General features: G+C 62.1%; 89 protein-coding genes and 2 tRNA genes (1 of these 91 running past the window's edge). 49 read left to right on the forward strand and 42 right to left on the reverse strand.

Annotation, left to right across the window (positions count from 1 at the left end; all coding sequences use genetic code 11):
• The 6 genes from J5J83_RS19170 to J5J83_RS19200 all read left to right on the forward strand — a co-directional run.
• Window positions 1-2,931, forward strand: the 3' portion of a protein-coding gene (locus J5J83_RS19170) for a helicase-related protein (RefSeq protein WP_212351533.1). The gene continues 606 nt to the left of window position 1, outside the view; the window shows 2,931 of its 3,537 coding nt (coding positions 607-3,537); its start codon lies off the left edge, out of view; it ends in the stop codon at window positions 2,929-2,931.
• On the forward strand, window positions 2,922-4,346 hold the full coding sequence (locus tag J5J83_RS19175; RefSeq protein ID WP_212351534.1) for an AAA family ATPase: 1,425 nt from the start codon (window positions 2,922-2,924) through the stop codon (window positions 4,344-4,346). The genes J5J83_RS19170 and J5J83_RS19175 overlap by 10 nt, the downstream gene beginning before the upstream one ends.
• Window positions 4,343-5,146: a retron system putative HNH endonuclease gene (locus tag J5J83_RS19180; protein WP_212351535.1), complete on the forward strand. Its 804-nt coding sequence runs from the start codon at window positions 4,343-4,345 to the stop codon at window positions 5,144-5,146. Before J5J83_RS19175 ends, J5J83_RS19180 begins: the two co-directional genes overlap by 4 nt.
• 2 nt (window positions 5,147-5,148) lie before the next feature.
• Window positions 5,149-8,001, forward strand: coding sequence for a DUF1156 domain-containing protein (locus J5J83_RS19185; protein ID WP_212351536.1), 2,853 nt, complete (start codon window positions 5,149-5,151; stop codon window positions 7,999-8,001).
• Window positions 8,002-8,058: 57 nt separating this feature from the next.
• Entirely contained in the window at window positions 8,059-10,923 is a 2,865-nt protein-coding gene (locus J5J83_RS19190; protein ID WP_212351537.1) for a DUF499 domain-containing protein, read from the forward strand.
• A 559-nt stretch (window positions 10,924-11,482) separates the two neighbouring features.
• Complete coding sequence (locus J5J83_RS19200) at window positions 11,483-11,917, forward strand: hypothetical protein (protein WP_212351539.1); 435 nt, start codon at window positions 11,483-11,485, stop codon at window positions 11,915-11,917.
• A 22-nt stretch (window positions 11,918-11,939) separates the two neighbouring features.
• On the opposite strand, the gene J5J83_RS19205 is transcribed toward J5J83_RS19200, so the two are convergent.
• From J5J83_RS19205 to J5J83_RS19260, 12 genes are all read right to left on the reverse strand, one after another.
• Window positions 11,940-12,788 (reverse strand): metallophosphoesterase family protein, encoded by an 849-nt coding sequence (locus J5J83_RS19205; RefSeq protein WP_212351540.1) that lies wholly within the window; start codon window positions 12,786-12,788, stop codon window positions 11,940-11,942.
• A 438-nt stretch (window positions 12,789-13,226) separates the two neighbouring features.
• Window positions 13,227-14,225 (reverse strand): RelA/SpoT domain-containing protein, encoded by a 999-nt coding sequence (locus J5J83_RS19210; protein WP_212351541.1) that lies wholly within the window; start codon window positions 14,223-14,225, stop codon window positions 13,227-13,229.
• Window positions 14,222-15,307: a nucleoid-associated protein gene (locus J5J83_RS19215; protein WP_212351542.1), complete on the reverse strand. Its 1,086-nt coding sequence runs from the start codon at window positions 15,305-15,307 to the stop codon at window positions 14,222-14,224. The genes J5J83_RS19210 and J5J83_RS19215 overlap by 4 nt, the downstream gene beginning before the upstream one ends.
• Before the next feature lie 489 nt (window positions 15,308-15,796).
• Window positions 15,797-16,111 (reverse strand): cryptic plasmid protein A, encoded by a 315-nt coding sequence (locus tag J5J83_RS19220; RefSeq protein ID WP_212351543.1) that lies wholly within the window; start codon window positions 16,109-16,111, stop codon window positions 15,797-15,799.
• A gap of 279 nt (window positions 16,112-16,390) precedes the next feature.
• Window positions 16,391-17,485, reverse strand: coding sequence for a redox-regulated ATPase YchF (gene ychF, locus J5J83_RS19225; RefSeq protein ID WP_212351544.1), 1,095 nt, complete (start codon window positions 17,483-17,485; stop codon window positions 16,391-16,393).
• Window positions 17,482-18,162 carry an aminoacyl-tRNA hydrolase gene (pth, locus tag J5J83_RS19230; RefSeq protein ID WP_212351545.1) on the reverse strand — a complete coding sequence of 227 codons (681 nt, stop codon included), beginning with the start codon at window positions 18,160-18,162 and terminating at the stop codon, window positions 17,482-17,484. The genes ychF and pth overlap by 4 nt, the downstream gene beginning before the upstream one ends.
• A gap of 41 nt (window positions 18,163-18,203) precedes the next feature.
• A complete protein-coding gene (locus J5J83_RS19235) occupies window positions 18,204-18,812 on the reverse strand; it encodes a 50S ribosomal protein L25/general stress protein Ctc (protein WP_212351546.1) in 609 nt (202 codons plus the stop codon).
• A 78-nt stretch (window positions 18,813-18,890) separates the two neighbouring features.
• Window positions 18,891-19,841, reverse strand: a complete 951-nt coding sequence (locus J5J83_RS19240; protein WP_212351547.1) for a ribose-phosphate pyrophosphokinase — start codon at window positions 19,839-19,841, stop codon at window positions 18,891-18,893.
• A 79-nt stretch (window positions 19,842-19,920) separates the two neighbouring features.
• Window positions 19,921-19,997 (reverse strand) — tRNA-Gln (locus J5J83_RS19245).
• Between the two features lie 11 nt (window positions 19,998-20,008).
• Complete coding sequence (gene ispE, locus J5J83_RS19250) at window positions 20,009-20,887, reverse strand: 4-(cytidine 5'-diphospho)-2-C-methyl-D-erythritol kinase (RefSeq protein WP_212351548.1); 879 nt, start codon at window positions 20,885-20,887, stop codon at window positions 20,009-20,011.
• The gene (lolB, locus tag J5J83_RS19255; RefSeq protein WP_349251923.1) at window positions 20,869-21,465 is read right to left on the reverse strand and encodes a lipoprotein insertase outer membrane protein LolB; all 597 of its coding nucleotides are present in this window, start codon (window positions 21,463-21,465) and stop codon (window positions 20,869-20,871) included. The genes ispE and lolB overlap by 19 nt, the downstream gene beginning before the upstream one ends.
• On the reverse strand, window positions 21,462-23,171 hold the full coding sequence (locus J5J83_RS19260; RefSeq protein ID WP_212351549.1) for a tetratricopeptide repeat protein: 1,710 nt from the start codon (window positions 23,169-23,171) through the stop codon (window positions 21,462-21,464). Before J5J83_RS19260 ends, lolB begins: the two co-directional genes overlap by 4 nt.
• Before the next feature lie 191 nt (window positions 23,172-23,362).
• On the opposite strand from J5J83_RS19260, the gene mutM reads away from it, so the two are divergent.
• Together mutM and J5J83_RS19270 are read left to right on the forward strand one after the other, a co-directional pair.
• Complete coding sequence (mutM, locus tag J5J83_RS19265) at window positions 23,363-24,184, forward strand: bifunctional DNA-formamidopyrimidine glycosylase/DNA-(apurinic or apyrimidinic site) lyase (RefSeq protein ID WP_212351550.1); 822 nt, start codon at window positions 23,363-23,365, stop codon at window positions 24,182-24,184.
• 126 nt (window positions 24,185-24,310) lie between these two features.
• The gene (locus J5J83_RS19270) at window positions 24,311-26,272 is read left to right on the forward strand and encodes a dynamin family protein (protein WP_249115789.1); all 1,962 of its coding nucleotides are present in this window, start codon (window positions 24,311-24,313) and stop codon (window positions 26,270-26,272) included.
• Between the two features lie 99 nt (window positions 26,273-26,371).
• Here J5J83_RS19270 and J5J83_RS19275 read toward each other — a convergent pair whose 3' ends face one another.
• The 5 genes from J5J83_RS19275 to J5J83_RS19295 form a co-directional block, all read right to left on the reverse strand.
• Window positions 26,372-26,623: a YfhL family 4Fe-4S dicluster ferredoxin gene (locus tag J5J83_RS19275; protein ID WP_212351551.1), complete on the reverse strand. Its 252-nt coding sequence runs from the start codon at window positions 26,621-26,623 to the stop codon at window positions 26,372-26,374.
• 15 nt (window positions 26,624-26,638) lie between these two features.
• Entirely contained in the window at window positions 26,639-27,130 is a 492-nt protein-coding gene (gene coaD / locus J5J83_RS19280; RefSeq protein ID WP_212351552.1) for a pantetheine-phosphate adenylyltransferase, read from the reverse strand.
• A complete protein-coding gene (gene rsmD / locus J5J83_RS19285; RefSeq protein WP_212351553.1) occupies window positions 27,127-27,666 on the reverse strand; it encodes a 16S rRNA (guanine(966)-N(2))-methyltransferase RsmD in 540 nt (179 codons plus the stop codon). The genes coaD and rsmD overlap by 4 nt, the downstream gene beginning before the upstream one ends.
• Window positions 27,663-28,961 carry a pitrilysin family protein gene (locus J5J83_RS19290; RefSeq protein WP_249115790.1) on the reverse strand — a complete coding sequence of 433 codons (1,299 nt, stop codon included), beginning with the start codon at window positions 28,959-28,961 and terminating at the stop codon, window positions 27,663-27,665. Before J5J83_RS19290 ends, rsmD begins: the two co-directional genes overlap by 4 nt.
• 139 nt (window positions 28,962-29,100) lie before the next feature.
• Window positions 29,101-30,471: a pitrilysin family protein gene (locus J5J83_RS19295; protein ID WP_212351555.1), complete on the reverse strand. Its 1,371-nt coding sequence runs from the start codon at window positions 30,469-30,471 to the stop codon at window positions 29,101-29,103.
• Window positions 30,472-30,623: 152 nt separating this feature from the next.
• Here J5J83_RS19295 and ftsY point away from each other — a divergent pair, with 152 nt between their 5' ends.
• The 6 genes from ftsY (at window position 30,624) to J5J83_RS19325 (ending at window position 36,505) form a co-directional block, all read left to right on the forward strand.
• Window positions 30,624-31,814: a signal recognition particle-docking protein FtsY gene (gene ftsY, locus J5J83_RS19300; RefSeq protein ID WP_212351556.1), complete on the forward strand. Its 1,191-nt coding sequence runs from the start codon at window positions 30,624-30,626 to the stop codon at window positions 31,812-31,814.
• On the forward strand, window positions 31,811-32,470 hold the full coding sequence (locus J5J83_RS19305; protein ID WP_212351557.1) for an ATP-binding cassette domain-containing protein: 660 nt from the start codon (window positions 31,811-31,813) through the stop codon (window positions 32,468-32,470). Before ftsY ends, J5J83_RS19305 begins: the two co-directional genes overlap by 4 nt.
• Entirely contained in the window at window positions 32,467-33,363 is an 897-nt protein-coding gene (ftsX, locus tag J5J83_RS19310; protein ID WP_212351558.1) for a permease-like cell division protein FtsX, read from the forward strand. The genes J5J83_RS19305 and ftsX overlap by 4 nt, the downstream gene beginning before the upstream one ends.
• Window positions 33,364-33,552: 189 nt before the next feature.
• The gene (gene ahpC / locus J5J83_RS19315; protein ID WP_212351559.1) at window positions 33,553-34,116 is read left to right on the forward strand and encodes an alkyl hydroperoxide reductase subunit C; all 564 of its coding nucleotides are present in this window, start codon (window positions 33,553-33,555) and stop codon (window positions 34,114-34,116) included.
• A gap of 129 nt (window positions 34,117-34,245) precedes the next feature.
• Entirely contained in the window at window positions 34,246-35,799 is a 1,554-nt protein-coding gene (ahpF, locus tag J5J83_RS19320) for an alkyl hydroperoxide reductase subunit F (protein WP_212351560.1), read from the forward strand.
• A 211-nt stretch (window positions 35,800-36,010) separates the two neighbouring features.
• Window positions 36,011-36,505, forward strand: a complete 495-nt coding sequence (locus J5J83_RS19325) for an acyl-CoA thioesterase (protein ID WP_212351561.1) — start codon at window positions 36,011-36,013, stop codon at window positions 36,503-36,505.
• Window positions 36,506-36,521: 16 nt separating this feature from the next.
• Here J5J83_RS19325 and J5J83_RS19330 read toward each other — a convergent pair whose 3' ends face one another.
• The 6 genes from J5J83_RS19330 to J5J83_RS19355 form a co-directional block, all read right to left on the reverse strand.
• A complete protein-coding gene (locus tag J5J83_RS19330) occupies window positions 36,522-37,652 on the reverse strand; it encodes a sodium ion-translocating decarboxylase subunit beta (RefSeq protein WP_212351562.1) in 1,131 nt (376 codons plus the stop codon).
• A gap of 53 nt (window positions 37,653-37,705) precedes the next feature.
• Window positions 37,706-38,107, reverse strand: coding sequence for an acetyl-CoA carboxylase biotin carboxyl carrier protein subunit (locus J5J83_RS19335; protein WP_212351563.1), 402 nt, complete (start codon window positions 38,105-38,107; stop codon window positions 37,706-37,708).
• On the reverse strand, window positions 38,104-38,538 hold the full coding sequence (locus tag J5J83_RS19340; RefSeq protein ID WP_212351564.1) for an OadG family transporter subunit: 435 nt from the start codon (window positions 38,536-38,538) through the stop codon (window positions 38,104-38,106). Before J5J83_RS19340 ends, J5J83_RS19335 begins: the two co-directional genes overlap by 4 nt.
• Window positions 38,539-38,556: 18 nt before the next feature.
• Window positions 38,557-40,110, reverse strand: a complete 1,554-nt coding sequence (locus J5J83_RS19345; protein ID WP_249115791.1) for an acyl-CoA carboxylase subunit beta — start codon at window positions 40,108-40,110, stop codon at window positions 38,557-38,559.
• 132 nt (window positions 40,111-40,242) lie between these two features.
• Window positions 40,243-43,623, reverse strand: a complete 3,381-nt coding sequence (locus J5J83_RS23055; RefSeq protein WP_249115792.1) for an EAL domain-containing protein — start codon at window positions 43,621-43,623, stop codon at window positions 40,243-40,245.
• Window positions 43,620-44,468, reverse strand: coding sequence for an ABC transporter substrate-binding protein (locus J5J83_RS19355; protein ID WP_212351565.1), 849 nt, complete (start codon window positions 44,466-44,468; stop codon window positions 43,620-43,622). Before J5J83_RS19355 ends, J5J83_RS23055 begins: the two co-directional genes overlap by 4 nt.
• 302 nt (window positions 44,469-44,770) lie before the next feature.
• On the opposite strand from J5J83_RS19355, the gene J5J83_RS19360 reads away from it, so the two are divergent.
• The gene (locus J5J83_RS19360; RefSeq protein WP_212351566.1) at window positions 44,771-44,983 is read left to right on the forward strand and encodes a DUF3079 domain-containing protein; all 213 of its coding nucleotides are present in this window, start codon (window positions 44,771-44,773) and stop codon (window positions 44,981-44,983) included.
• Between the two features lie 68 nt (window positions 44,984-45,051).
• On the opposite strand, the gene J5J83_RS19365 is transcribed toward J5J83_RS19360, so the two are convergent.
• Window positions 45,052-45,128, reverse strand: a tRNA-Met gene (locus tag J5J83_RS19365).
• Window positions 45,129-45,336: 208 nt separating this feature from the next.
• On the opposite strand from J5J83_RS19365, the gene J5J83_RS19370 reads away from it, so the two are divergent.
• The 10 genes from J5J83_RS19370 to J5J83_RS19415 all read left to right on the forward strand — a co-directional run bounded on the left by J5J83_RS19370 (window position 45,337) and on the right by J5J83_RS19415 (window position 55,736).
• Window positions 45,337-45,660: a hypothetical protein gene (locus tag J5J83_RS19370; protein WP_349251924.1), complete on the forward strand. Its 324-nt coding sequence runs from the start codon at window positions 45,337-45,339 to the stop codon at window positions 45,658-45,660.
• Between the two features lie 10 nt (window positions 45,661-45,670).
• Window positions 45,671-47,020: a tRNA (N6-isopentenyl adenosine(37)-C2)-methylthiotransferase MiaB gene (gene miaB, locus J5J83_RS19375; RefSeq protein WP_212351567.1), complete on the forward strand. Its 1,350-nt coding sequence runs from the start codon at window positions 45,671-45,673 to the stop codon at window positions 47,018-47,020.
• Window positions 47,020-48,018 carry a PhoH family protein gene (locus J5J83_RS19380; protein WP_212351568.1) on the forward strand — a complete coding sequence of 333 codons (999 nt, stop codon included), beginning with the start codon at window positions 47,020-47,022 and terminating at the stop codon, window positions 48,016-48,018. The genes miaB and J5J83_RS19380 overlap by 1 nt, the downstream gene beginning before the upstream one ends.
• A complete protein-coding gene (gene ybeY, locus J5J83_RS19385) occupies window positions 47,999-48,754 on the forward strand; it encodes an rRNA maturation RNase YbeY (protein WP_212351569.1) in 756 nt (251 codons plus the stop codon). Before J5J83_RS19380 ends, ybeY begins: the two co-directional genes overlap by 20 nt.
• Before the next feature lie 95 nt (window positions 48,755-48,849).
• Window positions 48,850-49,695, forward strand: a complete 846-nt coding sequence (locus tag J5J83_RS19390) for a transporter associated domain-containing protein (protein WP_212351570.1) — start codon at window positions 48,850-48,852, stop codon at window positions 49,693-49,695.
• The gene (lnt, locus tag J5J83_RS19395) at window positions 49,695-51,191 is read left to right on the forward strand and encodes an apolipoprotein N-acyltransferase (protein WP_212351571.1); all 1,497 of its coding nucleotides are present in this window, start codon (window positions 49,695-49,697) and stop codon (window positions 51,189-51,191) included. The genes J5J83_RS19390 and lnt overlap by 1 nt, the downstream gene beginning before the upstream one ends.
• A 150-nt stretch (window positions 51,192-51,341) precedes the next feature.
• Window positions 51,342-52,253 carry a glycine--tRNA ligase subunit alpha gene (gene glyQ, locus J5J83_RS19400; protein WP_212351572.1) on the forward strand — a complete coding sequence of 304 codons (912 nt, stop codon included), beginning with the start codon at window positions 51,342-51,344 and terminating at the stop codon, window positions 52,251-52,253.
• Entirely contained in the window at window positions 52,253-54,346 is a 2,094-nt protein-coding gene (gene glyS, locus J5J83_RS19405; RefSeq protein WP_212351573.1) for a glycine--tRNA ligase subunit beta, read from the forward strand. The genes glyQ and glyS overlap by 1 nt, the downstream gene beginning before the upstream one ends.
• A 59-nt stretch (window positions 54,347-54,405) precedes the next feature.
• Window positions 54,406-54,939, forward strand: coding sequence for a D-glycero-beta-D-manno-heptose 1,7-bisphosphate 7-phosphatase (gene gmhB / locus J5J83_RS19410; protein ID WP_212351574.1), 534 nt, complete (start codon window positions 54,406-54,408; stop codon window positions 54,937-54,939).
• 17 nt (window positions 54,940-54,956) lie between these two features.
• Entirely contained in the window at window positions 54,957-55,736 is a 780-nt protein-coding gene (locus J5J83_RS19415; protein WP_212351575.1) for a lysophospholipid acyltransferase family protein, read from the forward strand.
• A gap of 105 nt (window positions 55,737-55,841) precedes the next feature.
• Here the strand turns inward: J5J83_RS19415 and J5J83_RS19420 are convergent, their stop codons facing one another.
• From J5J83_RS19420 to J5J83_RS19440, 5 genes are all read right to left on the reverse strand, one after another.
• Window positions 55,842-56,405, reverse strand: coding sequence for a phasin family protein (locus tag J5J83_RS19420; RefSeq protein ID WP_212353449.1), 564 nt, complete (start codon window positions 56,403-56,405; stop codon window positions 55,842-55,844).
• A gap of 336 nt (window positions 56,406-56,741) precedes the next feature.
• Window positions 56,742-57,518, reverse strand: coding sequence for an enoyl-CoA hydratase (locus J5J83_RS19425; RefSeq protein WP_212351576.1), 777 nt, complete (start codon window positions 57,516-57,518; stop codon window positions 56,742-56,744).
• A gap of 29 nt (window positions 57,519-57,547) precedes the next feature.
• Window positions 57,548-58,102, reverse strand: a complete 555-nt coding sequence (lptA, locus tag J5J83_RS19430; RefSeq protein ID WP_212351577.1) for a lipopolysaccharide transport periplasmic protein LptA — start codon at window positions 58,100-58,102, stop codon at window positions 57,548-57,550.
• A complete protein-coding gene (gene lptC / locus J5J83_RS19435; protein ID WP_212351578.1) occupies window positions 58,099-58,680 on the reverse strand; it encodes an LPS export ABC transporter periplasmic protein LptC in 582 nt (193 codons plus the stop codon). The genes lptA and lptC overlap by 4 nt, the downstream gene beginning before the upstream one ends.
• A gap of 80 nt (window positions 58,681-58,760) precedes the next feature.
• Window positions 58,761-59,756: a KpsF/GutQ family sugar-phosphate isomerase gene (locus J5J83_RS19440; protein ID WP_212351579.1), complete on the reverse strand. Its 996-nt coding sequence runs from the start codon at window positions 59,754-59,756 to the stop codon at window positions 58,761-58,763.
• A gap of 131 nt (window positions 59,757-59,887) precedes the next feature.
• On the opposite strand from J5J83_RS19440, the gene J5J83_RS19445 reads away from it, so the two are divergent.
• Window positions 59,888-61,855 (forward strand): monovalent cation:proton antiporter family protein, encoded by a 1,968-nt coding sequence (locus J5J83_RS19445; protein WP_212351580.1) that lies wholly within the window; start codon window positions 59,888-59,890, stop codon window positions 61,853-61,855.
• A 17-nt stretch (window positions 61,856-61,872) separates the two neighbouring features.
• Here J5J83_RS19445 and J5J83_RS19450 read toward each other — a convergent pair whose 3' ends face one another.
• From J5J83_RS19450 to J5J83_RS19490, 9 genes are read right to left on the reverse strand one after another with little or no spacing between them, the layout of a single operon-like run.
• The gene (locus J5J83_RS19450; protein ID WP_212351581.1) at window positions 61,873-62,529 is read right to left on the reverse strand and encodes a prepilin-type N-terminal cleavage/methylation domain-containing protein; all 657 of its coding nucleotides are present in this window, start codon (window positions 62,527-62,529) and stop codon (window positions 61,873-61,875) included.
• A gap of 58 nt (window positions 62,530-62,587) precedes the next feature.
• Window positions 62,588-63,283 (reverse strand): prepilin-type N-terminal cleavage/methylation domain-containing protein, encoded by a 696-nt coding sequence (locus J5J83_RS19455; RefSeq protein ID WP_349251925.1) that lies wholly within the window; start codon window positions 63,281-63,283, stop codon window positions 62,588-62,590.
• Window positions 63,271-64,506 (reverse strand): hypothetical protein, encoded by a 1,236-nt coding sequence (locus J5J83_RS19460; protein ID WP_212351582.1) that lies wholly within the window; start codon window positions 64,504-64,506, stop codon window positions 63,271-63,273. Before J5J83_RS19460 ends, J5J83_RS19455 begins: the two co-directional genes overlap by 13 nt.
• Complete coding sequence (locus J5J83_RS19465; RefSeq protein WP_212351583.1) at window positions 64,503-64,916, reverse strand: hypothetical protein; 414 nt, start codon at window positions 64,914-64,916, stop codon at window positions 64,503-64,505. Before J5J83_RS19465 ends, J5J83_RS19460 begins: the two co-directional genes overlap by 4 nt.
• Window positions 64,913-65,497 (reverse strand): hypothetical protein, encoded by a 585-nt coding sequence (locus J5J83_RS19470; protein ID WP_212351584.1) that lies wholly within the window; start codon window positions 65,495-65,497, stop codon window positions 64,913-64,915. The genes J5J83_RS19465 and J5J83_RS19470 overlap by 4 nt, the downstream gene beginning before the upstream one ends.
• A complete protein-coding gene (locus tag J5J83_RS19475) occupies window positions 65,494-67,062 on the reverse strand; it encodes a hypothetical protein (protein WP_212351585.1) in 1,569 nt (522 codons plus the stop codon). Before J5J83_RS19475 ends, J5J83_RS19470 begins: the two co-directional genes overlap by 4 nt.
• A gap of 11 nt (window positions 67,063-67,073) precedes the next feature.
• Complete coding sequence (locus J5J83_RS19480) at window positions 67,074-68,282, reverse strand: type II secretion system F family protein (protein ID WP_212351586.1); 1,209 nt, start codon at window positions 68,280-68,282, stop codon at window positions 67,074-67,076.
• Window positions 68,279-70,030 (reverse strand): GspE/PulE family protein, encoded by a 1,752-nt coding sequence (locus tag J5J83_RS19485; RefSeq protein WP_212351587.1) that lies wholly within the window; start codon window positions 70,028-70,030, stop codon window positions 68,279-68,281. Before J5J83_RS19485 ends, J5J83_RS19480 begins: the two co-directional genes overlap by 4 nt.
• Window positions 70,027-71,610 carry a pilus (MSHA type) biogenesis protein MshL gene (locus tag J5J83_RS19490; RefSeq protein ID WP_249115793.1) on the reverse strand — a complete coding sequence of 528 codons (1,584 nt, stop codon included), beginning with the start codon at window positions 71,608-71,610 and terminating at the stop codon, window positions 70,027-70,029. The genes J5J83_RS19485 and J5J83_RS19490 overlap by 4 nt, the downstream gene beginning before the upstream one ends.
• Window positions 71,611-71,941: 331 nt before the next feature.
• On the opposite strand from J5J83_RS19490, the gene J5J83_RS19495 reads away from it, so the two are divergent.
• From J5J83_RS19495 to murA, 10 genes are read left to right on the forward strand one after another with little or no spacing between them, the layout of a single operon-like run.
• Window positions 71,942-72,760, forward strand: a complete 819-nt coding sequence (locus J5J83_RS19495; protein WP_349251926.1) for an ABC transporter ATP-binding protein — start codon at window positions 71,942-71,944, stop codon at window positions 72,758-72,760.
• Complete coding sequence (gene mlaE / locus J5J83_RS19500; protein WP_212351590.1) at window positions 72,757-73,548, forward strand: lipid asymmetry maintenance ABC transporter permease subunit MlaE; 792 nt, start codon at window positions 72,757-72,759, stop codon at window positions 73,546-73,548. The genes J5J83_RS19495 and mlaE overlap by 4 nt, the downstream gene beginning before the upstream one ends.
• Window positions 73,548-74,015 carry an outer membrane lipid asymmetry maintenance protein MlaD gene (gene mlaD, locus J5J83_RS19505; RefSeq protein WP_212351591.1) on the forward strand — a complete coding sequence of 156 codons (468 nt, stop codon included), beginning with the start codon at window positions 73,548-73,550 and terminating at the stop codon, window positions 74,013-74,015. The genes mlaE and mlaD overlap by 1 nt, the downstream gene beginning before the upstream one ends.
• 29 nt (window positions 74,016-74,044) lie before the next feature.
• A complete protein-coding gene (locus tag J5J83_RS19510) occupies window positions 74,045-74,905 on the forward strand; it encodes a VacJ family lipoprotein (RefSeq protein ID WP_212351592.1) in 861 nt (286 codons plus the stop codon).
• Between the two features lie 13 nt (window positions 74,906-74,918).
• On the forward strand, window positions 74,919-75,548 hold the full coding sequence (locus tag J5J83_RS19515) for an ABC transporter substrate-binding protein (protein WP_212351593.1): 630 nt from the start codon (window positions 74,919-74,921) through the stop codon (window positions 75,546-75,548).
• Window positions 75,548-75,817 carry an STAS domain-containing protein gene (locus J5J83_RS19520; RefSeq protein WP_212351594.1) on the forward strand — a complete coding sequence of 90 codons (270 nt, stop codon included), beginning with the start codon at window positions 75,548-75,550 and terminating at the stop codon, window positions 75,815-75,817. Before J5J83_RS19515 ends, J5J83_RS19520 begins: the two co-directional genes overlap by 1 nt.
• 8 nt (window positions 75,818-75,825) lie before the next feature.
• On the forward strand, window positions 75,826-76,722 hold the full coding sequence (locus J5J83_RS19525) for an ABC transporter ATP-binding protein (RefSeq protein WP_212351595.1): 897 nt from the start codon (window positions 75,826-75,828) through the stop codon (window positions 76,720-76,722).
• Window positions 76,715-77,515, forward strand: coding sequence for an ABC transporter permease (locus J5J83_RS19530; RefSeq protein WP_212351596.1), 801 nt, complete (start codon window positions 76,715-76,717; stop codon window positions 77,513-77,515). The genes J5J83_RS19525 and J5J83_RS19530 overlap by 8 nt, the downstream gene beginning before the upstream one ends.
• A gap of 12 nt (window positions 77,516-77,527) precedes the next feature.
• Entirely contained in the window at window positions 77,528-77,785 is a 258-nt protein-coding gene (locus tag J5J83_RS19535; protein ID WP_212351597.1) for a BolA/IbaG family iron-sulfur metabolism protein, read from the forward strand.
• Window positions 77,786-77,794: 9 nt separating this feature from the next.
• A complete protein-coding gene (murA, locus tag J5J83_RS19540) occupies window positions 77,795-79,045 on the forward strand; it encodes a UDP-N-acetylglucosamine 1-carboxyvinyltransferase (protein ID WP_212351598.1) in 1,251 nt (416 codons plus the stop codon).
• Window positions 79,046-79,081: 36 nt separating this feature from the next.
• On the opposite strand, the gene rnk is transcribed toward murA, so the two are convergent.
• Window positions 79,082-79,477: a nucleoside diphosphate kinase regulator gene (rnk, locus tag J5J83_RS19545; RefSeq protein WP_212351599.1), complete on the reverse strand. Its 396-nt coding sequence runs from the start codon at window positions 79,475-79,477 to the stop codon at window positions 79,082-79,084.
• A 146-nt stretch (window positions 79,478-79,623) separates the two neighbouring features.
• Here rnk and hisG point away from each other — a divergent pair, with 146 nt between their 5' ends.
• Window positions 79,624-80,268 (forward strand): ATP phosphoribosyltransferase, encoded by a 645-nt coding sequence (hisG, locus tag J5J83_RS19550; protein WP_212351600.1) that lies wholly within the window; start codon window positions 79,624-79,626, stop codon window positions 80,266-80,268.
• Window positions 80,269-80,276: 8 nt separating this feature from the next.
• On the forward strand, window positions 80,277-81,584 hold the full coding sequence (gene hisD, locus J5J83_RS19555) for a histidinol dehydrogenase (protein WP_212351601.1): 1,308 nt from the start codon (window positions 80,277-80,279) through the stop codon (window positions 81,582-81,584).
• A gap of 322 nt (window positions 81,585-81,906) precedes the next feature.
• Here the strand turns inward: hisD and hisC are convergent, their stop codons facing one another.
• On the reverse strand, window positions 81,907-82,980 hold the full coding sequence (gene hisC / locus J5J83_RS19560; RefSeq protein WP_212351602.1) for a histidinol-phosphate transaminase: 1,074 nt from the start codon (window positions 82,978-82,980) through the stop codon (window positions 81,907-81,909).
• Window positions 82,981-83,073: 93 nt separating this feature from the next.
• Here hisC and hisB point away from each other — a divergent pair, with 93 nt between their 5' ends.
• From hisB to tatC, 10 genes are all read left to right on the forward strand, one after another.
• A complete protein-coding gene (gene hisB / locus J5J83_RS19565) occupies window positions 83,074-83,661 on the forward strand; it encodes an imidazoleglycerol-phosphate dehydratase HisB (RefSeq protein WP_212351603.1) in 588 nt (195 codons plus the stop codon).
• Between the two features lie 48 nt (window positions 83,662-83,709).
• Complete coding sequence (hisH, locus tag J5J83_RS19570; RefSeq protein ID WP_212351604.1) at window positions 83,710-84,348, forward strand: imidazole glycerol phosphate synthase subunit HisH; 639 nt, start codon at window positions 83,710-83,712, stop codon at window positions 84,346-84,348.
• 42 nt (window positions 84,349-84,390) lie between these two features.
• Window positions 84,391-85,140 carry a 1-(5-phosphoribosyl)-5-[(5-phosphoribosylamino)methylideneamino]imidazole-4-carboxamide isomerase gene (gene hisA / locus J5J83_RS19575; protein ID WP_212351605.1) on the forward strand — a complete coding sequence of 250 codons (750 nt, stop codon included), beginning with the start codon at window positions 84,391-84,393 and terminating at the stop codon, window positions 85,138-85,140.
• Window positions 85,141-85,899, forward strand: coding sequence for an imidazole glycerol phosphate synthase subunit HisF (gene hisF / locus J5J83_RS19580; protein ID WP_212351606.1), 759 nt, complete (start codon window positions 85,141-85,143; stop codon window positions 85,897-85,899).
• On the forward strand, window positions 85,896-86,291 hold the full coding sequence (gene hisI, locus J5J83_RS19585) for a phosphoribosyl-AMP cyclohydrolase (protein WP_212351607.1): 396 nt from the start codon (window positions 85,896-85,898) through the stop codon (window positions 86,289-86,291). Before hisF ends, hisI begins: the two co-directional genes overlap by 4 nt.
• On the forward strand, window positions 86,288-86,611 hold the full coding sequence (locus J5J83_RS19590; RefSeq protein ID WP_212351608.1) for a phosphoribosyl-ATP diphosphatase: 324 nt from the start codon (window positions 86,288-86,290) through the stop codon (window positions 86,609-86,611). Before hisI ends, J5J83_RS19590 begins: the two co-directional genes overlap by 4 nt.
• A 10-nt stretch (window positions 86,612-86,621) precedes the next feature.
• Complete coding sequence (locus tag J5J83_RS19595) at window positions 86,622-86,969, forward strand: histidine triad nucleotide-binding protein (RefSeq protein ID WP_212353460.1); 348 nt, start codon at window positions 86,622-86,624, stop codon at window positions 86,967-86,969.
• Window positions 86,970-86,979: 10 nt separating this feature from the next.
• On the forward strand, window positions 86,980-87,210 hold the full coding sequence (tatA, locus tag J5J83_RS19600) for a Sec-independent protein translocase subunit TatA (RefSeq protein WP_212351609.1): 231 nt from the start codon (window positions 86,980-86,982) through the stop codon (window positions 87,208-87,210).
• Between the two features lie 65 nt (window positions 87,211-87,275).
• Window positions 87,276-87,719: a Sec-independent protein translocase protein TatB gene (tatB, locus tag J5J83_RS19605; RefSeq protein ID WP_212351610.1), complete on the forward strand. Its 444-nt coding sequence runs from the start codon at window positions 87,276-87,278 to the stop codon at window positions 87,717-87,719.
• Window positions 87,716-88,519, forward strand: a complete 804-nt coding sequence (gene tatC, locus J5J83_RS19610) for a twin-arginine translocase subunit TatC (protein WP_212351611.1) — start codon at window positions 87,716-87,718, stop codon at window positions 88,517-88,519. The genes tatB and tatC overlap by 4 nt, the downstream gene beginning before the upstream one ends.
• Window positions 88,520-88,535: 16 nt before the next feature.
• Here the strand turns inward: tatC and J5J83_RS19615 are convergent, their stop codons facing one another.
• Complete coding sequence (locus tag J5J83_RS19615) at window positions 88,536-89,696, reverse strand: Do family serine endopeptidase (protein ID WP_212351612.1); 1,161 nt, start codon at window positions 89,694-89,696, stop codon at window positions 88,536-88,538.
• Between the two features lie 70 nt (window positions 89,697-89,766).
• Between J5J83_RS19615 and J5J83_RS19620 the strand changes: the two genes are divergently transcribed.
• Window positions 89,767-90,516, forward strand: a complete 750-nt coding sequence (locus J5J83_RS19620) for a Nif3-like dinuclear metal center hexameric protein (protein ID WP_212351613.1) — start codon at window positions 89,767-89,769, stop codon at window positions 90,514-90,516.
• A gap of 16 nt (window positions 90,517-90,532) precedes the next feature.
• On the opposite strand, the gene J5J83_RS19625 is transcribed toward J5J83_RS19620, so the two are convergent.
• The gene (locus J5J83_RS19625; RefSeq protein WP_212351614.1) at window positions 90,533-91,375 is read right to left on the reverse strand and encodes a hypothetical protein; all 843 of its coding nucleotides are present in this window, start codon (window positions 91,373-91,375) and stop codon (window positions 90,533-90,535) included.
• Window positions 91,376-91,427 lie beyond the last annotated feature (52 nt).

Below are 91,427 nucleotides of genomic sequence, written 5' to 3' on the forward strand. Positions count from 1 at the left end.
GTCGCCCGGGTCGATCAGCTGGCTCGTGCAGAAGACCTGCAGGAAAAGTTGCGCCTGTCCCACTGGGATTTGGTGGTGGTCGACGAAGCGCACAAGCTCTCGGCTAACTACTTCGGAAACAAGATCAACAAGACCAAGCGCTTTCAGCTGGGGGAGCTGCTGGGGTCGATCACCCGCCACTTCCTGCTGATGACGGCGACGCCGCACAACGGTAAGGAGGAGGACTTCCAGCTCTTCCTGTCGCTGCTCGACGCCGATCGATTTTATGGCAAGTTCCGAGACGGAGCGCACAAGGTTGACGTCACGGACCTGATGCGACGCATGGTCAAGGAAGACCTGCTCAAGTTCGACGGTACGCCGCTCTTTCCTGAGCGCCGCGCTTATACGGTCAACTACAAGCTCTCCGAACTCGAAGCCAATTTGTACGGTTCGGTCACCGACTATGTGAAGGAGCAATTCAATCTCGCCGACAAGCTGGCCGACGGCGGTCGCAAGGGCACGGTGGGGTTTGCGCTCACCTCACTCCAACGCCGGCTGGCCTCCAGCCCCGAAGCGATCTACCAGTCGCTCAAGCGCCGGCGCAACAAGCTCAAGCGCCGGGTCGAAGAGGAAAAGCTTCGGCAGAGGGGCCAGTCCCTGGCCGAAACGCTCAACAGCACCAACGGCCTGCCCGAGGATGTGTGGGAGTCGGCCGACGCCCTGTCGCCCGAGGATTACGAGCACTTCGAGGAATCGGTTGTCGACCAAGCAACCGCGGCACAGACCATCCAGGAGCTGGAGGCCGAGATCATCATCCTCGAAGGTCTGGAGGAACAGGCCCGCCAGGTCGTGCATTCCGGCCAGGATCGCAAGTGGGACGAGCTCTCCCGCCTGCTGCAGGACACGCCCGAAATGCATGATGCCGATGGGCATCAGCGCAAGCTTATCCTCTTCACCGAGCATCGCGACACGCTCAACTACCTGGCGGTGAAGATCCGCGGGCTCATCGGCAGCGAGGAAGCCGTGGTGATGATCCACGGTGGGGTCAAGCGCGAGGAGCGCCGTAAGGTGCAGGAGCTTTTCCGCAACGATCCGAAGGTGCGCGTGCTGCTGGCCACGGATGCCGCGGGTGAAGGCGTGAACCTGCAGAACGCAAACCTGATGGTCAATTACGACCTGCCCTGGAACCCTAATCGCCTGGAGCAGCGCTTCGGCCGCATTCACCGTATCGGCCAGACTGAGGTCTGCCACCTGTGGAACCTGGTCGCCGCGGAGACCCGCGAGGGCGATGTCTTCCAGCGCCTGTTCGAAAAGCTTGAGGTGGAGCGCGAGGCCCTTGGTGGCCGGGTGTTCGACATCCTGGGGGAAGTGTTCGAGGACGCCAGCCTCAAGGATCTGCTGATCGAGGCTATCCGATACGGCGCCGATCCCGCAGTGCGTGCGCGCCTGCTGATCAAGATCGAAGGCGCCCTCGATACGCAGCACCTCGAAACCATCATCAAGCGTAATGCGTTGTGCGAAGAGGTGATGGACGAGAAGCGCCTCTTCGCGGTGAAGGAGGAGATGGAGAAGGCCGAGGCCCGCAAGCTGCAGCCCTTCTTTATCCGCGCTTTCTTCAACCAGGCCTTCCAGCAACTGGGTGGCGAGTTGCGGCCACGCGAGCTCGGCCGCTTCGAGATCACCAACGTCCCCGCGCTCATCCGTGAACGCGATCGCCGCATCACCGGACGTGACCGTCGCAACACCGACCCGGTACTGCGCCGCTACGAGCGCGTGTGCTTCGAGAAGCAGTACGTACGCCTCGCCGACCGCGTTGGCGCGCCGATGGCCAGCCTCATTCACCCCGGCCATCCCCTGATGCAGTCGGTGACTGACCTCGTGCTTGAAGCGCATCGCAACAAGCTCAAGCAGGGCGCTGTGCTTGTCGACCCGAGCGATCTCGGCGTCACGCCCAAGGTGCTGTTCATCGTGGATCACGCGGTGAAGGAGGGCGCCGATCCGAACCGTATCGCCTCGCGTCGGATGCAGTTTGTCGAGATCGACCCGCATGGCCAGGCGATCAACGCAGGCTGGGCGCCGCACCTCGATCTGGAACCCATTCCATCGGCCGATATGGCCCTGATCCCGGACGTGCTCGCAGCACCCTGGATTGCGCAGGATCTCGAGCAGCTCGCCTTGGCCCATGCCTCGCGCGAACTGGTGCCGGCTCACTTCGATGAGGTGCGCCAGCGCCGCGAAAAAGCGGTCGACAAGACCTTGGGCGCAGTCCACGAACGGCTGGTGAAGGAGATCAACTTCTGGTCAGACCGCTACATCAAGCTGCAGGACGACCTCGCAGCCGGTAAGGATGTGCGGCTGACACTGGAGAACGTGCGCCGCACCATCGACGATCTCACCGCCCGCCGCGCCTCGCGCGAAAAGGAATTGCTGGCGATGCGCCACGTTGTTTCCGCCACGCCCGTCGTGCTGGGCGGCGCACTGGTGATTCCTGCTGGCCTTCTGATGCAGCGTAAGGGCGTGTCGCAGGAGCTTGGTGGTTGGTCTGCCGACGCCGAAGCCCGTGCCCGTATTGAGCGCATCGCCATGCAAGCCGTCATGGAGGCCGAGCGTGCGCTCGGCCACGATGTGATCGATGTCTCAGCGCAGAAGTGTGGCTGGGACGTGACCAGCATCCCGAAGCCCATCGATGGCCGCATCCCGCCCTCGCGCCACATCGAGGTCAAGGGGCGGGTCAAGGGCGCCACCACCATCACGGTCACCCGCAACGAGATCCTCTATGGGTTGAATCAGGCGGACAAGTTCATCCTGGCGGTCGTGTTGATTGAGGGCGACAAAGTTGACGGTCCCCATTACATTCGACGCCCCTTTACCCAAGAGCCGGATTGGGCTGTCACCAGCATCAATCTGGATCTCAACGAACTGCTTGGCAGGAGTACGGCCCCATGCGCCTGAGCAAAATCACGCTGAGCAACTTCCGGTGCTTTGAGCATCTTCAGTTGGATCTGCACCCACGCCTCACAGTGCTCGTTGGCGCAAACGGTGCGGGGAAGACTGCGGTACTCGATGCCATCGCCAGTGCCCTTTCGCCCGTTCTGACTAACCTGTCCTCCGCAAACCAAAGGCTGAGCGGGCGTGGCATTCAGGACAGAGATTTCCGCGTTGTGGAGTGGCCACAATTCGGCGGAAAGGCACGCTGGGGCATGGCCGACATCACCCAACTGCAAGTGAAAACCTTTGATGGTCTGGCCTGGGACGTCTGGCGCGCCTCGACAAAAGGCAAGAAGCCTGAGCAGACCATTGGTCAGACTGAGCTCAAGCACTGCCTTCAGGGTATTGCGGAAAGTTACACCACCGAACACCCCAGATTGACACCTGTCATCGCGTACTACGGTGACCGGCGCGGCAATATCGGGGTGCCTATACGTCTTCGCGCAGCCAAGCAGAACTACGGCTACCCGGCCGCTGCGCTGATTGGCGCGCTGGATTCCATGAGCGACTTCCGTGAAATGCTGGCCTGGTTCGACCAGGAGGAGGCTGCTGAACTCCGGGAAAACAAGGGCGTGGTTGATGAGGATTTTGCCGAATCGCCCACGCTTGTCGCGGTTCGAATAGCGATTGAAGAACTGCTTGGCGGCACTTACTCGAATCCGCACTTCAACCGCGACCACAAGTTCCTGCTGGAACGTAAGTCAGATGGCGCGTACCTCATGGTGAGTCAGCTCAGTCAGGGCTATCAGAGCATGCTGGCCTTGGCGATGGACTTTGCCCGGCGGCTGGCCATTGCCAATCCGCAGCTTCAGTATGGGAGCGTCGATTTTCAGCGCCATTTTCTTGATCTGCTGGGCGATTCCGATCACCTGCTGGTCGAGTCTGGCTATCAAGATTCAGTCAATCCATTCCAGTCGGCGCTTGCCATGGGCGCACCGGCCATCATGCTGGTCGACGAAATCGACCTGCACCTGCACCCAAGCTGGCAGCAGCGGGTGCTGGACGACCTGATGCGCACTTTCCCGCTTACCCAGTTCATCGTCACCACCCACAGCCCGCAGGTGCTGACCACAGTGCCCTCCGAGTGCATCCGCATTCTGAGGGATGACAAAGTCTATTCCGCACCGCCCGGTACTGAAGGTGCTGAACCGGGACGGATGCTCAGGCAGGTGCTTGGCCTTGAGGATGTCCGCCCTCCCGCTAATCAGGCAGCTCAGGAGTTGAGGGAGTACCTCGCACTGGTTGATAGAGACCAGTGGAACAGCCCGCGTGCGCAGGAACTGCGCCGGAAGCTGGATGAGCGCTATCAGGGACAGGAGCCGGCCCTGCTGGATGCTGACCTGCAGATAGAAAATCGCAAGTGGGAGCTGGGGGAGTGAAGCGCGTTATCGGGCTTGATGAGCCAGCTGACCTGACGGGGTATCGTGCGGACAATCCGGTAGGTACTTGGGAGCAGATGCGGGCCGACGCAGTGGGTCGTGTGGCTTATGAAGCTGTCCGGCTGCAGTTGCTCAATGGGCAGGGCGGCCTATGTGGTTTCTGTGAGATTGGTCTGCATGACATTGATCCGCTCAAGTGCCGGGTCGAGCATTTCCACCCCAAATCGGACACCTCGACAGCGCATAACTGGGCGCTTGACTGGCAGAACATGCTTGCTGTCTGCATGGGAGGCTCCCAGCGTCATCAGCAACCGCCCCATGCGCTGGAACCACTGCCCGAGAACCTCAGCTGTGATGCGCACAAGGATCAGATGATCCAGACCCAGAGGCTTGCAGAACACTGTGAGGGCTGGATCATTGATCCGCTCGATCTGCCTGCATTTCCCAGCCTGTTCTTTCTGGAAAAGAGCACCGGTCGGCTACTGCCCGATGAACAGGCTTGTGCCGGCATCGCGTTCCCGGGGAACAAGCACCGAGGTACGCAGGAACTGGTGCAGCACACCATCGACATGCTCAATCTGAACTGCGCCCGTTTGTGCGAGGCGCGCCTGCGGATTCTCTGGAACATCGAGCGCAACAAGAAGCAGCTGCGGGAACAGAGAGTTCCAGCAGATCAGGCCTTGCGCACGCTTGCCGAGCGCTACTTTCGTCAGGCCTGGCCGGGCTTCTTCACCACCATTCGCCTTTGTCTGGGAGCTGTTGCCGAGCAGTACCTGACCGACACGGGATTCCAAGGTTGACCATGACCCCCATCAAGACCCCCAAGAAACTCATCGAAGTCGCCCTCCCGCTCGACGCCATCAACGTCGCCGCGGCGCGTGAGAAGTCGATCCGCCACGGCCACCCCAGCACACTGCACCTGTGGTGGGCGCGCCGGCCACTGGCGGCGGCGCGGGCGGTGATCTTTGCGCAGATGGTCAATGACCCCGGCTACGAGCGCCACCTGGGGCGCGGGGTGAACAAGGAAAAGGCCGCCATCGAGCGCGAGCGCCTGTTCAAGATCATCGAAGACCTGGTGCAGTGGGAGAACACCAACAACGAGGACGTGCTCGCCCGCGCCCGCGAGGAGATCTGGAAGAGCTGGCGCGAGACCTGCGCGCTGAACAAGGGCCACCCGCAGGCGGCCGAGCTCTTCAATCCGGAGAAGCTGCCCGCCTTCCACGACCCCTTCGCGGGCGGGGGCGCGTTGCCGCTGGAGGCCCAGCGCCTGGGGCTGGAGAGCTACGCCAGCGACCTCAACCCCGTGGCGGTGACCATCAACAAGGCGATGATCGAGATTCCGCCGCGCTTTGCCGGCCGTGCGCCGGTGGGGCCGCGCATCCCCGGCGACAAGCAGGGCAAGCTGGCCGAGGACTGGTCCGGCGCCAAGGGGCTGGCCGAAGACGTGCGCCGCTACGGCGCCTGGATGCGGGCGGAGGCGGAAAAGCGCATCGGCCACCTGTACCCGAAGATCGAAGTCACCGCCGAAATGGTCGCCGAGCGCCCGGACCTGAAGCCGCTGCTCGGGCAGCAGCTTACCGTGATCGCCTGGCTATGGGCGCGTACGGTGAAGAGCCCCAATCCCGCCTTCAGCCATGCCGAGGTCCCACTGGCTTCCACCTTCGTGCTGTCGAGCAGGGCCGGCAAAGAAGCGTATGTTGAACCTGTCGTGGAAGGCGACAGCTATCGCCTTTTTGTGAAGGTCGGAACACCGCCTGAAAGCGCAAAAAACGGGTCGAAGGCGGCAGGCCGTGGAGCAAACTTTACGTGTTTGCTTTCGGGTGCTCCAATCAGTGGTGATTATATTAAGGCTGAAGGTCAAGCGGGCCGCATTGGCATAAAGCTACTTGGCGTCGTCGCGGAAGCAGGCCGTAACCGCGTCTATTTCTCACCAAATTCAGAGCAAGAAAGACTAGCTATTGGCGATAGCGAATGTTGGCGCCCAAAAGGCTATGTCCCTGCGCGGCTTACCGGTGGTACTTGTGTGCCTTATGGACTCCAAGAATGGGGCGATCTTTTTACCAATAGGCAGTTGACGATGCTTAACTGCCTAGCCGATCTAGTTCCAGAAGCAGTTGCGCTGTGCAAAAGGCAATTGAGCGTAGGGCAAGATCGAGCTGGTGATGAAACCTATGCCGATGCAGTCGGCGTTTACCTGGGGGAAACGGTTTCAAAGCTCACCTCTTACCATTGCACGATGGGAATCTGGCGTGCGAAAGAGGGGAAGTCTGGCCGCGCGTTTGGCCGCCAGTCAATACCAATGGTGTGGGATTTTCCAGAGGTGAACCCGTTCGCAGGTGCCGGTGGTGATTGGGATGGAGCGATAAATGACTGTGCAAAGGTATTGCAAGAGCTAGGTTCCGGCGCGAAGGGCTTTGTGAAGCAAGCCGCTGCACAGTCTGAGCAACCGTTCGAGGGGCTGAAGGTAATTAGTACAGACCCCCCCTATTATGACAACGTTGCGTATGCGGATCTTTCAGATTTTTTCTACGTTTGGCTTAGGCGGTGTCTGAAGCCAGTCTTGCCCGAGCTTTACGCGACTCTAGCAGTTCCAAAGGCGGAAGAACTTGTAGCAGCTGCCTATCGGCACGGATCACGCGAAGAGGCTGAGGCATTCTTCCTAGATGGAATGACAGTCGCCATTCAGCGACTAGTCGAATCAGCGCATCCTGCGGTCCCAGTCACCATCTACTACGCGTTCAAGCAATCTGAGACAGAGAGCAATCTAGGAACTCATAGTACGGGATGGGAAACCTTCCTAGAGGCTGTGGTACGTGCTGGATTCTCCATATCTGGTACTTGGCCAATGCGTACTGAGCAGTCAGCGGCTCTGAAAGCGAACGTCAATTCGTTAGCATCTAGCATCGTCTTAGTCTGCCGCAAGCGCGACGCCGACGCCGCCACCATCAGCCGCCGCGAGTTCATCCGCGAACTCAACGCCGTGCTGCCCGAGGCGCTGATGGACATGACTCGCGGCGGCATCAACAGCCCGGTGGCGCCGGTCGACCTGTCGCAGGCCATCATCGGCCCCGGCATGGCGATTTTCAGCCAATACGCGGCGGTGCTGGAAGCCGACGGCAAGCCGATGAGCGTGCGCACCGCGCTGCAGCTCATCAACCGCTTCCTCGCCGAGGACGACTTCGACCACGATACCCAGTTCTGCCTGCACTGGTTCGAGACCCAGGGCTGGGCCACCGGCAAGTTTGGCGAAGCGGACGTGCTCGCCCGCGCCAAGGGCACCAGCGTGACCGGCCTGACAGACGCCGGCGTGGTCGAATCCGGCAAGGGTGACCTGCGCCTGTTGAGATGGGCCGAGATGCCGCGCGACTGGAACCCGGAGACCGATACCCGTGTGCCGGTGTGGGAAGCGCTGCACCAGATGATCCGCGCGCTGAACCAGGACGGCGAAACCGCTGCCGGCGCGCTGCTCGCCCGGATGCCTGCCCGCGCCGAACCCATCCGCGCGCTCGCCTACCGCCTCTACACCCTATGCGAGCGCAAAGGCTGGGCCGAAGACGCTCGCGCCTACAACGAGTTGATCACCGCCTGGAGCGGCGTGGAGCGCGGGGCGAGCGAGACCGGGGTGGTGGGATCGCAGGGAAGCCTGGATATTTGAATGTCGTTGGTCCGGTGCTGTGCAGTGATGAGCGCCCGGGCCTAAGGGAGAAGAGAGATGAGTCTGAAACCATGGCGTGAGATCGCCGAACCGCATTCCGACGTCCGCTCGGGCAACTTCGTCCAGGCCGAGTTCGCTGCCGATCTGTCGCGCGTGCATGCGGGATCGGCAACCGAGGAGTACCAGGATCCGGTGCTCTTCTTCCAGCGGACCTTCATTACCGAGGGCATGCGTTTGTTGCTGGACTCGGTGGTGAAACGGCTCGCAGGGAAGGGGGGCGACCCGGTCATCCAACTGCAGACCGCCTTCGGTGGTGGCAAGACGCACACCATGCTCGCGGTGTATCACCTGGCCAAGGGGACGACGCCCGCGAGCGATCTGCAGGGCATTGCGCCCATCCTCGACCTTGCCGGCGTTACCGAATTGCCCAAGGCCCGTATCGCCGTGCTCGATGGGGTGGAGCTGCTGGGCATGGCGAGCAAACCGCGCATTCACGCTGGCTGCACGGTACGAACTTTGTGGGGTGAGCTGGCTTGGCAGCTGGGCGGGGAGGCTGCTTACGAGCGCGTGAAGGAAGCTGACCAGACGGGTACGGCCCCGGGCAAGAAGGATCTGGCGGACCTGCTGGCGTCCACTGCACCTTGCGTCATCCTGATGGACGAATTGGTGCGCTACGTGTCGCAGTTCGAGGAGGGCAAAACGCTCTCGGGGGGCACCTACGACACGCAACTCTCTTTTGTGCAGTCGCTCACCGAGGCGCTTAAGGCAGTGCCAACGGCTGTGCTGCTGGCTTCGCTACCGTTTTCCGACCGCGAAGCGGGTAGCCAGCAAGGTGTGAAAGCTCTGCGCGCGCTGGAGCATTACTTCGGTCGGGTGCAGGCCCTGTGGAAGCCGGTGGCGACCGAAGAAGCGTTCGAGATCGTGCGCCGGCGCCTGTTCTCGAACATCAACGACAAGCTGGCGATGGAGTCGGTCTGCCGCGCGTTTGCCGACTACTACATCGCAAACCGTGACGACTTCCCGCAGGAGACGCAGGACAGCAAATACCTCGAGCGCTTGATTCACGCCTACCCGATCCACCCCGAGGTGTTCGACCGTTTGTACGAAGACTGGTCGACGTTGGACAACTTCCAGCGCACCAGAGGCGTCCTGAAGCTGATGGCGAAGGTCATTCACCGCCTGTGGCGCGACGGGAACAATGATCCGCTGATCATGCCGGGTAGCTTGCCGCTGATGGATGCCGACACCCGCAACGAGTCGATCTACTACCTTCCGCAGGGTTGGGATCCGGTGATCGAGCGTGATGTGGATGGCGAGCGTTCGGAAACCTGGGAGATCGAAAGCAAGGACACCCGATTCGGCGCCGTCCAGGCCTGCCGCCGTGCGGCTAGAGCGATTTTCCTGGGGAGCGCGCCGTCTACCTCCAATCAACTGGTGCGCGGGCTGGAGCTGGAACGCGTGCTTCTGGGGGTGGCACAGCCAGGCCAGCAGGTGAGCCTGTTCAAGGACGCGCTGCGCCGCCTGAATGACCGGCTGCACTATCTGAGCCACGCGAACAACCGCTTCTGGCTGGATACCCGACCCAATTTGCGCCGCGAGATGGAAGAGCGCAAACGGCGCTTCCAGGACAAGGAAGACGTCTTCCCGATGATCCGGGATCGCGTGCAACGCAGCTTTGCCAGCGGCGTATTCGGTGGCATTCACATCTTCACCGGCAGCAGCGATGTTCCCGACGACTGGGCGCTGCGTCTGGTGGTGCTGCCGCCCGATGCAGCCTTCACCCGGAGCGGGCAGAGTCTGGCGCTCGATCGTGCGAACGAGATACTCAAGAAGCGTGGCGATCAGCCCCGTTTCAAACAGAACCGACTGATCTTCGTGGCGGCGGACTACGACAGCGTGAGCCGCTTGAAGGACCACGTTCGCTCGTATCTGGCGTGGCGCAGCATCGTTAATGACTACAAGGACAATCGGATCGTTCTCGACAACCTGATGGCGACGCAGGCGCAAGAGACCTTGTCGCAGGCAGACGAGACGGTGAAGCGCATGATCCGGGAGACCTACAAGTGGTTGCTGGCCCCGGTGCAGGAGGCGCGCCCCGGTAAGGGATTGTCGGAGCTGATGTGGGAGCATTTCCCGCTCAACTCGGGCGCACCCAATTGGTCGCAGGAGATGGAGCGGGTACTCAAGGACAATGAGCTGCTCATTACCGAGTGGGCGCCCATCCACCTGGCGAAAGTGCTGAAGGACTGGTTCTGGAAGGATGGCGTTCGAGAAGCTGGTGCGCTGAACGTCTGGCAACAAAGCTGCCAACAACTCTACCTGCCGCGCCTGACCGACGATACGGTGTTCCAACGCACGATGGCTGCAGGGGCGGAGAGCCGCGACTTCTTTGGCTTTGCACAGGGTAAGGACGGCGATCGTTACCTCGGCTTCAGCTATGGCAAGCGTGCCTCGCTGTTCATGGACAGTTCCTTGTTGCTGATTGAGCCGGTGGCCGCTGCTGCCTACCTTGAGGTCGAGCGGGCTGCCGAGGAGGCCGCCCGGCCGAAACCGACGATTGCAGAGGCTCAGGGTGGTTCAAGCGGTACGGGCACCCGCGTTGGTGGGACTACGGCTACCTATGCGAGCGACTCGGCGAGTGGCAGCTATCCGACGGGGACGTCGACTGCCGCCGCTCCAGCGGTCAAGAAGCAGTTCTACGGCAGCATCGACCTCGATCCGATCCTGGCGAAAAAGCAGTTCGCCGATCTGGTGGATGAGGTGGTTCAGCAGTTCACGCTACGCCCGGGTGTGAGGGTGAAGATTGCTGTCGAGATTCAGGCAGAGTCGCCCATCGGGTTTGATGATGGTCTGCAGCGGGCGGTTAAAGAGAACTGCAATGTGCTTCGGTTCAGGAACGCGGAATTTGAAGGTGGGGAATAGTCGGTTGTCGCTTTGAGAAACGCGTAAGGAGTTTTGTGCAACGCAGACATAAAGCGCGTTGCCGAAAATCCTTCGATTTCCGCGTTCTGAACTAAAAGAGTCGTGGGCCTCGGTGCTCGTTCTCGAGAGAGGTCCACGATCCTGCGGTTCTATTCTTTGGAGATATGGCGAAAGCGAATCGTCGATATCAGCTTACACGCGATGAAGCTCAGACCGTTGCTTGCGCGGTTACTCGGAAGATCGCGCCTGCTCGCCTGCAGTCCACGGCATTTCTCGCTCCGCAGCACGGACTATCTGAGAAGGGCGCCGACCGAGCGCCCTAGCGATAGCTTCAAGCGTGTCGATAGCCGGGGCACTTTTACCCCGTTCTATGAGACTGATGAGATTGGTGTGGAGATCGGACAGCTCGGCAAGCTTCTCTTGTGTCAGCCCTCGTCGCGCACGCTCTCTGCGAACCACTCTGCCCAATGCTTCTAGGAGATCCATAGCCGCCCGCGTTCCATCGCGCGAGTCTGTATGGCATCATTCCCGAACTCCACACAAAATTTTGTGTTCTGCAATGCAGAGTCAAAAGCTTCTTTTGAGAACCGACATCCACGATCAACGCGTCCCCGCCTCGACGCGCCGTGGAAGTCGCTATTGGGTACAGGCCGAGCTCTCCGTGGAGATGTTCTTCATCGTGGAGGAGTGCGTTGTGGACGGGCCTGATAGGCCCCCTCAACGCTTCATCGCCGCCGATCTCTCGGAGGCGCACCGCATCCCGGAATTGTACGGGCTCAAGAAAAGCACTCTTCTTGCGTGCGTTCTCGGTCTCGAGGGACAGCGTCGCCTGGAGCAAGTCATTGAGGCTTATGTCGGCGCGGCAAGTGACCAAATCGCAGTGAAGCTGGAATCTGGTGAGGTGATTCTGGCAGCGGGCTCGGCGACTGGACAGGTGCTTAGCAGAGGATCGCCGGTCTTCCTGAAGGAAGAGCAGAGCAACTTCGAGGGCTGATAGTCACTCTCCGACACGATCGTCAGGCGCCATTCCGGACCCGCCTAGACCGCCTCGATTCATCAAGTTCTCCCGGCACCACGACGCGGACCTCGCCGGTCTCCGGCTCAAAGGCCGTGATGCCGCGGAGTCCGACGCCGTGAGGCCGGAAGCCCAAGCCGTCGAACGTGCTGCTGTAGTCGAGATTGTCGTGATGGTGGCCGTGAAAACTCGCTCTTACGCCCAGCGACTGCGCTAGCCGCGTGAGTTCATCGAATCCGTGCGGGTGGCAACCCGGCGCCTCGTGCGTCACGAGGATGTCGGCGCGCTGCGTGGCAAGGCTCTGTAAGGTATCGGGGAAGATCGAACTGGCATGTTTGCGCAGTTGCCCGCTCTTTGTCGTGTTGACCATGGCCGAGACCCTATCCGGGACGGACTCAAGCCTGATCCGATCCATTTTTGACAGCCGGCGTTGCACACCCGGCCGGGCATGCAGGTCGCGGGCGAATCCTTCGTAGTTTCGGAAGTGCAGTTCTTCAGCCGAGACGCTCTTGCTATCCGCCGGAAACCAGATGGCACCACGAAAGATGCCGCCCAAGCCTGCCACGCGAATACCGCAAACCTCGACAACACGGCCATCGATCCGGCGGTGCTGCGAGTTCTGCAGATGTCGCCAGTTGTCCTCGCTATCGGTGTCGTGGTTTCCAACGATCCAGTGCACCGCGACACCAAGAGCTTCGATGGGCGCTACTTCCTGCTCGAAATCGTGCTGTGCCTCGATGTCGCCAAGGAAGATCACCGCGTCGACGCGGCAGCCTCGGGCACGCTCGGCCGCAATGGCCGGCGGAATGTGATCGAAGCGGCCGTGGTTGTCGCCCAGGATGAGGATCATTTGAAGGGTTCCCAGCTGCCGGGCAGCTTACGGCAAGTGAGCACCAGCTCTGGTGCCCACAATAGATGCACGCCGTTCAGAATCAACAAACGGTGGATCGGCGATTCATTGTACTAGCGGCATCTACGATGATCCACGCAATGCCATCAGCGAAGCCGAAGTCGGCGCATTGACTGCAAGGAGGCAGGTGTTTTAGCTTGAACGCGTGGTGCTCGGCCAAAGGAGGCCTTGAGCCTGCGGTCCGATTCGGTTGGCAATGTGGCAATCAGCTGGCCCTCAGGGCCAGTGGGCCTTAAACGACAACTTCGCTATCCGGCCAACTCCTGCTTCAGACCTGTTGCTGTTGTTCGGGTGTCGAGATGACGGCTGTTTAGCACGCAAGCGGCCATATTCTGGCAAACCGTCTCCGAACGCAGCGGGCACTGCGACCCCCGCAGATCACAAGTTGTCGTAACTAATACCCAGATCGAGGAAAACGAGTTTCAGCTCTGCGGTTGTCAGCGGCCATATATCCTTGACCTCGGCCGGCCTCGAAACTGCCATGAGATACGCGAAGAGGATAACGGGCTGCCGGAAAAGATGGTGCGTATCGAAGCGAGATCGAATGCGCTCTGAGATGTAGCCTTTAGACAAAATGAGACTTTCGATCTGCCCTGTCAGATCGGCCGGCATTTGTTCCGCAAATGCATCCAGAACTACTACGTTCGACTTCTCTGTTTCGGGACGTATGCCGATGTGGCGCACGTAGGCCCGGCTCAGCGCATCAATCGCGTCCCGGACGGGCTTCGAGGCCGATTGAAGATCACGCATCACCAGTTCGAAGAAATCATCCGCCGCCTCGATCAGCGCCATGCTTTTTGCAACGGCACGATTGACTTCCGGGGATGCGGCCTTCTTCGGTTTGTAGATGGTATCGTGTGTCAGCTCACTATGCGCGTGCTGCAACAGTGTGCGAATTTGCAGTTCGCAAGCCGTGCCCTTCAGAACCGTCACCGCCCCGAGCCTTATGTCTCGTGACGCGCGCACCACGTAGTGTAGGGACTGGTAAGAAAACTCCAACGGGCGCGCTCGACGCTCTTCCTCGTAATCGCGATCTTTGGACCCTTCCCAATCTTGGTCGTCCAGAATCGCCTGCTCGACGAGGCGTATGTGGCTCGACAGAAGCACTACAAAGCGCATGCCCGCTTTGTCAGTAATTTCAGCGTATGGATCGCCATACTTCTTATCGCGGAAGAGCGCCTTGTCAACGAGTGATTTCGCATCCTTCAAGCGTGGCTGAACCGGCAGTTTCAGGAACTCGCTGATCTTCCCCGGGGGCTCTTGTTGCGCAAGAAGCTCAGTCAAACGCGCGACCAGCCGATCGCGGACGTAGTCGCTCCACGCCTGATATATCGGTCGCTCAGCTTCCCAGAGAGTGCGAATCTCGCTCTCGGTCATTCTTGCTTCCTGATTCTGTCCTTAACGGTGATTCGGGTCCATGTTGGCACTACGCCGTGTCCGTCAGCCTCGCCCTCGATGGCCTCCATTCGGATCATGCTTGCGAATTTGTCGGCCGGCACAATGAGTTTAATGTCGTCCGAAAAGCTTACCTTCCGGTAGCGCAAGGCCGTTGTGACGTCTGACAGGTCCTTGTGAATAGCCGTTGAAGGAAACCCCTTCTGCGCCATGAACTGCTCGTAGGCATCTCTCAATGCCGGATCGTCCAAGTAGCTTTGGGCAAAGACGGACGTTTGAACTGTCGGGCTCTGATCCACTTTCAGGTAGGTCACTAACGCGTTGTGCAAGTCGATCTTCTGTTCCTCCGGGAGGTCGACGCCCTGTATGAAGTCCTTCGTGTAATCGTGAAACTCGCGGGTCCGCCTCGCGCTGGTCTCCGGGAATGCACAGCCGAGGAAGCCTTCATAGAAATACTGTGCTGCGCTCAACTTGTTGGACGCACTGATCTGGTCATCGTAGATGAACGCGCGCCATCCGTTCTCCAGTTCGGCTGCACTCGGATCGCTCTCAACGAAAATCCCGATCTTGTAGAGTTTCGTTTGCGGTGTAAGCAGCAGGTTGGTAAGGAACTGAAGTGAAATCGAGCCGTTCGCGTCTTGCTGCCGGGTGAAGCCGCTGTGTGTCTCCGCCTTGATGAAGCCGACAATGCGTTTTGACGGGTGGCCTGCACTTCCGGTAAAGACGACCAGAATGCCCCCTGGAAGCCCGCGCCTACCTTGTGCCGAGGTCAGTTTGTTGGCCGCAGCAGAAGAGTTCGAGACAAACAGGGCGTCATCCAAATCGACCAGTTGGTCCGCTAGCGCGCATGCGCTCGATGCACCGGCTTCAACGATCGCCATTTCAAGCGCCCGAGAGGCGCGCCCCATGGCATCCATGATGCGGCAGCAAAACGCGTCGATCCCTGTTGGATTGAGCGTCACCAGGCTCGTGCCATAAACCGGCGGTACAATGTTCCGCCCGTTGTCCCGCTCGAATACCTCGTGGGTGATGATGCGCGTGATGCTAAGGTTCTCGAAGATCATATGAGCGCCATCTATTGTAAGAATGTGCATTATGACTTGCGGATTGCGTCAATGCATACTAGACGCGCTACTGGCTGACTGCGCGAGCCCGGGAAGACTCAGCGACCGATAACCTTGAATCTGTTTGCAACTCAGAGCCCTCGTAGTAGCTGTGAATCTTTGGCGAAGGACTCTCTGGTTTCAGGAGTGCAGGTGCGGAATAGCGAAGTGAACGTTGATCGATCTTAGGCAGGGAGGCACGGCAGTGCGTTGATTTGCAGACATTGCCGCCTTGGCACCCCAACGTCTGCAAAGGCGGAACAGATTGCCTCTCGCGACGACGAAGTAGGTAGATTATTTGCCGAAGATGTCTCCGTATCCTTTGACGGTGCGACTTCGCGCGGTTACTGAGCCTACGACCATTTATCGAGTGGTGCGAGGTGTTCCTTCGAAGTGGGAGCTATGGTCGGAGCCTTGCTTTGCGCTGTCGGCGGCTCGATCGGATTTTCGTCACTTTTCTGACTTCGAAAACAAGCGCTTCAGATCGGCGATATGCCTCAACGCTTCGTCGGGCGGAGTCAACTCCAATGACGAAGGAGGTGAGAGCCCAAGCACTTTGGCGATGTTCGATGGGTAGGTGCGACGGCGCCCTGCAAGCGAACAACAGGCTTCTTCAATCGCCTGATGGCCGACTTGACTGATGATCCAATCAAGAACTCGTCGGTCTCTCGCACTCTGCACTAGCACGCCTTCGGGCTGCTGCCCTTCGGCGTGGGGAGGATGCCCTGCTGGGCCTCCTCCCAAAATGCCTTCTGAGTTTTTCATGGCCACTCCCAACCCTAGGAACAGTCTCATCCTGCCATGATTAGTGGGAGTGCTGATACATCAACGAGGGGGAAGTTAATCGAGTCTCCTCGCCTCGGATTCAGATCAATTGGTGCGGTGTGCTGGCGAGGGTGTTCGCCCCTTGTGCTGATGAACTTGCCGTGACTCGCTTGGCAACTTGTTCGTGGGTAGCTGCTTGCCGCTGAACCTCGGTTAAGAGGCTCCGACCCAGAGTCATGTCCATAGAATGGCTACTCTGGGGTGAATGTCCATACCCGCTTACTTTGGGGTGAACAGGAAGTTCAGCACGTCGCCATCCTTGACCACGTAGTCCTTGCCTTCGGCGCGCATTCTGCCTGCCTCCTTGGCGGCTGACTCACCCTTGTAAGTGATGAAGTCGTCGAAGGAAATGGTCTGGGCGCGGATGAAGCCGCGTTCGAAGTCGGTGTGAATGACACCGGCTGCCTGAGGGGCGGTGTCGCCGACGTGGATGGTCCATGCGCGTACCTCTTTCACGCCGGCGGTGAAGTAGGTCTGCAGGCCGAGAAGCTTGTATCCGGCGCGGATCAGGCGATCGAGTCCCGGCTCTTCCAGGCCCATCGACTCAAGGAAATCCTTCTTGTCGGCGTCGTCGAGGTCGGCGATTTCGGCTTCTATCGCCGCGCACAGCGCGACCACTTCAGCGCCTTCAGCAGCGGCGTGGGCGCGTACTGCATCGAGCTGGGGATTGTTTTCGAATCCGTCCTCTGCGACGTTGGCAGCGTAAAGGACGGGTTTCTGCGTGATCAGGCAGAACTGTTTGATCAAGGCCAGCTCTTCCTTGGCCAGGTCGAGCGCGCGCACCGGCTTTGCCTGATCGAGCTGGGCAATACACTTCTCCAGAACCGAAACCAGCGCCTTGGCTTCCTTGTCTCCCGCAGCGGCGGGGCGCTTGTAGCGGTTGAGTGCCTTATCCACCGTGGCCATGTCGGCGAGCGCGAGTTCGGTGTCGATGACCTCGATGTCACGGATCGGGTCGACGCTGCCGGAGACGTGGATCACGTTGTCGTCGGAAAAGCACCGCACGACGTGGACGATGGCGTCGGTTTCGCGGATGTTGGCCAGAAACTGGTTGCCGAGGCCTTCACCCTTGGAGGCACCCGCGACCAGGCCGGCAATGTCGACGAACTCGACGATGGCAGGCTGGACTTTCTGTGGCTTGACGATTTCCGACAGCGCCTGCAGTCGAGGATCGGGCACCTCGACGATGCCGACATTGGGCTCGATGGTGCAGAAGGGATAGTTGGCCGCTTCGATGCCTGCCTTGGTGAGGGCGTTGAACAGGGTCGACTTGCCGACGTTGGGCAGGCCGACGATTCCGCATTTGAGGCTCATAGCTGGGTTTCGTCCTTGGTGTTGTCCGGCGCAACGCGGCTTTCCGCAGCTGGCCTCGGGGCCTTCGGTGACTTGGGGGGTTTGGGCGGTGCGGGGCGGGTGTTCAGGCGCTGGGTTGCCGCCGTCCAATCGCCGCGGGCCAGAACGGGCCAGGCGAGAAGGGCGCGGTCGACAGCCTCGTCGATCAGCGTCTGCTCTTCGCGCCGTGCCGACTTGAGCACGTAATTCACCACCTCATTGCGATCGCCTGGGTGGCCGATACCGATGCGCAGGCGCCAGTAGTCATTGGTATTGAGATGGGCAGAGGTGTCCTTCAGCCCGTTGTGACCGCCGAGTCCGCCGCCAAACTTCAGTCGCAGCTGGCCGGGCGGAACGTCGAGTTCGTCGTGCACCAGCAGGATCTCGGCCGGTTCGATACGGTAGAACCGGGCCAGTGCGCCGATGGCCTGCCCAGAGCGGTTCATGAAGGTCTGTGGCATGAGCAACATGATGCCGGCATCGCGTGCATTGGCGACCAGACCGTGAAAACGGGATTCGTGCGAGAAGCGTACGCCAAGCTGATCAGCGAGCCGCTCACAAAACCAAAACCCGGCGTTGTGCCGGGTTTCGGAATACTCGGTGCCAGGATTGCCGAGACCGACTACAAGACGGGGAGGGCGGTTCGCCGCGGTCGTCATCGTGGTTCGGTCCCGGTTGTCCGGTGAGGCACAGGCCGCAGTTACTCGGCGGCGGCTTCGTCTTCACCTTCGGCAGAGATGCTGCCGCGGGTCTGCTGGGCGCTGGCCACAACCGGGTCGCCTTCACCATGGTGAACCGCAGTGACACCCGCGGGCAGGCTGAGCTGGGAAACGTGGATCGACTGGCCGGTCTCGAGCGCGGACAGGTCTACAGTGACGAATTCCGGCAGGTTCGACGGCAGGCACTCGACGTCGAGTTCGGTCAGCACGTGGGAGATGATGCAGCCGCCGAGCTTGACCGCCGGGCAGTTCTCGCCATTGACGAAATGCAGCGGCACCTTGAGGTGGATCGGCTTGCCGGCGTCAACGCGCTGGAAGTCGATGTGCAGCACTTGCGGCTTGAATGCGTGCCACTGGGTGTCACGCAGCACCACGGTTTCCTTGGCGCCTTCGATATCGATGCTCAGCACGGAAGCGTGGAAGGCTTCTTTCTTGAGCAGGTGGAACAGTTCGTTGTGGTCCAGCAGCACCGGCTGGGCAGCGCTTGCGCCACCGTAGACGATACCCGGCAGTTGACCGGCGCGACGCAGGCGGCGGCTCGCACTCGATCCCTGCAGTTCACGCTTTACAGCCTTGAATTCGATTTGCATTTTACAGCTCCGGTTGATGATCACCCTGCCCGCGACCAGGCAGGGTTGAAAAGCCCGCAGCAGGCTGCGGGCAGAAAGTTATTCCATGAACAGTGAGGACACCGACTCCGCATTGCTGATGCGCAGCATGGTATCGGCCAGCAGCGACGCGACCGAAATTTGCCGGATGCGGTTGCTGGCCTTGGCGTCATCGCGCAAGGGGATGGTGTCCGTCACCACCAGCTCGTCGAGCTCGGAATCGTTGATTCGCGACACCGCCGTGCCGGACAGCACTGCGTGCGTACAGTATGCGAGTACGCGCGTGGCACCGTTTTCCTTGAGCGCGCTGGCCGCCTTGCACAGCGTACCGGCGGTGTCGACGATGTCATCCATGATCACGCAGGTGCGGCCTTCGACCTCACCGATGATGTTCATGACCTCGGATACATTAGCCTTGGGACGACGCTTGTCGATGATCGCCAGGTCGCACTCGAGTCGCTTGGCGAAGGCCCGTGCCCGGACCACGCCACCGACGTCGGGGGAGACGACCATCAGGTTGTCGTACTTCTGCTTGTCCAGATCGGCCAGCAGGACAGGCGCCGCGTAGACGTTGTCTACCGGGATGTCGAAGAAGCCCTGGATCTGGTCGGCATGGAGGTCCATGGTCAGCAGACGTTGCACGCCAACGGCCTGGAGCATGTTGGCCACGACCTTGGCGGTGATGGCCACGCGTGCGGAGCGCGGGCGGCGGTCCTGGCGGGCATAACCGAAGTAGGGAATGGCGGCGGTGATGCGGCCGGCCGACGCGCGCTTGAGTGCATCGACCAGAACCAGCATTTCCATCAGGTTCTCGTTGGTCGGCGCACAGGTCGGTTGCAGGATGAAGACATCCTTGCCGCGCACGTTCTCAAGCAGTTCCACATTGACTTCGCCGTCGGAAAAGCGGCCAACAGTGGCCGAACCGAGGGAAATGCCCAGCCGCCGAACCACGTCTGCTGCGAGCTTGGGGTTGGCGTTGCCAGTGAAGACCATCAGGCTGCCGTAGGGCATGACCGAATCTCCGATGCCGATAGAATGAAAGCGACGTCAAAAACGACTCGGGCAGGCCAGAGGCCTGCCCGTCGTTATATGGCTGGGGAAGAAGGATTCGAACCTTCGAATGCCGGAATCAAAATCCGGTGCCTTGACCAACTTGGCGACTCCCCAATTGAAACCTTTTACACAACGAGGCAATCCAGTGGATGTCTGGCCAGGCTTGACGCCTTCCAGGCTTTCCAGCGTGTCGGGCATTGTTCGACGATGCGCTGAGCCAAGGCTCCCGAATCGATTGCCGCAAACACACAGGCGCCTGAGCCAGTCATCCGCGCCGGTGCAAATTGCGCCAGCCAGTTGATTGCCTCAGCGACTTCCGGGTAACGATTACATGCAACTGCTTGTAGGTCGTTACGGGCAGAGCTCGCTGTGAAGTCCGCTATTTTGATTGGGACTGTATTCCTCGTCAAGTCCTTCGATGAAAAAATTTCTGCGGTCGAGATGCTGACACCGGGCGAGATGACGACATAGACGACGTCGTCGAGTGTGAGTGGCTGGAACAGCTCGCCGACGCCTTCTGCAAACGCGTCACGGCCGAATATGAAGAACGGGACGTCGGCACCGAGCCGGAGGCCGAGGGCCTGCAGGGCGCGACGATCGAGCCCGGTTTCCCACAGATGATTGAGCGCAATCAGCGTAGTGGCAGCGTCGGAACTGCCGCCACCGAGCCCGCCACCCATCGGCAGCACTTTGTGCAAGGTGATGTCGGCGCCGGCACTGCATCCGCTTTCACGTTGCAGCAGGCGTGCGGCTCGGATCACGATGTCGTCCTCTTCGGCGACGCCGGGCAGTACCGACAGGCGCCGGATGCGGCCGTCGTCGCGCACACGGAAATCGAGCGTGTCGCCCCAGTCGAGCATGCGGAATGCGGTTTGCAGCATGTGATAGCCGTCTTCCCGTCGTCCGGTGACGTGGAGAAACAGGTTGAGTTTGGCTGGCGCCAGGCAGCCTTGGAGCTGGCGTGGCGAGCCGGGCAGGGGATGGTTCAGGGCTGGAGCGTCCATTGGTCGATGACGATTTTGATGCGGGCGTCGCCGCGGGATATCTCGATGCGCCGCGGCAGGGCGCCGGCGGTGGTGTCGGCGTATTCGGTGTAGTCAATGCGCCAGCCCTGATCGATCACCAGTGCAGGGCGTCCGTATGGGTCCAGCGTGCGTACCTCCGCGTCGTGGCGCGGCGCCGCCTGTACCCACACCGGAAGCCTTGTCAGCGGAACATCGACGCCGATCAGCGCTGGCAGCAGGCGGTCGGCATGTGAGGCGCGACGGCGGGTGCCGTCCGACAGTACGAGTTCGGCGCCGCCATCGTGGCTGTCAAGGCGGGCGACGATCTGCCCGAGCGGGCTGAAGGCGGTCCACAGATCCGTTGACGGGGTATGTCGCCATTCGATCTGCCCGCTGGCGGCACGTTCGCCGTCGGTGGCGGAGATGCGCCCCTCCAGATCGAAATGCGCATGCGCCTGGCGTGCAACCGCAGCTGTGTTCGCCGCGGACGGAAGCTGTGCGCAGCCGGCTGCCAGAAGTGCGCAAGCGGCCACAGTCAGCGCCGGCAGGCGCAAATGTCGCAGGGCGATGGCGATCACTGCTTGCGTAACCGTGCTGCAGTGGCGCGCAATACGGCGTTGTCAGGATGAGCGGCGATCGCTGCATCGAACAGCCGCTCGGCATCGGCGCGACGATCGAGCTGCCACAGGACTTCACCCATGTGGGCGGCGATTTCCGGGTCGGCGCGCAAGGCGTAGGCGCGCTCGAGGTGCGTCAGCGCCGTGGCGGCGTCACCGCGGCGGAAACGCACCCAGCCCAGGCTATCGAGGATGAAGGCATCGTCCGGCGCGAGTTCGTGCGCGCGGGTGATCAATGCTTCAGCCTCGTCGAGACGCAGGCCGCGGTCGGCCAGCGAATAGCCCAGCGCATTCATGGCATGTGCATGATCCGGTGCGAGCGCGATGACCTTGCGCAAGCGTCCTTCCATGACTTCGAGCCGGTTCAGACGCTCCGCGAGCATGGCGGACTCGTAAAGCAGGTCGGTGTCGTCGGGCGACTTGAGCAGCGCATTGTCGATGACGTCGAAGGCTTCGGCGGTGCGGTCTGCCTCACGCAGCAGCTGGGCTTCGGCGAGCAGCAGGCGGTGAGCGTCGTTCTCGTCGCCCGCTGTCGGCTGCAGCTGCGCGCGCGCCTCGCTGAGGCGCCCTTCGCGCGCAAGGCTTTGCGCACTGCGAATGCGCGCTTCAAGCTTCTTCGGTCCAGGCGCTACCGAGTCGAACCACTTGCGTGCGGCCGCACCATCCTTGCGCTGCTCGGCGATCTGGCCCAGGTGCAAGCGAATGGTATCGGCTTCCGGGTGTCCGCCTTCGAGGGCCTTGATCAGCAGCGGTTCGGCACTGGCTGCATCGTCCAGCTGCAGGGAGAGCAGGGCGACGGCATACAGCAAATCAAGGTCGGTGGGCGCGTCGGCGAGCAGTGCCTGAAACTCTGCACGGGCGACGTCGTAGTGCTTGGCTGCAATCAGGCTGCGCGCATAGCCGAGGCGGATGTTGCGGTTGTCCGGGTGTCTGGCTGCGGCAGCCTGCAGCAGTTGGCTGGCTTCTGCATGTGCGCCGGTCTGCATCAGCAACTGGGCCTTGAACAGCAGACCGGTGTCCCAGTCCTCACGCAGTGCAAGCGCTGCGTTGATGGCGGTCAGGGCCTCCATCGGACTCTCTGCGATGGCGGCTGCCTGGGCGCGGGCGAAATGTGCTTCGGGGTGATCCAGGTAGGGTTCGGTCAGGCGAAACACGATCGACTGTGCGGTGCGTTTGTCCTCCATTCGCGACAGCGCCCGGTTCAGACTCATCAGGTTGGCGTCCAGGCTCGCGGGCGCCAGCGCGAGCGCGCGCGCCAGCTGGATCTGTACGTCTTCGAGGCGCCCGCCATGATTGGCGACGACGCCTGCGAGCAGGCGCTTTGCATCGTCGGAGCCGGGGTCGGCCTCGCTCCAGATGCGGGCGGCTTCGGCTGCAAGATCGGCATTGCGCGCAAACAGCGCGATTTCGGCAGCGCGCTTGGCAATGCGCGGGTCACGGGTGTCGCGTGCGATCTCGATATACAACTGGGAGGAGAGACCGAGCTGGCCGCGGGCGCCGGCAATTTCGGCCAGCAGAAAGCGGTAAAGCGTCTGTGGGGTGAGCTCCTGCGCCGGAAGCGTGCTTGCCGGCGGCATGTCTTCAGCATGGGTGAATGCGCCGGGCGCAAGGCCAAGCAATAGGGCGGTGCCAAGGCGGGCGAGGCGTCGGGCAAACGTGCGGTTCATAAGGTGGTCCGGCTGGTTCCGAGTGCTCGGCTGGGGGCTTTGCGTCGTACTGCCGCAACGCATCGGGCGAGGCGGCGTTGCAGATACAATGTGTTGGAGCGCAACTGATGCATTCCGTTCGCCTCATGGTAGGCACTTTGACCCCGTGCGGGCAAGTTGCCCGTGTGTGAAACCTGTTGCGACGGATCACGATGCCTGAATTGCCTGAAGTCGAAACCACTTGCCGCGGCATCAGGCCTCATGTCGAGGGCCGCGTGCTGACGCGGCTGGTGGTGCGCAACCCGCGTCTGCGTCAGCCCGTGCCGCCAGGCCTGAGCGAGGACGTCGCGGGGCGGGTGTTGGTCACAGTATGGAGACGTGCCAAATATCTGGTGTTCGATTTCGGCCTCGGTAGCGCGATCGTGCATCTGGGCATGTCGGGCAGCATGAGGGTGATCGATCCATGTGAGCCGGCGGGTATTCACGACCATGTCGACTTCGTGTTCGGGGACCGAGCGCTTCGCCTGCGCGATCCGCGTCGTTTTGGTCTGGTTGTGTGGCAGGCCGGGGCAGCGCAGCAGCATCCGCTGCTGGCCTCGCTGGGGCCCGAACCGCTGGACGACGCGTTCGACGGCAGGCATCTTCATTCATTGAGCCGGGGGCTGCGCGCTCCGATCAAGCATGTCCTGATGGACAGTCACCGGGTGGTTGGCGTAGGCAACATCTATGCTTCCGAAAGCCTGTTTCGTGCTCGAATCCATCCTCTGGAGGCGGCGGGACGCATTGGTTTGGCGCGATACGAGCGCCTTGCCGGCGCGGTCAAGGAAACGCTTGTGGCTGCGATCGCGGCCGGCGGCAGTACGTTGCGCGACTTTGTCGGCGGCGACGGGCAGCCGGGCTATTTTCAGCAGCAGTACTTCGTCTACGGGCGTGATGGCGAAGCTTGCCGGGTATGCGCGACGCCGATCCTGCGCGTCGTCAGCGGTCAGCGCGCCACTTTCCTCTGTCCCCACTGCCAGCGTCGTGTGCGCTGAACACGCATTCGATGCGCTTGGAATTGTCTTTCGGGGCCGAATGAATGGAAAGCGAGGGCAATCGGCGCTATGCTCGCGCAATGGGCGGTAGACGTCCAAGCAATTGGAAAAACAGGTGAATCAATCATGACTTTGGCTGAACAGTTTTCTGCTTACAGCCGCTGGCGCGGCGAAACAATGGATGCGGTGAACCGCTTGCGCCAGTGGCTGACGCGCAACGAAGTGGGCGACGCCCAGTCCGACCTGCGCCTCCAGTATCTGATTGACCGCCTGCGCGACGACAAGCTCACCATCGCGTTCGTCGCCGAGTTCTCACGCGGCAAGTCCGAGCTGATCAATGCGATCTTCTTTTCCGACTACGGTGACCGGATCCTGCCGTCGAGTGCGGGACGGACCACCATGTGTCCTACCGAACTGCAATGGACGGCGGGTGACAAGCCGGAATTGCGGTTGCTGCCGATCGCTACCCGGGTGATACAAGCACAGGTCAGCGAGCTTAAGCACCAGCCCGATCAATGGACGGTCGTGCCACTGCAGGCGGGTTCCGCCGCCGAACTGCAATCTGCGCTGACACGGGTCGGGGAGGTTCAGCGGGTGCCGCGCGAAGAGGCGGAGCGCCTTGGGTTCAAGGTCGATCCGAGCGGAGAGGATGGCCTCAAGCCGGGCAGTGACGGGCTGATCGAGATTCCGAGCTGGCGCCATGCGGTGATCCAGTTCCCGCACCCCTTGCTCGAGCAGGGGCTGGTCGTGCTCGATACGCCGGGTCTTAATGCCATTGGTGCCGAGCCAGAGCTGACACTGTCGCTGCTGCCCAATGCGCACGCGGTGTTGTTCATTCTGGCCGCGGACACCGGCGTGACCCAGAGCGACATGGCGGTGTGGCGCGATTACGTCAGCTACGGGCAGCGCCGGCAGAAGGGGCGCCTGGTCGTGCTCAACAAGATCGATGGTCTGTGGGACGGCCTGCGCGACGATGCGCGCATCGAGGCCGAGATTTCGCGCCAGGTCAGGACTGTCGCCGAGACGCTGGACGTCGGCGCCGAGGTGGTCTTCCCTGTGTCTGCGCAGAAAGGACTGGTTGCGCGCATCAACGGTGATGCGCCGCTGCTCGGGCGCAGCCGCCTGCCCGAGCTCGAGCGTGCCCTGACCGAAGACCTGCTGCCGATGAAGCAGGAGATCGTACGTGACAATACGCTCGGCGAAACCCAGGATCTGGTGCGCCAGGTGAGCACCCTGATCGATGCCCGCGTGTTCGGTGTGCGCGAGCAGTTGCAGGAACTGACCGATCTCCGCGGCAAGAATCAGAACGTCATCGAATACATGATGCGCAAGATCCGCATCGAGAAGGAAGAGTTCGAACAGGGGCTGCAGAAATATTACGCGGTGCGCTCGGTGTTCTCGAGCCTGACCAATAACCTGCTCGCCCATCTCGGCCTCGATGCCCTTCGCAACGAGACGCGCCGCACGCGCGAAGCCATGCTCGAATCGAGTTTCAGCCGCGGCCTGCGCGATGCGATGGAAGGTTTCTTCGCCCACCTGCGTGGCAATCTGAGCCAATCGACCGCAGAGATTGCCGAGATCACGCGCATGCTCGACAGCATGTACAAGCGTTTCAGCGTTGAGCACGGGCTGCAACTGACCTCGCCGGAAGCATTTTCGACGCAGCGCTACGAGGCCGAACTCGATCGTCTGGAGCAGGCTTTCAATCGTCAGATCAATACCACGCTGACGCTGGTGACGACCGAAAAGCACACGCTCACGCAAAAATTCTTCGAAACCGTCGCGGTGCAGGCGCGCCGGACCTTCGAGCTGGCCAATCGTGATGTCGAGCAGTGGCTGCGTGCGGTGATGTCGCCGCTGGAAACGCAGGTTCGCGAGTATCAGCTGCAACTCAAGCGCCGTCTCGAAAGCGTCAAGCGCATCCACCAGGCGACCGACACGCTGGAAGACCGGGTGGAAGAACTCAAGCAGGCCGAGGCGGGCATGCTGGCCCTGCTCGAAGAGTTGGCTGTAATCGAGGCGGGCATCCTGCGTGCAGTGGGCGCGGAAGTACCGACCGAGGCCGTGGCGAACACCCGCGCAGCCTGAGGGCGACCGGCGCCGCCCAAAGCGCACAATGGCAAAAGGGCGAGTCGCTGGACTCGCCCTTTTGCTTGTCTGACGGGAGGCGCGTGACGTGTGAGCGGGTCAGGCCTTCGCGGTCAGCTTGACGAATTTCTCCATCAGCTGCTCCTTGGTTTCGGGGTTGTTCGGGTCGAGCGGGATACAGTCGACCGGGCACACCTGCTGACACTGCGGCTCGTCGAAATGGCCCACGCACTCGGTGCACTTGTTGGGGTCGATCTCGTAGATTTCGTCACCCTGGTAAATCGCGCCGTTGGGGCATTCGGGTTCACAGACGTCACAGTTGATGCATTCGTCGGTAATGATCAGAGACATTTTGGGGCTTCCTTGCTATCGCTTTGAATTCAGTTTCTGCTGCAATTGTGCAAATACGCACGGCTGGACGAATTTGCTGACATCCCCGCCCAGACGGGCAATCTCGCGCACCATGGTGGCTGAGATGAACATGTACTCCTCGGCGGGGGTGAGGAATACCGTTTCGACGTCCGGATAGAGCTTGCGGTTCATTCCGGCCATCTGGAATTCGTACTCGAAGTCCGAGACCGCCCGCAGGCCGCGGAGGACGACGCGCGCATTCTGCACGCGGACGAAGTCCATCAGCAATCCGCTGAAGCCCGTTACCCGAACGTTGGGGAACGGGCTCAGCACTTCCTGGGCAATGGCCACGCGTTCGTCGAGGCTGAAGATCGGCCCCTTTCCGGGGCTTGCCGCCACGGCCACGACGACCTCCTCGAACAGCAGGGCCGCCCGCCTCACGATATCCTCGTGACCTCGGGTAAACGGATCGAACGTGCCTGGATACAGCGCCACCGCGTCCTTCATTTCTGCGTTTCCTGCAAGAGATGGAAATGAACCTGCCCGGCCTGACCCTGTTTCACTGTCTGCCATCCGCCCAGGTGCGTCACCGCCGCTTCGGATTCGACGTACAGCCACCCGCCAGGGTGCATGACGTTGTCGATCAGAGGCGCAATGCGCTCGAGCCAGCCCTGTCTGTATGGCGGATCGAGAAACACCACATCGAACTTCCGATGGGTGGATTCGAGGAATTTTACCGCATCGCAGCGAATGATCTCTACCCGCCCAGCGTCAAGGTCTTCTACCGCATGTTTTAGATGCGTGGCCACACGCGGTGCGTATTCGATCATGGTGACCGTGGCTGCGCCGCGCGAAGCGGCTTCGAAACCGAGGATGCCTGAACCGGCGAAGAGATCGAGACAGTGCAGCCCGTCCAGACGCTGGCCCAGCCAGTTGAACAGGGTCTCACGCACGCGGTCCGGTGTTGGACGCAGCCCGGGAGCATTGGGCACCTCGAGCAGGCGGGAGCGCCAGGCGCCGCCCACGATGCGTACACGACTCATCTTGCCGGTTCCGTGGGGTCAGCCGTGGCGCCCGCGTCGCCATCGCCCCCCGCAATCACGGTCACCATGTGGGCGGGGCTGATGCGGCGGGCAAACGCATCACGCACCTGGTCGACGGTGACGGCTGCGACAGCCTGCGGATAGCGATCCAGCCAGTCGAGCGGAAGGCGGTAGAAACCGATCATCGCGACATAATCGAGGATCTTGCGATTGGAGTCCAGGCGCAGGCCGAAACCGTTGACCAGATTGTCCTTGGCCGCTTGCAGTTCGCGCATGCTCGGGCCCTCGGCAATGAAGGCGGCCAGGGTGTCGTTGACCACCTTGAGCGCTTCGGCGCTCTGGCTGCCGCGGGTCTGCAGCCCGATTTCGAACGGACCGGCCACTTTCTGCGGAGCGAAGTAACTGTAGACGCTGTAAGCAAAGCCGCGTTTCTCGCGCACTTCACGCGTCAGGCGTGACACAAAACCACCGCCGCCCAGCAGATAGTTGCCGACCAGCAGCGGGAAGTAATCGGCATCCTCACGCGCCATGCCCGGTTGCCCGATCAGGATGTGCGCCTGCGCCGAGGGGTGGGGGATGTGCACGGTCTGCGCCGTGGGCAGTGCCGGCGCCGTCAGGTGCGGCAGATCCACGCCTTGAGGCAGTTGTGAGGTAAGCCGGACCGCGATCCTTTCGGCGTCTGCGCGATCGATGTCGCCGACGATGCTGACCGATGCATGGCTGGCCGCATAGTAGTCGCGATGGAAAGTGACGAGGTCCTCGCGCGTGATCGACGCCAAGGTGTCGGCAGTGGTGTTCCTGCCATAGGGGTGGCCGGAATACACGATTTCATTGAAGCGGCGCGACGCCAGCCTGTCGGGCTTGGTCAGCGCCTCGCGCAGGCCGGCGATCGCGCGTTCGCGTTCGCGATCGAGGACCGCTTGGGGAAAGGTCGGTGCCGACAGCAGCGTCGCGGCAAGGTCGACGGCCGCGTCGAGCTCTGTCGCGGACGACAGGCTGCGAATCGACAGGTTACTGCGGTCATTGTCGGTGCTGCCCCCGATCTGGGCGCCGATATCGGCCGTGCGGTCGGAGATGGCCTGTTCGTCCATTGTACCGGCGCCGGCATCGAGGAGCCCGCGGGTCAGTGCGGCCAGCCCCGTCTTGTCCCCGGGTTCAACCGCACTGCCTGCGGTGAAGTCGATCTGGATGTCGACCAGGGGCAGCGCCCGACTTTCAACAAATTGCACGCGCGCGCCGGTGCTGGCCGTCCATTGCTCGATATGCGGGCCGGCATGGGCCGCGATGCTGAGCATGAAAAGTCCCGCCGCCAGCGCGAACTTGGGGGGAAGGTGCGTGCTGCCTGCACACGTATAGAGGTTTGCCGTCATGGGATTCGGTGGTGTCCTGGAGGTCGGCGCATCGATGCGGATGTGGGCTTCGGTATCGTGCAGCTCAGTGGCGTAGGTTCGCCGCTGCGGCGCGCGGACGCTTCTCGCCCAATGGTTGTGGATCGAGGCGCGCGATCGTAAGGGTCGTGTCGCCGAAATAACGTTGCGCCACGGACTGCACCTCGGCGGCGGTGACCTTGCGCAATCCTTCGAGGAGGAGGTCGTCGTCCCGCCACGACAGGCCACTGGCTTCCAGGTAGCCGATCTCCATGGCTTGCCCCATCAGCGAGTCGCGCTTGTAGACCTTGCTGGCGAGGGCCTGGGTCTTGACCCGGCTCAGCTCGGCTTCGCTCACGCCTTCGTCGCGAATGCGCTGCAGCTCGGCGCGCAGTGCCGCTTCCAGTTCATCCACGCTGTGGCCGGCTGCCGGTACGCCATCGAGATAGAAGAGCGAGGGGCCGCGCCCCGTGCTGTCGTAGCCGGCGCCAGCCGACAGCGCAACGTGCCGATCGCGGACCAGCCGGCTGTTGAGGCGGGCGCCATCATAGCCGTCGAGAATCGCCGCCAGCACCTGGAGGGCATAGACGTCGCGGTCGGCGGCGGGTTGCCTGAGCGCGGGCACCTGCCAGGCCAGCGACAAATAGGGTAGTTCGGCCGGCGCCTTGACCACGGTACTGCGCGGGCCGCGCTGTTCCGGTTCGGCGCTGATCCGGCGTGCCGGGAGCGGGCTCGACTTGAGTTTGCCATAGTGCTCTGCCGCCATGCGGAAAACGGCCTCGTGGTCGACGTCGCCGACGACGACCAGATAGGCGTTCCCGGGGGTGTACCAGTGTCGATACCATGCACGTGCGTCGTCTGCCCTCATCGCGTCGAGGTCCGGCATCCAGCCGATGACCGGTCGTCGGTATGGGTGCGCCTGAAACGCGGTCGCCATCAATTGTTCATAGACCAGTGCGCGGGGCTGATCATCGGTGCGCAGTCGGCGCTCCTCCTTGACCACCGCAAGCTCGCGCGCGAACGCATCTTCGGTGATGACCAGGTTGTGCATGCGGTCGGCCTCCAGCGCCATCATCGCCCCCAGTCGGGACGGCGGAACCTGCTGGAAGTAGGCGGTGTAGTCCTTGCTTGTGAAGGCATTGTCGCGCCCGCCCACCGCGGCGACGCGCTTGTTGAATTCGCCTGCCGGGAGCGACTTGGTACCCTTGAACATCATGTGTTCGAGCACATGCGCGACCCCCGACACCCCTTCCGGTTCGTCCATGGAGCCGGTGCGGTACCACACCATATGCACCACCGACGGTGCCCGGCGGTCTTCCTTGACGATCACCTTCATGCCGTTGCCCAGCGTGGTTTCGAAGGGGTTGGCGTGCACTGCCGTACCGAGCAGCGCGATGCTGCCGACCATCAACGAGCGGATCAGTGTCTGGTGAAACATGGTGATGTCCTGCATCTGATAGAATTCGGGGCGCCATGCTCGCTTCGGCACTAGCCGGAACGGCGCGGAGCCGCATCTTAGCGCTATCCGGATTGCTGTGCCCGCGCAGTGCGATGGCGTCCATCCGAACGACCCCTCTGACCCGAGCGCCCATGTTTGGTTTCTTCAAGAAGTCCGGCAAGTCTGAAAAGCCTGTTGAACAGCAGCCCGTTGCCGATGCGCCCAGCCCCGCCGCTGACAAATCCGTCTCCCGCGGATCCGTTTCACCCGCAGCCGATGTGAGCGCGGACGGGCCTTCTGCCGCGCCGGTTCGAGCCGACGTTTCGCCCGACGCCGATGCAGCGCCAGCGCTGCCGGTGTCGCCGGCAAGGGAAAATGCATCGCCGCCACCGAGGCCGTCGTGGTCCGAGCGCCTGAAGGCCGGGCTTGCCCGCACCCGCCAGCAGTTTGGTGGTGGGTTGGCAAGCCTGTTTGGGCGCCGCAAGATCGACGAGGACCTGCTCGAGGAGCTTGAATCGACGCTGCTGATGGCCGATTGCGGTGTCGACGCGACCCAGCATCTGCTCACCGAGTTGCGCCTGCGCTGGAAGCGCGACAAACTCGAAACCGCCGACCAACTGCAGCAGGCCCTCGCGGAAGGGCTGCTCAGGATCATCGCACCGCTCGAACAGTCGCTGGACGTCACCGGTCACAAGCCCTACATCATCATGATCGCGGGGGTGAATGGTTCGGGCAAGACTACGTCGATCGGCAAGCTGGCGAAGTATTTCCAGCTCCAGGGCAAGAGCGTGCTGCTCGCTGCCGGCGATACCTTTCGTGCCGCGGCGCGCGAGCAACTGCTGACCTGGGGCGAGCGCAACAACGTGACCGTGATTGCGCAGGATGGCGGCGATGCGGCTGCGGTCATCTTCGATGCCATCAACGCAGCGCGCGCACGCGGCATCGACATCGTGCTGGCCGACACGGCCGGGCGCCTGCCGACCCAGTTGCACCTGATGGATGAGATTTCCAAGGTGCGTCGTGTCGTGGCCAAGGCCGACCCCACCGGGCCACATGAAGTTGTGCTGGTGCTCGATGCCAATATCGGCCAGAACGCACTGGCGCAGGTCAAGGCTTTCGATGCCGCCATCGGCGTCACCGGCCTCGTGGTCACCAAGCTCGATGGCACCGCCAAGGGCGGGGTCATCGCCGCGATTGCGCGACAGTGTCCCAAGCCCCTGCGCTTCATCGGCGTTGGAGAGGGGATTGACGACCTCCAGCCATTCAGAGCACGGGAGTTTGTCGACGCACTGTTCGAACCCGTGGCGGGGGCACATGCGGCGGGTAAGGGCGGCAACGCATGATCGTGTTCGAGGATGTGGCCAAACGCTATGCGGGCGGCTATACGGCACTGGCCGGTGTCAGCTTCGAGATCCGCCATGGCGAGCTGGTGGTCTTGTCGGGACACTCCGGTGCGGGCAAGAGCACGTTGCTGAAACTGATTCCGGCCATCGAGCGGCCCAGTGCGGGAGCGGTGAGAATCAATGGCGAAGACGTCTCCCGCCTTCCCCGGCGGGCCATTCCCTACCTGCGGCGCAATCTCGGGCTCGTGTTGCAGGAGAGCCGCCTGCTGTTCGATCGCTCGGTGTTCGACAACGTCATGTTGCCACTGGCCATTACCGGTCACCCGCCTGGCGATGCCGCCCGGCGCGTGGCGGCCGCGCTCGAGCGGGTTGGCCTGGAGGGGCGCGGCAAGGAAATGCCTGCCGGTCTGTCGGGGGGGGAGCAGCAAAGGGTGGCCATTGCACGCGCCATCGTCAATCGACCATCGGTGTTGCTCGCTGACGAGCCTACTGCCCACCTTGATCCCGCCTCGGCTGCAGGTATTGCGAACCTGTTCAAGTCTTTCAATGGTGCAGGTGTCACCGTGCTCGTGTCTACGCACGATGCAAGCCTGTTCGCAACCTCCGCTCCGCGGCGGCTGACGCTGGTCAAGGGCCTGTTGTCGGAGGACGCATGAGCAACTGGCTCTACCTGCATTTGCGCGCAATTGCCCAGGCGTCGGGTCGCCTGGCCCGCCAGCCGCTCGGTACCTTGCTGTCGGCGTTGGTGATGGGGATCGCGCTGTCGTTGCCGGCGGGCGGCTACCTGTTGCTCGACAACGTCGCATCGATGGCACGTGGGGTATCGGGGACGCCGGAGATCAGCGTCTTCATGGACGCCGCCGCGGCGGCCGAGGACGCGGCCGCCATCGAAAAGCGCCTGCGTGCGGACCCGCAACTGGCAAGCTTTCGCTTTGTACCGCGTGACGAGGCGCTGAAACAGTTGGCCGCCGGCGGGCTGGGAGACGTTCTCGGTGGCCTCGAGTCGAATCCGCTGCCCGATGCCTTCGTCGTGACGCTGCGCACGGGCGACCCCGAGGTGTTCGACACGCTCGCGGCGCAGATGAGGGCATGGCCCAAGGTGGCGCATGTTCAGCTCGACTCGGGCTGGGTCAAGCGTCTTCATGCGCTCTTGGCGCTGGGGCGTTCCGCCGTGGTCATGCTAGCGGCACTGCTGGGATTTGCGTTGGTGATCGTCACCTTCAATACCATTCGCCTGCAGATCATGACCCAGCGCAATGAGATCGAAGTAAGCCGTCTGCTCGGTGCAACCGACCCCTTCATCCGCCGTCCTTTCTACTGGTTTGGCAGCCTGCAGGGCATGCTGGGCGGACTGGTGGCGCTCGGCGCGGTGTGGCTCGGGGTCATGGGGCTGTCCGCACCGGTGGCTGCGCTGGCTGAAACCTATGGTGCGGTGTTTGCGTTGAGTGGACCGCAGTGGCCGGAGTCGGTAGCGATCGTGCTCTTTGCCGCGTTTCTGGGTTGGCTGGGCGCGGAGATTTCTGTCCGGCGCCATCTTGCGGGGACTTGAAATCTACACGGGGTTGTCACCATATGCGTGAATGATGCGAGTCGGGTGTGGTGCTGCCTGGTCGAATCATAGTTCTTTCCAATCGACGGCATCCTGATAATCAATTAGATCAATTCAGGCGTCGGTCTTACACTGCAGCCATCGAGTTTTCGTCACGTTGTTTCAACAACCTACTGCGGAGGATACGCAATGTCCCTGATTAACACCGAAGTCAAGCCTTTCAAGACGCAAGCATACAAGAACGGCAAGTTCATCGAAGTGACCGAAGCCGATCTGAAGGGCAAGTGGTCCGTGCTGATTTTCATGCCGGCCGCCTTCACCTTCAACTGCCCGACTGAAATCGAAGACGCCGCAGAACACTATGCCGAGTTCGAGAAGGCCGGTGCCGAGGTCTACATCGTGACCACCGACACCCATTTCTCGCACAAGGTGTGGCACGAGACCTCGCCCGCCGTGGGCAAGGCCAAGTTCGCACTGGTCGGCGACCCGACCCACGTGCTGACGCACAACTTTGATGTGCATATCGAAGAAGAGGGTCTGGCACTGCGCGGTACCTTCATCATCAACCCGGACGGCGTCATCAAGACCATGGAAGTGCACGATAACGCCATCGCCCGCGATGTGACCGAGACCGTGCGCAAGCTCAAGGCCGCCCAGTACGTGGCAACGCATCCGAACGAAGTGTGCCCGGCCAAGTGGAAGGAAGGCGAGAAGACGCTGGCACCGTCCATCGATCTCGTCGGCAAGATCTAAGTCGCCGCTGTAATCCTGTCCGGGCCAAACCGGCCCGGTAGTCTGTCGTGCAGCCGGCCACGCGCCGGCTGCGTCGTATCCGGCCCACCGAAAACATCGGCAGGCCTCATTCTCAAGGGGGACGTCACCATGCTGGACGCCAATATCAAGACTCAACTGAAAGCCTACCTGGAACGGGTGACGCAGCCGATCGAGATCGTGGCGTCGCTGGACGATGGTGAAAAGTCGCGTGAGATGCAGGAATTGATCCGCGATGTTGCCGAGCAGTCGGCACTCATCAGCGTGATCGAACGGCGCGACGACGCCGAGCGCAAACCTTCGTTCTCCGTCGGCCCCAAGGGCGGGGAGGCGCGCGTGCGCTTTGCAGGCCTGCCGATGGGGCACGAATTCACCTCGCTGATCCTGGCCTTGCTGCAGAGCGCAGGCTATCCGCCCAAGGTCGAGGCGGACGTGATCGAGCAGATCAAGAGCCTCGAGGGCGAGTACCACTTCGAGACCTATATCTCGCTGTCCTGCCACAACTGCCCGGATGTGGTGCAGGCGCTCAACCTGCTTTCCATTCTCAATCCAAACATCCGCCACACCATGATCGACGGCGCGCTGTTTCAGGACGAGGTGGAGAAGCGCCAGATCATGGCGGTGCCTACGGTCTATATGAACGGCCAGGAGTTTGGCCAAGGCCGCATGGAACTGGGCGAAATCCTCGCCAGGATCGATACCGGTTCAGCCACGCGCGATGCTGCCAAGCTGTCGTCCAAGGAGCCGTTCGATGTACTCATCGTCGGTGGCGGACCGGCGGGTGCGGCGGCGGCGATCTATTCCGCACGCAAGGGCATACGCACCGGTATCGTCGCCGAGCGTTTTGGCGGCCAGGTGATGGACACGATGGGGATCGAGAACTTCATCTCGGTGAAGGAAACCCAGGGGCCGAAGCTGGTGGCCGCGCTCGAAGAGCACGTGAAGCAGTACGAAGTCGATGTCATGAACCTGCAGCGTGCCGCCAGGCTGGTGCCGGGCGACATGACCGAGGTGCAGCTCGAGAACGGTGGTTCGCTGAAGGCGAAAACCGTGATCCTGGCCACCGGTGCGCGCTGGCGCGAGATGAACGTGCCGGGCGAGCAGGCGTTCCGCGGCAAGGGTGTGGCCTACTGCCCCCACTGCGACGGGCCGCTGTTCAAGGGCAAGCGGGTGGCAGTGATCGGTGGCGGCAACTCGGGCGTCGAGGCGGCGATCGATCTCGCCGGCATCGTGGCCCACGTCACCCTGCTCGAGTTCGCCGATACCCTGCGCGCCGATGCGGTACTGCAGAAGAAGCTCTACAGCCTGCCCAACGTCACCGTGATCAAGAGTGCCCAGACGACCGAAGTAACGGGCACCGACAAGGTCAATGGCCTGGTGTACAAGGACCGCACGACCGACGAGGTGAAGCGGATCGAACTCGAAGGCATCTTCGTCCAGATCGGTCTGCTCCCGAACACCGACTTCATGAAGGGCACGATCGAACTGTCGCGCTTCGGTGAAGTGATCGTCGATGCCAAGGGCCAGACCTCGGTCCCGGGGATCTTTGCTGCCGGCGACTGCACCACCGTGCCGTACAAGCAGATCATCATCGCCATGGGGGAGGGTTCCAAGGCCGCACTGAGCGCCTTCGATCACCTGATCCGGAGCTCCGTCGACGCCTGATCGCGTGTTGCGGCAACATGGATGCCCCGCCGTGGCGCGGGGCATTTTCTTTGCAGTGGCTGCGGTGGCAGCATGCAGGCGATCGGGTTGAAAGCGGACCGAAAGCGATCCCATGCAGGATGGGCCCGCATCAGGCCGGCAGCCGTGTGCCCGGGCGCCGGATCATGCGAAGATAGTGCGTCCCCCGAACACTCAGCCGGAAGCAATCGACATGGACTTGCCTGCACACCAACTCACCATGACCGTCCTGATGACCCCGGAGATGGCCAATTTCTCCGGCAAGGTGCATGGCGGTGCCATTCTCAGACAACTCGACCAGGTCGCCTATGCCTGTGCCAGCCGCTATGCGGCGCGTTATTGCGTGACGCTATCGGTTGACCAGGTGATGTTCCGTCAGCCGATCATGGTGGGCGAACTGGTGACCTTTCTCGCCAGTGTGAATTACACCGGCAAGTCTTCACTGGAGGTGGGTATCAAGGTGGTGGCGGAGAACATCCGCACCCAGGAGGTGCGCCATGCCAACAGCTGTTTCTTCACCATGGTGGCGGTGGACGACGATGGCAAGCCGGTGCCGGTACCGCCGTTGAGGCCATTCAGTCCGGAGGAGAAGCGCCGCTTCGCCGCTGCGGCCACGCGCAAGGCATTGCGGCTCGAACTCGAAAAGCGCTTTGCGGAGACGCATGGCAACGAACCCAAGGTCGATTGAGGCTGCGCGTTGCGAATCAGTTGCCCAGCCTGGCGATGAAATAGCCGGCGACGATCGCGGTGCCGATGACCCCGGCCACGTTCGGTCCCATGGCATGCATCAGCAGGAAGTTGCCGGGGTCGGCCTTCTGTCCTTCGACCTGACTGACCCGCGCGGCCATCGGCACGGCCGACACGCCGGCGGAGCCGATCAGCGGATTGATCTTTTCCGTCGACACCAGATTCATCAGCTTGGCCATCAGGACGCCCGAGGCCGTGGAGACGGCGAAGGCGACGATGCCGAGACTGAGGATCTTCAGCGTCTCGGCCTGCAGAAAGCGGTCGCCGGTCATGGTGATGCCGACCGAGGTGCCGAGAAAGATGGTCACGATGTTGATGATCTCGTTCTGCGCCGCTTTGCTCAGGCGTTCCGCAACCCCGCACTCGCGCAGGAAGTTACCCAGCATCAACATGCCGATCAGCGCCGATGCGGCAGGAACGAGCAGGATGACCAGCACCGTGACCACCACAGCAAAGATGAGCTTTTCCGTCTTTGAAACCGGGCGCAGCGAGCGCATGCGGATGGCGCGCTCCTGCCGTGTCGTCAGTGCGCGCATGATCGGCGGCTGGATCAGCGGCACCAGCGCCATGTAGGAATAGGCCGCCACCGCAATCGGCGCCAGCAATTCGGGTGCCAGCTTGTTGGCGAGAAAGATCGAGGTTGGTCCGTCCGCACCGCCGATGATGCCGATGGCCGCCGCCTGATGGGTGGAGAATCCGAGCAGGCCAGCGCCGATGAAGGTGGCGAAGACACCGAACTGGGCGGCCGCACCGAGCAGGAAGGTGCGCGGGTTGGCGATGACCGGGCCGAAGTCGGTCAGCGCGCCGACGCCGAGAAAGATGATCGGCGGAAACAGCTCCAGATAGACGCCCTGCGAAATGTAGTGGAACAGGCCACCTGGCGTGTCGCCCACGGGCGGGTTCACCAGGCCTTCGGTGGGCAGGTTGGCCAGCAGCGCACCAAAGGCGATCGGCACCAGCAGCAGCGGCTCAAAATTCTTATATACCGCGAGATACAGCAGGCCGCACACGACCCCCCACATGATCACCATGTTCGAGGTGACATGGCCGAAAGCCGTGAGGGCGAGAAGCTCGTTCAGCATGTCCATCGGATGGCCTTTGGGTGAGGGCTGCGGACGGTAGGCGCGAGGGGGCGCATGCCTCAGCCGATCGCCAGCAGTGCTTGGCCTTCGGCCACCGCGGTGCCGGGCGTGACCTTGACGGCGACGATCTGGCCGTCGCGCGGCGCGGTGATGTAGGTGTTCATCTTCATGGCTTCGAGCACGACGAGTTGCTGGCCTTGGGTGACATGCTGGCCAATGGTGACATCGATCGATACCACGGTGCCCGCGAGCGGGCTGGGAATGTTGCTCTCGTCGAGAGCATCCGTGGCCGGGGGTATTGGAGGCGGAGTCGGTACCGGAGTCGTTCGCGGGGCGGCGGCAATGACAGGAGCGGGGGTCGATGTGGCGCCCGGCGGCGGTGCGGCGGGGGCGGTTTCGTCGAGCTCCTCGACGCTGACGTCGTAGCTCCTGCCCTCAACGGTGATGCGGAAATGTCTCATGGCGTCCTCTTGCCGGGCGCTGCCGGCGCGGGTGTCGAATCGGTGGGCGTGGCGTCGTGATCGATATGTGGCGGTCCGGTCACGGCCCAGTCCCAGCGTACGCGGTGGGACGAGAACTGCTCGGTGCGGCCTTCGCGTGCCCAGCTCGATGCGAGGTGGGCAGGGGCTCGAACCGACACGATCCTGCCGCGACCGCCGGTCATGGCGGCGATCGCGGCCGAAATCGCCACCGCATGTGCAGGCGGAATGCCCGTTGGCGGCTGCGTGGCGGGCAGGGCTGGTGCAGTTGGCGGAGCCGCAGGGATCTTGCGGCCAGCGCCCCGGGCCAGCACTTGCCCGGTCAGCGCACACACCATCCATAACAGTGAAAGTGCGACCAGCACCACGGTGAAACCCGACAGGATGAAGGCGAGCGAATCGATGATGTCCATGGCTTTCGCGATTCCAGCCTACAGCGGGATGTTGCCGTGCTTCTTCGGCGGGCGTGTCTCGCGCTTGGACAGCAGCGAACGCAGGGCCAGCGAAACCGCGGCACGGGTGCGGCGTGGCTGAATCACGTCATGCACGAACATGCGCGCGGCCGACTGGTAGGGTGATGCGAATTCGGCGCGATAGGCGTCGATCAGCTCGCGGCGGCGGGCCGCCTGATCTTCTGCCTCGTCGATTTCCTTGCGGTACAGGATGTTGACCGCGCCTTCCGCACCCATGACCGCAATCTCGGCAGTGGGCCACGCCAGCACGAGATCGGCGCCCATGTCGCGCGAACACATGGCGAGAAAGGCGCCACCGTATGCCTTTCGCATGATCACGGTGATCTTGGGTACGGTCGATGCGCCGTAGGCAAACAGCATCTTGGCGCCATGACGGATGATGCCCTGCTTCTCCTGCGCGACGCCGGGCAGGAAGCCGGGCACATCGACCAGCGTGACCAGCGGAATGTTGAAGATGTTGCAGAAGCGGATGAAGCGGGCAGCCTTGTCCGATGCGTCGATATCGAGCGTGCCGGCCTTGACCAAAGGCTGGTTGGCGACGAAGCCGACGATCACGCCGTCGATGCGGCCGAGACCGATCACGATATTGGCAGCGAAGTCCTTTTGTACCTCAAGAAAGCTGTCCTCGTCTGCGATACGGGCGATGATCTCCTTGACGTCGTAGGCGACCTTCGAGTCCGCGGGCAGGAGATCTTCCACCGCGAGGTCGTCGTGCAGGGAAATCTCCTCATCCAATCGATGCGGTGGGTCCATCATGTTGTTCGACGGCAGATAGCTCAGCAACTGACGTACCAAGGCGAGGGCGTGGCGATCGTCTTCGGCAATGAAGTGAATGTTGCCCGAATCGCGCGCATGAGCCTCGGCCGATCCGATCTCCTCCATCGTCGTGTGCTGGCCGGTGACCGCGCGAATGACTTCCGGCCCGCAAATGAACATGCTGGCCGTGTGGCGCGTCATGATGAGGAAATCCATCATTGCGGGTGAATACACCGCGCCGCCCGCGCAAGGCCCGCAGATCACCGCGATCTGCGGTACGACGCCAGACATGAGGACATTGCGGTTGAAGACCTGGCCGTAGCCGGACAGGCTCTCGACCCCTTCCTGAATTCGGGCGCCGCCCGAATCGTTAAAGCCGACCAGCGGCATGCCGCCGCGGGCGGCATGGTCCATCAGTTCGCAGATCTTGCGCGCATGCACCGCGCCGAGCGAGCCGCCGGCGATCATGAAGTCCTGGCTGAATCCCGCAACCGGTCGCCCGTCAATGAAGCCGATTCCGGTGATGACGCCGTCGGTGGGCAGGGATTTTCTGTCCATGCCGAAACCGCGCGTTTCGTGCTGGGCATGCAGACCGAACTCCTGGAAGGTACCCTTGGCGTAGAGTCCGTCGAGGCGCTCGCGCGCGCTCAGTTGTCCTTTCGCGTGACGCTTTGCGATGCGCTCGGGGCCCCCCGATGCCAGTGCTTCGGCCTGACGTCGCGCGAGTTCGTCGAGCAACTTGTTGTCCATTGCCATGCATTCCCCTCAGGGCAGGGTGATTACTTGATGCCTTGGCTGGCCTCGACGGCCCGCAGGGATGAACCTTAGCACGGACTTCGGCAAATCAGACTAGTGGGATGTCTCGGTATCCTGCTGTCGAACGGGGGCTCATGCCAGTTGGTCGAGCTGTTCGAGAAGTGCATTGCGCAGCACGATCAACTCGCCCATCCTGTCGCAGGCTTCCGCGCCTTGTTGCTGTTCATGCCACGCACAAAGTTCGGCGCCCAGTTGGTGGACCTGCTGGTGGATGGCGTGCAACCGGGTCAGGGCGGGCTCGCCATCGCGATGGCTGAGACCACCGGAGTCGAGCCAGTGGCCCAGTGCGCATTCGTGGCAATCCAGAGCGGGTGGGGTCTTGCGCTTGCCCCTCAGGTAGTGCTCAAGGCTGTTGATCCAGGCGCGGTGTTCGGCGGCGGCAAAAATCAGCGGACGCTCTGCGCGCTTGACCTGCGTACGCATCCGCCATTTCGGATCGGGTTGCCATGTCTTGCACCATTGCGGAATCAGGTCTGCCGGCATTGGTCGGGCGATGCCATAGCCTTGAGCCAGCTCACACCCCAATTGCAGCAGTATTTCGCCGTGTTCCGCCGACTCCACGCCCTCGGCAATCACACCACGCCGAAAAGCTGCTGCAAGTCCCAGAACGCTGTCGACGATGGCCAGGTCGTCCGGGTCGATCAGGATGTCGCGCACGAAGCTCTGGTCGATCTTGAGTTGTGTGACCGGCAGGTGCTTCAGGTAGGTCAGCGATGAGTAGCCGGTGCCGAAGTCGTCCAGCGAGAACTTCACCCCGATCTCGCCGCAGGCCTTGATGACTTGGGCAACGCCAGCGAGGTCTTCGAGCGCGCTCGTCTCCAGGACCTCGAGCTCGACGTAGGCGGGCGAGATCAGCGGGTGGGCCGCAAGAATGTTGCGCAGCGCGTCCACAAAGCCCGGGTCGCGCAATTGGCGGGCACCGACATTGATGCTGGCATGCAGTTCGAGACCGAGTGCATGCCAGGCTTCCATCTGGGTCAGGGTGGTATCGATCACCCAGTGGCCAAGCTCGACCGACAGTGGATGGTTTTCGATGACGGGCAGAAAGGCGCCCGGAAGAATCAGGCCCTTGTCGGGGTGCTGCCATCGGAGCAGGGCCTCGGTACCGACGATTTCACCGCTGCGCATGTTGACCTTGGGCTGGTAGTGCATCACGAATTCGCGTTCGTTCAGTGCCTGCCGGATGCGTTCCACGCTCTCGTAATGCCCCCGCACCGTGCGGTCGTGCTCGGCGTCGAAAAGGTGGTAGCAGTTCTTGCCCGAGAGCTTTGCCTGATACATGGATTGATCGGCCTGGCGCAGCAGCTGGTCCGCGTCCACAGGTTCGGGCTGTGGATAGAAGGTGACGCCAACGCTGGCCGAGACCTGGATGAGCAGTTTTCCGGTGTGGACCGGCTGGGCGGCGGCGGAAAGCAGCCGGGTGATCAGCACGACACTGTCCTGCAGGGCGTCGATATCGGCCAGTACAGCCACGAATTCGTCGCCGCCAAGGCGGGCGAGCGTGTCCCCTTCGCGCAGCGCCTGGCGCATGCGTGCAGCCACGGTCATCAGCAATTGATCTCCCACGTCGTGCCCGTGCCTGTCGTTGATCGACTTGAAGCCGTCGAGGTCCAGATAGGCGACGGCCAGCCGCTTGCGGCGGCGCTGCGTCTGCGCCATGGCCTGCTGCAGGCGGTCGGCGAGCAGGACCCGGTTGGGCAGTGCGGTGAGCGCATCGTAGTGGGCGATGTGCTCAAGGCGGGCCTCGTGCTCCTTGAGCCGCGAAATGTCGGAGAACAGTGAGACGTAGCGCAGCACCCTGCCCTCGGCATCGCGCACGGCGCTGATTGTCTGCATCTCGGCATACACCTCGCCGGTCTTGCGCCGGTTCCACACTTCGCCCGACCACTGCCCCTCGCTGAGCAGGGTTTGCCACATCGCCGCGTAGAATTCGGCAGGTTGAAGGCCGGACTTGAGAATGCGCGGGTTCTTGCCGATGACCTCGTCGGCGCTGAAACCGGTGGTGCGGCAAAATGCCTGATTGACATCGATGATCGTGCCGTCCGGTGCGGTGATCATGATCGCTTCGAGTGCATGGGTGAAAACACTGGCGGCCAGATGGAGTTTTTCCTCGGCTTCCCTGTCTCTCGTGATGTCTGCGATGTCGCCGATGTAGTGCTGGAGTCTGCCCTCGCCATCGCGCACGGCGGCAATCGTCATGCGAACGTGGTAGTGGCTGCCGTCCTTGCGTCGATTGATCAGCTCTCCGCGCCAGTGCCCGGTATCGAGCAGGGACCGCCACATGTCTTCATAGAATGACCTGTCATGTACGCCTGAGCCAAGAAGGCGCGGATTGCGTCCGACGACCTCTGCGGCGTCGTATCCGGTGATCCGGGTGAATGCAGCGTTGACGGAGATGATGTCGGCATTGAGGTCGGTGATGACGATTCCTTCCGCACTGGCATCGAACACCGAGGCATTGATGCGCTGCAGGCGTTCTGCTTCGGCTCTTTGCGTGATCAATTGGGCACGACGGCGGTAGAACGCGATGCCGATGGCGATGACCGCAAGCAAGGCGGGGGTGACGACGGCGAGCAAGGCTTTCGCTTCGCTTCGCCATTGTGCCAGCGCTGCGTCGTGGTTCAGGTGGGTGAGGACGATGAAGGGATATAGCGGCGATGAGCGGAACGCCGTGAGCGTGGCGGGGCCGCTGTCCGTTGCGCCAGCATAGGTACCGAATTCGGTATCGGCCAGTTTCAGTATTGCGGGATTGGACGCGCGCAGCGCGCCGGGCCTGGCATCGTGATGGGTGCCGGTGAGCAGCGTGCCATCATATCGCAGCACTTCCGCCCATGCAGTGTCGGTGGCCAGCGCGCGTTGCATGTAATTGACGAAATAGTCGGAATTGAGCGCGATGAGGATGGTATAGGAGCCGCCATCGGTGTTCAGGGTACGCGACACGGGAATGAAGCTGCGCGCATTGACCGCGACCGGGGCGCCTGCATTCGATGGGCGGCCATCGACAAAATCGCGGCCCTCCCACGGCGCGCCGATGCGGAAGATGTCTCTGCCGTTGTCGGCTGGGGGCAGAAATCCGTGCATTGCCACGGCCAGGCCGATGTTACGCGGATTGGTGCTGACGATGATGCGCCCGTCCGGATCGAGAAAGGACATCGAGCGCAGGAATGGTGCGTGGAGGAGGGTTGCGTCAAAGCTGGCCTTGATCGCGACCGGGTCGAGCGAATTCCCATTGTGCGAAACGGCGTTCAGCGCGGCAAGTTCGGCGATCTTCGTGCTCTGGGTCAGGAAGCTTTCGAGACTGCGCGTATGTAGTGCAGAAACTTCGAAACCTGTGCTGATGGCATCCGCCTGCAAGCGCCACAGGGTGAAGCCGGTGATGGCCATCATGCCGCAGCAAAACAGCGCAAGGGCAGATGCAACCGTCAGGCGTAGCTGACGAATGGATTGCGTCATGGCGCCACGATGGGGTCGAGCTTGTGGCGTCGCGCCGCCGTCATCAGGCGTCCGTCGCGCTTGATATCGCTGACGAAACGTTCGAGGCGGTCGTGCCATTCATCGTCGCCCGGTTGCATGGCATAGGCGTAGGGCGTGACGTGGTAGGTGCTGTCCGGCGACACGAGTCGGGCCCACTCGGTCGTCGCGAGAAAACGCTGGATGTAGGGGTAGTCGGTCATGAACACGTCTGCACGGCCGGACTGAACCTCCTGCTCGCGCGCGAAGGGCGTGTCCAGTACCAGCAACTCCGCGAACTTCAGTTTCTGCCTCATGATGGGCTCGTGCAGCGTGCCCCGTGCTACTGCGACCACCGTGCCGGGCTTGTCGATGTCGTTCCATTGCGCGATCCGGCGATTGGTCTTTGACGTGATCGCATAGATATCACTGGCAAGGTGCGGCTGGGTGAATCGGAGCTTTTCGAGACGCTGAGGCGTGATGCCCACCGCGAACATGGCGACGTCGCAACGATCCGCACCGATATCGTCGATCAGTCGCGAGAACGCACTATCGACAAAGGCAACCTCGACGCCGAGGTCCTTGCCCAGTTCGCGTGCCATGTCGATATCGATGCCCGACAGTTCCTGCGTTCGCGGGTTGCGGTAACTGATGCCGTAGTAGTCGGGCCAGATGCAGACTCGCACCTGCCGGTTTGCGAGCACGCGTTCGAGCCGGCTGACCGCCTTGGCTGGGGCGTCTGCTGTTTCCGCCGCCTGCAAGGCCGGCAATAGGCCTGCGAGGAGAAGGAGCGTGATCCCGAGCCGGTTGATGACGGTCCTGCGGGAATGAGAGGGTTTGCCGGGCATGGTGGGATCTCGACCGGAAAAAGTGCACATATTCTCATTCAAACCTTGGCGCGTGTGCCTTGAGTTAACCGCATTTTCTGTCCGGTCGTCTTCGGGCGCGGGCAGGTGCCGGGCTCAAACTAAAACGGGGTGCGCGATCAGGACCTTTGTAGACCGCAATGGCTGCGCACCTTGCGTTTTCCGCTGCCTGTCTTGTCTGGGCCAGCTGGAGGGTTTGTCATGGGTCAAGGCATGTTCATGCCGGGCGAGCGAGGATGGGCGCGTGGGCTGGTATTGATCAATCCCGAACAAGGCAAGCGTCCATGGTCAAACGATTTCCGCTTCACCCCAGACACCCCGAGCGCACTTGCTGGGGCTGTGACAAGTACTGCGCGGCGACCGATCTCCGATGCGGAAATGGCTCGGGACGCACGCTGCATCCCGCCGAAATGCTCGGGGATGACTGGTACCTTTTCGGCGACTGGGGAATTGAAAATGCGCGGGATTCAGGTGCGGGCGCGGCGAAGGAGTCATGAGTGACGCGCTGCCGTCGAGATCCGGCGTGAACGGAAAAGGGCTGCGTTTCCGCAGCCCTTTTAAATAGTGGTGGTGATGGGCAGAATCGAACTGCCGACCTATGGGTTATGAATCCATCGCTCTAACCGTCTGAGCTACATCACCAACAGAGCGCGACAATATAGCGGTTCTCGGACAGGTTCGTCAATTGTTCGATGGAGGGTTTTTTCGATGAAGGAATCGGGCCGGTGTGGCAGCGTTGCGGCAGCGGGCGCTGGAAGTCTTGATTTATAAGGATTTTGCATTGACAGAACTGGGGCGATCGGTGATCATCCGAAACCTTCCTTTTGTCCATCGGCCTTGCCGGGAAAACGTGCGCGTCTTTCGCCTCATCCTGTGTCTTCTCGTTGGCTGCCTGAGTGCGCAGATTGCGTCTGCTGCCATGCTGCGGCCCATTCCGGGCGCGGCAAAGAAGGTCGAGATGACGTTCGTGGGTGGCATGCAGGTCGCCGTGGGGGATAGCGTCCGCACCCTCAGCCCCGGTGCGCAGATCCGCGACACCAGCAACCGCATCGTGTTGCCTTCATACGTCAGTGGCAAATACATCGTCCGTGCACTGACCGACAACTATGGGCAGATTCATCGGGTGTGGATCCTGACACCCGAGGAAATCGCCGTGCCCGACCCCAAGCAGTGAACAATCCCCAATGAAGAAACTCTACATCCGCACCTTCGGGTGCCAGATGAACGAGTACGACTCCGACAAGATGGCGGACGTGCTCGGTGCAGCTGATGGTTTGACCAAGACCGACAATCCGGAGGATGCGGATATCATCCTCTTCAATACCTGTTCGGTGCGTGAGAAGGCGCAGGAGAGGGTGTTCCACGATCTCGGTCGGGTGCGCATGCTCAAGCAGCAGAAGCCCGACCTGATCATCGGTGTGGGGGGGTGCGTAGCGAGCCAGGAAGGCGAGGCCATCGTTGCCCGTGCGCCGTATGTCGACGTCGTGTTCGGCCCGCAGACCCTGCACCGTCTGCCGGCGTTGATCGAGGCGCGACGCAGGAGTGGACGTTCGCAGGTCGATATTTCCTTTCCCGAGATCGAGAAGTTCGATGCGATGCCGCCGGCGCGGGTCGATGGCGCGAGCGCCTTCGTGTCGATCATGGAGGGGTGTTCGAAGTACTGCACATTCTGTGTGGTGCCCTATACCCGTGGCGAAGAGGTGTCGCGCCCGCTCGACGACGTGCTCGCCGAAATTGCCGGGCTGGCGGCGCAAGGGGTGAAGGAAGTCACCCTGCTGGGGCAGAACGTGAATGCATGGCGGGGAGAGATCGTGCGCGAGGGCGGCGAAGAGGGCGATTTTGCCTTTCTGCTCGAGTGCGTGGCCGACATCCCCGGTATCGAACGTATTCGTTACACGACCTCGCATCCGCGTGAAATGTCTCAACGCGTGTTCGATGCCTACCTCAAGCTGCCGAAGCTGGTGTCGCACCTGCATTTGCCGGTGCAGTCCGGGTCCGATCGCGTGCTGGCGGCGATGAAGCGCGGCTATACGGTGCTCGAGTTCAAGTCGGTGGTGAAGAAGTTGCGCGCTGCGCGTCCCGACCTGTCGTTGTCTTCTGATTTCATCGTGGGTTTTCCGGGCGAGACGGAAGAGGATTTCGAAAAGACGATGAAGCTCATCGACGAGGTCGGTTTCGATTCGTCATTCAGCTTTGTCTACAGTGCGCGTCCCGGTACGCCGGCTGCCGACCTAGACGATCCGGTGCAGCAGGAAACGAAGCTGCGCTGGCTGGCACGTTTACAGAAGCGCATCGACGAGCAGGCACAGGTCATCAGCCAGTCAATGGTCGGCAGTGTACAGCGCATTCTGGTCGAAGGTCCGTCGCGCAAGGATCCGGACGAGCTCGCAGGGCGCACCGACAACAATCGCGTGGTCAATTTCATTGCCGCGTCGCCAAACCGTGCGCGGCTGATCGGCCAGTTCATTGACGTGCGAATCACCTCCGCCATGCCACATAGCTTGCGCGGCGAGATTGTGACCCGGGAGTCGTGATGGCACGCAGTATCGAGCTGGTGTTCGAGCCGGTGGATAACGCACGTCTGGCCAATCTGTGCGGGGCGTTGGACGAGAATCTGCGCCAGATCGAGAATGCCTTCGACATCTCCATTGCTCGCAGGGGTGAGCGCTTCACGCTGAGCGGCGCGGCGAGTCGGACGCGGCTGGCGGAACAGGCGCTGCGGAAATTCTATGCCGAGGCCGACGCGCATCTGTCGCCGGCAGATCTTCAGCTGGCGCTGATCGAGATCGGCACGCATGCCGATGCGGCAAAGGCCATGCCGGTGCTGATGACGCGCAAGCACGACCTGCACGGGCGGACGCCGCGTCAGGTCGAGTACTTGCGCAATATCCAGGAGCACGACATCACCTTTGGCATCGGTCCGGCCGGAACCGGCAAGACCTATCTGGCGGTGGCAAGTGCCGTCGATGCGCTCGAGCGCGATCTGGTCGAGCGCATTCTGCTGACGCGACCGGCAGTCGAGGCTGGTGAGCGTCTCGGATTTCTGCCGGGTGACCTCGCGCAGAAGGTCGATCCTTACCTCAGGCCACTGTATGACGCGCTCTACGAACTGATGGGTGTCGAGCGCGTGACCAAGCTGTTCGAGCGCGGCGTGCTCGAGATCGCACCGCTTGCCTTCATGCGCGGGCGGACGCTGAACAATTCATTTATCATTCTCGACGAGGCGCAGAACACTACGCCCGAACAGATGAAGATGTTCCTTACCCGGATCGGATTTGGGGCCAAGGCGGTGGTCACCGGTGATCTGACCCAGATCGATCTGCCGCGCGGCAACCGCAGCGGTCTGCTGGAGGCCCGTGAGGTGCTTGGCAAGGTCCGCGGACTCGCCTTTACCGAGTTTCACAAGGAAGACGTGGTGCGCCATCCATTGGTGGCGCGCATCGTCGAAGCGTACGACAAACAGACCGCGCGCGTGGCGCGCGCAGCAACGGCACGAAGAAAGGAAGCGGATCATGCCCAGGCAGGACAATAGTCCGAGGATTGTTGCAATTGACGCCGAGGGGCGGCCGAGCAGGGTCAAGGCCAATCGTCTCGAGATTGAGCTCGGGGACGGCCGCAAGCTGTTGCTGTCCTTTCCTGATAAGGGTTGGGGTGATCTCGAGCTCGAGGCGGAGACACTTGCCGAGCTCGATGTGCCTGTCATCAGCGTGCAACCGTCGGCCTGTAATGTGCTGACCCTGCGGGTCGATGTGCATCACGACATGCAGCCTGTCGAGTCGTTCGATCTGCCCGAGACCATTGCACCGCCGATGCTCAACCTGACGGTGCAGAAGGCGCTTGAAGGCAGTGACCGCATCAATGCCCCCAAGAAGCACCAGATCCGGCGCTGGGCGCAGGCCGCGCTGATGCGCGATGTCGACGTGACGGTGCGTCTGGTTGGCGAAGCCGAAGGCCGCGAACTGAACCGCAACTATCGCGGCAAGGACTATGCAACCAATGTGCTGACCTTCACCTACGACGATGAGCATGGTGCGCCGGTGGTCGAGGGGGCGCCGCTGATGGGTGACCTGGTGCTGTGCATGCCGGTCGTGGTGCGTGAAGCGGGTGAGCAGGGCAAGTCGCTCGATGCGCATGTAGCGCACCTGATCGTGCATGGCATGTTGCATTTGCAGGGCTTCGATCACGAAGACGAGGCTGAGGCCGTGGCGATGGAAGCGCGCGAGCGCGACATCCTGAGAACACTCGGCTATGCTGATCCTTATGCATGAGGCCGGCCTTTCCGGTTGAGGCGTAAGGCGTGGGCGATTGCGTGCATGGTTCGTGCTTGCAATTGTTCACTCCTTATTCCTTACCCATCACCAACATGGACAGTAGCCCTAGTAAACCCTCGTTAATTGAGCGACTTTCGGCCCTTCTATCGCGCGAGCCGGAAGATCGCGATGAGCTTCTCGCGCTACTTCACTCGGCATTCGACCGTAATCTGCTCGATGCCGATGCCCTCTCGATCATCGAGGGCGCCCTGCAGATGTCGGACATGCAGGTGCGTGATGTGATGATTCCGCGTGCCCAGATGGATGTTGTGCACGTGGACGACCCGATGGACAAGATCGCGGCATTCGTCGTCGATACCGCCCATTCGCGCTTCCCTGCCGTGGGTGAGAGCAAGGACGATGTCTCCGGTATTCTGCTTGCCAAGGACTTGCTGCGCTTTTTCGCCGGCCGCGAGTTCGATCTTCGCGACATGTTGCGCCCGGCCGTCTTCGTGCCCGAGTCCAAGCGGCTGAACGTGCTGCTGCGTGAGTTTCGCGTCAGTCGCAATCACATGGCCATTGTCGTCGACGAATATGGTGGAGTCGCTGGCCTGGTGACGATAGAGGATGTGCTCGAGCAGATCGTCGGTGACATCGAGGACGAGTACGACTTCGACGAGATCGGCGACAGCATCCGGCTCGATCAGAGTGGGCGCTATCGAGTCAAGGCCACGACCGAGATCGAGGATTTCAATGCAGCCTTCGCCACGCACTTCAGTGATGATGAGGTGGATACCGTCGGTGGCCTCGTGATACGCCAGTTCGGCCGCCTGCCCAAGCGCGGTGAGACGGTTGAACTTGAGGGCCTGAGGATCCAGGTCCTGAGGGCGGACAGTCGTCGTGTGCATACGCTGGTCGTGGAGCGCATTCCGGCAGGTTTGACCGCCGACGCTTCCTGATGCGTAGCCTGCAGGCCGCACTGCCCGCTTTCGCCGCGGGCGCGGCGTCGGTACTGGCATTTGCGCCGTTCGGGCTCTATCCCGTGGGCTTTCTTTGCCTTGGTGTGCTGGCATGGTTGCTTGACCGGGCGTCGCACCATCGGGCCGCGTTCATCTACGGTCTGCTCTGGGGGCTGGGGGCCTTTCTCGCAGGGGTGTCCTGGATCTACGTTGCCCTCAATCGCTATGGCGGCATGCCGATGCCGCTGGCCGGTGTGGCCGTTCTGCTGTTCTGTGCGTATCTGGCGCTGTTTCCTGCATTGGCCGGTGCGCTTTTCGTACGGCTGAGGTCCGGTGGGCCGGTGTGGCGCGCAGCCTTGTTTGCAGGGCTGTGGTGCGGCTCGGAATGGCTCAGGGGGGTGTTGTTTACGGGCTTTCCATGGCTTGCCAGCGGCTATTCGCAGACGCCTCCAAGCCCACTGGCCGGCTACCTGCCTGTCGTGGGCGTGTATGGTGTCGGTGGCGTATTGGCCTTCGTGTCCGCGCTGACCGCGTTTGTTCCATGGGCGAGCAGGCCGGGTATGGTGCGTGCGCTGGCGGTGGTCGCGGGGGTGGTCGCGCTTGGCGCGGGCGGCAGCCGCGTCGCATGGACGGCGGCGGAAGGCCCGCCATTGTCAGTCGCCCTGGTGCAGACCAATATTGAACAGTCGCTGAAATGGTCGCCGGAGTACTTCACCGAGGTGTTGCAGACCAACGCGCGTCTGGTGCGCGACAGTCGTGCCGATTTCGTGGTGCTGCCGGAGACGACGCTGCCGACGCTGGTCGAGCGACTGCCTGTCGGTTATCTTGATCTGCTCGGGCGCTATGTCGGTGAGCGTGGCGCCGCCTTGGTGCTGGGCGTATTCACCCGCGATGCCGATGGCCAGATCTTCAATTCAGCCATCAGCGTCGGAAACGGCCCGCCGCAATACTATGCGAAACGTCATCTGGTGCCATTCGGCGAGTATTCCCCGCCACTCTTCGGCTGGTTCTATCGCCTAGCGGCGATTCCCATGTCGGACCAGACGAGAGGCGCGCAGGATCAGCGGCCGATGGCCTTGCTCGGGCAGCGGATCGCGTTGAATATCTGCTATGAGGATCTCTTTGGAGCCGAACTGCTCTCGAGTTTGCCGGCAGCCTCACTGATGCTGAACATTTCGAATCTCGCCTGGTATGGAGATTCGCTGGCGCAGCCCCAGCATCTGCAGATTGCCCGCGTGCGTGCCTTGGAGACCGGGCGCCCGATGCTGCGCTCGACCAACACTGGTATGACTGCGGTGGTTCAACCCGACGGCAGTATCGAGGCAGTGTTGCCCGGTTTCGAACAAGGCGTGCTCGAAGCGCAGGTGCGGGGTTTTACCGGCATGACCCCCTATGCACGCTGGGGCAATGGTCCGGTGCTTCTGCTTGCCGCAGTGCTTGTGTCGCTTGGGGGGCTGCGTCGTCGCCGTGACCGGCGTCTGAGCGCGTGCGCCTGAAGCGTACGCGTACAGGTGTATGCACGTGCTTGTGCGCGTAACGTCGCTGCAGCTTTTGCACTGATCTGTCCGATCGTCTGCCCGCATCGTGTCGAATGCCAGTAAAATCTCCTGCTTTGCGTTCGTTGCGCGGCCCTGCCGCCCGAGACCATGTCACTGAAGAATCCGACCTTCCAGCAAGTCATCCTCACGCTCCAGCAATTCTGGGGTGAACGCGGCTGCGTGCTGATGCAGCCATACGATCTCGAAGTGGGAGCGGGTACCTCCCATACCGCGACTTTTCTCAGGTCGCTCGGGCCCGAGCCGTGGAATGCGGCCTATGTGCAGCCCTCTAGACGACCCAAGGATGGGCGCTATGGCGAAAATCCGAACCGTCTGCAGCATTACTATCAATACCAGGTGGTGCTCAAGCCGTCGCCGCTGAACATCCAGGAACTCTACCTCGATTCCCTGCGCGCGCTTGGTATCGACCCCAATGCGCACGATATCCGTTTTGTCGAGGATGACTGGGAGAACCCCACGCTCGGCGCCTGGGGCCTGGGCTGGGAGGTCTGGCTCGACGGCATGGAGGTCACCCAGTTCACCTATTTCCAGCAGGTCGGCGGTATCGACTGCAAGCCGGTGCTGGGCGAGATCACCTATGGTCTCGAACGCCTGGCGATGTACCTGCAGGGGGTCGAGAATGTCTACGACCTGGTGTGGGCGGTGTATCCGGATGGCTCGAAGGTCACCTACGGTGACGTCTATCACCAGAACGAGGTCGAGCAGTCGACCTACAACTTCGAGCATTCGAATGTCGATTTCCTGTTCTCGCTGTTTGCCAACTACGAGTCCGAGGCCAAGCGCCTGATGGATGTGGGCCTGGCGCTGCCGGCCTACGAGATGGTGCTCAAGGCAGCGCACAATTTCAACATGCTCGACGCCCGTGGTGCGATTTCGGTGACTGAGCGTGCGGCCTATATTGGGCGCATCCGCAATCTGTCGCGTGCCGTGGCGCAGGCCTATTTCGAATCTCGTGAAGCGCTGGGCTTCCCGATGCTGAACAACAAGGAGCCCGCGTGATGACCAGCGCGACCCTGCTCGTCGAACTTCTCACCGAAGAATTGCCACCCAAGGCGCTGCCGCGTCTGGGCGACACATTTGCCAACAAGATTGCCGATGGCCTCAAGGCGCTCGGACTGGCGCCGGCCGACGCGGCCTGCCGCAGCTTTGCCAGTCCGCGCCGTCTGGCGGTGACGGTATCGGGCGTTGGCGTCGCAGCCGCCGCGAAGGAAGTGACCGAAAAGCTGATGCCGGTCTCGGTGGCGCTCGACGCCGATGGCAAGCCGACCCAGGCGCTGCTCAAGAAGATGGAGGCCAAGGGTATCGCGCCGCAGGCTGTCGCAGGCTTCGAGCGGCGCATTGACGGCAAGGCCGAAGCCCTGTTCCATACCGCAACGGTGCCGGGGGCGAGACTCGAGGATGTCCTCTCGACCATCGTTCAGGACGCCGTCAAGGCACTGCCCATTCCCAAGGTGATGCGTTGGGGCGATGGTGACGCGACCTTCGTTCGGCCAGTGCACAAACTGACCATGCTTCACGGCACCGACGTGGTTCCTGGCCGCGTGCTGGATCTGGATAGCGGCCGGACGACACGCGGACATCGCTTCATGAGCCGGGGCGATATCGACATCGCCACTGCAGATGCGTACGAACCCACCTTGCTCGCCGAGGGCAAGGTCGTTCCGCACTTTGGCGAACGCCGTGCTGAAATCGAACGTCAGTTGGTGGCCGAAGCCGCACGGCAGCAGGCATCGATCGGCGACTATGCCGATCTGCTCGACGAAGTGGCGGCGCTGGTGGAGCACCCGACGGTGTATGTGGGCGAGTTCGAGGCCGAGTTCCTCGCCGTGCCGCAGGAGTGCCTGATCCTGACCATGCGTGCGAACCAGAAGTATTTTCCGCTCTTCGATGCGCGCGGCACGCTGCTCAACCGCTTCCTGATCGTGTCGAACATGCGGCTCGAGGATCCGTCGAACATTATTCTCGGCAATCAGCGTGTGGTGCGGCCGCGACTCTCCGATGCGCGTTTCTTCTTCGAGCAGGACAAGAAGCAGTCTCTGGCGTCGCGGCTGTCGCGGCTGGAAAACGTGGTCTACCACAACAAGCTCGGCAGTCAGCTGGCGCGTGTGGAGCGCCTGGGGACGCTGGCGGGCAGGATCGCAGGGCTGTTGTCGGCGGACGTCGCCGCTGCGACGCGTGCGGCACGTCTTGCCAAGGCCGATCTTGTCACCGACATGGTCGGCGAGTTTCCCGAGCTCCAGGGCATCATGGGGCGCTATTACGCACGCCATGATGGCGAGGGCGATGTTGTCGCCGATGCCATCCAGTCGCACTATCAGCCCCGCTTCGCTGGCGATGTATTGCCGGCGGGCAATGTGGCCTGTGCGGTGGCGCTGGCCGACAAGCTCGATGCCCTGGTGGGCTTTTTCGGCATCGGCCTGGTGCCGACCGGTGACCGCGACCCGTTTGCGCTGCGGCGTGCCGCGCTCGGCGTGCTGCGCATTCTCATGGAGGTGCCGCTGCCGCTCGAGTTGCCGCAACTCATCGCATTGGCCGCCGAGGGCTTTGCGCCGGGGCTGCTGTCCGCCGAGGGATTCGAGGAGCAGTTGCGCGAGTTCATGCTCGAGCGCCTGCGCAATCTGGTGCGCGAAGGTGCGGGGGGGCGTGATGCCGCCGTGGCCGATGCCGTGCTCGCGCTGCGTCCGGCACGGATCGACCTGGTACCGGCCAAGCTCGATGCGGTCGAGGCCTTCCTCGCCTTGCCCGAAGCAGCCGCGCTGGCTGCGGCCAACAAGCGCATCGTCAACATCCTGAAGAAGACCGAAACCACGCCGCGCGAGCCGGATGTTGCGCTGCTGCAGGAAGATGCCGAGAAGGCCCTGTTTGCCCGCCTTAACGACATCTCGCCGTTGGTGAATTCGCATGTGGCCAACGAGAATTACACCGAAGCCCTGCTCATGCTGGCTGGTCTGCGCGGTGCGGTGGATGACTTCTTCGACGGCGTGATGGTGATGGCCGACGAGCCGTTGACCCGCGACAATCGCCTGGCGCTGCTGGCCCATCTGGCCGGTCTGATGAACCAGGTGGCCGATCTGTCCCGCTTGTCTGTCTGATCACCCGGCGGTGCGTCCGCGTTGGCGGGCGCACCTTGCCAACGGCGCGGAGCGTGTGCATGAAACTGATCATCCTTGACCGTGACGGAGTCATCAACGCCGACTCCGAGCTGTTCATCAAGTCGCCGGACGAATGGAAACCGATTCCCGGTTCGCTGGAAGCCATCGCCCGCCTCAACCAGTGGGGGTGGCGGGTCGTGGTCGCATCGAACCAGTCGGGGGTGGGGCGCGGGCTGTTCGGCATGGACACTCTGAATGCGATCAACGACAAGATGGTGAAAAGCCTGGCACAGCTGGGCGGACGTCTGGACGCGATCTTTTTCTGTCCGCACGCGGCCGACTCCACTTGCGATTGCCGCAAGCCAAAACCCGGCATGCTGATTCAGATTGGAGAGCGCTTCAATGTTGACCTCACTGGAGTGCCGGTGGTCGGTGACAGCCTGCGCGACCTTCAGGCGGGTGTGGCGGTTGGCTGCACCCCCTACCTCGTGCTGACTGGCAAGGGCATGAAAACGCAGCAGGATCCTGCCCTGCCGCCGGGCACCCTGGTTTATCCCGATCTGGCAGCGGTCGTTGCCGATCTCACTGCTTGAGCGGGCGGACGCCTATCGTGATTTTCCTGCGTTCCTTCCTTTTCGCGATCGTTCTTGCGATCGTCACGCCGCCCTATGCCATCTTTGGCGTGCTGACCTTCCCGTTTCCTCCATGGGTCCGGCATCGCATCATTACATCCTGGGCGCCACTGGTGATGTGGTTCGTGTGGCATCTTCTCGGCATCCGCTTTCGGGTGATCGGCAAGGAAAACATCCCGGCGGGACCGGCGGTCATCTTGTCGAAGCACCAGTCGGCGTGGGAGACGATGGCGTTGCAGGTCATTTTTCCGCCCCTGTGTTTCGTGCTCAAGCGCGAGTTGTTGAAGGTGCCTTTCTTTGGCTGGGGTCTGGCGCAGATTCCTGGCATTGCGATCGATCGCAGTGCGGGCAAGGATGCCCTGGCCCAGGTGGTGGAACAGGGCAGGGCGAGGCTGAAGGAGGGCTTCTGGGTGGTCGTGTTTCCGGAAGGCACGCGCGTGGCACCTGGGACGACGCGGCGTTACAAGATCGGCGGCACCTGGCTGGCCAAGCGCGCCGGGGTGCCGATCGTACCGGTGGCGCACAATGCGGGCGAGTTCTGGCGACGCAATGCCTTTCTCAAACGGCCCGGCGAGATCGTCGTCAGCATTGGTCCGCCGATCAATGTGAAGGGCGAGAAGACCGAGGCGTTGAACACTCGGGCTGAAGAATGGATCGAGGGCGAAATGCGGCGCCTGTTCCCGCACCACTATTCGACCGAACCGCTGACCGGGAAGATGACGGCTGTCGAGCGCGAAGAGGGACAGAACCAAGCGTGACCGCGCCATCGCCATTCGCAATCGGGCGGTCGAATAGCCTCGGCCGGTAAACAAAAAAGGGCCCCGCACTGCGGGGCCCTTCTGATTCAGCAGCGCTGGAATCGATCAGGCAGCCTTCTTGGAAGCAGCCTTGGTGGTGGTGCTCACAGCCTTGACGGTTGCGCTGGTCGCGGCAGCAACATTGGCTTCGGCCAGTTCGGTTGCTTGCTTGGCAGCCTTGCTGAAGCTGTCGTAGGCGCTGTTGGCCGCGGCGATGGCGGACTTGACGGCAGCCACGGCAACATCGGAACCAGCCGGTGCGGACTTGGCAGCCTTGTCGAGGGCAACAGCGACGCCCTTGTTCAGTTCGGCGACCTGGCCTTCAACGACCTTGGACAGTTCTTCCTGGCCTTGCGAGGCGATTTCGTAGACGCTGCGGGCATAGGCAACGGCCTTCTCGACCATCGGCTGGGCCAGCGAGGTTTGCAGCGACAGGACTTCCTGCAGGTCCTTGGCGCCCATCAGGGCCTTGGCGCTGGCAACGCTGTCTTCGAGGATCGAACGAGCAGTGTTCAGGTTCAGGGCTGCGAGGCGTTCGGCGTTGGCGAAAGCGCTGTTGGTGAGGCTCAGCAGGGTTTCGATGTTGGCCTTGTTGGTGGCGGCGAATTGCTCGGGCGTGAATACGGTCATGGTGATCTCCTGGGTGAATGCAATAAAACGGTCATGCAAAGACATCGGGTTCTGCGGCGCCGCGATGTTGCGTTGCAGCATGGTCTGAATTATAGGCAGACCGAAACGCATGTCAACCATTTTCTTGTGCGTTGCACCATTATTTTTCCCGCTTCAGATTCAAACGCTTACGTGAAGCTTACAGGATGGGGGTGGGCCAGGAATGCAGGTGCGCCAGAAGCCCGTTCGGCGCCCTTCGACATGCAATCCCGAGCATGTCATGGAGATGTTTCATGGAGATGAACCGGGACGGGCCTGCTGCGGACATTGCGTCGGCAGCGGGCCGCAGGGTGGGTGTCAGTCGTGCCTGAAGTCGGGTTTGCGCTTTTCGACAAAGGCGGCCATGCCTTCCTTCTGGTCGTTCAGTGCGAACGCGGAGTGGAAAACGCGGCGCTCGAACAGCAGGCCTTCGTTCAGACTGCTCTCGAAGGCGCGATTGACCGACTCCTTGATCATCATGACGACCGGAAGGGAGTAGCCAGCAATCGTTTCTGCCGCAGCCAGGGCTTCCTCCAGCAGGCGCTCCGCCGGGACCACGCGTGACACGAGGCCCGCACGCTCAGCTTCGGTCGCGTCCATGAAGCGGGCCGTCAGGCACATGTCCATGGCCTTGGCCTTGCCTATCGCGCGCGGCAGACGCTGGGTGCCGCCGGCACCCGGGAGAATGCCGAGCTTTACCTCGGGTTGGCCGAACTTTGCCGTCTCCGCTGCGATAATGAAATCACACATCATCGCCAGTTCGCAGCCCCCGCCGAGCGCAAAGCCGGCCACGGCGGCGATCACCGGCTTGCGGCAGGTCTTGACGCGTTCCCAGTTGCGCGTGATGTAGTCGCCCTTGTACGCATCCATGTAGGAGAAAGTGGCCATCGCGCCGATGTCAGCACCTGCGGCGAAGGCCTTCTCCGAACCGGTGATGAGAATGGCGCCGATACCGTCGTCGTGCTCGAAGGTGTCGAGTGCCGCGCCGATCTCGTCGACAAGGCTGTCGTTCAGAGCATTGAGTGCCTTGGGTCGATTCAGCGTAATCATGCCTACGCGTCCACGGGTTTCGACGATGATCATTTCGTAGTTCATGCTTTCTCCTTTATGGGTCCGTCCAGCCGCTATTGGGCGGCCGACGGTTTCGGACCGGGTTCGGGCTTATTGTCGCCCTTGGGTTGAATCGTCGCCTTGACCCGGCCCTGGTTGGCAGCGCCTGAGCCTGGTGCGTTGGTGACCAGATAGTTTTCGCTGACGGCATCGTACTCAATGTAGGCGCCACGCACCTCATCGCCACCACTGCGCACATGGGCGCGCTGGAACAGTTTCGCCTTTTCTGCACGACTGTCGTACTCGATGCGCTCGGCTTCGCCATCGACGTATTCGTCGCTCGCCTCGCGCTTCTGACGGAAGGCTGCGAGCTTACCGCCCGAGGCGGTGGCAACGCCGTTCTGGAAACCGTCAGCGCCCTGAGTCACGACCAGCTTGTCGCCTTTGATCATCAGGGTGCCCTGAGTCAGCACCACGTTTCCTTCAAAGATGTGCACCTTGTTGCGATCATCCACGGTGACGCGATCGGCTTCGATGTTGACAGGCTTGTCGCGATCGGCACGCTCGGCCTGAACAGGCATGCACAGGGCCGCCAAAAGGAGTAGCGAGGCGGTCTTCAAGATTCTCATTTCGTTTTCCCTTGGCGGCGGGGGATGATGGTGTGCACCTGGCCGATCAGGTCAAGGGTGCCAAACAGGTTGTTTGCGCGTAGTCCGAGCGCATCGGCAGTGGTCAGGCCCTGCCTTAGCTTCACCGGAGAGGATGACGCGGCGCGGCTGTCATCGGGCCATACGGTGAGTTGTTCCGACGCGAAGTGCAAACTGTCCTGTCCCGGCACCGCATCGCGTACGGCAACGACCTCTCCGCGGAAGTCGACCTGCTCGCCTTGTGACGACACTTCACCGCTTCTGGACGTGATCGTCATCCTGCGAGCATTTTCAGACAGAATTTCCAGCCGGGGGCGATCGAGATCGGTCACGTCGCGTTGCGGGTGATGGGTCAGTTGGTCGGCTAACAGCACATACCGTATGGTACCGTCCTTGCCATAGCCGGTGATGCGGGCATCGCTGGCAATGAAATCCGGAACACTGCGCGGCGAAGGTCCTGCGTCCATTTCAGGCGCGCGCGTGAGGCGCTCAAGCCAGATTGAGCCTGCCGCGAGCAGGGCAAGCGCCAGTGCAGGATAGAGGCGGTACGCCGACAGCATGGGGGTTCAACGCACGCCGGCCGGCACGCGAACGACTGGCGTGCGACTGAATTCGAGAATCATCGCGGGCAGATTGAACATCAAATCACTTTTGCCTGCATGAGGTCGTGGGTAGTCAGCGCACCGGCCAACGCACCCGCGTCGTCAAGCACCAGGAGCTGACTGATGCGCAGGCGCTCCATCATTTCCGCCGCTTCGACCGCGAGCGCCTCGGGTTCGATGGCATGCGGGTTGCGGGTGATGAGTTCAGACAGGGCGGCACTGCGGATGTCGACACCTCGCTCGAGCGCCCGGCGCAGGTCACCATCGGTGAAGATGCCCGAGGGCTTGCCGTCGGCGGATGCAACCACGGTCATGCCCATGCCGCCGCGCGTCATGGCCAGCAGCGCTTCCTTGAACGCGGCTGTCTCCGCCACCACCGGCACGTGATCCGCGCCACGCATGACGTCGCCCACGTGGGTGAGCAGGCGGCGTCCCAGACTGCCACCAGGATGCGAACGGGCGAAATCTTCGGCACCGAAACCGCGTGCATCGAGGAGCGCAACCGCGAGTGCGTCGCTGAGCGCAAGCGCCGCAGTGGTGCTGGCTGTAGGTGCCAGGTTGAGCGGGCAGGCTTCTTCGCTGACAGCCGCGTCGAGGTGCACGTCGGCTTCCCTGGCCAATGGCGAGTCGGGCTTACCTGTCATCGCGATCAGCTTTGCGCCGCGCCGTTTGACCTGCGGCACGATCATCATCAGCTCGTCACTGGCGCCAGAATTCGACAGCGCGATGACGATGTCTTCGGACGTAATCATGCCGAGGTCGCCATGTGCGGCTTCCGCCGCATGCACGAAGTACGCAGGCGTGCCGGTGCTGGCGAGCGTTGCCGCGAGTTTGCGCGCGATATGACCGGACTTGCCGATGCCGCTGACGATAACGCGTCCCTTGCGTCCGAGGATGAGTGCGACGGCACGTTCGAAATCGGCGCCAAGCCGGTCCGACAGGGCGGCCACCGCGGCGGCTTCGATTTCGAGCACGCGGCGTCCGATAAGGGTGGCGTTCGCAATCGGGGAAGAGTCAGGAATGTTTGGGTTCACAATATGGCGAAGCGGTTAAACTGGTACAAAAGCGGAACCCACGGGTGGCATCACCCGTGGGGATATCTGCCCCCGATTGTATATCAGCCGTGCCCCGCGCCGGGGTTGGGCGTTGAACTCCACAGGTCTCGATGCTGAACACGCTGGAACTTGTCCTGTTGCTGCTTGCCGCCTCCGTGGTGATGGTGGCGCTATTCCGCAGCCTCAATCTGCCTCCGGTGCTGGGCTATCTTCTGGTCGGTACGGTCGTAGGACCGCATGCGATGAACCTCGTGCCCTCATCCGAGGGCGCGAGTCACTTGGCCGAGTTCGGCGTGGTGTTCCTGATGTTCTCCATCGGGCTCGAGTTTTCGTTGCCGCGGCTGTTTGCGATGAAACGGATTGTGTTTGGCTTGGGCGCCTTGCAGGTCGTGGCCTGCATGCTGGTAACCATGCTTATCGGGCGCCTGATCGGATTCAGCTGGACCGCGAGTTTCGCGCTCGGTGGCACGCTGGCCATGTCGTCCACTGCCATTCTGTCGAAACTGCTGAGCGACCGCCTCGAACTCGACAGTCGGCATGGACGGGAGACCATCGGCGTGCTGCTCTTCCAGGACATTGCAGTGGTGCCGTTGCTGATCTTGCTGCCGGCTCTGTCGAGATCGCCCGAGGAGCTGGCGTTTACGCTCGGGCTGGCTGCGGCCAAGGCCGTCGTGCTGCTGGTTCTGGTGCTGGTGTTCGGGCAGCGCCTGATGCACTGGTGGTTTACCGTCGTGGCCAAGCGGCGCTCGGGGGAGCTCTTCATGCTCAACGTGCTGCTGATCACGCTCGGTCTGGCATGGCTGTCCGAACTCGTCGGTCTCTCCCTCGCGCTGGGCGCGTTTCTCGCCGGCATGCTGATTTCCGAGACCGAGTACCGCTATCAGGTGGAGGAGGACATCAAGCCGTTCCGGGACGTGCTGCTGGGGCTGTTCTTCGTCACTGTCGGCATGTTTCTCGATGTCGTGGCCATCGTCCAGAACCTGCCGGCAGTGATTGCGCTGGTGCTTGCCTTGCTCGTTGGCAAGTTCGGCATCGTGTTCCTCGCCTCCAGAATGCTCGGCTCTCCGCCGGGCACGGCGATGCGTTCGGGTCTGTGGTTGTGCGCGGGGGGAGAATTCGGGTTCGTGCTGCTGTCGCAGATCGCAGGCGAGAACCTGATGCCGGACGGGTTGCTGCAAACGACGGTCGCGGCCCTCGTGTTGTCGATGCTGCTTGCCCCCCTGATCGTGCAGATCAGCGACAAGCTGGTGATGCGTTTTGTCGCATCCGAATGGCTGATGCGCTCGATGGAGCTGACCCGCGTGGCGGCGCAGTCGCTGACTAACGATAAACACATCATTGTCTGTGGCTATGGTCGAAGTGGTCAGTACATGGCGCGATTCATGGAGCAGGAGAACGTGAGCTATGTAGCGTTGGACCTGGATCCCGACCGAGTGCGGGAGGCGGGCGCGGCTGGCGATACCGTGGTGTACGGCGATGCGGCGCGGCGCGAAACCCTGATGGCGGCCGGCATCATGCGTGCCAGCGCGCTGGTCATCTCCTTCAGCGAAGTCGAGGCTGCCATGCGCGTGATGCATCACGCCCATGCGCTGCGTCCTGATCTGCCGATCGTCGTCCGCGCGACGGATGAATCGAACATGGAAAAGCTGTCGCTTGGAGGTGCTGCCGAAGTGGTGCCAGAGGCGTTCGAGGGCAGCATCATGCTCGCCTCGCACGCGCTGGCCCTGGTAGGGGTGCCGTTGAACCGCGTGGTCAGGCGCATCCGCGACATTCGCAATCAGCGCTATGTGCTGATGCGCGGTTTCTTTCACGGCACCACCGATCAGGGTGACGCGGACAACAGCTTGGCGCGGCTGCATTCGGTGTCGATGCCCCCTGGCGCTGCCGCAATCGGACGCACACTCAGCGATCTGCGTTTCGACGAGATTGCGGTGTCCGTGTCGGCGGTTCGGCGGCGCGGTATCCGGGGGCTGGCGCCGGGGCCGGAAACGCGCATTCTGGAGGGTGATGTCGTCGTGCTGCTCGGTCTGCCCGGTGGCTTGGAGGCCGCCGAGCAGCGTTTGCTCAGAGGCGTTTGAGTTGCTCGCAGACGGCGTCAGAAGCCGAGGCAGGCGACATAGACGGTGTTGTCGTCGAGCGGATTGTCCTTGTCGATGACCGTAAGCGTGGTGCCGCTTCCGGTGCCGGCGCGCATCGAACCGGATGTCGGATCGCCATCGTCCAGCGTCGTGTCGAGCTGGCGGATGTATTTGCCCTGGATCCCCGCCGAGCACATGGCGTAGCTGCCGCGAACGCCGAACGGTGCGTCCTTGCCCGCGCTTTGCACGCCGAGTCGACCGCCTTCGGCGTTGCGCGGGAGAAAGCCCGCGTCGGTTGTCTGTGTCGGTCCGCTGGCAAGATTCGCCAGACGCAGGTGCTGCCAGAACAGGACCGTCTCGGGCGTGGTGTCACCGACCTCGTCGTCCCACGTGCCATCGATCTTGCCGTTACCTTTGCCGTTCGTCGTGCATGCGTTGTCTTCTGACGGACAGACGTGGGCCGACGCCTGAACGTCGTCGCCTGGCAGGGCGCGAAACTTGTCCTGATAGCCATAGATGAAGAGGGGGACGGTGCGGAAGTCCTGGGCGAGATTCTTGACCTTGGCACTGTTGATCAGTTCCTGCCCCTTAAGCACGCCCCCCAGTAGCAGGCCGATAATGACCAGTACGATGGCGATTTCGACGAGGGTGAAACCGGATTGCCTTGTTTTCACGGTGTTGCTCCTTCGTGTGGTGGAGGTAAAGCGCGGAAAGCGGTATGGCTAGCATTGCTCACAGACGGCCGGCCTGGGCAAGGCGGGCAATGAGCAGCGGATGCCCGATCCAGTGCAGCTGATCGTCAAAACGTGCGGTAATCTCGCCTGCTTCGAAGCTGGGCTTGGTGGCTGCGTGGGTGGCGTTGAGCCCGTCCGCCGCACGGTTCGGTCCGGTGGAGAACACCACGGCGGCGGCACGCGAATCGCTGAGCGTGGTGATGGCCCGGCCGACATGATCGAGGATCTGAATATTGCTGCTTGTGGCCGAAACCGGTGTGATCGGTGCGTCGGTCAGGGCGGAGTCGGCGCGATAGCGCCAGTAACCCGTCCACGGCGAATCGGTGCGATCACGCGCCCGTCCCCAGGCATCGGTGGGGCTCACGCCCAGGGTTCGCCATGGCAGATAGCCCACATGGCTGTGGTCACACGGCGGCGTGTGCTCGAGCCCATAGCCCGGACTCGCGGGATCGGTTTCCGTGGTCGGGCAGGGCAAGCGGCCGTTCAGGATGGCGAATCCGATCAGGGTCTGCTCGATGTCTCGAAGTCTTGATTCGGTGTCCTGGCGGTTGCGTGCGTCGAGATGGCTGTTGACCGGGACAATAAGCATGCCGGTGACGAGCGCCAGGATTACCAGCACCACGGCCATCTCGACCAGCGTGAAGCCGGTTGCACGACGTCTGGCAGGGCAGGGACGGGGTGTCAGAAAATGCACTTGATCACGTCCGCGCTAGCCGGACTGGCCGGGTTGAGGACCGCAAACTGTTCATTGCCGCTGAAGTCACCCGTTTCCGCTCCGAGGCTGGTCGAGTTCGGGGGCTCGAAGTACTGGGCTGGATCGGCCCGCTGTTGCGGTGTCACGCGCGACTGCGCGTCGGGCCCGAGACGTATCCGCTCGCCGCCGAATAGCACGAGTGCACGGCAGTTTTCGATGCGAGGCGCCGCACCGGGAGCGGTGAGTTCGGCCCGCAGGCACTGGCTGCCGTCGGCGCAAGCGACAAAATGCAGTTGATCCCGCCAGTTGTCGTGAAGATCTGCTTCCACATCGGCGATATGGAGCGCGTCCGCCGCAGGCAATTTGCCGCTCAGGCGGTTGCCGTCGGCCCGGCCGGCATGGGTGACGAGAAAGTCCGGCTCCGCCATCGCGATGGCGAACGCGCTGGTCGTGCGATCGATCATGCCGTTAAGCAGTGGTGCGAAATCGACGCGCCGGCGCAGCGCATCAAAGATGTCGTCGGTGGTGATCCAGATCAACAGGTCGTTATTGTCCTCGTCATTCGCCAGGCCCTGCTTGACCGACAGCGGGTCGGGCGTTGTCGTGGGGTAGCCTGCATCCAGATAGGCGGGCAGGTCTGCACTCACATCCTCGCTGCCGGGACAGCGCGCGTCCGTGGCGGCGGGTCGGTCCTGCGCATTGAGGGGCGAGCCTGCAGCGAAGATTACCGCGACGGCGGATTGGGTCTTCCCGCCGGGCACGGGAACGGGCTGTCCCCATTGATCGACGATTCGAAATTGTCCCGGACTGTCCCAGTTAAATGTCATCGGCTTGGGATTGTTCTTGATGCTGCCTGCGACCGCGTACCACAGGCAATCACCACGTCCGTCGCGCAAATCGGCCAGCCCGAGTGTGCGATAGGGAAGGCGGCCGAAGACGCCATGCCCGCGCGGCGCACAGGCGACTTTCTGGTAGGAACCGGCATTTTCCGTGTCTGGACAGGGCAGGTAGCCGTAACCCTGGTTCGGATGCTGCTCGGCGTAACTGATCGCATAACCGATCAGTGCGTTTCTCGCCTGCGCAAGGGCATGCGCGCTGTCAAGCCGGATACGGAGTTGGGTTCTGGCAATGCGCTCGCCGGAGAGCAGCACGGCGCTGGCCGCACCCAGAATCAGCGTGAGCATTAGGATGAGCAGCAACGCCCCGCGCTGCGAGTGTCTCATGGTGTGGGTGTGGCCCGCGGGGTCGTGCGGCGCAGTCGGATGGGATGCCGGTGCGGTGAGGGCGGAGGTGGCCAGCGTTCGCCGACCCGGAGTTGCTGGTCCGGCCCTCCGGCATCATTCACCAGCAGGCTGCCCGTCTTCAGATCGGCCCTGAAGCGAGCTCCCGGCAGGTGTGCGTGGTGATCGATCCAGAGCGATAGGAGTTTCTCGCCCCGCCACAGCATGCCGTCGAACTGGATGCTGACGACCATCGGGGCTGCAGCGGCCGCATCAGGGGGCGGTGTCTGTTCGAGTTGCTCGCGCTCGGCGACGCTGAAGAACAGCCTTCCGAGGGGCGCAGCCCCCGCGCTGCCATGCATCGACAGCAACAGACAGGGTAGCAGGCGCCACAGGACACTGCGCATCATCATTCGGGCGTTGGCGTCGGATGCAAGCCGAGCACATCGAAGTCGCAATGCACCTTTAGCTGTCCGACCGCTGGCGCGGGTTGCGAAGTGCGTTCAATGTCGCATCCGAGCGGATTGAAGTGCATCGTCCCGGCGGGGGCCAGGGCATGCAGGGCGTCGATGAGGGCGGCTGCATGCACGAGGCGGGCATCCATGCTCAGGTGCCTGATGCGGATTGTCGGCAGTTCCGGATGCTTTGGGGATTTGACGGTGGATGCGCTTTCCTGCCATTGCACGGCGTCGAGGCGCCTGTCCGATTGCATGCGGAGCATCGCCGCATTCCAGTCCGCTGCGGCCTGGTCCAGGCTCGTGATTCGCAGGTCGGCGAGTTTCTTTTCGACGCGCCGGGAGTGTGCTGCCCGCGTATGTGCGGCATTGAGCATCGCGCGTGCCTGCAGCAGTGCTCTCTCGGCGTGGGCAAGCTGTGTTTGCTGATCCCGGCTCGCCTGCACGCAGAACAGGTAGGTGACAAGTCCGAGTGTCATCAGGCCAATGGCCAGCATCGTCGATCTGCTTCGCAGTGGCGGAAAGGGATTGCGGGTCATTCGTCATCGCCCTCGGTGGTTTGCCCAGGCGCGGGCAAGGGCAGGTGCAGGCTCAGGCGCCGATGGGGGGCGTTAGCCCTTGAATTGCCATCATCGCCAGCCATCGCAAGGCGATTGTCTGGCGCGCGCGCCGACAGCCGGCCCTCGCCGATGGTGAATACCAGGCCAGGATGTCTTTCTGCCGCCAATTCAAGTGCATGCCTGACGTCGGCTCCTGTGTCTGCGATATGCGGGTTGCCCCCGCTCGTCTCGAGTTCGATTGCGACAGAGGGTGGTAACGATGAGGCGCGATGGCTCGATTCACCCGAGTCGGGTGATGCCGGCTGCAGCGCCCACCGCAGACGTTCCAGACGCCATGCCGGCACGGCCTCCATGATCTGGCTGACCAGGTGCATGACTAACGCCGGCGTGACAGAACGCCCTTCGAGTGCCGATATCGTCTCGACCCATGCCGCTGCGTCGGTCGTCGGTACCGCAAGTGCAGTGTCTGCTTGCTGCAGGCGATCGAGTTCCTGGCGCGTCGCGACCGCGGCAGATTGGATTCGCGCGTCCTCCTGCTGCAACTTCTGCAACGTGAGCCACTCGGCCCCGATCGCGAGCAACAGACCGGCGTAACTGGCGCCGACGATCCATGGCAGCGCGGCGCGCACCTGTGTCTGTTTGCGGCGGGCCTTCAGCGCGGGCGGCGTGTAGTCGACCGCGGGTGGACACTTGAATGCCTGTCGCAGCATGAACGGGCGTGCATCCGAATGTCCGGTCAGCGGGTCGGCGTGACGGGGCCGTGCCCAACCGTCGAGGGGCAGAAAGTCCAATTCCGCGCCCTCGATGGCGTTGGCAAGTGCGACAAGGGTGGCGTGGTCGGCGGTGTCTGCCAGAAGCTTGAGCGTGAGCGCAGAGGCGCCGTGCCCGATCCAGTGCTGGGCGGTGAGGTAGGCATGGGTCTGGGCCAGTTCGTTCGCGTATGCGGCCATGCACTCACGCAGCGTAGCGGCGCGGGGCGGGGCGAGACGGCTGAATCGAAGCCGGCCGTCAACGAACAGCGTCTGCCGCATCCCGGTTCGTGTGATGTTGATCAGCAGAAAGGTGTCGCGCTTGCGCGATGCCGGTCGCTGCCATTGGTCAAACAGCAGCGCGGGGGTGAGCACGCGGGTGATCACCTTGCCCGCGTCCGTCAGGGCCCGGAGCCAGGGCTCAAGCATTGCAGGACGCGTCAGTGCTGCGAGCAAGAGCGCATCGAGTCTGGGCTGACCGGCTTGTCTGCCGAGCGGCACGGCCACGGTGAAGGCCGTATCCGGAAAATGCTGCTGCAATCGGCGCCGGGTCATTGCGCGCGCGTCGCCCAGGCCTGCGCGAGGGATGTGTTCGAGCGCGAAGCGCTCATCGGCAAGATCGGCGATGACGATGAATTGACCGTGTGTGGGGTGTGTCTGGAGCCACTGGTCGAAGTGCTCAGGCGCCGTTCCGGCGCGCGTTTCGAAGCGCTGCTCGAGCACGGGACCGTCGTGCCCGGATGCGAAGACCTCACCGCCACTGCCATCTATCACGAGGATTCGTTTCTTTCCCATGGCTTGGCAAACTACAAAGGGAGCCGGGTCAGAATGTCGTACACGGGACCCAGGACAGCAAAGACGATCCACAGCATGAAGGCACCCAGGATGAGCGTGAGGAGTGGTTCGGCGCTGGCCTGCAGGCGCTCGATCGATTCGCGGGTGTCGCGTGCGTAGAAGCTCGCGATGTTACCGAGCGCGGCATCCATTCCGCCTGTCTGCTCTCCAATTCGCAGCATGCGTGTCACCAGTTGTGGAAAAAGCCCGGTAACCTCGAAGGCGGCGGCAATGCCATGGCCCTCGACGATGCGCCGTTCCGCTTCGCACAGGCTGTCTCGTATGGCGAGGTTCCCACTGGCGTTCACGGCAGTGCGCAATGCCTCCAATATCGTGATGCCCGAGGCGTAGAGCATGGCGATCAGGCCAGCAATGCGGGCCATGGCGATCTTGTATTGCAGGGGGCCGAGCACCGGCAGGCGCAGGCGGAGCAGGTCGAGGCGGAATCGAAAGGCAGCGCTTCGGCGATACGCCAATCCGAGACCTACACCGATGAACGGGAGCAGGGTGATCATCAGCGCGCCATGGTCGGAGACCACGTTTGAAAGATCGATCAGTATTCGGGTCTGCAGCGGCAGAGACTGGCCGGTGCTGCGGAACAGCCGGGCAAGTTCGGGGACGACGAAGAGCAGCGCGACAATGGCGGCCGCGAGCAGTACGGCGCTGACGATGATGGGATAGATCGCGAGCTTGCGCGCGTGCGCAACGAGTTCATGTTCGCGTTCGAGCGCCTGTGCCAGTTGGTTCAGAACGGGCGCCAGCGTGCCGGTCTGTTCGCCGGCCTGGAGCAGGCTGCAGAACACCTCGTCGAATGCATCGGGATGGCGGGTGGCCGCTTCCGACAGGGGCAGCCCACCTTCGATGTCTTCGAGCAGGCGCGCCACGATCTGTTGCGTGCGGGCGTGAGCGGTGGCCTCCCGCAGGTCGGTCAGTGCGTCGATGATGGGAACGCCGGCGGCAAGCAATTGCTCGAGGTGAAAGCAGAAATGAATCAGCTCGCGGCGCGGAATGCGGCCCCGTAACGCGGTGAGCAGGGTATCGTATATTCGTGCCTCGGCATTGATGAGCTCGAGCCCCCTGCGTCGCAGACGGGCTTCGAGCTCGGTGATGTCCGCTGCGTCGGTGGCACCACGGATAATCTCTCCCCGTGCGTTGAGCGCGCGATAGGTGTGTCGTGTCATGGGGCGTGCGGCGCGAGCGCTTGTGCCAGGCGCACGACCCGTGCCAACTCCTCGATGCTGGTACTCCCGTCCAGGACTCGGCGCGTGCCGTCTTCCGCAAGACTGACGAGCCCCTGTCGCCGGGCGCTGGCTGCAAGCGTCTTTCTGCTGGCATTGATGCTGACGAGGTCGCCGAGTTCGTCGTCTATGACAAGGCATTCGACGATGGACATACGTCCGCGATAACCCAGGTGGCTGCACGCAGGGCAGCCCGTGGCGCGATAGACGGTTGTGGTCGTCGCCTGTTCGGGGGAGAGATCGAGCAGCAGTTGTTCGTTGGCGGTCGCGCGATCGGGGCGGCGGCATTCCGGGCACAGGCGGCGGACCAGTCGCTGCGCGACGACCCCGACCAGATTGTCGCCAAGAATGTCCGGACGGACACCGAGATCGAGCAGGCGGGGAATTGCTCCAAGTGCGGAGTTGGTATGCAGGGTGGAGAACACTTGATGCCCGGTCATCGCCGCTCGCAGCGCCATGGCGGCAGTATCGCGGTCGCGGATTTCACCAACCAGAATGATGTCGGGGTCTTGCCGCAGCAAGGCGCGGATGCCGCTGGCAAAGTCGATACGGGCGCCGTCGCTGATCGTGGTCTGACGGACCATCTGCATCGGGTATTCGACAGGGTCCTCAAGTGTCATGATGTTGCGTGATTCGTTGTTGAGCTGATTGAGCATGGAGTAGAGCGTGGTGGTCTTGCCGCTGCCGGTAGGGCCGGTGATCAGGATCAAGCCTTCTGGCCGACTGAGCATTTGCCGGATTCGTTCAAGCTGATCCGGACTCAGGCCAATTTGTGCTAGCGGGACGAGACCCTTGTGGCGATCGAGGATGCGCAGCACGATGTTCTCGCCGTGCAGCGTCGGCTGGGCCGAGACCCTGAAGTCGACCTCGCGCCCGTTGAGCGTCAGGGAGATGCGCCCGTCCTGTGGGCTGCGGGTTTCGGCGATATTGAGCGCGGCCATGACCTTCAGCCGGACGGCCATTGCCGGCCAGTAGCTTGCATGCAGGACTCTGATTTGTTGCAGGAGGCCGTCGATCCGGTAGCGGATGCGGAGGAAACCGGCTTCCGGTTCGAAATGGATGTCCGAGGCGCCGCGTTTGACAGCATCGACAAGCAAGGCGTCGATCAGGCGAATCACGGGCGGACGGTGTTGTCGATGCGGGGTGCGGTAATCCGGCGCGGTCGTCGCGCCAGATTCGATTTCCTGGAGGACGGCGTCGATCGAGAGCTGATAGCCGTAGTGACGGTCGATGGCCTCGCGGAGTTCGGATTCGCCTGCCAGCCGGACCTCGATCCCGGGGGTGCCGGGGCAGGCGCTGCGCAGCGCGTCGAGGGCAACGATGTCGTGTCCGTCCGGGCAGGCAATGGTGAGTTCGTTGCCGAGGGCGTCGAAATGCAGCGGCAACACGTTGTGCAGGCGTGCGAGTTCTTCTGGCACGAGCTCGAGCGTTGCAGCGTCGATGACCGCTGTTTCCAGTTCGACACTGCGCTTGCCGAGTCGGGCACACAGTGTGTCGCGAAGTGTCGCTTCGGTGAGGAAGCCGAGATCGACGAGGATGCGCCCAAGTTGCTGTCGGGTGCGGGCCTGTTGCAGAAGGCCGATGCGGAGCTGATCTTCCGTGACCAGGCGCGCCTTGAGCAATTGCTGTCCGATTTTCAGCCGCGCACCGGGCGCCGAATGTGAGGCGAGTGGCGAGACGGTTGCAGTCATGGACGGCCGACCGCCGTTGTGGCGGCATCCACGACCGGACGGACACGCCCGGAGAAGGCGGGAGAAAAGAAGTCTTGTGCGGGCAGCGAGCCCCGATAACGCGCGAAGTCGCCACCGATTGCCGCTTGCTCGATCAGTAACGGGCGCAGAAAGATCACCAGTTCGGTGCGCTTCGTCGAGTCCTCTCGACGGGTGAAGAGCTCTCCCAGGACGGGGATGGCGCCGAGCACGGGGATACGGCCGCTACCGGTGTCGAGCTTGTCTTCGATCAAGCCGCCGAGTACGGCAATTTCGCCGCTGTCGAGACGAAGAACGGATTCGATTTCCCGTGTGCGTATTTGCGGCACGCGGTTCGGAATGGCACCCAGCGACGGGTTGGGATCGTCGCGAAAGCCCGAAATGCTGGAGATGGTCGGGCGCACGTTGAGGGTGACCTTGCCATCTGCACTGATCTGCGGTGTCAGCGCCATGACCATGCCGACTGACACCGACTGTGGCGTCGTCGTTGCCGTGATCTTCTCGCGGTCGCTGTCGCCGTAGGCGGTGGTCGATGCGTCCACCAGGAAGTAGACCACTTCTTCGACGACCTTGAGCATGGCTGTCTGGTTGTTCAGCACCGACAAGCGGGGACTGGACAGGACCTTGACCGTGCCGAAGGATTCGAGCAACTCGAGCTTGATGTCGAGGGTGCCCGACAGATAGGTGAGGGTGGGCGACAGCGCACTGGCGTCAACATCGGCACTGCGCGGGTGCATGTTGGCTGCGGGGCCGCCGAGTCGGGTCCAGTCGATGCCCTGGCGGTAGCCGTCACTCAACGCGACCTCGACGATGGTGGCCTCGATGATGACCTGACGACGTGCCGCCGCCTGCACCTGCGTAATGAATTTGCCGATCTGTTCTTGCTGGGCGCCGGTGGCCCTGACCATCAGCACCCCGGTTTCGCGATTGATCATCACGAACTCGCCATTTTCCGGTACTGCACAGGATGCGGGAGGCGGCCCCGGCGCGTCGGCGCTGACCCGATGCAGGTCTTCACATCTTCGCTGCTGGATGAAGCGGGCGTGTTCCTTGAGGATGGACCGGATGTTGTTTTCGAGCGACGCCCAGAAGTGGTTCAGGGATTGCGTCTCGATTTTCGTCACCGACGCATTGTTGCCACTGGCGCCTTGCGTTTCCATTGCGCTCGAGCTCGTCGCGATCTGAGTGCTGGTCGCGACCGCGCTGTTCATGCCACGGTCCAGGTTCACGTAGTCGACCTGATAACTGCGCAGAAAGGGTGTGTCGGGCATGACCGCGAGGTGGGTGCCCTCAAGCTCGAACCGGATGTCGGTCTGCCTCGCAATGCGCGCGAGCAGTCGGCGCAGTGGCTGTTCATGTGCGCTCATCGTGACTACGCCGGTCGTGCCCGGATGGATATCGATGTCGAGGCGGGCGTCGCGCGCAATCGCCATCAGTAGTTCGGTGACGGGGACACGGCTTACCGAGACGGAGTAGGTGGGGAGGGCGGGATCGGTCTCGCTCGTGTGAGTGTCGGGGGCGACCATTTCAGACTTGGGTGCCGGGGCCTCTTCGTTCTCCATGGCTGCCTGCAGGTGTGCGGACGATGGGGGACGCATCGGAACCTGGCTGCAGCCGGTCGCTGCCGCGAGTGCTAACGCGGTGAGGAGAATGGAAAATCCGGACACGGTGATTCTATTTGCATAAATGTTATTGGCATTGTAACGGCTGTCGATCACGTGTCAAGCGAGTACGCGGGAGGCGCATGAATGACCATGAGTTCGCCAGTGGCATATGGGGTGGCGCGCGGCCAAAGCCCGCGATGGCGTTGTCGCAATGCAACAGAATTGCGATGACACCCGGCGTGCCTCTGCTAAACTTCGCTGCTTACCAAGTATTGATTCGAATCCACCGGTGACACCCTCTTCTTCGCAAGCACCTTTGGTCTGTCTGCGTGACGTCCGCTTTGCCTATGGCGAGCGTGAGGTTCTGCGCGGCATCGATCTGGAAGTGCACCGTGGTCAGGTGGTGGCGATCATGGGCGGCAGCGGTTGTGGCAAGACCACATTGCTACGCCTGATTGGCGGACAGATACGAGCAACCGGCGGAAGCGTGGATGTGGCGGGGCACGACGTCGGTGCCTTGGGTAACGATGCGCTCTATGCGCTGCGCAGGCGCATGGGGATGCTGTTCCAGTTCGGTGCCTTGTTTACCGACATGAGCGTGTTCGACAACGTTGCTTTCCCCTTGCGCGAGCACACCGCATTGCCTGCGGCTCAGATTCATGATCTCGTGTTGATGAAGTTGCAGGCAGTGGGACTGCGCGGTGCGGCCGGACTGATGCCGTCCGAGTTGTCGGGCGGGATGGCACGACGGGTTGCGCTTGCGCGTGCGGTGGCGCTGGATCCGATGCTGGTGCTCTACGACGAGCCGTTCGCAGGTCTTGATCCGATTTCCCTGGGCATCGTCGGCCAGTTGATTCGCCGCCTCAATGATGCACTCGGGGCGAGTACGGTGATGGTGACCCATGATGTGCATGAATCGCTGCACATCGTCGATTACGTCTATTTCGTCTCGGATGGTCGCATCGTCGCCCGGGGGACGCCTGACGAAATTCGGGCCTCCGAACATCCGTTCGTGCATCAGTTCGTCAATGCAGAGGTCGATGGTCCGGTGCCCTTTCACTATCCTGCGCCCGCGATGTCCAGTCTTCTTGAAGGGAACGGGCGATGAGCGCGGTCGTCAATTTCGTGCGCCGCATCGGCGCAATGACCGTCGATGGTGTGTGGCGTGTGGGTTTTGCCGCGCGCTTTCTGCTGATGGTGCTCGTCTACTCCGGGCAGTCCGTGCGTCGGCTTCATCTGACGATTCGCGAGGTCTATTTCAGCGGCGTTCTGTCGCTGCTGATCATTCTCGTGTCCGGGCTTTTCGTTGGCCTGGTGCTTGGCCTGCAGGGGTATGAAACCTTGCAGCGCTATGGTTCGAGTGAGGCCCTCGGTGTCCTTGTGGCGCTGTCGCTGACGCGTGAGCTCGGTCCGGTGGTGGCAGGCTTGCTGTTCGCCAGCCGCGCAGGCTCGGCGGTGACGGCCGAAATCGGTCTGATGAAGGCCACTGAGCAATTGAAGGCGATGGATATGATGGCAGTCAATCCCCTCGCGCGCGTGGTTGCACCCCGGTTCTGGGGCGGTGTCATTTCGATGCCGCTGCTGGCGGCGATGTTCTCGGCCATGGGCATTTTTGGTGGATGGCTGATCGGCGTGGTCTTCATTGGCGTGGATGATGGCGCATTCTGGTCGCAAATGCAGGCTGCAGTGGATTTTCGCTATGACATTCTCAATGGGGTGCTGAAATCCTTCGTCTTCGGCGTGGCCGTCTCGCTGATCGCCGTATTCGAGGGCTATGACTGCAATCCGACCGCCGAGGGCGTGTCGCGGGCGATTACGCGGACGGTGGTGAGCTCGGCGCTGGCCATTCTGGCGCTGGATTTTGTACTGACTTCTTTCATGTTCCGGGGTCAATGATGAGCAGATCGACGCTCGACCTGTGGGTGGGTGTGTTCGTGGTGCTGGGGTTTGCAGCACTGGTTTTTCTTGCCATGAAGGTCGGCAACTTCACCGGACTGAGCGGTGCGCCGCTCTATTCGGTCGAGGCGCCATTCGACAACATTGGCGGGCTCAAGGTGCGTGCACCGGTCAAGAGTGCGGGGGTGCTGGTCGGCCGCGTCGCCGATATCCGCTTCGATCCCCAAGCCTATCGTGCCGTCGTGAGGCTCGAACTCGATACGCGCTACGAATTTCCTCGCGATACCATTGCCACCATCCTGACATCGGGTCTGCTGGGTGAACAGTATGTCGGACTGGAGCCGGGGGCGGATGTCGCCATGCTCAAGGCCGGCGACCGTATTCAGATTACCCAGTCTGCCGTGGTGCTGGAGAGGCTGATCAGCCAATTCATGTTCGACAAGGCGGCGGAAACGCCGGCAAAGTGACCATGCCCGACGTGATGGAGAGCTCCGAAATGAGAGGTGAAATGCGTAGCTGTGGTAGCCGTGCGCGCACGGTGTTGCTTGCCGCCTTCGTGCTGGTACTGGGAAGCGGTTGTGCCACGACGGCCTCGAATCCGCAGGATCCGCTCGAAGGCTACAACCGGGCGATGTTCTCCTTTAATGAGGGTGTGGACAAGGTCCTGATCAAACCGGCTGCGCAGGCCTACGAGACCGTGTTGCCATCGCCGGTAAGAACCGGCGTAAGCAACGTTTTCGGCAACCTTGGCGACCCGTGGGTTGGCCTGAACAACTTGCTTCAGGGCAAGTTTGCGGATGCGCTGAGCGACATGATGCGTTTTCTGTTCAACTCTACGTTCGGCTTTGTCGGCTGGGTCGATATCGCATCCGAGATGGGCTTTCCCAAGCATGACGAAGATTTTGGACAGACCCTCGGGCGTTGGGGGGTTGGTGAAGGCGCCTACGTCGTGCTGCCAATTCTGGGGCCGAGGACGCTGCGCGATGCTGCCGCACTGCCCGCAGACATGGCAGGCGATATCGTAAACGGTGTTGGTGACATTCCGACACGTAACACGCTGACAGGCCTGCGTATAGTCAATACCCGCGCGAATCTCCTCGGAATCGACAAGACGCTGAGTGAAGGCACGCTCGACAAGTACAGCTATGTCCGTGACTTTTATCTTGAACAGCGCCGTTACAAAGTTTTCGACGGCAATCCGCCCCGGGTATACGAAGATTTCAGCCGTGCCGGGCAGGACAGCCTGAGGCTGGGCAGCGCAGTCGATGAACTGGCTGCGGCGTCGCTGGAAGGCCTTGAACTGCTTGGTGTCGGGGGGTTGGCGTCGATTGCGGGCGCAGACGAGAGCGTGAATTGATAGGGTGATCGAGATGAAAAGACTATTGTTGTGCGCGCTGCTGTTCGTGGCTGCCATCGTACCGGGCGCCTTCGCCGCGGATGACAAGACGCCCCCGGACGTGCTGGTCAAATCGGTGACGAATGATGTGCTTGCGATCGTTCGTCAGGACAAGGCCATTCAGGCCGGCGACACCAATCGCGCACTTGGGTTGGTCGAGGAGCGGGTGCTGCCGCATTTCAATTTCCAGCGCATGACCATGCTTGCGGTCGGGCGCGATTGGCGCAACGCCAGCGCGGCCCAGCAAGGACGTCTGGTCGAGGCCTTCAAGACCCTGCTGGTGCGTACGTATTCCAATGCGCTGACCCAGTATCGTGATCAGGTGATCGATTTCAAGCCGGTCAGGATGTCTGCGGCCGACACCACGGTCCAGATTCGCACCGAGGTGCGTCAGCCCGGTGCGCAGGCGATCGACATCGATTACACGCTTGAGAAGACCGACGCGGGGTGGAAGGTATTTGATGTCGTCGTTGCGGGCGTCAGTCTGGTGACCAACTATCGTGGCAGCTTTGGCGCGGAGATTCGCAGCGGCGGCATCGATGGGCTGATTCGCTCGCTCGAGTCGAAGAACGAGTCGCTTGTCGGTTCAAAGGCAGGTGCTTGATGACTGAGCCGGCGATCGTCCGGCTGGAAGGGGCGCTGACGATGCGAACCATCGTCAACACGCTTGGGCAGTCCCTGCCGGATGGCGACTTGATGGTGGATATGACCGCTGTCGGCGAAGCCGATTCGGCTGCCTTGGCGCTCCTGCTTGACTGGATGCGACGCGCGACGGCAGCCGGGCACACCCTGAGTGTTCGCGGGATGCCGGCGGGCTTGCGCAGCCTGTCCGAACTCTACGGCCTGGACGAAATCCTGCCGCTTGCGGCTTGAGTATGCCGATGGCGGTTCCTGCGATCCGGATTTCATCCGTTACAAAACAATACGGACGCTTGCAGGCGCTCGGTGGCGTGAGCCTCGAAATCGCGCAAGGCGAGTTCTTCGGCCTGCTCGGGCCGAATGGCGCGGGCAAGACTACGCTCATTTCGGCCCTGGCCGGACTGGTGCGGGCCGACGGCGGCACGCTCGAGGTAATGGGGCACGATGTCGTCAGCGACTACCGCAACGCGCGGCGCAGCCTCGGGGTCGTGCCGCAGGAACTGGTTTTCGATCCCTTCTTCACCGTGCGCGAACTGCTTCGCATCCAGTCCGGCTATTTCGGCATGCGTCACAACGATGACTGGATCGACGAGATCCTGGCAAGCCTCGATCTCACAACCAAGGCGTCGTCGAACATGCGTTCCTTGTCCGGAGGCATGAAGCGCCGCGTGCTGGTGGCGCAGGCGCTGGTGCATCGGCCGCCGGTCATCGTACTCGACGAGCCCACTGCCGGTGTGGATGTCGAGTTGCGCCAGGGTCTGTGGCAGTTCGTGCGCAAGCTCAACACCGACGGACATACCATCGTGCTGACGACGCACTATCTCGAAGAGGCTGAGACCCTGTGCGGACGTATCGCCATGCTCAAGGGTGGCAAGGTGGTGGCGCTCGATACGACGCAGAACCTGCTCAACCGTTTTGCGACCCACAGTTTGCGTGTCCGCGTGACGAACCGGGCGGTGGCGCTAGAGTTGGGCGGACGGGCGGTGGAGGGCAACTGGGTCGAATTTGCCTTCGAGGCCTTTGCCGACGTCGAGCAGTTGCTGGCGCGCCTGCGCGAGGGGCATGCCGATGTGACCGAGATGGCACTGGGCGAGCCTGATCTCGAACGTGTCTTCATCGAGGTGATGCATCGTGACTGAACGCCAGCAGCGCATCGAAGCGGGTCGCGACGCGCCCTGGGTGGGGTTTCGCACCTTGCTGTACAAGGAGGTGCTGCGGTTCTGGAAGGTGGCTTTCCAGACCGTCATGGCGCCCGTTCTCAATGCCGTCCTGTTCCTGCTGATCTTCTCGCATGTGCTCGATCGCCACGTCACCGTGTATGGGGATATCGCCTATACGACCTTCCTGGTGCCCGGGCTGGTGATGATGTCGCTGCTGCAGAACGCGTTTGCCAACAGCTCGTCGTCGCTGATTCAGAGCAAGATCACCGGCAACATCATTTTCGTTCTGCTGCCACCGCTGTCGTATCGGGAGTTCTATGCCGCTTACGTGATTGCGTCGATTCTGCGTGGGCTCTTCGTTGGCCTGGGGGTGTTGCTGATCTCCGTCCCCTTCGTCGAGTTTCACATGGCTCATCCGCTCTGGGTGTTGACGTTCGCGGTGCTGGGCGGGGCAATCCTGAGCTCGCTCGGGGTGATTGCCGGGATCTGGGCGGACAAGTTCGATCAGCTGGCGGCGTTTCAGAACTTCCTGATCATGCCGCTGACCATGTTGTCGGGCGTGTTCTACTCGATTCATTCCTTGCCGCCGCTGTGGCAGGACGTATCCCATGCCAATCCGTTCTTCTTCATGATCGACGGCTTTCGTTACGGTTTTTTCGGTCAGTCCGACGTGTCGCCCTGGCTCAGCCTAGGCGTGGTGAGCGGCTGTTTCGTATTGCTCGCAACACTGACCCTGGCGATGCTCGCCCGGGGCTACAAGTTGCGCGCCTGAAAGGAGTTTCCGATGTTCGATGCAAATGAGGTCAAGCGCCTGATCGAGCAGGGTCTGCCCTGCGAGTTCGTGGCCATCGAGGGCGACGACGGTGTGCATTTCACCGGGATTGTCGTCAGCAAGCAATTCCAGGGGCAGCTCAAGGTCCGCCAGCATCAGGCCGTGTATGCCGCGCTGGGCAAGTTGATGGGCAATGAGATCCATGCCCTGCAACTGCAGACCTATACGCCGGAGAAATGGGCCGAGGTCCGTACCGAGTTGGGGCTCTAAGCGCGCATCATGGACAAGTTGCTGATTGCCGGCGGTTCCCGCCTGTCAGGCGAGATCGCCATCTCCGGTGCCAAGAATGCGGCTCTGCCCATCCTGTGTGCGGCACTGCTCACGGCCGAACCGATGACGTTCTCGAACGTGCCGCAGCTCAAGGACATCGCCACGCTGCTTGCATTGCTCGGACAAATGGGGGTCGAGATCAGCGCTGACGGTGACACGGTGACGCTGGACGCGTCGGGTGTCGACAATCCGGTGGCGCCCTACGAAATGGTCAAGACCATGCGGGCATCGATTCTGGTGCTGGGACCGCTGGTCGCGCGCTGCGGTGAAGCACGCGTGAGCCTGCCTGGGGGGTGTGCCATTGGCGCACGTCCGGTGGATCAGCACATCAAGGGACTGCAGGCGATGGGGGCGGAAGTCGGTGTCGAACACGGCTATGTTCACGCCCGCGTTCCGCGCCTGAAGGGCGCGCGCCTGTTTACCGACATGGTAACGGTGACCGGAACCGAAAACCTGATGATGGCGGCCACACTGGCCGATGGCGAAACGGTCATCGAGAATGCCGCCCGTGAGCCCGAAATCGTGGATCTCGCCAATTGTCTGGTCGCGATGGGGGCGCGCATTTCCGGTGCGGGGACCGACGTCATCCGCATTCAGGGGGTCGATCGTCTGCACGGTGCGACCCACCGCATCATGCCGGACCGCATTGAAACCGGGACTTACCTGTGCGCGGCCGCCGTGACCGGTGGCGACGTGCGCCTGACCGGCACGTCGACCGCCTACCTCGACGCGGTTGTCGACAAGCTCATGGATGCGGGCTGTGAGGTCGAGTCGGCGCGCGACGCAATCCGGATCAAGGCGCCAGCGCGCCTGCAAGCGGTCAACCTGCGCACCTCGCCTTATCCCGCCTTTCCTACCGACATGCAGGCGCAGTTCATGGCGCTCAATTGCGTGGCCCATGGCGTGGCGATGATTCGCGAGACGATTTTCGAGAACCGCTTCATGCATGCGGTAGAACTGCAGCGATTGGGTGCCATGATCCGGATCGACGGCAATACCGCCGTGGTGCAAGGGGTGGAAAGGCTGCAGGGGGCGACGGTGATGGCGACGGATCTGCGCGCATCCGCGAGTCTGGTCATCGCCGGTCTGGTGGCCGAAGGTGAAACCATGATCGAGCGCATCTACCATCTCGATCGTGGTTATGAGCGCCTGGTGGAAAAGCTGGCGGCGCTGGGCGCGAGCGTGCGCCGCGTAAGCTGAGCCTTGTGCGTCGCCTGCGGCGACGCTGCCGGTGAACTAGCCGCCCGCTGCTGCGTGTTGCGTCACGGCGAGGACATTGAGCCGAATCGCCTTGCCGTCGGGCGTCAGCCAGTCGATGCTCTGATTGACTGAGAGCCCAAGCAGTGCGCTGCCAGCGGGCGAGAAAATCGATACGCGGCCGGCCTCGGCGCTGGCGTCGCGCGGAAACGACAGCGTGAGCTCATATTGGCGGCCGGTGTTCTCTTCCAGAAAGCGGGCGCGGCTGTTCATCATGATGACGTCGTCCGGCATGTCCTCAGCTTCGCGCACATCGGCGCGATCCAGTTCTGCCCTGAGCGCGTCGAGATCGCTGCGGCTGCGAGCGGACGGTGCCGACAGGAGGCCTTCGAGGCTGTCCATATCCTGTGCTGAGATGATGATCTCGGGTTTCATGCTGATCACCTCCGGGTGAAAATTTCGACAAACGCATGCGTACAAAGAAAATGGCTGAGCCGCTGTCGCGGTTCAGCCATTTGTGCAGAGGCTATCAGAAGCCCCGTCGGGTTACAATACGGGCCCGATTCAGCAAGGTCAGATCCGTGTCCAGCATCACCCTCGCCCTGTCCAAGGGCCGCATTTTCGAGGAAACCCTGCCGCTGCTGGCAGCTGCGGGTATTGTTCCGACCGACAATCCGGAGAGCTCGCGCAAGCTCATCATCGGCACCAACCGGCCCGAGGTGCGCCTGGTCATCGTGCGTGCGACCGATACGCCGACCTATGTTCAGTATGGCGCGGCCGATCTTGGCATCGCGGGCAAGGATGTCTTGATCGAGCACGGAGGAGAGGGCTTGTATCAACCGCTCGATCTCAACATCGCGCGTTGTCGACTGTGTGTGGCCGTGCAGAAAGGCTTCGACTATGCCGCCGCCATTCGTCCGGGCGGACGGATACGCGTGGCGACCAAGTACATCAATGCCGCCAAGGCTCATTTCGCGGGCAAGGGCATGCATGTCGACCTGATCAAGCTCTACGGCTCCATGGAGTTGGCGCCGCTGGTCGGTCTTGCCGACGCCATCGTCGACCTGGTGTCTACCGGCGGCACGCTGCGCGCCAACAATCTCGAGGAAGTGGAAGACATCATGCCGATCAGTTCGCGCCTGATCGTCAACCAGGCTTCGCTCAAGCTCAAGCGCGAACTGATCCAGCCTATGCTCGACGCCTTTTCGGGCGCTATCAAACCCTGAGTCCAATCATGAGCCAGACGCCCATTCGCCGCCTCGATGCCCGCGAGCCGGAATTTCTCTCAACGCTCGACCGCCTGCTCGCCTTCGAAGCGTCGGCCGATGACAGAATCGACGCTGCAGTCAGCGAAATCCTGCGTGCGGTGCGTACAACAGGCGACGCCGCAGTCATCGAATACACCAGGCGCTTCGACCGTCTGGATGTGGCCGAAATGGCCGCGCTCGAATTGCCGAAAAAAGCGCTGCATGCCGCGCTCGAAGGGCTCAATGTCGAGCAGCGCGAGGCGCTGCGGATTGCGGCGGATCGCGTACGCGTCTACCACGAACGGCAGAAGGCGGACTCCTGGGAATACACCGAGGCCGATGGCACGCGCCTGGGGCAGAAGGTGACGCCGCTCGATCGCGTCGGGCTGTACGTGCCGGGTGGGCGCGCCTCCTACCCAAGCTCGGTGTTGATGAACGCGATTCCCGCCAAAGTGGCCGGAGTTGGCGAGCTGATCATGGTGGTGCCGACGCCGGGCGGTGAGCACAACCCGCTGGTGCTTGCAGCGGCCGCAATCACCGGGGTGGACCGGGTGTTTACGATTGGTGGTGCGCAGGCTGTTGCCGCGCTCGCCTATGGCACGCAGACCATTCCGCAGGTCGACAAGATCGTCGGTCCGGGCAATGCCTATGTGGCCGAGGCCAAGCGCAGGGTATTCGGTACGGTGGGCATCGACATGGTGGCCGGTCCGTCAGAGGTGCTGATCATCTCCGATGGCAGTGGTCACGCCGACTGGGTGGCGATGGATCTGTTCGCCCAGGCCGAGCACGACGAACTGGCCCAGTCCATTCTGCTGTGTACAGACGCCGGGTTCATCGACGCCGTGCATGAGGCGATCGATCGCCTGCTGCCGACGATGCCACGGCAGGAGACCATCGCGAAGTCGCTGGCCAATCGCGGCGCGCTGATTCACGTCGACAGTCTCGAACAGGCATGTGCGATTGCCAACCGAATCGCGCCGGAACACCTCGAGTTGTCGATGGACAATGCCGAGCAGTGGGTCGATCGCATTCGTCACGCGGGCGCGATCTTCGTCGGTCACTGGGCGGTCGAGGCGCTGGGCGATTACTGCGCGGGCCCCAACCATGTGCTGCCGACCATGCGCAGCGCACGCTTCTCGTCGCCACTGGGCGTGTATGACTTCCAGAAGCGGACCAGCATCGTGCACATCTCCGAAGCGGGTGCCCAGCATCTGGGCAAGGTCGCGTCGATTCTTGCACATGGTGAAGGCTTGCAAGCGCATGCGCGTTCGGCGGAGATGCGGCTTAAGCGCTGATTGTTTCCGGTGCTGGTGGAGTTGGCACTAACTGAGTCGGAAGGCGGGTGGACATTCATGGCGCAGGCGAGGACTGTCCGAGCGCAGCGAGTTCCGCAGCCTGCAGAATGAATGTCCACCCGCCTTCCGACGGTGTGTCTGCACCAAATTCAAGACGAATGCGCTAACGGTTCAGGCAGCCATCCGCGGGAGACGGGTGAGGAATTTGCTCTGCAGGCTGCGGAACTCGCCCTTCGGGCTCGGACAGTCCTCGCCTGCGGCGCAATTTCCTCGCCCGCCTCCCGCTCGCCATGTCGCGGCTCTCGACGACAGAGCTTCCTTGTTACGCTGCCAGAATTTCCCGCAGGGCACTGACCAGGCTTTCACACTGCGCATCGGTACCAATCGTGATGCGGAGGAACTGATCGATGCGCGCGGCCTTGAAATGGCGGACGATGATCGCGCGCTGGCGCAGGGCTGCGGCAAGCTCGGCGCCATCGCGCCGGGGGTGTCGGGCGAAAATGAAGTTGGCCGCCGACGGCAGTACCTCGAAGCCGAGGGCCTTCATCTGCTCGACCAGCACCTCCCGCGTCGCGATGACCTTACGGCAACTCTCCATGAAGTAGGCGTCATCCTCGACCGAGGCCACCGCGCCGGCCAGTGCCAGACGGTCCAGCGGGTAGGAGTTGAAGCTGTTCTTGACCCGCTCCAGACCGGCGATCAAGTCGGGATCTCCGATGGCAAAGCCGACCCTCAGCCCCGCCAGTGAACGGCTCTTGGAGAAGGTCTGACACACCAGCAGGTTCGGGTAGCGGTCCACCAGCGAGATCGCGCTCTCGCCGCCAAAGTCCACATAGGCCTCGTCGATCAGCACCACCGCGTCCGGGTTGCCGGCAACTACTTGCTCGATCGCATCAAGCGCCAGTGCGCTGCCGGTCGGTGCATTCGGGTTCGGAAAAATGATTGCGCCCGCCCGACTTTCCCCTTGTGGCAGATAGTCTGCCGGATCGATCAGAAGCTCGTCAGTAAGCGGAATGATGCGCAACTCGACGCCATACAGCCCGCAATAGACCGGGTAAAAACTGTAGGAGATATCCGGCATCCACAGCGGACGCTCATGCTTGAGCAGCCCCTGGAAGGCATGCGCGAGCACCTCGTCCGATCCGTTGCCCACGAAGACCTGTTGCGGGCGTACCCCATAGCGCAGCGCGAGGGCGGCCTTCAGCTGGTCCGCATTCGGATCGGGGTAGAGCCTGAGTGCGTCCGATGTGGCCTCGCGAATGGCCTCCAGTACCTTCGGCGAGGGGCCGTACGGGTGCTCGTTGGTGTTGAGCTTGACCAGGTTGTCGATCTTGGGCTGTTCGCCCGGAACATAGGGGGTCAGGCCGTGGGTGACGGCGCTCCAGAAACGGCTCATGCGTGTTCTTCCGCGGGGGAGGAGGGGTCGGGTGGAAAGTGCCGAGCGATGGTATCATGGCTCTCCATGCATCAACCTGCAGCAGCAAAGTCCATGCGGCAAGCCGACGTCACTCGCGATACTCTCGAAACCAAGATTTCCGTGCGCATCGATCTCGATGGCACGGGCAAGGGCACCCTTGAAACCGGGGTACCGTTTCTCGATCACATGCTCGACCAGATCGTGCGCCATGGTCTGATCGACCTCGATGTGCGCTGCCAGGGCGATACCCATATCGACGACCACCATACCGTCGAGGATGTTGGCATCACGCTGGGGCAGGCTTTTGCCAGGGCGCTTGGCGACAAGAAGGGCGTGCGTCGCTACGGGCATGCCTATGTTCCGCTGGACGAAGCGCTGTCGCGGGTCGTCGTCGATTTTTCCGGGCGTCCGGGGCTGCACTATTTCGTCACCTACACGCGTGCCCGAATCGGCAATTTCGATGTCGATCTGGTGCGCGAATTCTTCCAGGGCTTTGTCAATCATGCCGGCGTGACCCTGCATATCGACAATCTGCGTGGTGATAATGCGCATCACCAGTGCGAGACCGTGTTCAAGGCGTTTGCACGTGCACTGCGCATGGCCGCCGAGCGCGACGAACGCGCGGCAGGGACCATCCCTTCGACCAAGGGCGCGCTCTGATTTCCTGCGTCTTTCCGATTCCTCACTTCTTTCGCGAGCACTGACACGATGACCACCGTGGCCATCATTGATTACGGCATGGGCAACCTTCGCTCGGTTGCCAAGGCCATTGAGCACGTTGCGCCGGAACACCGTATCGAGGTTACCTCGGATCCCGCGGTCGTGGCGGCCGCAGACCGGGTCGTGTTCCCGGGGCAGGGGGCAATGCCCGACTGCATGCGCGAGCTCGACCTGCGCGGCTTGAGGCCCGCCGTACTGGAGGCTGCGGCGTCGAAACCCTTTCTGGGGATCTGCATCGGACAACAGATGCTGTTCGAGAACAGCGAGGAAGGCGACGTTCCCGGGCTGGGTATCTTCCGGGGCGAGGTGGTGCGTTTTCGCGATGCGGACATGGTCGGCGTCGATGGCGCCCGGCTGAAGGTCCCGCACATGGGCTGGAACGAGGTCTGGCAAAACAGCGCGCATGCCTTGTGGGAAGGCATCCCGGATGGCGAGCGCTTCTATTTCGTTCACAGCTATTATGTTGCGCCAGCCGAGCCGGCCCTGGTCGCAGCACGCACCGATTATGGTGTGCGCTTTACCAGTGGGGTGGCACGGGCTAATATCTTCGCAGTTCAGTTTCACCCCGAGAAAAGTGCGCAGGCAGGATTGCGCCTGTTGTCGAATTTCATCCGCTGGACGCCCTGATTCGCGTTCGCTTCGTTCTCATTTCATTGTCATTATTCCGGTATGCTGCTCATTCCCGCCATCGATCTCAAGGACGGTCATTGTGTTCGCCTGAAACAAGGTGAAATGGACGATGCCACCGTGTTCTCGGAAGACCCCGCTGCCATGGCGCGGCACTGGATCGATCAGGGCGCGCGGCGCCTGCATCTCGTCGATCTCAACGGTGCATTTGCCGGAAAGCCAAAAAACGGCGGTGCGATCCGTGCGATCACCGACGAGGTGGGTGACGACATTCCGGTTCAGTTGGGCGGCGGTATCCGCGATCTCGACACCATTGAGCAATATCTGGATAACGGCATCAGCTACGTCATCATCGGTACCGCCGCAGTGAAGAATCCGGGTTTTCTGCATGATGCCTGCAGTGCTTTTCCCGGCCATATCATCGTCGGACTCGACGCCAAGGATGGCAAAGTTGCCGTGGATGGCTGGTCAAAGCTGACCGGCCACGATGTGGTGGATCTGGCAAGGAAGTTCGAGGATTACGGCGTTGAATCGGTGATCTACACCGATATCGGTCGTGACGGCATGCTATCCGGGGTCAATATCGAGGCAACCGTACGCCTTGCCCAGGCCTTGCGTATTCCTGTCATCGCCAGTGGCGGCGTTGCCGCGCTTGCCGATATCGATGCATTGTGTGCGGTTGAGGACGAAGGGGTCATGGGGGCCATTACCGGCCGTGCCATTTATGAAGGCACACTCGACTTCGCCGCGGGACAGGCACGAGCGGATCAACTTAACGGCCGGACCGACTGAATGCTCGCCAAACGCATCATCCCCTGTCTTGACGTCAGTGCGGGCCGAGTGGTCAAGGGCGTCAATTTCGTCGAATTGCGAGATGCCGGCGATCCGGTCGAGATTGCCAAACGCTACGACGAACAGGGGGCTGACGAGATCACGTTTCTCGACATCACCGCCAGTTCGGACGATCGCGACATCATCCTGCATGTAGTGGAGCAGGTTGCCGAACAGGTGTTCATTCCGCTGACGGTGGGCGGCGGCGTGCGTACGGTCGACGATGTGCGGCGCCTGCTCAATGCGGGTGCCGACAAGGTCAGCATCAATACCGCCGCGGTGAATAATCCCCAGGTTGTATACGACGCCAGCAGCAAGGTCGGCAGCCAGTGCATCGTGGTGGCCATCGACGCCAAGCAGACGGCTCCGGGCAAGTGGCAGGTGTTCACCCATGGTGGTCGCAACAACACCGGACTCGACGCGATCGAATGGGCGCAACGGGTCGAGGCGCTCGGTGCCGGCGAAATCCTGCTGACCAGCATGGACCGGGACGGTACCAAGATCGGTTTCGATCTCGGCCTGACACGTGCCGTGTCCGATGCGGTTCGAATTCCGGTGATTGCCAGTGGTGGCGTCGGTACGCTCGAGCATTTGTCCGAAGGGGTGTCGACCGGGCGAGCCGATGCGGTGCTGGCAGCGAGCATCTTCCACTTTGGTCAGCATACTGTGCGCGAAGCCAAGGAGTTGATGCGTGCTCACGGCATCGAGGTGCGACTGTGAACGTCGGCACGCGCTGGCTCAACGAAGTGAAATGGGACGAAAACGGCCTGGTGCCGGTTATCGCACAAGAGGCGTCAAGCGGCGATGTGCTGATGTTCGCATGGATGAATCGCGATGCGCTCCAGCGTACCGCCGAGACCGGGGAGGCAGTCTATTGGTCACGTTCGCGGCGTAAGCTGTGGCACAAGGGCGAGGAGTCCGGGCATGTGCAGAAGGTGCTCGACATCCGCATTGACTGCGACAACGATGTGATCCTGCTGAAGATCGAACAGGTGGGAGGCATTGCCTGCCATACCGGGCGGCATAGTTGCTTCTTCCAGACGTATTTCGATGATGGCCGCTGGGTGGCTGTCGAACCGGTACTGAAAGATCCGAAGGATATCTACCAATGATCGATATTGAAGTGTTGCATCGCGTGGCTGCCACGCTGGCGGAGCGCAAGCAGGCCAGCCCCGATTCTTCCTATGTATCCAGCCTTTACGCCAAGGGCACGGATGCCATCTGCAAGAAGGTGGCAGAAGAGGCGGCCGAAACCATCATGGCGGCGAAAGACAAGGACATGTTGCACGTGGTCTGGGAAGTGACAGACCTGTGGTTTCACTCGATGGTGCTGCTGGCGCATTTCGGCCTGTCGGTCGACGATATTCTCGCTGAGTTCCGGCGTCGCGAGGGTGTGTCGGGCATCGATGAAAAGAAGTCCCGCAGTGCCTGAGCAGGCAGAAATGGCGGACTGTCTGTTCTGCAGGATGGCCCGCGGCGATATTCCGGCGCGCAAGGTCTACGAGGACGAGTTCGTGCTGGCGTTTCACGATATCAAGCCGGCTGCGCCGGTGCATATTCTGCTGATCCCGAAGCAGCACATCGCATCGATGGCGGCGCTGGAATCCGGGCATGAGGCTTTGATGGGACACCTGATGGTGACTGCACCGCGCGTTGCCCGGGAACAAGGCTGCACGGATGGGTTCAGAACCATTGTGAACACCGGGCGGGTTGGATTGCAGGAGGTGTATCATCTTCATGTCCATATTGTGGGTGGGCCGCAACTGCTCCCGCCCATGTTGAAGCACTAAGGAGAGCGGTATGGGTTCATTCAGTATCTGGCACTGGCTGATCGTTCTGGTCATCGTCATGCTGGTTTTCGGTACCAAGAAACTGCGCAATGTCGGTCAGGATCTGGGCGGCGCCGTGAAGGGTTTCAAGGAAGGCATGAAGGAGGCGGACTCGTCGGCTGACGACGCTGCGAAGCAGAAGATCGCTTCTGGCCAGACGATCGAGGGCGAGGCACGCGAGAAGGTTGAGAAGTCCTCCTGAAGCGCAATTAATCTGCGGTGAAGGGGCGCTCGTGCGCCCCTTCTTTTCGCGTTGGACCTGGGAAAATGTTCGATTTCGGCTTTTCTGAACTCGTGGTCATCGGTGTCGTCATGCTGATTGTCGTCGGCCCGGAACGTCTGCCCAAGGTGGCGAGGACGGCAGGGCACTTGCTGGGCAGGCTGCAGCGCTACGTATCCGATGTGAAATCCGATATTCAGCGTGAGATGCAGCTCGAAGAGCTCAAGAAACTGCAACAGCAGGTGCAGGAGCAGGCAAACGAGATGGAAAGCTCCGTTCGGGCTCAGGTCAGCGATCTCGAGGCTGGCGTCGGCAAGACTGTCGACGAGGTCAAGGCCGGCTTGCCGGCCGAGACGTCTGCAGGCGCTTCCATCGCCGCAAATACCGGCGGCACGGAAAGCGTGGATGCAGCCAGGACGGCCGCGCCGCAACTCGAGCTCGGGCTCGATCCCGAGGGCAAGCAGCAGCCCGTACCGGTAAACAAGACATGAGCGAGACCCAGGAAACCTTCATCGCGCATCTGGTCGAGCTGCGCGATCGCCTGTTGCGGGCCATGGTGGCGTTCATCGTGGTCTTCGTCTGCCTGATGCCTTGGGCGGGCGAAATCTATGACGTCCTTGCCAAGCCGATGATGGACACGTTGCCCGAGGGCACGCACATGATTGCCACAGGTGTCGTGACGCCGTTCTTCGTGCCGGTGAAGGTCACCATGCTCGTCGCTTTCGTACTCGCTCTGCCAATGGTCCTGTACCAGGCATGGGCATTCATCGCGCCGGGCCTGTACGCGCATGAGCGCAAGCTCGCCATTCCCCTGGTCGCGGGCAGCACATTCCTCTTTATCCTTGGAATGGCCTTCTGCTATTTCTTCGTATTCCGCACGGTGTTTCACTTCATCGCCGAGTTCGCGCCCAAGAGTATTGTTCCGGCACCAGACATCGAACAGTATCTTTCTTTCGTGATGTCGATGTTCCTTGCCTTCGGTCTGACTTTCGAGGTGCCGATCGCCGTCATTCTGCTGGTCAAGGCTGGCGTGGTGAGTGTGGCCAAACTCAAGGAGGTGAGGCCTTACGTCATCGTTGGCGCTTTCGTGCTGGCGGCGGTCATTACGCCGCCGGACGTGATCTCGCAGTTCATGCTGGCCTTGCCCATGTGCCTGCTGTACGAGATCGGTATTCTTTTTGCGAACATGATCTCCAAACCTGCCGCGACGAGCGACTACGTTGCACCGACGGAGATCGAGATGGATCGCGAACTCGACCGGATCGAAGCGGGCGAGCAGGATCGGAAATGAGTGTCAGACGCGCCGCCTAGCGCGCCGGGGGCGGAATGGGGCGTCGGGCGACGGCGATGGCAAGATCCACGTCCCGACCTTCGCGACGGACCCGGAATGAAGCGTTCTGGCCCGGTTTCAGGGCGGCGACGAGCTCAAGCATGGCCTTGGTGTCGTGCACGGACTTTCCATCCACTGCGATCAGGATGTCGCCCGGACGTACGCCGCCGCGCTCTGCTGGACTGCCCCGCAATACGCCGGCAATGAGTGCTCCATTTGTATTGTCGAGACTGAATGACGCCGCCAGCTCCGGTGTGATCTCGCGGATCTCGACCCCCACCCAGCCGCGAGTGACCTCGCCGGTCGCCACGATCTGTTCGAGCACATTGCGGGCGATCGATACCGGTATCGCAAAGCCGATGCCGAGCGAGCCACCGGTACGCGAATAGATCGCCGTGTTGATGCCAACCAGATTCCCGCTGCTGTCGACCAGCGCACCACCGGAGTTGCCCGGATTGATGGCTGCGTCGGTCTGGATATAGTTTTCGAAAGTGTTGATGCCCAGGTGGCTGCGGCCCAGTGCGGAGATGATGCCCATGGTCACGGTCTGACCGACGCCGAAGGGGTTGCCGATTGCGAGCACGACATCGCCGACGTGCAGCATGTCGGCACGCGAAAAGGTGATCGACGGCACAGGCGCGTTTGCGGCTATGCGCAGAACCGCAAGATCGGACTCCGGGTCCCTGCCAATGACGGATGCAGGGAATTTCCGCCCGTCATTGAGTGCGACCTCGATCTCATCAGCAGCTTCGATGACGTGGTTGTTGGTCAGGATGAAACCCTCGGGACTGACGATCACGCCGGACCCGAGGCCGGCGCTCTCCTGCGGCCTCTCGCCATTTTGCCGATCACCGAAGAAGTGACGGAAGAGCGGGTCGTTGAGCAGGGGGTGGCGTGGTGTCTGTACCGTCTTGGAGGTAAAGATGTGTACGACGGCCGGCATTGATCGCTGGGCTGCGTCCGCGTAGGAGCCCAGTGGTGGGCGATTGCCTGCCTCGCCCGCTGGCGCTTCAAGAATCTCTACAACCGAAGCGGGCGCGGCGCCCTGCAGCCACTCCGGCTTAAGCGTGTTCAACACAAACAGGACCGCGACACTTGCCGTCACGGCCTGAGCGAAAATCAGCCACAGGCGGCGCATAATATTGCTCGATAGCTAAACGATGGCCAGTCGGGAACGACTGGGTCGATCGTGAATGAATGGAGACGGTATGCAGCTCAGTGCTTTGCACAACCATCTGGATGAATTGCTTGAGGTCGCGCGGCTGCGGGATTATTGCCCAAACGGACTGCAAGTGGAAGGACGCGCCGAAGTGTCGAAGGTCCTGTGTGGTGTGACCGCCAGCCAGGCCTTGCTCGATGCGGCAGTGGCGGGTGGGTACGATGCCATCGTGGTCCACCATGGCTACTTCTGGCGCGGTGAGGACGGGCGGGTTGTCGGCATGCGTAAGCGCCGCCTCGCTACCTTGCTCGGGCATGACATCAGCCTGCTTGCCTACCACTTGCCGCTGGACGTTCATCCGCAACTTGGCAATAACGCTCAGTTTGCCGCTGTCATGGGTTGGAAGGGCGAGGGGCGTTTTGCAGACCAGGAGCTGGGCTGGATCGGCGTACCGGAAACAGTCGGTGTGACTGCATCGGCGCTTGCTGCAGACATTGCCGAGCGACTGGCACGTCCCCCTCTGCTGGTCGGAGACGGTGCGCGCAAGGTCAGGCGCATCGCATGGTGCACCGGAGGGGCGCAGGGGTATTTCGAGCAGGCCGTGCTTGCCGGGGCGGATCTGTATGTTTCGGGCGAGATATCCGAACAGACAACGCACATAGCGCGTGAGTCGGGGGTGCCGTACATCGCGGCCGGGCATCACGCGACCGAGCGCTACGGCCCCAGGGCGCTGGCCGACTATCTCGGCGCCGAACTGGGGCTGAAGGCCACCTTTCTCGACTTGCCCAATCCGGTTTGAATCCTGCCGCGGGCGATTACGTTGCCGGAGGCTCTGTCACCGGACCGTTGTCCGCCACTTGCTCTTCGATCGCGGGGCGATAGGGGCCGAGTTGTTGTTCAAGGACTGCCGACAGGCACAGAATGTCATCGATGACGACAAGCGGGAAGCCTTGCCGGGTACCATCGCGGTTGTCACGCAATAGCTTCTGCAAGTAGGCTTGACAGTCGCGCGTGCCCCAAAGCTCCTGCACGGCGGTGACCAGGTGTGGCATCTGTTCCAGCGTGTCCGGCGCCTGGCGGGCCTCGTCAAAGTTATCCCACGTGACCGCCTTGACATTGAAGGTCTTGTTGAGCTGGCGGGCCAGCGCGTCGAACTCTGCTCTAAGTCCTGCTGCGCGATAGACTTCGAGCAGCTTCAGCCACGGCGTAACGGCTTGCTTCGGATTGCTGCGGATGAAATCGGCCAGGGTTTCTGCTGCGCCATGTACCCGGCCAAAGCTCATCATGATCTCGGCCAGCTCAATTGCGGAGTCGTGTTCTTCGACTTCCTCCTCTTCAGCGAGCGGTGCCAGATCAAGTTGACCAAAGCCCGAAGGTGTATGGTCCCATTCCAGCGGCAGGATGGCGCCAGACGCCGGGCCCTGGGTCGGTTCCGGCATTTCGGTGACAGGCGCTGCGCCGCTCATCGATAGCGGGGTGTCGCTTGATGGTGCAGGTGCTGCCATTACCTTCGGGCCTGCCTGTCGCGACGTCGGCCTGGTCTGGCGGCGAGTGCGCAGCAGCAGGAGCGCAGCAATTGAAGCTGCACCCGCACCGAGCGCTGCGATCAACGTCCAGTCTTGGGCCGATTGCGGCGCAGCCTTCTGTTCCGCCCTCACCGCCGGCGGTGCCTCCTGGGCGATCGTGGTCGCGGGGGGGGGCGTTTTCACC

The organism is Azoarcus sp. L1K30 (assembly GCF_018122735.1).
Taxonomy (GTDB): domain Bacteria; phylum Pseudomonadota; class Gammaproteobacteria; order Burkholderiales; family Rhodocyclaceae; genus Parazoarcus.

Coding starts and splice junctions, on each gene's coding strand:
- J5J83_RS19510 (WP_212351592.1), top strand. CDS start 74,045: ATGAGAGGTGAAATGCGTAGCTGTGGTAGCCGTGCGCGCACGGTGTTG.
- J5J83_RS19360 (WP_212351566.1), top strand. CDS start 44,771: ATGGTCAAACGATTTCCGCTTCACCCCAGACACCCCGAGCGCACTTGC.
- J5J83_RS19525 (WP_212351595.1), top strand. CDS start 75,826: ATGGCGGTTCCTGCGATCCGGATTTCATCCGTTACAAAACAATACGGA.
- ahpC (WP_212351559.1), top strand. CDS start 33,553: ATGTCCCTGATTAACACCGAAGTCAAGCCTTTCAAGACGCAAGCATAC.
- J5J83_RS19590 (WP_212351608.1), top strand. CDS start 86,288: ATGATCGATATTGAAGTGTTGCATCGCGTGGCTGCCACGCTGGCGGAG.
- murA (WP_212351598.1), top strand. CDS start 77,795: ATGGACAAGTTGCTGATTGCCGGCGGTTCCCGCCTGTCAGGCGAGATC.
- ahpF (WP_212351560.1), top strand. CDS start 34,246: ATGCTGGACGCCAATATCAAGACTCAACTGAAAGCCTACCTGGAACGG.
- J5J83_RS19485 (WP_212351587.1), bottom strand. CDS start 70,030: ATGACTGCAACCGTCTCGCCACTCGCCTCACATTCGGCGCCCGGTGCG.
- ftsX (WP_212351558.1), top strand. CDS start 32,467: ATGAGCAACTGGCTCTACCTGCATTTGCGCGCAATTGCCCAGGCGTCG.
- J5J83_RS19480 (WP_212351586.1), bottom strand. CDS start 68,282: ATGACACGACACACCTATCGCGCGCTCAACGCACGGGGAGAGATTATC.
- ybeY (WP_212351569.1), top strand. CDS start 47,999: ATGCCCAGGCAGGACAATAGTCCGAGGATTGTTGCAATTGACGCCGAG.
- coaD (WP_212351552.1), bottom strand. CDS start 27,130: ATGAAGGACGCGGTGGCGCTGTATCCAGGCACGTTCGATCCGTTTACC.
- J5J83_RS19235 (WP_212351546.1), bottom strand. CDS start 18,812: ATGCAAATCGAATTCAAGGCTGTAAAGCGTGAACTGCAGGGATCGAGT.
- J5J83_RS19330 (WP_212351562.1), bottom strand. CDS start 37,652: ATGGACATGCTGAACGAGCTTCTCGCCCTCACGGCTTTCGGCCATGTC.
- J5J83_RS19240 (WP_212351547.1), bottom strand. CDS start 19,841: ATGCCCTACGGCAGCCTGATGGTCTTCACTGGCAACGCCAACCCCAAG.
- J5J83_RS19535 (WP_212351597.1), top strand. CDS start 77,528: ATGTTCGATGCAAATGAGGTCAAGCGCCTGATCGAGCAGGGTCTGCCC.
- hisF (WP_212351606.1), top strand. CDS start 85,141: ATGCTCGCCAAACGCATCATCCCCTGTCTTGACGTCAGTGCGGGCCGA.
- J5J83_RS19305 (WP_212351557.1), top strand. CDS start 31,811: ATGATCGTGTTCGAGGATGTGGCCAAACGCTATGCGGGCGGCTATACG.
- J5J83_RS19175 (WP_212351534.1), top strand. CDS start 2,922: ATGCGCCTGAGCAAAATCACGCTGAGCAACTTCCGGTGCTTTGAGCAT.
- J5J83_RS19470 (WP_212351584.1), bottom strand. CDS start 65,497: ATGACCCGCAATCCCTTTCCGCCACTGCGAAGCAGATCGACGATGCTG.
- J5J83_RS19220 (WP_212351543.1), bottom strand. CDS start 16,111: ATGAAAAACTCAGAAGGCATTTTGGGAGGAGGCCCAGCAGGGCATCCT.
- J5J83_RS19465 (WP_212351583.1), bottom strand. CDS start 64,916: ATGATGATGCGCAGTGTCCTGTGGCGCCTGCTACCCTGTCTGTTGCTG.
- glyQ (WP_212351572.1), top strand. CDS start 51,342: ATGTCACTGAAGAATCCGACCTTCCAGCAAGTCATCCTCACGCTCCAG.
- J5J83_RS19215 (WP_212351542.1), bottom strand. CDS start 15,307: ATGATCTTCGAGAACCTTAGCATCACGCGCATCATCACCCACGAGGTA.
- J5J83_RS19295 (WP_212351555.1), bottom strand. CDS start 30,471: ATGTTTCACCAGACACTGATCCGCTCGTTGATGGTCGGCAGCATCGCG.
- J5J83_RS19460 (WP_212351582.1), bottom strand. CDS start 64,506: ATGAGACACTCGCAGCGCGGGGCGTTGCTGCTCATCCTAATGCTCACG.
- J5J83_RS19270 (WP_249115789.1), top strand. CDS start 24,311: ATGACTTTGGCTGAACAGTTTTCTGCTTACAGCCGCTGGCGCGGCGAA.
- J5J83_RS19615 (WP_212351612.1), bottom strand. CDS start 89,696: ATGCGCCGCCTGTGGCTGATTTTCGCTCAGGCCGTGACGGCAAGTGTC.
- J5J83_RS19200 (WP_212351539.1), top strand. CDS start 11,483: ATGCAGAGTCAAAAGCTTCTTTTGAGAACCGACATCCACGATCAACGC.
- J5J83_RS19355 (WP_212351565.1), bottom strand. CDS start 44,468: ATGCCCGGCAAACCCTCTCATTCCCGCAGGACCGTCATCAACCGGCTC.
- miaB (WP_212351567.1), top strand. CDS start 45,671: ATGAAGAAACTCTACATCCGCACCTTCGGGTGCCAGATGAACGAGTAC.
- hisH (WP_212351604.1), top strand. CDS start 83,710: ATGACCACCGTGGCCATCATTGATTACGGCATGGGCAACCTTCGCTCG.
- J5J83_RS19185 (WP_212351536.1), top strand. CDS start 5,149: ATGACCCCCATCAAGACCCCCAAGAAACTCATCGAAGTCGCCCTCCCG.
- tatC (WP_212351611.1), top strand. CDS start 87,716: ATGAGCGAGACCCAGGAAACCTTCATCGCGCATCTGGTCGAGCTGCGC.
- ftsY (WP_212351556.1), top strand. CDS start 30,624: ATGTTTGGTTTCTTCAAGAAGTCCGGCAAGTCTGAAAAGCCTGTTGAA.
- J5J83_RS19275 (WP_212351551.1), bottom strand. CDS start 26,623: ATGTCTCTGATCATTACCGACGAATGCATCAACTGTGACGTCTGTGAA.
- J5J83_RS19520 (WP_212351594.1), top strand. CDS start 75,548: ATGACTGAGCCGGCGATCGTCCGGCTGGAAGGGGCGCTGACGATGCGA.
- J5J83_RS19260 (WP_212351549.1), bottom strand. CDS start 23,171: ATGAACCGCACGTTTGCCCGACGCCTCGCCCGCCTTGGCACCGCCCTA.
- J5J83_RS19595 (WP_212353460.1), top strand. CDS start 86,622: ATGGCGGACTGTCTGTTCTGCAGGATGGCCCGCGGCGATATTCCGGCG.
- J5J83_RS19325 (WP_212351561.1), top strand. CDS start 36,011: ATGGACTTGCCTGCACACCAACTCACCATGACCGTCCTGATGACCCCG.
- J5J83_RS23055 (WP_249115792.1), bottom strand. CDS start 43,623: ATGACGCAATCCATTCGTCAGCTACGCCTGACGGTTGCATCTGCCCTT.
- tatA (WP_212351609.1), top strand. CDS start 86,980: ATGGGTTCATTCAGTATCTGGCACTGGCTGATCGTTCTGGTCATCGTC.
- lptC (WP_212351578.1), bottom strand. CDS start 58,680: ATGCTGTCGGCGTACCGCCTCTATCCTGCACTGGCGCTTGCCCTGCTC.
- J5J83_RS19475 (WP_212351585.1), bottom strand. CDS start 67,062: ATGGGAAAGAAACGAATCCTCGTGATAGATGGCAGTGGCGGTGAGGTC.
- J5J83_RS19205 (WP_212351540.1), bottom strand. CDS start 12,788: ATGATCCTCATCCTGGGCGACAACCACGGCCGCTTCGATCACATTCCG.
- J5J83_RS19420 (WP_212353449.1), bottom strand. CDS start 56,405: ATGACCGTATTCACGCCCGAGCAATTCGCCGCCACCAACAAGGCCAAC.
- rsmD (WP_212351553.1), bottom strand. CDS start 27,666: ATGAGTCGTGTACGCATCGTGGGCGGCGCCTGGCGCTCCCGCCTGCTC.
- mlaD (WP_212351591.1), top strand. CDS start 73,548: ATGAGCAGATCGACGCTCGACCTGTGGGTGGGTGTGTTCGTGGTGCTG.
- J5J83_RS19290 (WP_249115790.1), bottom strand. CDS start 28,961: ATGCTCAGCATCGCGGCCCATGCCGGCCCGCATATCGAGCAATGGACG.
- ispE (WP_212351548.1), bottom strand. CDS start 20,887: ATGGACGCTCCAGCCCTGAACCATCCCCTGCCCGGCTCGCCACGCCAG.
- J5J83_RS19340 (WP_212351564.1), bottom strand. CDS start 38,538: ATGGACATCATCGATTCGCTCGCCTTCATCCTGTCGGGTTTCACCGTG.
- lnt (WP_212351571.1), top strand. CDS start 49,695: ATGCGTAGCCTGCAGGCCGCACTGCCCGCTTTCGCCGCGGGCGCGGCG.
- J5J83_RS19390 (WP_212351570.1), top strand. CDS start 48,850: ATGGACAGTAGCCCTAGTAAACCCTCGTTAATTGAGCGACTTTCGGCC.
- tatB (WP_212351610.1), top strand. CDS start 87,276: ATGTTCGATTTCGGCTTTTCTGAACTCGTGGTCATCGGTGTCGTCATG.
- J5J83_RS19345 (WP_249115791.1), bottom strand. CDS start 40,110: ATGGCAATGGACAACAAGTTGCTCGACGAACTCGCGCGACGTCAGGCC.
- J5J83_RS19335 (WP_212351563.1), bottom strand. CDS start 38,107: ATGAGACATTTCCGCATCACCGTTGAGGGCAGGAGCTACGACGTCAGC.
- J5J83_RS19490 (WP_249115793.1), bottom strand. CDS start 71,610: ATGGAGAACGAAGAGGCCCCGGCACCCAAGTCTGAAATGGTCGCCCCC.
- glyS (WP_212351573.1), top strand. CDS start 52,253: ATGACCAGCGCGACCCTGCTCGTCGAACTTCTCACCGAAGAATTGCCA.
- hisA (WP_212351605.1), top strand. CDS start 84,391: ATGCTGCTCATTCCCGCCATCGATCTCAAGGACGGTCATTGTGTTCGC.
- J5J83_RS19515 (WP_212351593.1), top strand. CDS start 74,919: ATGAAAAGACTATTGTTGTGCGCGCTGCTGTTCGTGGCTGCCATCGTA.
- gmhB (WP_212351574.1), top strand. CDS start 54,406: ATGAAACTGATCATCCTTGACCGTGACGGAGTCATCAACGCCGACTCC.
- J5J83_RS19190 (WP_212351537.1), top strand. CDS start 8,059: ATGAGTCTGAAACCATGGCGTGAGATCGCCGAACCGCATTCCGACGTC.
- hisD (WP_212351601.1), top strand. CDS start 80,277: ATGAGCCAGACGCCCATTCGCCGCCTCGATGCCCGCGAGCCGGAATTT.
- hisC (WP_212351602.1), bottom strand. CDS start 82,980: ATGAGCCGTTTCTGGAGCGCCGTCACCCACGGCCTGACCCCCTATGTT.
- J5J83_RS19425 (WP_212351576.1), bottom strand. CDS start 57,518: ATGAACTACGAAATGATCATCGTCGAAACCCGTGGACGCGTAGGCATG.
- mutM (WP_212351550.1), top strand. CDS start 23,363: ATGCCTGAATTGCCTGAAGTCGAAACCACTTGCCGCGGCATCAGGCCT.
- mlaE (WP_212351590.1), top strand. CDS start 72,757: ATGAGCGCGGTCGTCAATTTCGTGCGCCGCATCGGCGCAATGACCGTC.
- J5J83_RS19210 (WP_212351541.1), bottom strand. CDS start 14,225: ATGACCGAGAGCGAGATTCGCACTCTCTGGGAAGCTGAGCGACCGATA.
- hisB (WP_212351603.1), top strand. CDS start 83,074: ATGCGGCAAGCCGACGTCACTCGCGATACTCTCGAAACCAAGATTTCC.
- J5J83_RS19620 (WP_212351613.1), top strand. CDS start 89,767: ATGCAGCTCAGTGCTTTGCACAACCATCTGGATGAATTGCTTGAGGTC.
- ychF (WP_212351544.1), bottom strand. CDS start 17,485: ATGAGCCTCAAATGCGGAATCGTCGGCCTGCCCAACGTCGGCAAGTCG.
- J5J83_RS19445 (WP_212351580.1), top strand. CDS start 59,888: ATGCTGAACACGCTGGAACTTGTCCTGTTGCTGCTTGCCGCCTCCGTG.
- J5J83_RS19380 (WP_212351568.1), top strand. CDS start 47,020: ATGGCACGCAGTATCGAGCTGGTGTTCGAGCCGGTGGATAACGCACGT.
- pth (WP_212351545.1), bottom strand. CDS start 18,162: ATGACGACCGCGGCGAACCGCCCTCCCCGTCTTGTAGTCGGTCTCGGC.
- rnk (WP_212351599.1), bottom strand. CDS start 79,477: ATGAAACCCGAGATCATCATCTCAGCACAGGATATGGACAGCCTCGAA.
- lptA (WP_212351577.1), bottom strand. CDS start 58,102: ATGAGAATCTTGAAGACCGCCTCGCTACTCCTTTTGGCGGCCCTGTGC.